The organism is Pandoraea sputorum (genome assembly GCF_000814845.2).
Lineage (GTDB): Bacteria > Pseudomonadota > Gammaproteobacteria > Burkholderiales > Burkholderiaceae > Pandoraea > Pandoraea sputorum.
On record NZ_CP010431.2, the window covers coordinates 3,396,403 to 3,511,745 of the forward strand.

General features: G+C 62.0%; 103 protein-coding genes and 1 tRNA gene (1 of these 104 running past the window's edge). 27 read left to right on the forward strand and 77 right to left on the reverse strand.

The features are described from left to right. The 3 genes from NA29_RS14950 to NA29_RS14960 form a co-directional block, all read left to right on the forward strand. Window positions 1-575 carry the 3' portion of an acyl-CoA dehydrogenase family protein gene (locus tag NA29_RS14950; protein WP_039399207.1) on the forward strand. It extends 655 nt beyond the left edge of the window, so only the last 575 of its 1,230 coding nucleotides appear in the window; its start codon lies beyond the left edge, outside the window; its stop codon occupies window positions 573-575. A gap of 119 nt (window positions 576-694) precedes the next feature. Continuing rightward, window positions 695-1,387 carry a glutathione binding-like protein gene (locus tag NA29_RS14955; RefSeq protein WP_039399209.1) on the forward strand — a complete coding sequence of 231 codons (693 nt, stop codon included), beginning with the start codon at window positions 695-697 and terminating at the stop codon, window positions 1,385-1,387. A gap of 206 nt (window positions 1,388-1,593) precedes the next feature. Continuing rightward, complete coding sequence (locus NA29_RS14960; protein WP_039399211.1) at window positions 1,594-1,929, forward strand: YegP family protein; 336 nt, start codon at window positions 1,594-1,596, stop codon at window positions 1,927-1,929. Window positions 1,930-2,030: 101 nt separating this feature from the next. On the opposite strand, the gene NA29_RS14965 is transcribed toward NA29_RS14960, so the two are convergent. The 5 genes from NA29_RS14965 to NA29_RS14985 all read right to left on the reverse strand — a co-directional run bounded on the left by NA29_RS14965 (window position 2,031) and on the right by NA29_RS14985 (window position 10,845). Beyond that, the gene (locus NA29_RS14965; protein WP_150777373.1) at window positions 2,031-2,993 is read right to left on the reverse strand and encodes a hypothetical protein; all 963 of its coding nucleotides are present in this window, start codon (window positions 2,991-2,993) and stop codon (window positions 2,031-2,033) included. A 37-nt stretch (window positions 2,994-3,030) separates the two neighbouring features. Next, window positions 3,031-4,110: a hypothetical protein gene (locus NA29_RS14970; RefSeq protein ID WP_150777374.1), complete on the reverse strand. Its 1,080-nt coding sequence runs from the start codon at window positions 4,108-4,110 to the stop codon at window positions 3,031-3,033. A 118-nt stretch (window positions 4,111-4,228) separates the two neighbouring features. Next, the gene (locus NA29_RS14975) at window positions 4,229-9,160 is read right to left on the reverse strand and encodes an RHS repeat domain-containing protein (RefSeq protein ID WP_039399217.1); all 4,932 of its coding nucleotides are present in this window, start codon (window positions 9,158-9,160) and stop codon (window positions 4,229-4,231) included. Window positions 9,161-9,258: 98 nt separating this feature from the next. Beyond that, window positions 9,259-10,203 carry a hypothetical protein gene (locus NA29_RS14980; RefSeq protein WP_039399219.1) on the reverse strand — a complete coding sequence of 315 codons (945 nt, stop codon included), beginning with the start codon at window positions 10,201-10,203 and terminating at the stop codon, window positions 9,259-9,261. Between the two features lie 186 nt (window positions 10,204-10,389). Further along, on the reverse strand, window positions 10,390-10,845 hold the full coding sequence (locus NA29_RS14985) for a MaoC family dehydratase (RefSeq protein WP_039399222.1): 456 nt from the start codon (window positions 10,843-10,845) through the stop codon (window positions 10,390-10,392). A 1,345-nt stretch (window positions 10,846-12,190) separates the two neighbouring features. On the opposite strand from NA29_RS14985, the gene NA29_RS14990 reads away from it, so the two are divergent. Then, the gene (locus NA29_RS14990; protein WP_157127407.1) at window positions 12,191-15,832 is read left to right on the forward strand and encodes an Mcf1 protease effector domain-containing protein; all 3,642 of its coding nucleotides are present in this window, start codon (window positions 12,191-12,193) and stop codon (window positions 15,830-15,832) included. A 45-nt stretch (window positions 15,833-15,877) separates the two neighbouring features. Here the strand turns inward: NA29_RS14990 and NA29_RS14995 are convergent, their stop codons facing one another. The 23 genes from NA29_RS14995 to NA29_RS15105 all read right to left on the reverse strand — a co-directional run bounded on the left by NA29_RS14995 (window position 15,878) and on the right by NA29_RS15105 (window position 38,134). Then, on the reverse strand, window positions 15,878-16,363 hold the full coding sequence (locus NA29_RS14995) for a DUF1178 family protein (RefSeq protein ID WP_039399225.1): 486 nt from the start codon (window positions 16,361-16,363) through the stop codon (window positions 15,878-15,880). An 80-nt stretch (window positions 16,364-16,443) separates the two neighbouring features. Next, window positions 16,444-17,034: an NUDIX domain-containing protein gene (locus NA29_RS15000; protein ID WP_039399227.1), complete on the reverse strand. Its 591-nt coding sequence runs from the start codon at window positions 17,032-17,034 to the stop codon at window positions 16,444-16,446. A gap of 79 nt (window positions 17,035-17,113) precedes the next feature. Then, window positions 17,114-17,425, reverse strand: a complete 312-nt coding sequence (locus NA29_RS15005; RefSeq protein ID WP_039403639.1) for a DUF2818 family protein — start codon at window positions 17,423-17,425, stop codon at window positions 17,114-17,116. A 112-nt stretch (window positions 17,426-17,537) separates the two neighbouring features. After that, a complete protein-coding gene (nuoN, locus tag NA29_RS15010; protein WP_084103782.1) occupies window positions 17,538-19,007 on the reverse strand; it encodes an NADH-quinone oxidoreductase subunit NuoN in 1,470 nt (489 codons plus the stop codon). A 20-nt stretch (window positions 19,008-19,027) separates the two neighbouring features. Next, window positions 19,028-20,509 (reverse strand): NADH-quinone oxidoreductase subunit M, encoded by a 1,482-nt coding sequence (locus tag NA29_RS15015; RefSeq protein ID WP_039399229.1) that lies wholly within the window; start codon window positions 20,507-20,509, stop codon window positions 19,028-19,030. An 18-nt stretch (window positions 20,510-20,527) separates the two neighbouring features. Further along, window positions 20,528-22,579 carry an NADH-quinone oxidoreductase subunit L gene (nuoL, locus tag NA29_RS15020; protein WP_039399231.1) on the reverse strand — a complete coding sequence of 684 codons (2,052 nt, stop codon included), beginning with the start codon at window positions 22,577-22,579 and terminating at the stop codon, window positions 20,528-20,530. Window positions 22,580-22,592: 13 nt separating this feature from the next. Continuing rightward, on the reverse strand, window positions 22,593-22,904 hold the full coding sequence (nuoK, locus tag NA29_RS15025) for an NADH-quinone oxidoreductase subunit NuoK (protein WP_023596640.1): 312 nt from the start codon (window positions 22,902-22,904) through the stop codon (window positions 22,593-22,595). Window positions 22,905-22,913: 9 nt separating this feature from the next. Next, complete coding sequence (locus NA29_RS15030; protein WP_039399233.1) at window positions 22,914-23,549, reverse strand: NADH-quinone oxidoreductase subunit J; 636 nt, start codon at window positions 23,547-23,549, stop codon at window positions 22,914-22,916. Between the two features lie 80 nt (window positions 23,550-23,629). After that, window positions 23,630-24,121 carry an NADH-quinone oxidoreductase subunit NuoI gene (gene nuoI, locus NA29_RS15035; RefSeq protein ID WP_039399235.1) on the reverse strand — a complete coding sequence of 164 codons (492 nt, stop codon included), beginning with the start codon at window positions 24,119-24,121 and terminating at the stop codon, window positions 23,630-23,632. Window positions 24,122-24,144: 23 nt separating this feature from the next. Beyond that, the gene (gene nuoH / locus NA29_RS15040) at window positions 24,145-25,209 is read right to left on the reverse strand and encodes an NADH-quinone oxidoreductase subunit NuoH (protein ID WP_039399237.1); all 1,065 of its coding nucleotides are present in this window, start codon (window positions 25,207-25,209) and stop codon (window positions 24,145-24,147) included. Further along, entirely contained in the window at window positions 25,210-27,522 is a 2,313-nt protein-coding gene (nuoG, locus tag NA29_RS15045) for an NADH-quinone oxidoreductase subunit NuoG (RefSeq protein WP_039399239.1), read from the reverse strand. A 29-nt stretch (window positions 27,523-27,551) separates the two neighbouring features. Further along, window positions 27,552-28,844: an NADH-quinone oxidoreductase subunit NuoF gene (gene nuoF, locus NA29_RS15050; protein ID WP_039399241.1), complete on the reverse strand. Its 1,293-nt coding sequence runs from the start codon at window positions 28,842-28,844 to the stop codon at window positions 27,552-27,554. Continuing rightward, window positions 28,841-29,341 (reverse strand): NADH-quinone oxidoreductase subunit NuoE, encoded by a 501-nt coding sequence (gene nuoE / locus NA29_RS15055; RefSeq protein ID WP_039399242.1) that lies wholly within the window; start codon window positions 29,339-29,341, stop codon window positions 28,841-28,843. Before nuoE ends, nuoF begins: the two co-directional genes overlap by 4 nt. Window positions 29,342-29,512: 171 nt before the next feature. After that, window positions 29,513-30,766 (reverse strand): NADH-quinone oxidoreductase subunit D, encoded by a 1,254-nt coding sequence (locus NA29_RS15060; protein WP_039399245.1) that lies wholly within the window; start codon window positions 30,764-30,766, stop codon window positions 29,513-29,515. 9 nt (window positions 30,767-30,775) lie between these two features. Continuing rightward, the gene (locus NA29_RS15065; RefSeq protein ID WP_039399247.1) at window positions 30,776-31,375 is read right to left on the reverse strand and encodes an NADH-quinone oxidoreductase subunit C; all 600 of its coding nucleotides are present in this window, start codon (window positions 31,373-31,375) and stop codon (window positions 30,776-30,778) included. A 12-nt stretch (window positions 31,376-31,387) separates the two neighbouring features. Next, a complete protein-coding gene (locus tag NA29_RS15070; protein WP_010807413.1) occupies window positions 31,388-31,867 on the reverse strand; it encodes a NuoB/complex I 20 kDa subunit family protein in 480 nt (159 codons plus the stop codon). 48 nt (window positions 31,868-31,915) lie between these two features. Beyond that, window positions 31,916-32,275: an NADH-quinone oxidoreductase subunit A gene (locus NA29_RS15075; RefSeq protein ID WP_039368621.1), complete on the reverse strand. Its 360-nt coding sequence runs from the start codon at window positions 32,273-32,275 to the stop codon at window positions 31,916-31,918. 130 nt (window positions 32,276-32,405) lie between these two features. Further along, a tRNA-Leu gene (locus tag NA29_RS15080) sits at window positions 32,406-32,490 on the reverse strand. Between the two features lie 142 nt (window positions 32,491-32,632). Then, on the reverse strand, window positions 32,633-33,001 hold the full coding sequence (gene secG, locus NA29_RS15085; RefSeq protein ID WP_039399249.1) for a preprotein translocase subunit SecG: 369 nt from the start codon (window positions 32,999-33,001) through the stop codon (window positions 32,633-32,635). Between the two features lie 100 nt (window positions 33,002-33,101). Beyond that, on the reverse strand, window positions 33,102-33,869 hold the full coding sequence (gene tpiA / locus NA29_RS15090) for a triose-phosphate isomerase (RefSeq protein WP_039403646.1): 768 nt from the start codon (window positions 33,867-33,869) through the stop codon (window positions 33,102-33,104). 191 nt (window positions 33,870-34,060) lie between these two features. Further along, window positions 34,061-35,074 (reverse strand): NAD(P)H-quinone oxidoreductase, encoded by a 1,014-nt coding sequence (locus NA29_RS15095; RefSeq protein ID WP_039399251.1) that lies wholly within the window; start codon window positions 35,072-35,074, stop codon window positions 34,061-34,063. Window positions 35,075-35,472: 398 nt separating this feature from the next. Beyond that, window positions 35,473-35,871 carry a response regulator transcription factor gene (locus NA29_RS25515; protein WP_084103784.1) on the reverse strand — a complete coding sequence of 133 codons (399 nt, stop codon included), beginning with the start codon at window positions 35,869-35,871 and terminating at the stop codon, window positions 35,473-35,475. A 289-nt stretch (window positions 35,872-36,160) separates the two neighbouring features. After that, window positions 36,161-38,134, reverse strand: a complete 1,974-nt coding sequence (locus NA29_RS15105) for a sensor domain-containing diguanylate cyclase (protein ID WP_039399256.1) — start codon at window positions 38,132-38,134, stop codon at window positions 36,161-36,163. A gap of 334 nt (window positions 38,135-38,468) precedes the next feature. Here NA29_RS15105 and mutS point away from each other — a divergent pair, with 334 nt between their 5' ends. Together mutS and NA29_RS15115 are read left to right on the forward strand one after the other, a co-directional pair. Next, a complete protein-coding gene (gene mutS / locus NA29_RS15110; RefSeq protein ID WP_052252963.1) occupies window positions 38,469-41,183 on the forward strand; it encodes a DNA mismatch repair protein MutS in 2,715 nt (904 codons plus the stop codon). Between the two features lie 22 nt (window positions 41,184-41,205). Continuing rightward, complete coding sequence (locus tag NA29_RS15115) at window positions 41,206-42,555, forward strand: hypothetical protein (RefSeq protein WP_072633300.1); 1,350 nt, start codon at window positions 41,206-41,208, stop codon at window positions 42,553-42,555. A gap of 298 nt (window positions 42,556-42,853) precedes the next feature. On the opposite strand, the gene NA29_RS15120 is transcribed toward NA29_RS15115, so the two are convergent. After that, window positions 42,854-43,381, reverse strand: a complete 528-nt coding sequence (locus NA29_RS15120) for an FKBP-type peptidyl-prolyl cis-trans isomerase (RefSeq protein ID WP_039399261.1) — start codon at window positions 43,379-43,381, stop codon at window positions 42,854-42,856. A 65-nt stretch (window positions 43,382-43,446) separates the two neighbouring features. Here NA29_RS15120 and NA29_RS15125 point away from each other — a divergent pair, with 65 nt between their 5' ends. Both NA29_RS15125 and NA29_RS25800 read left to right on the forward strand, forming a co-directional pair. Then, on the forward strand, window positions 43,447-44,667 hold the full coding sequence (locus NA29_RS15125; RefSeq protein WP_224791756.1) for a ribosomal protein uL16 3-hydroxylase: 1,221 nt from the start codon (window positions 43,447-43,449) through the stop codon (window positions 44,665-44,667). A 179-nt stretch (window positions 44,668-44,846) separates the two neighbouring features. Next, window positions 44,847-45,104, forward strand: a complete 258-nt coding sequence (locus NA29_RS25800; protein WP_072617452.1) for a hypothetical protein — start codon at window positions 44,847-44,849, stop codon at window positions 45,102-45,104. Window positions 45,105-45,186: 82 nt separating this feature from the next. On the opposite strand, the gene NA29_RS15135 is transcribed toward NA29_RS25800, so the two are convergent. From NA29_RS15135 to NA29_RS15180, 10 genes are all read right to left on the reverse strand, one after another. Further along, the gene (locus NA29_RS15135) at window positions 45,187-45,978 is read right to left on the reverse strand and encodes an MBL fold metallo-hydrolase (protein WP_039399263.1); all 792 of its coding nucleotides are present in this window, start codon (window positions 45,976-45,978) and stop codon (window positions 45,187-45,189) included. Between the two features lie 8 nt (window positions 45,979-45,986). Beyond that, a complete protein-coding gene (gene bamC, locus NA29_RS15140) occupies window positions 45,987-47,129 on the reverse strand; it encodes an NlpB/DapX family lipoprotein (protein WP_039399265.1) in 1,143 nt (380 codons plus the stop codon). A 51-nt stretch (window positions 47,130-47,180) separates the two neighbouring features. Next, the gene (gene dapA, locus NA29_RS15145) at window positions 47,181-48,098 is read right to left on the reverse strand and encodes a 4-hydroxy-tetrahydrodipicolinate synthase (protein ID WP_039399267.1); all 918 of its coding nucleotides are present in this window, start codon (window positions 48,096-48,098) and stop codon (window positions 47,181-47,183) included. Window positions 48,099-48,140: 42 nt separating this feature from the next. Then, the gene (locus NA29_RS15150; RefSeq protein ID WP_039399269.1) at window positions 48,141-48,752 is read right to left on the reverse strand and encodes a class I SAM-dependent methyltransferase; all 612 of its coding nucleotides are present in this window, start codon (window positions 48,750-48,752) and stop codon (window positions 48,141-48,143) included. Continuing rightward, window positions 48,749-49,951, reverse strand: a complete 1,203-nt coding sequence (locus tag NA29_RS15155) for a tryptophan--tRNA ligase (RefSeq protein ID WP_039399270.1) — start codon at window positions 49,949-49,951, stop codon at window positions 48,749-48,751. The genes NA29_RS15150 and NA29_RS15155 overlap by 4 nt, the downstream gene beginning before the upstream one ends. A gap of 25 nt (window positions 49,952-49,976) precedes the next feature. Further along, complete coding sequence (locus tag NA29_RS15160; RefSeq protein ID WP_039399272.1) at window positions 49,977-50,642, reverse strand: site-2 protease family protein; 666 nt, start codon at window positions 50,640-50,642, stop codon at window positions 49,977-49,979. Between the two features lie 96 nt (window positions 50,643-50,738). Beyond that, the gene (locus NA29_RS15165) at window positions 50,739-51,365 is read right to left on the reverse strand and encodes an L-threonylcarbamoyladenylate synthase (protein ID WP_039399274.1); all 627 of its coding nucleotides are present in this window, start codon (window positions 51,363-51,365) and stop codon (window positions 50,739-50,741) included. Between the two features lie 12 nt (window positions 51,366-51,377). Next, the gene (locus NA29_RS15170) at window positions 51,378-52,211 is read right to left on the reverse strand and encodes a 3',5'-nucleoside bisphosphate phosphatase (protein WP_039399276.1); all 834 of its coding nucleotides are present in this window, start codon (window positions 52,209-52,211) and stop codon (window positions 51,378-51,380) included. A 200-nt stretch (window positions 52,212-52,411) separates the two neighbouring features. After that, entirely contained in the window at window positions 52,412-53,302 is an 891-nt protein-coding gene (locus tag NA29_RS15175; protein ID WP_084104241.1) for an alpha/beta fold hydrolase, read from the reverse strand. Window positions 53,303-53,480: 178 nt separating this feature from the next. After that, the gene (locus tag NA29_RS15180) at window positions 53,481-54,413 is read right to left on the reverse strand and encodes a ferritin-like domain-containing protein (RefSeq protein WP_052252967.1); all 933 of its coding nucleotides are present in this window, start codon (window positions 54,411-54,413) and stop codon (window positions 53,481-53,483) included. Between the two features lie 49 nt (window positions 54,414-54,462). Between NA29_RS15180 and NA29_RS15185 the strand changes: the two genes are divergently transcribed. The 3 genes from NA29_RS15185 to NA29_RS15195 all read left to right on the forward strand — a co-directional run bounded on the left by NA29_RS15185 (window position 54,463) and on the right by NA29_RS15195 (window position 56,780). Further along, complete coding sequence (locus tag NA29_RS15185; RefSeq protein WP_039399280.1) at window positions 54,463-54,987, forward strand: gamma carbonic anhydrase family protein; 525 nt, start codon at window positions 54,463-54,465, stop codon at window positions 54,985-54,987. Between the two features lie 267 nt (window positions 54,988-55,254). Beyond that, the gene (gene hslO, locus NA29_RS15190; RefSeq protein ID WP_039399282.1) at window positions 55,255-56,190 is read left to right on the forward strand and encodes an Hsp33 family molecular chaperone HslO; all 936 of its coding nucleotides are present in this window, start codon (window positions 55,255-55,257) and stop codon (window positions 56,188-56,190) included. Between the two features lie 146 nt (window positions 56,191-56,336). Continuing rightward, a complete protein-coding gene (locus NA29_RS15195; protein WP_157127409.1) occupies window positions 56,337-56,780 on the forward strand; it encodes a hypothetical protein in 444 nt (147 codons plus the stop codon). 105 nt (window positions 56,781-56,885) lie between these two features. Here the strand turns inward: NA29_RS15195 and ftsB are convergent, their stop codons facing one another. From ftsB to NA29_RS15240, 9 genes are all read right to left on the reverse strand, one after another. Next, window positions 56,886-57,311, reverse strand: a complete 426-nt coding sequence (ftsB, locus tag NA29_RS26505; protein ID WP_039399286.1) for a cell division protein FtsB — start codon at window positions 57,309-57,311, stop codon at window positions 56,886-56,888. 73 nt (window positions 57,312-57,384) lie between these two features. Continuing rightward, a complete protein-coding gene (gene eno / locus NA29_RS15205) occupies window positions 57,385-58,668 on the reverse strand; it encodes a phosphopyruvate hydratase (protein ID WP_039399287.1) in 1,284 nt (427 codons plus the stop codon). A gap of 411 nt (window positions 58,669-59,079) precedes the next feature. Continuing rightward, complete coding sequence (gene kdsA / locus NA29_RS15210) at window positions 59,080-59,934, reverse strand: 3-deoxy-8-phosphooctulonate synthase (protein ID WP_039399289.1); 855 nt, start codon at window positions 59,932-59,934, stop codon at window positions 59,080-59,082. 32 nt (window positions 59,935-59,966) lie between these two features. Further along, window positions 59,967-61,625: a CTP synthase gene (gene pyrG, locus NA29_RS15215; protein WP_039399291.1), complete on the reverse strand. Its 1,659-nt coding sequence runs from the start codon at window positions 61,623-61,625 to the stop codon at window positions 59,967-59,969. A gap of 286 nt (window positions 61,626-61,911) precedes the next feature. Continuing rightward, window positions 61,912-62,742 (reverse strand): alpha/beta fold hydrolase, encoded by an 831-nt coding sequence (locus NA29_RS15220; protein WP_039399293.1) that lies wholly within the window; start codon window positions 62,740-62,742, stop codon window positions 61,912-61,914. A gap of 215 nt (window positions 62,743-62,957) precedes the next feature. Continuing rightward, window positions 62,958-65,975, reverse strand: coding sequence for a DNA internalization-related competence protein ComEC/Rec2 (locus NA29_RS15225; RefSeq protein ID WP_084103786.1), 3,018 nt, complete (start codon window positions 65,973-65,975; stop codon window positions 62,958-62,960). A gap of 44 nt (window positions 65,976-66,019) precedes the next feature. Next, window positions 66,020-66,877 carry a TatD family hydrolase gene (locus NA29_RS15230; RefSeq protein ID WP_039399295.1) on the reverse strand — a complete coding sequence of 286 codons (858 nt, stop codon included), beginning with the start codon at window positions 66,875-66,877 and terminating at the stop codon, window positions 66,020-66,022. A gap of 225 nt (window positions 66,878-67,102) precedes the next feature. After that, entirely contained in the window at window positions 67,103-67,828 is a 726-nt protein-coding gene (lolD, locus tag NA29_RS15235) for a lipoprotein-releasing ABC transporter ATP-binding protein LolD (protein ID WP_052252969.1), read from the reverse strand. Next, complete coding sequence (locus tag NA29_RS15240; RefSeq protein WP_039399297.1) at window positions 67,821-69,074, reverse strand: lipoprotein-releasing ABC transporter permease subunit; 1,254 nt, start codon at window positions 69,072-69,074, stop codon at window positions 67,821-67,823. Before NA29_RS15240 ends, lolD begins: the two co-directional genes overlap by 8 nt. A gap of 182 nt (window positions 69,075-69,256) precedes the next feature. Here NA29_RS15240 and NA29_RS15245 point away from each other — a divergent pair, with 182 nt between their 5' ends. After that, window positions 69,257-70,336: a hypothetical protein gene (locus tag NA29_RS15245; RefSeq protein ID WP_052252970.1), complete on the forward strand. Its 1,080-nt coding sequence runs from the start codon at window positions 69,257-69,259 to the stop codon at window positions 70,334-70,336. Beyond that, window positions 70,333-72,030, forward strand: a complete 1,698-nt coding sequence (gene recJ, locus NA29_RS15250) for a single-stranded-DNA-specific exonuclease RecJ (protein WP_039399299.1) — start codon at window positions 70,333-70,335, stop codon at window positions 72,028-72,030. The genes NA29_RS15245 and recJ overlap by 4 nt, the downstream gene beginning before the upstream one ends. On the opposite strand, the gene NA29_RS15255 is transcribed toward recJ, so the two are convergent. From NA29_RS15255 to NA29_RS15270, 4 genes are all read right to left on the reverse strand, one after another. Further along, complete coding sequence (locus tag NA29_RS15255; protein ID WP_150777389.1) at window positions 72,008-72,622, reverse strand: hypothetical protein; 615 nt, start codon at window positions 72,620-72,622, stop codon at window positions 72,008-72,010. The genes recJ and NA29_RS15255 overlap by 23 nt on opposite strands. Before the next feature lie 10 nt (window positions 72,623-72,632). Further along, window positions 72,633-74,798, reverse strand: coding sequence for a TonB-dependent siderophore receptor (locus tag NA29_RS15260; protein ID WP_157744779.1), 2,166 nt, complete (start codon window positions 74,796-74,798; stop codon window positions 72,633-72,635). Window positions 74,799-74,997: 199 nt separating this feature from the next. Next, window positions 74,998-76,077, reverse strand: coding sequence for a helix-turn-helix transcriptional regulator (locus NA29_RS26355; protein ID WP_052252971.1), 1,080 nt, complete (start codon window positions 76,075-76,077; stop codon window positions 74,998-75,000). Window positions 76,078-76,191: 114 nt separating this feature from the next. Further along, window positions 76,192-77,088 (reverse strand): LysR family transcriptional regulator, encoded by an 897-nt coding sequence (locus NA29_RS15270; RefSeq protein WP_039399303.1) that lies wholly within the window; start codon window positions 77,086-77,088, stop codon window positions 76,192-76,194. A 262-nt stretch (window positions 77,089-77,350) separates the two neighbouring features. On the opposite strand from NA29_RS15270, the gene NA29_RS15275 reads away from it, so the two are divergent. From NA29_RS15275 to lysS, 4 genes are all read left to right on the forward strand, one after another. Then, a complete protein-coding gene (locus tag NA29_RS15275; RefSeq protein WP_039399305.1) occupies window positions 77,351-77,572 on the forward strand; it encodes a hypothetical protein in 222 nt (73 codons plus the stop codon). Between the two features lie 102 nt (window positions 77,573-77,674). Next, window positions 77,675-78,779 (forward strand): peptide chain release factor 2 gene (gene prfB / locus NA29_RS15280; protein ID WP_174555908.1). Its coding sequence is split into 2 segments (ribosomal slippage): window positions 77,675-77,746 and window positions 77,748-78,779, totalling 1,104 coding nucleotides; the frame shifts between segments, so codons are not numbered across the junction. Window positions 78,780-78,782: 3 nt separating this feature from the next. After that, window positions 78,783-79,262, forward strand: coding sequence for an Ivy family c-type lysozyme inhibitor (locus NA29_RS15285; protein ID WP_052252973.1), 480 nt, complete (start codon window positions 78,783-78,785; stop codon window positions 79,260-79,262). Between the two features lie 16 nt (window positions 79,263-79,278). Next, window positions 79,279-80,823, forward strand: a complete 1,545-nt coding sequence (gene lysS, locus NA29_RS15290; protein WP_039399309.1) for a lysine--tRNA ligase — start codon at window positions 79,279-79,281, stop codon at window positions 80,821-80,823. A gap of 115 nt (window positions 80,824-80,938) precedes the next feature. Here the strand turns inward: lysS and NA29_RS15295 are convergent, their stop codons facing one another. From NA29_RS15295 to NA29_RS15305, 3 genes are all read right to left on the reverse strand, one after another. Continuing rightward, window positions 80,939-81,838, reverse strand: a complete 900-nt coding sequence (locus NA29_RS15295) for a hypothetical protein (RefSeq protein WP_150777394.1) — start codon at window positions 81,836-81,838, stop codon at window positions 80,939-80,941. 341 nt (window positions 81,839-82,179) lie between these two features. Next, a complete protein-coding gene (locus tag NA29_RS15300; RefSeq protein WP_039399313.1) occupies window positions 82,180-82,782 on the reverse strand; it encodes a hypothetical protein in 603 nt (200 codons plus the stop codon). Between the two features lie 60 nt (window positions 82,783-82,842). Then, a complete protein-coding gene (locus NA29_RS15305; RefSeq protein WP_150777395.1) occupies window positions 82,843-84,021 on the reverse strand; it encodes a glycosyltransferase family 87 protein in 1,179 nt (392 codons plus the stop codon). 384 nt (window positions 84,022-84,405) lie between these two features. On the opposite strand from NA29_RS15305, the gene NA29_RS15310 reads away from it, so the two are divergent. After that, window positions 84,406-85,101, forward strand: coding sequence for a glycine zipper 2TM domain-containing protein (locus NA29_RS15310; RefSeq protein WP_039399315.1), 696 nt, complete (start codon window positions 84,406-84,408; stop codon window positions 85,099-85,101). 132 nt (window positions 85,102-85,233) lie between these two features. Here the strand turns inward: NA29_RS15310 and iscX are convergent, their stop codons facing one another. The 12 genes from iscX to uvrB form a co-directional block, all read right to left on the reverse strand. Continuing rightward, window positions 85,234-85,428, reverse strand: a complete 195-nt coding sequence (gene iscX, locus NA29_RS15315) for a Fe-S cluster assembly protein IscX (protein WP_039399317.1) — start codon at window positions 85,426-85,428, stop codon at window positions 85,234-85,236. A 50-nt stretch (window positions 85,429-85,478) separates the two neighbouring features. After that, window positions 85,479-85,820, reverse strand: a complete 342-nt coding sequence (gene fdx, locus NA29_RS15320) for an ISC system 2Fe-2S type ferredoxin (protein ID WP_039399319.1) — start codon at window positions 85,818-85,820, stop codon at window positions 85,479-85,481. A gap of 22 nt (window positions 85,821-85,842) precedes the next feature. Next, window positions 85,843-87,720: a Fe-S protein assembly chaperone HscA gene (hscA, locus tag NA29_RS15325; RefSeq protein WP_039399321.1), complete on the reverse strand. Its 1,878-nt coding sequence runs from the start codon at window positions 87,718-87,720 to the stop codon at window positions 85,843-85,845. A gap of 86 nt (window positions 87,721-87,806) precedes the next feature. Next, on the reverse strand, window positions 87,807-88,337 hold the full coding sequence (gene hscB / locus NA29_RS15330; protein WP_039399324.1) for a Fe-S protein assembly co-chaperone HscB: 531 nt from the start codon (window positions 88,335-88,337) through the stop codon (window positions 87,807-87,809). 94 nt (window positions 88,338-88,431) lie between these two features. After that, on the reverse strand, window positions 88,432-88,662 hold the full coding sequence (locus NA29_RS15335; RefSeq protein WP_167370900.1) for a DUF3565 domain-containing protein: 231 nt from the start codon (window positions 88,660-88,662) through the stop codon (window positions 88,432-88,434). Beyond that, window positions 88,643-88,966: an iron-sulfur cluster assembly protein IscA gene (iscA, locus tag NA29_RS15340; RefSeq protein WP_039399326.1), complete on the reverse strand. Its 324-nt coding sequence runs from the start codon at window positions 88,964-88,966 to the stop codon at window positions 88,643-88,645. The genes NA29_RS15335 and iscA overlap by 20 nt, the downstream gene beginning before the upstream one ends. A 29-nt stretch (window positions 88,967-88,995) precedes the next feature. Beyond that, a complete protein-coding gene (gene iscU / locus NA29_RS15345; RefSeq protein ID WP_039399327.1) occupies window positions 88,996-89,403 on the reverse strand; it encodes a Fe-S cluster assembly scaffold IscU in 408 nt (135 codons plus the stop codon). Window positions 89,404-89,421: 18 nt separating this feature from the next. Further along, on the reverse strand, window positions 89,422-90,645 hold the full coding sequence (locus NA29_RS15350; protein WP_039399329.1) for an IscS subfamily cysteine desulfurase: 1,224 nt from the start codon (window positions 90,643-90,645) through the stop codon (window positions 89,422-89,424). A 31-nt stretch (window positions 90,646-90,676) separates the two neighbouring features. After that, complete coding sequence (gene iscR / locus NA29_RS15355) at window positions 90,677-91,204, reverse strand: Fe-S cluster assembly transcriptional regulator IscR (RefSeq protein ID WP_039399331.1); 528 nt, start codon at window positions 91,202-91,204, stop codon at window positions 90,677-90,679. A gap of 116 nt (window positions 91,205-91,320) precedes the next feature. Then, a complete protein-coding gene (locus tag NA29_RS15360) occupies window positions 91,321-93,429 on the reverse strand; it encodes a site-specific recombinase (RefSeq protein ID WP_039399333.1) in 2,109 nt (702 codons plus the stop codon). A gap of 216 nt (window positions 93,430-93,645) precedes the next feature. After that, window positions 93,646-94,122: a low molecular weight protein-tyrosine-phosphatase gene (locus NA29_RS15365; protein WP_039399335.1), complete on the reverse strand. Its 477-nt coding sequence runs from the start codon at window positions 94,120-94,122 to the stop codon at window positions 93,646-93,648. A gap of 55 nt (window positions 94,123-94,177) precedes the next feature. After that, window positions 94,178-96,265 (reverse strand): excinuclease ABC subunit UvrB, encoded by a 2,088-nt coding sequence (gene uvrB, locus NA29_RS15370; RefSeq protein ID WP_039399337.1) that lies wholly within the window; start codon window positions 96,263-96,265, stop codon window positions 94,178-94,180. A 338-nt stretch (window positions 96,266-96,603) separates the two neighbouring features. Here uvrB and NA29_RS15375 point away from each other — a divergent pair, with 338 nt between their 5' ends. Beyond that, the gene (locus tag NA29_RS15375) at window positions 96,604-97,803 is read left to right on the forward strand and encodes an amino acid aminotransferase (RefSeq protein WP_039399339.1); all 1,200 of its coding nucleotides are present in this window, start codon (window positions 96,604-96,606) and stop codon (window positions 97,801-97,803) included. A gap of 245 nt (window positions 97,804-98,048) precedes the next feature. Beyond that, a complete protein-coding gene (locus tag NA29_RS15380) occupies window positions 98,049-99,290 on the forward strand; it encodes a polyhydroxyalkanoate depolymerase (protein ID WP_039399341.1) in 1,242 nt (413 codons plus the stop codon). 117 nt (window positions 99,291-99,407) lie between these two features. Here NA29_RS15380 and NA29_RS15385 read toward each other — a convergent pair whose 3' ends face one another. After that, window positions 99,408-100,046 (reverse strand): TetR/AcrR family transcriptional regulator, encoded by a 639-nt coding sequence (locus NA29_RS15385; RefSeq protein ID WP_039399343.1) that lies wholly within the window; start codon window positions 100,044-100,046, stop codon window positions 99,408-99,410. A gap of 104 nt (window positions 100,047-100,150) precedes the next feature. Here NA29_RS15385 and rsxB point away from each other — a divergent pair, with 104 nt between their 5' ends. Further along, entirely contained in the window at window positions 100,151-101,053 is a 903-nt protein-coding gene (rsxB, locus tag NA29_RS15390) for an electron transport complex subunit RsxB (RefSeq protein WP_039399345.1), read from the forward strand. Between the two features lie 123 nt (window positions 101,054-101,176). Next, window positions 101,177-101,821 carry an endonuclease III gene (gene nth / locus NA29_RS15395; protein ID WP_039399347.1) on the forward strand — a complete coding sequence of 215 codons (645 nt, stop codon included), beginning with the start codon at window positions 101,177-101,179 and terminating at the stop codon, window positions 101,819-101,821. Between the two features lie 133 nt (window positions 101,822-101,954). Here nth and NA29_RS15400 read toward each other — a convergent pair whose 3' ends face one another. Then, a complete protein-coding gene (locus NA29_RS15400) occupies window positions 101,955-102,548 on the reverse strand; it encodes a malonic semialdehyde reductase (protein WP_039399349.1) in 594 nt (197 codons plus the stop codon). Window positions 102,549-102,639: 91 nt separating this feature from the next. After that, complete coding sequence (locus NA29_RS15405) at window positions 102,640-103,590, reverse strand: DMT family transporter (protein ID WP_084103792.1); 951 nt, start codon at window positions 103,588-103,590, stop codon at window positions 102,640-102,642. 167 nt (window positions 103,591-103,757) lie between these two features. Between NA29_RS15405 and NA29_RS15410 the strand changes: the two genes are divergently transcribed. Further along, window positions 103,758-104,189 (forward strand): DUF1841 family protein, encoded by a 432-nt coding sequence (locus tag NA29_RS15410; RefSeq protein ID WP_039399351.1) that lies wholly within the window; start codon window positions 103,758-103,760, stop codon window positions 104,187-104,189. A gap of 141 nt (window positions 104,190-104,330) precedes the next feature. Here NA29_RS15410 and NA29_RS15415 read toward each other — a convergent pair whose 3' ends face one another. Beyond that, complete coding sequence (locus tag NA29_RS15415; RefSeq protein ID WP_039403682.1) at window positions 104,331-104,732, reverse strand: c-type cytochrome; 402 nt, start codon at window positions 104,730-104,732, stop codon at window positions 104,331-104,333. Between the two features lie 46 nt (window positions 104,733-104,778). Further along, entirely contained in the window at window positions 104,779-105,093 is a 315-nt protein-coding gene (locus NA29_RS15420; RefSeq protein WP_370855785.1) for a c-type cytochrome, read from the reverse strand. A gap of 332 nt (window positions 105,094-105,425) precedes the next feature. Between NA29_RS15420 and NA29_RS15425 the strand changes: the two genes are divergently transcribed. The 4 genes from NA29_RS15425 (at window position 105,426) to NA29_RS15440 (ending at window position 109,220) form a co-directional block, all read left to right on the forward strand. Further along, window positions 105,426-106,268, forward strand: coding sequence for an AAA family ATPase (locus NA29_RS15425; RefSeq protein WP_046291474.1), 843 nt, complete (start codon window positions 105,426-105,428; stop codon window positions 106,266-106,268). 13 nt (window positions 106,269-106,281) lie between these two features. After that, entirely contained in the window at window positions 106,282-107,457 is a 1,176-nt protein-coding gene (locus tag NA29_RS15430) for a vWA domain-containing protein (protein ID WP_039399356.1), read from the forward strand. Window positions 107,458-107,599: 142 nt separating this feature from the next. Then, complete coding sequence (locus NA29_RS15435) at window positions 107,600-108,796, forward strand: benzoate/H(+) symporter BenE family transporter (protein WP_039399358.1); 1,197 nt, start codon at window positions 107,600-107,602, stop codon at window positions 108,794-108,796. A 79-nt stretch (window positions 108,797-108,875) separates the two neighbouring features. Further along, entirely contained in the window at window positions 108,876-109,220 is a 345-nt protein-coding gene (locus NA29_RS15440) for a DUF2322 family protein (protein WP_039399360.1), read from the forward strand. Window positions 109,221-109,356: 136 nt separating this feature from the next. Here the strand turns inward: NA29_RS15440 and NA29_RS15445 are convergent, their stop codons facing one another. The 5 genes from NA29_RS15445 to NA29_RS15465 form a co-directional block, all read right to left on the reverse strand. Next, window positions 109,357-110,199: a class I SAM-dependent methyltransferase gene (locus tag NA29_RS15445; protein ID WP_039399362.1), complete on the reverse strand. Its 843-nt coding sequence runs from the start codon at window positions 110,197-110,199 to the stop codon at window positions 109,357-109,359. A 116-nt stretch (window positions 110,200-110,315) separates the two neighbouring features. After that, entirely contained in the window at window positions 110,316-110,852 is a 537-nt protein-coding gene (locus tag NA29_RS15450; protein WP_039403685.1) for a DNA-deoxyinosine glycosylase, read from the reverse strand. Between the two features lie 5 nt (window positions 110,853-110,857). Beyond that, window positions 110,858-111,454 (reverse strand): chorismate--pyruvate lyase family protein, encoded by a 597-nt coding sequence (locus tag NA29_RS15455; protein ID WP_039399364.1) that lies wholly within the window; start codon window positions 111,452-111,454, stop codon window positions 110,858-110,860. Between the two features lie 224 nt (window positions 111,455-111,678). After that, entirely contained in the window at window positions 111,679-113,565 is a 1,887-nt protein-coding gene (htpG, locus tag NA29_RS15460) for a molecular chaperone HtpG (protein WP_039399365.1), read from the reverse strand. Between the two features lie 309 nt (window positions 113,566-113,874). Then, window positions 113,875-115,320, reverse strand: coding sequence for an aminotransferase-like domain-containing protein (locus NA29_RS15465; RefSeq protein ID WP_052253274.1), 1,446 nt, complete (start codon window positions 115,318-115,320; stop codon window positions 113,875-113,877). Window positions 115,321-115,343 lie beyond the last annotated feature (23 nt).

Here is a 115,343-nt window from a genome sequence, read left to right on the forward strand (position 1 = left end):
TCTTCGGTTACGACGACGCACCGCATGGCCACATGGAGATCGTGCTCGACGACGTGCGAGTCCCCGCGAGCAATCTGCTGCTCGGCGAAGGGCGCGGCTTCGAGATCGCACAGGGACGGCTCGGGCCGGGCCGCATCCACCACTGCATGCGGCTCATCGGGCTGGCCGAGCGCGCCCTGGCGCTGATGTGCCAGCGCACGCTTTCACGCGTGGCGTTCGGCAAACCGATTGCGGCGCAGGGCGTCACGCGCGAGCGCATTGGCGAGGCGCGTTGCCTGATCGAACAGGCCCGTCTGCTCACGCTCAAGGCGGCCTACATGATGGACACGGTCGGCAACAAGGCCGCGCGCGCGGAGATCGCGATGATCAAGGTCGTCGCACCGAACATGGCGTGTCAGGTCATCGACTGGGCGATTCAGGCGCACGGCGCGGCGGGGCTGTCGGGCGACTTCCCGCTAGCGTATGCCTATGCCAGCGCCCGGACCCTGCGCTTTGCGGACGGGCCGGACGAAGTCCACCGCAATGCCATCGCAAAACTGGAACTGGCGAAATACGCGAGCCCGAACGCCGGGTAAGCGAACCGGCGGGCGCCCGGGCGCCCGGGCGCCTTTATCCCCGCGCCCGGCAGGGAAAAACGTTCTGTGGTGTAATTTCCCGGCAATTTTCCGATCGATGCATCCACGAGGAGCCGCAATTGATTCAGGTCTATTCCTGGGCCACGCCCAATGGCCATAAAGTCCACATCATGCTCGAAGAGTGTGGACTGGCCTATCACGCCCATGCCGTCGATATCGGCGCAGGCGATCAGTTCAAGGACGAATTTCTCGCCATCTCGCCGAACAACAAGATTCCGGCTATCGTCGACGAGGACGGGCCGGACGGCAAGCCGATCTCGCTATTCGAGTCCGGCGCGATTCTGTTGTATCTGGCGGGCAAGACCGGCCGTTTCCTGCCGGAAGACGTGCGCGGCAAGTACGAGACGCTGGAATGGCTAATGTTCCAGATGGGCGGCGTGGGGCCGATGCTCGGTCAGGCGCACCACTTCCGGATCTATGCGCCCGAGAAGATCGACTACGCGATCAAGCGCTACACCAACGAGGCACGACGCCTGTATGGCGTGCTCGACAAGCGTCTTGGCGATCATCCGTACGTCGCGGGCGACATGTACACCGTGGCGGACATTGCCATCTGGCCGTGGCTGCGCTCCTGGAAGAACCAGGGCGTGGAGTTGTCGGACTTCCCGAACGTCCAGAAGTGGTTCGAAGCCATTGAAGCGCGTCCGGCGGTGCAACGCGGCATCAAGGTGCTCGCCGACGCCCGCAAGCCGCTTCAGGACGACAAAGCCCGCGAAATGCTCTTCGGTGCGACCCAATACGCACGCCGCTGAACGTCGCATGACCGTCGAACGGCGGCGTCCCGGGCCGTTCGACGGACTGTCACTCAAAGTGGTTTACACTTCGAAACAAAGTGCGGTTTCGCCAAAGCGCTGGCGGTGCTAATCTAAGCGCATTCTTCGACGCGACACTCTGTCGTCGTCACTTGCAGTTCGCAGTCCCTCGCCGCTGGCCATTGGAAGATCCGGGAGATCCACAAATGTCAGGCAAGTTCGAACTCAAGCGCAGCCCCAATGGTGAATTCCACTTTCACCTGCTGGGCGACAGCGGGCATACCATCCTTTCCTCCGAGACGTACAAGGCGCGCGCTTCAGCGCAGAACGGCATCGAGTCCGTGCGCAAGAATTCCGCGGAAGATCACAGGTTCGAGCGCAAGACGTCGACTTCCGGGCGCCCCTACTTCGTGCTCAAAGCGCGCAATGGCGAGATCATCGGCCAGAGCCAGATGTTCTCGACCGCCGAGCAGATGGAGGACGGCATTACCCAGGTCAAACGCGATGCGCCCGCGGCGTCGGTGAGCGATTTGTCGCATTGACGAGTTGTGCGCCTAACCCGCCTGACGCGTAAGTGCGAGGGAGCGTGACGTCGTAGTCTCGTCGTGCGCCCTGTCAGACGCATCGACGACCGGACCGCGCGTCATTGGGTGTCACGCAAGCTCACCCGCTCCCGGATAAACACTTCGTCATCTGCACCTGAGCAATCTCGCGTGTAGAGCGTAATCGGGGCGACGGCATACACACAGTGGTTTTGGTGTCGCAAGCGTCCATCGCTGCCGAATTCAAGCGGCCTGACCTGCCTGTCCGGCGTGACTCGCACACGTACTACAACGCTATAGTCCATATCCAGGCCAAGTGCCGGAGCAAACGTTTTGGTACGCGCAATCCACGCCGCATAGATTAACGGTGTGCCCGACGAAAGCGTGCTAAAGAAGGCTGCTGTCGGGTGATCGCAATTGCCCAGGTGCACCGTCGTAAAGTTGGTGAGGGATTGGTTGATCACACATTTGTCCGGAATCGTCTTCGAGCGATACCGAAACGGCCCATCGGGCAGCAACTGCCCCACCTTCACGCATGAAACCGCCCCCTGCAAGTTGCTGCTTCCGCGCCAGCCATCCGCCAGAAGATAGGGCTTGCCGTTCCCGTCGATCAGACGCGTACCCTCCGTCTTGCCCTGAGAGAGCTGCACTTCGGTCACGCCGATGTCGCCGATCTGCTGGTCCTGGAACGACACCTTGTAGAACGCATACGACTCGTTGTTCCCGCAATCCGGGTTGTTCTGAATCTCCAGCCACATCCCTTCATGCGCCCCCTGAATGCTGAAGAAGTAGTGCTCGTCGTTCGGACACGACGAACTGTCCTTGAAATTGATCTTCTGTCCGTCGTACAAGCTGAACGAGCACGGCTTGTCGGCGTTCTTCTCCCACATCGTGATCTTCGGCAATGGATGGTCATGCTGCGGCTGCGCACCGCCTGACGTCATCGCATCGGCATCCGCCGCGTCCGCCATGCGCTGATATCCCATTAATAGCGACGCGCCCATCAAAACCGTCGCAACGGCCAGCGACAACCAGGGCCACCGTCTGTCTGGAATTTTCTGCATCACACACCTCCGTGGATAACCCAGTGCTTCCTGCGTTCTAAGACTTACGCAGAGGATTGATCACCTCGAACGACACACGCCACCCGTCCTGTCGCCCCTGATCGTGAAATCCGACCTGATAGTGGACGATCAGACGCGAGCCGTGCATCAGGGGCGCGAGCCACGTCGCCGGAATCCGTTCGTCGAACCCCTCCCGTGCCTCCGTCGCCGTGACCCGATGCCCGTCCTTCAGAAAATGCCGGTAGATCTCGCCAGGCCTATCCTCATGCTCGCCTTCGCACCAGAGCCACAACTGCTGGCGCTCGAATGCGAGATACCACGGCTGAAGCAACACCCGGGCACCGTCCGGCAACTTGTCGGGCTCGATGCGATCGCTACCGGCAAGATCCGGCAATTGCGGCACGCGCATGTCGGTCGGCTTGAAGGGCAACACGCTCAACGACAACACCGGACTCGTCGCATCGCCGCCCGGGCGCGACACCGTGTAGCTCACGGCCGACGATAAGCCGACGTTGGCCGCCACCACCGCCGGAGCAATCTCGAACGAAAGGAAATCAGGTATCGGATCCGACACGGTCTCAAAAGCCGTATCGATGGTGCCGTCGCCACCCGTTCCATGCCAGTGAGCCTGCACGCGGTGCCCGGCTTGCATACCCTGATAGCGCACGTGCACCGTGGCACCGCCCAGCGCGAGCATCGGATTCAGGAAGCCGTCGCCTCCGTTCTCGACCTGCGGGGGGGCCAGCCTGAGCGGCGGCGTGAGATCGATAAGGATCTCCTTGACCCTGGATATCCCGATGATGTCGCTCCCGCGCTCGACCCGATACGTGAACGCATATTCGCCGCTCGCCAATTGCCGCAGGACCTCGCCCGGGAATTCCACTTCGATCTTCGCGCCGACATCGTCGTCGAGCAGGGTGCGGGTCATCGACGCGATGTCGACGCCATTGATCGTGCAGAAAAACGTGTCGCCGGGCGCGGAAAACGGCGGAAAATGCTGCGTATTCGCAGGCAGTACGTCGCCGTTCGCCGCCAGATATTCGTCGGTGACACCGCCCGTATCGACCTCGGTGTCGACTGCGAAGTCAAGGTACGGCAACGGGGCATTCGATGTCATAGGAAGTTCGCTGACGTTCATCTTGTTACCCCTTAATCGGACATTGCGCGAATCGATGACGAAGTGATGGGACGGTCGGTGCAAGGCGTCGAATTATTCGCCGTCACACGCCAGATGCTCACACCTCCGTTTCCGTCGACGGATCAAACACGAGCGCGAAATGAACAGTATTCGTGCTCTGCCCTCTGCCCACCGAACGCTCACGCACAGAACGGTTCAGGTCGACACGCTCGATCCCACCGCGGGGCGGTGACATCGCGCGGTTGACCGCTAACTTGTACATACTGAACACGATGCCTCCGGTAACTGGAGGGCTCAAGGACCGCGAACGGCGGATTGACCCGCTGGTGACGGTTTCCACACTGGGAGACCCCCGCCCTGGAGACGGAGTCCTCAGACGAATGGAAGGGGGAGACACTGAGCGGCCGGGATCGCCTAACGACATACGCCCACTACTACGCGACATTCGGCTCAGAGCAGAATCGGGTCGGACCATGCTCTCTGCTCTCAACATACTCGCCGCCCTCCGCGTCGCAGCGATGGTAAACGCGGCCCCCGTCAGAAGGTCAAATGCGCCGAGTGCGGTGGCAGTCAGACCGAGCGCATTCGCAAGTTCATCACTCCCGGTGCCTGCTGCGATCGAGGCTGCGCTAGCCACGAACATGCTTGTCAAATTCGTGACCGTCGTGGTGACCAACGACGCCTGCGCTACCCCGCCCATCGCAGCGAAGTTCGCGGATATGCTGGCGAGAGAAACGCCCGTTGTGGCCGCAGCAGCTGCCGACGTCCCCGTCGCCGCTGCGGTTGCTCCGGTAGTCGTCGCCACCATCGCTGCGCTTGCCGGTGACAGAAGCCCCGCCGAAAATACGGCGAGCCCGACCGCTGCCAGGCTGGTCAGCGCGGTGATCACCCCGCCAAGCCATGACGGAACGTGCCCCGACGGATCGATCGAGTTGAGCGGATCGATACGTGCGTAGGGGTTGAAACCACCGCCGTCGAACGGGACATAGGTGTCAGGCACCAGAAAGCGACTCAGCACCGGGGAATACAACCGCGCATTACCCAGCCAGAGACCATGCGTCGCCGGATCGACAAGCTCCCCATCCTGACCGGGAACGCTATCGGGGACGTCCGCACGGCGATACCCGCTCGGGGTGTACGCGATGCCTCGTGTCGCCGCCTCGCTCGCATGCACTTCGAGCACGCTCGCCTTGCGATCGGTGGCGTAGGCCAGCAATTGCCCTGTCGAGTCCAGCGTGCCCACACCCTCGTCGAGATAACTGCGCATGACGGTGCCCTGCACCTCCACCGCCAGCTTGTTGCGACGGAAGATGCGCCGACGCGTCGGCTGCCCTGTCTGGACCAGCAGCGCCTGTTCGTCGAGCGGGTTATAGCCATACTCCGTAGGTGCCTGCCCGCTTCGCTGCGCAGACATCATCTGGTCCTGCTCGTTATACGTGTACGTATTGCCCAACCCATCGTCGATGACGCGCCCGGCCGCATCGTAGCCCAGCGTAAAGCGCCCGTCGGCGGCGGCATAACCACTGCGCTCGAACGCCGTGAGTTGCGTGGGATCGTCGTCGTTCTCATAGTGGAACGTCACCGTGGCCGCCGTGCCCAACCCGTCATGCCACGTCATGATCTTCGTCACGTTGTCAAAGGCGTCGTATGCCCACTCTTGCACCGAAATTCTTTGCGAGGGATCGTGCGGATCGGGAGGACTCTCGGGCCCTTCGGTGTAGTAGAGCTCGAGCCGGTCGCGCCGGTCGTAAGCCATCGCCTCCATCAACCGCTGCTGACCGCCCTCGGTGCGCGTGCGGCTGACCAGCAAATCGAGGTCGTTGTAGCCCTGGGTCAACACGAGTGCGGGTCGTCCGGGTGCCACCGTCTCGCGCCGGATCTCGCGGCCGAAGTCGTCATATCCGAATGTCGTCGTCAGGCGCAACGCACCGTCCTGCCGAACGACCTTTTCGCACAACTGGCCGAGCGAGTTCCATGTGTACTCCACCGTAACGTCGCCGCAGGTGTACTCGACCAACTGCCCCGTACTTGGGTGATAGCCATAGCTATGCACCGCACCCGCCGCATCCGAATATGAGACGGGCAGACCGAGCAACGTCCATTCATGAGCCGCCTGATGCTCCCCGGCTTCGTCCGTCCAGGTCTCGATGTGTGCCGCCCCGCTGGCATAGCGCTCGCAGGAATACGTAGCACCGGCCATCGCTCCGCCCGCCGAACCTGCACCCACGAGCAGCCCGGTAATGGGGTCATGCGCATAGTCGATTTGCACGGTTCCGGATACGCGTTGTCGAGGCACGTCGGTCAACGACGGGTTGAGCGTGAACTTCACCGACTGCCCCGCCGAATTGATCTGTTCGGTAGGATGTGTGCGATCGAGCTCGAACAACCAGCACGTTTTACGCCCACCCACTGTCTGGTCGGTCACGCGCATCAGACCGTCGAACGTACGCCCCCCAACCTCAGTGCCGTTCACGCGCACCTTTGCCACGCTGTCGTCCAGCGAATGCGGTGCGTAGGCATAGTCGAGCGTGTCGCCATTGCTAAGACCGATCAGGCTCGTTCGGTCCGCATAGTCGTATGTGTAGGTCGTCTGGCGTCGCGAGGTGTCGAGCGCGCCGACGCGACGGCCCAATCCGTCGTAGGCAAACGTCCACTGACTCACGAGTTTTCCTGCCGTGTCGGTGCGCGTCTCCCGCTCGATCTCGGCGAAGCGGTTGTACGCGCGCGCCGTGACCCCTGAGCGTTCCTGTCCGCCTTCGAGCCAGCGCGTCTCGACTTGCGTCACAGCATTCCACTCATCATGCTCGACGACACCGTCCGGTCGCGTCACCGCATGGCAGCGTCCCCATCCGTCGTAAGCGAAGTGTGTCGTGCACTCCAGCACGACATCGCCCATGCGATCAATCGTCGTCTGCTTCACTTCGCGACCGCGCACGTCGAAGTCGTGCCGCGCAACCTCGAAGATCTCACCGTCGGCCACGTCGGGGTCGCTACGAGTCGCCCGCACGGTCAACCCCGTGCCATCGAAGTAGACGGTCTCCACGATGCCGGAATCGCGCGTCGTCTGCTGCGACGCAACGCCGCCAGCCTCCCCCACGAGCGAGTAGACATATCCCAATGTCGCGGTGTAAGCGGTATCTCCCGACGTGGGCGTCGTTCGCTGTGTGACCGTGCGGCCGAGCACGTCATATTCCGTCGTGACGATCGCGTCCGCGCTCTGCACGAGGGTGTCCAGGCCAGTGTGAATAGACGTATGTGTGGTGGTGACACGATGTGTGTCGTCGAAGTCGGTACTGTGGGTGAGCGTCGTGATCAGTTCGTCGCCCGCCTTGGCATAGGCGTAGTCGCTCGTGACCGTACGCCCGGCCAACGTCTGTGCGCGCTGACTTGCACGGCCATGCAACAGCGGCGATGACGTCTGGTTGAAGTATGCGAACGACAATACGTCGAATGTTTCCCCATCGGACATTTGACGCTGCTCGGTCACCGCCAGAAAATCGGCCGCCCCGGACACGAGCGACGGATAGCGCGCATACCGAAATTGCTGAACCACCGTCGGCGCCACGTTGCTCGGCGTCATGCCGGGCGTGAGCGGGATCGGCGCGCCAGGCAGCACCGTCTGCGACTTCACCGTACGCGGGGTCGCCCACACGGGGTCGGGCGGACATCCCTCTTCACCACCGGGATCGTAGTACTCGGTCCGTTGCGTGACCCCGTCCGGCGTGACGACCTCGGTTGGATTACCCCACTCGTCGTACATGTGCGTCGTGAGCTCGTCGCGCGACACACCGTCGCGACGCCAGCGTACCGTCTCCTGCCGCAGCAGTTGCACGATGGCAGGCTGCTGGTCGTATGGCAGGCCCGTCGTGTCGTGATACACGCTCAACGTGGTCTGCTCGCAGCCGTCCTCTTCGCGCCTCTCCTCCATGAGCAGGTGAAACCGGTTGAACTCGCGATACACCGTGCCCACGACCACCGGCGGCCCATTGGTCTCGTCGACCTGCGATTCGGTCGACGAATAGCGATAATCGGTCCGGACCTTGTAGAGCCCATCGGTGGCATCTTCCCAGTCGACACCAGCGCCGTAGCCGAGAAAGTTGTTTGTCGAGAAGGCATATGTCGTCACCCGTATCGGCTGATTCTCGCCTGGCTCGATCACATGGCGCTCTACGTAGGGGAGATACGTCGGCGGCGTGCCCGGCGCTTCGTTCGAGCGCGCTGGAAACCGATGGCCGTCCGTTCGGTAGAAGATCCGCTCCACACTGCCGGTGGGCGAGCGCACCTCAGTAAGAAACGGGAGATCTGCATCGGTCAGGCGTTCATAGCGGAACCCCCAGCGGGGCTGACCGGGTAGCGGCAAACGAATCGACGACACCAGATCGCCGCTGAGCGCCATCTCGTAGACGATCGGTACCGGACCGCGTACGGTGATGCTCACGGCCAGGCCGGAGCGCGTCACGCTCAGCAACTCGCCACGGTCCTGGTCGCTTATCGCGGCGAGCGCGGGTTCCCCTTCGAAGGCCTGCCACGTCAGATAAACCGAGCGCCCTTGCGGCGAAACAATTTCGACCGGCACCCACGGTGTGAGCGGATCCGAAGGCTGGAAAGGCTTCAGAATCTCGCGTTGGCCCGACCGATAAGTCACCACCACCTGCGTGGCAAACTTCTCGACAATTATCGTAGGCAACTTCTGGTCGGGCAGCGTGATGCTCGCATCGGTCATGATGGCAAGATGCGTCTCGCCGTCCGACAATTGCAAACGCTTGGCCGCCGGTTGCAGTTGCGAAAAGCCCCAGCTCCAGCCGCGACCGCCCCCCCTGTCGACGTTCTGTAACGGATCGAAGCCAAGCGACAACTTCAGTTCCGGACCGGCCAATGCATTCATCGACATGACCGGCAACGCGACGCGTACCGAGTAGACACCGGTTCGCGGGTCCACGCCCTTTTCAAGAAAACTCAGAAAGCTCTGCGCCCCGGAATACAGTGCGTTATGGTCAGCCTGCGAGCGTTCGCGAACGGGCGCGTTCATATCGGCATCCTTACGACTTCAAGCGAAAATTGAGGGGATTCGACGCAGCGCCAGACCGCGTTACGTTGAGATTTGGGGTGTCGGATGTCGCCGCGACATCAGCCCTGCGTCAGATCAATTTGCTTGAGCGACTCCTCGATGTTGAGTCGCATTCGATGCGTCGTGCCGTACTGGTCGCGCAGAACATAGACACAGGGCTGTTTGTTGGCGCCACCCGACCACGGGAGCCCTCCGACACGCGAGACGAGCACCGCCGACGCGCAGCCGGTGCGATAGTAATTGTTGGTCGTCGGGCGATAGTCGCCCATGTACTGGGAATCCGAGTAGACGAAGGGATGCTGCTGCACAAACTCATCGGGTGGCAGCGCGTAGCCGCAAAACGCACCGGTGACAGAATTGGGCGATAGCCACCGAAACATGCTCGCATGGCTGCCCGGCGCGACCTCGATGGTACGGATGTTGTATCGCCCACCGCTATCCACGATCCCAAGGTGGTAAACCGTCACCTTGATGTTGGGGCCGACATCGAATCTGTCCGGGCTCTCCCAATCCGCCATCCATGCAGACAGACCCGGCCGTTGGAATTGCACCGGCACAACATCGACTTCCCCGTCACTGCCGGAAATGTCCATCGAGTACACATCGATGCCGGGGCCACCGCTGCCCGCCAGGGTAATGCGCGCCCCAACGGTCTTTCGAGCATTCGCAAAATCGGCTGTCTGCAAGTATCGGTGAAACGGTTCCGGAGCCACTGTTCCCGAAAATGCCGCCCCGGGTGGGCAAAAGTCGAAAATGTTTTTTTGTTTGGATGTGCCCCAGCCCGTCGTCACGGGGACAGATGAATCGACCGCGGGGATCAACTGCCGAGTCGTGGCATCGACCAACTGCAAGCTATCCTCCTCCTCAGGCGTCAGCGTGCTATCGGCCTCGATCAGGATTTCGATCCGTACCTGACTCAAGCCATTGTTGTACAGACGCTCTGTGCCGGACGTGATCTTCAGCGCGAAGGTCGCGATTTGGGTCGCTCGTGTACTCGCATTCATCTCAGACTCCGTCCAAAGAAGTGTGAACTAAATGTTAGGAGTCGCCCGCGCCACACGCACCTGTCAACGTTGACAGGCGATGTTCACATTGCGCGACGCGGATGATGGATGGCGTCGCGCAATCGGAAAAACAAAAAAAAGGCGGCGCCACGGGGCACCGCCTGTTCACTGCCTGAAGGTTATCGCTCAGACCGGTCTTTTCAGGTACAGCCCGGTCCCTCGGAAGCGACAAACCTCTTCGCCGTGCTGATTGGTTGCCGTCCACAACTGACGCACGATGCCGCGATCCGGACGACTCTTCGACGCGCGTACTTCCAGCGTGCTGCTGGTGACCGTAACGGTATCGCCGGGACGCACCGGCTTGAGCCATTCGATCTGTTCCACCCCCGGCGATCCCATGCTCGACGAGCGCGACAACAACTTGTCGACATTCATCCGCATCATGATGCTGCACGTGTGCCAGCCGCTCGCGACCAGGCCGCCGAAGTGCGATTCGCGTCCAGCCGCTTCGTCAACGTGAAACGGCTGCGGATCGAACTGACGCGCAAAGTGCACGATCTCGTCGGCGGTAAATGTGTATTCGCCCAGATCGAAGGTGTCGCCTACGGCGAAGTCCTCAAAGTAGTACTCCAGTGTTGCCATCCCAACCTCCCGCTGTACGAGTGATTCGAGTCATTCGGGCGAGTCGACGTGCGCTGCCGATGTGCGCTGCAAATCGCCGCGTCCGAGGGACATTATGCATGACGGCACGCATCTTCCCCCGATGCACTTTGCACGCCACGCCGCCGCGTCAGTCCGCAGACAATCGACCAGCGATATCTGATAGTGCCCGCCATGCTGGCGCACCCACCATGAACACCGATGCCGTCGGCGTTCGTGGTCGCGTCTCTTGCGTCGGCATCTCCCTCTCACAGGCAGGAGCCACCACCGAATGATTCGCTCAATTGACTGTCCACCAGGGTCGAATTCAAGCCCCTCCACGTTGGAACACGCATGCACGGGTTGCACCGCCACGGCATGGCGCCTCGACAAAGCGCCCACGCTGCCAACGCTGCTGAGCGCTTCGCCCCACCCCGATGCGCCGTGCTGGAGCGACAGGATGACGCAAATCTGCAACGATCATCCGGCACTGAGCACCAGCCTTCGATGGTTTCTCGGCGAGGTTCCGCTCACCGAGATCGCGCAGTTTCTGGACAGTGGCATCGAGGTACTGGCCGACGCGCTCGATACCTCACCCGAACTGGCACACGGCATCCTGATCTCATGGGAGAGCGCCCTGGCGCAACGACACCCGGCCGAATCTCTGGAAACACTCTGCCTGCGTGTGACGTCGCCCTCGAATCTGCGAGACATCCGACGGTCGATGGTCCGGGCCACCGCGCGTGATGGCGAGTCCGGGAATCGCAACGTACCGGTATGCGGTAAAAGCTGGGCGCAGAGTGTCTCGGACACGTTCCTATGGATGCGAATGGCTGGCAGCGGATTCGATCCCAACCTTGGTGAGGTCGATTACGAGCAACGTGCCCGCAAACTGGCGTACGAGGTGGGTTGTGCGATGCCGACGTTCCGCTTCGACAGACTCGGGGCAATCGGTACGTTGACCGGTTTCCTTTACGCCTACGCGAGTACCTCGCGCAGCGTGAACGACATTGGCATCGCAAGCCAGTTGCCCTCGCCTCACAGCCTCCTGCCCGACGACAGCGGGCGTCCTTCCTTTCGCGAGATCATCGGCGATGTCGTCGACGCCTGTCTGCGTGCGATCTCCGAGGGCACCAACCAACTGACGAACGCCGTGCCAGGTTACGATCCGCTTCGCTTTCCGGAAGCCGTCGGCACAGTGGTATCGACCACGCTCCCGGATACTCTGAATCCTGTGCAGGAGGGTGCGTTTCCCCCTCGTCATGTGCGCCATCCGGCACATCATGCGTCCCGACGTCCGACTGAGAAGCAAGCGCCGAAACTGTCCCCGTTGGATAATTCGCCCGCGATGCGACGCGTCGTCTCGCTCGCCAACGCTCAGGAAAATCGCGCCCTGACCCGGGAAGTCATGATCAACGCGATTTCCCCCATTTTGAATTTTCGGCAATTCATCGACCGCGAACTGATCTCGGCCCTCGCCCGCGTCGGCATCACGCAGAATCCCGATCTTCTCTATCTGAATCGATTCAGATACTTCGGTCGCCCCTCCCAAATGGGGCTGCCGCCGAGCACCCTCGCACGTAGTGGCCTTATCGAATCGCTGACGCTGAGCGAGGCCGCACGACAGTTTGCGACGAAGCAGAACCACATCAAGGAGAGCCCGCTCGCCTACGGCATCTATCTGCATAACAGTACCCAGAGAATTCACTTTGTCCCCGACGATGAGGTCAAGGAGTTGACGGTCCCGGCGTTCGAGAAGATGGTCGACGCTTGCAGGCAGCGCTGGCTTGGCCATCTGGACCGGCTGGAAAACCCGCGCGCCGGGGCCAATGACGCCGGGGCACTTTACGAGCGTGCGCGCACCGCACTCGGGCAGCAGGCCGCCATCGAGTACAACGCCGGACGAATCTCCGGGGACGGTCTGATTCTGGCCCAGATCGTGACGTATGCGCCCCATGCAACGCACCGTCGACTGAACCCCGACGCGTACCTCAGCAACATCCGAGTACACGAGATCATCATCGACGTACCCGGGGCAGGCCACGTCCGACCTGCGGGCGCATTTGCCATTTCGGAGTATCCCGCACGGATGACACGTCATCCGGGAAGGATGCTTGTCGCCGTGCTGGGAAGCGGTTTTCCGTTGAGGGAATACGAGTCGGAACTGAGTCTCGAACGGGATCTGGCCAGAGGTGAAGGCTCTGTCATCTACCGGGAACTGGTCGGTCGGCTTCCCCTCGGGATGCAACCCCGGTGTTCCGGCGACGCCCCATGCCGGGTCATGCTGCCCGCCACGCAAAGCGATGTGATCCGTCTCGCATTGAGCGCGAGCTTCAACGTGATTCACCAGGACTTCGACCACGGCGGCAGCGCGCTGCTCGATGGGCAGCGAAGCGCCGTCTGGACAGCATGGCTGGCCGGGGCGAATGCCACCGACTTCGACACGGGAATGCGCGAAGCCGCGCCCGGCGACACCGGCTTTCCCGCCGGGTTCCCCCCCGATACGCTCCCTCGAGAACGGCGTCTGCACATCGACCGCTGCGCTTTCGAAGCGGTTCACCAGGTCGGCCGACTGCGGGTCCGTGTCGCCGCCGCCCTGCCCGATTTATCGCGCGCGACCGAGGATTACATGACCGCGCTGATCAGGACCTTGAGCGGTCATCTGATCGCCACGTCGCAGACTTACCTTCATGTCTACCGGCAGCGTGTGAGCACCACGCTCGATTTTCCGACCATCGACCGGAGCGGCCCGGACACCCCGATCGAAACGCGGTCGCTGACGCAATACCTGGCGAACCGGGTCTGCGGCGAAAAAACCGAAGCGCTCTCACCCGGCACCCGGGTCATCTTGTCGCCCGATGCGAACCCCGTCAACGCGCGCGAACTGAAGATTCCGAACCTGACACCGGAGGATTTGCTTAAGGCCATCGATACCGAGTCCTTCATCGATCAGCAAACCGACGCTTTCGATGCTTTCTGGCTAGACCACTCACAGAACATGTACGTGTCGCTCAAGGGCGCATTCATCATCGAAGCCTTTGTACAACGGCAGGAAGGCCACCTGCCGGGCGCAGCGGCAGACATCGCCCGGCGCGTCGCCGGATGCGCCAGCATATATACGCTGGATCTGGAACCGATGCACGCACCGTCGATTCCGGATGTCGGCATTCGCATGTCGTGGCTACACATAGGCGGCGCAAAATCGGATATTCAAATCTTCGAAGATGTCGGGACCGGCTGGTTGCTCATTTATGCGCCTCGCGTGCTGTCGGATCATCTGATCGCGTTTCATCGGCATGCAGCGTTGCACGACTGGCTCACCGAGCAGCTTGGTGATACGAGTGCCCGCGAACGGCTGGTGAGCGCGTTTTCCGGCGCCGATCGCGAAAACGCGGTACGCACCGGCCTCATTGGTACGTCAGCCCCTCGCATGGGCATCGTCCCTGCCTTGTCATTCTCGACGTCGCCCATTTCCGGCGACCCGTTCACCGCGTACCTTGACCTATTCCGGACGCGCGTGAAGGAAGAAACGCATCGCCGGACACCGAGGCTTACCGGTAGCGTCATCGCGCCGCTGCTCGACACGCTCGCCGCCACCAACTTTGTCTTTGGTCTGGCGTCCATCGCCGGGGCTGCGTTGCCGACCATCGGCACCACTTCCACCACGCTCTCAGCGATAACCTTCTCGATGGGCGCCACCGCCGTTGCCTTCGGTGACCCACCGGCTCGACGTGCGGGCTGGAACGCCATGCTTTCCGGGGCGGCCGGGATGCCTATCGGCTGGTACACGGATGCCGTCACTGCGGTGCGTGGGCAATTGCGGCCCTTTCTGGCGTCTGTCTCCTCACAGCGGTTGCATGAACTCATGCCTAATCTCTATCGTGGCGAACAGGGCATGGTGGTGCGCTCCGGCGAGCATTATTTCAATGTCGACTATTTTCCCGACCGCAGATCCTGGAACGTGATCGATCACGGCAGGCCCGGCTCGCCCGGCCCCTCGATCTCGCAAACCGCGAATTATGACTGGATTCTCGAAGACATCAGCGCACCGTCCACGCCCGACGGCGCAGTCGGAGCCACGGTGTTCCATGACGATGTGAGTTTGAATTTCCTCGACGTCGAATACCGCTCAAAGCTTTCGGCGCAGCGTCATGCGGCGTCGGCCGAGCATCGGGAAGCCTTCCTGGCGGGTCGAAGTGAAGCGGAGCAAAGCCCATTGAACCTGCCACCGGAAGCGCGGCCATCGGCGCTGCTCAAGCTGGATTTCATCGATCCGGCAACCCGCGATCCCCGACTGCTCGGCATTCTCTCGCGCCGCGTCGAAGAAGTCATGCGCGTCGAAGCCACAGCGCGTGCTGCGGTCAATGCACGGCTCATTGCGGGCGACATTCACGCCGCATCCGGAGAATTCCGCCCCTTGCCGCAAATGGCCTATACGGCGAGCAATGCAGATGGGCGGACCGGATTCTGCTTGCCGCTGGTGCGCATGATGGCGGTCGCCCAACATCGAGGGGAAATCACTGCGTTCATCCGGACGATAGAAGGTGCCGTTCAATGGCCTCAATCCCCTCAGGCGCTTTCACTTCGGGAGCAACTCATACGACTGCATTCCAGCGTGGAAGCCAGCGCTACGGAAACACATCTCGGGCTGTTTGACCTCGAAAGGCTCGAACAGGCGATCGCGGGCGGTCCTGCCAGAGCAACGTATCTCGTCACCACGCGGCGTCATTCCATGTCCATATTGGTCGAGCGTGCCGGCACCGTTGTCTACGATCCGAATTTCGGTGTTGCCGAATTTCGCTCGACCGGCGACGCGCTCAAGGCTTTCGGGGCGTTGATGCGCCGAGGCGATCTGGCGCGTCACTACGGGGCGTTCGACGGCGTAGGCGAGATGCAGTTCGTCCTCAAGCGAGTGGACGTGGAAAGACTCGCCCGCGTCGACGTGGGGGGAGCAAAGGTGGCCGAGATGGCGATTTCGACGTGGGGGTGAGATCAGGGCAAAGCGATGGCCGCCGGAACGGCACCCGGCGAACGGCTACTGGAGGGTTTCCTTCACGCCGTCTGGCAGCGGCAACGACATGATGTCGATACCCTCGTCGGCAAGCGCCTCGGCCTCTTCTCGCGACGTCGTGCCGCGAATATTGCGCTCCGGGGCTTCCTGATAGTGAATCTTGCGAGCTTCCTCGGCGAATTGGTTGCCGACGTCTTCCGTATTCGCGATGACGTGACGCACGGCCTTCATCCACAACGTCTGCAATTGACGCTGCGCTTGTGCAACTTCCGGAGGCAGCGCATCGGTACGTACCGGCGAGCCGCTCGCCTGCGTCGCCGATGTCTCGGCGCGTGACGTCGTCCCCGACAGATTCAGACGCGGTGCGGACGGCATGCGCACGACAGCCGTATCGCCACAGACAGGACAAGCCACCAGCCCCCGGGACTGTTGCGACAGGTAATCGTCCTCCGAGCCGAACCAGCCCTCGAAGGTGTGCTCATGGGCACAACGCAGATCAAAAACCTTCATGATGCAACGGATATGTCTCCGCCCCGCCGTTCGAAGACATCGGCGGGACCGGGATCGAATAATGACCGTAAGACGGCGAATCAGCGCAACGGCGTACGTTCACCGGGCTGCCAGACTCCCGATAATATCTTTTCCAGCCAAAACGCGCCGATAACCGATTTCACGTCCGTGACGCGCCCTTCACGCACCCACTCAAGCAACTCCGTCGCAGGCATCTTGAAGACATCCAGAAACTCGCCTTCGTCCAGCTTCTGCTCGCCCTTCGTCAGATCGCGTGCCAGCCAGATGTCGATGAACTCCGTCGAGTAAGAAATCACCGGGTGAATGCGGGTCAGGTAATCCCAGCGCTCAGCCCGATAGCCCGTCTCTTCCAGCAACTCGCGCTGACCGCACACCAGACCGCCCTCGGCCTGGTCGAGCTTACCGGCGGGCAACTCCGTCATCACGCGCTTCAGGGGATAACGATACTGACGCTCCATGAGCACCTGACCGTCTTCGAACAACGGAATCACCATCACTGCGCCCGGATGGGTCGTGTACTCGCGAATCGCCGTCTTGCCGTCGGGCAGACGCACGCGATCGCGCTTAATGGTGAGGAACGCGCCTTCGTAGACGGTATCGCTCTCGATGCCGGTCTCAATCAGGTGCTGGTCGTCTTGCTGTTGGGTCATAAGCCCTCCACGGCTGAAAATTGGCGAACCCAGAATACAAAACGCCGCCTCAGGGGCGGCGTCTTGCGAAGCATCCATCTCACGCGGCAGCCGCCGGTCGATGGCGCCACAAATACCGGTAGACGAAGCCCGGAAACGCGAACACGACAAACAGGCTCGCCGTCACGGCATAGAACTCCCAGCCCTGCGCGAACACGTTACCGATGCCCGACTCGATCAGGTAACCCAGCGCGCCCACGACGAAGTACGCCACCACCATCTCGATCAGACGAAGCCACAGCGGCTTGACCGCCGACTTGCGTCCGAGAATACCGAACAACCGCTGGTTCACGAACGGCAGGTTCGCGCCCAGCACGGCCAGCAGAATGACTAGCGTACCGCCTGCGGACATCCCCATCGTTCGTCTCCTCTGCTTGCCTTGCTATCTCTGTCAAACGGCAGGGCAGATCGTTCCGATCTGCCCTGAGCGCGTCACATTACTGCGTGAAGTCGTCTCCGGCGAGTTAGCTCGCCAGCGTCAGCTTGATCGTGCGCAGGCACCAGTCCATCAACGAACCCGGCATCAGGCCGAGATACAGCATGGCCAGACCGTTGATCGACAGCACGAAGCGCATCGTACCGCTGCCTTCAAGCGCATTGGTGTCGTCGGCTTTGTCGAAGTACATCAGCTTCACGACACGCAGGTAGTAGAACGCACCGATCAGCGAGGCGACCACCGCGACCACTGCCAGCCACACCATACCGGCGTTCACAACGGCCTGCAGCACGGCCAGCTTGGCGTAGAAGCCTGCCAGCGGCGGAATGCCGGCCAGCGAGAACATCAACATCAGCATGACGAAGGCGAACCACGGGCTGCGCTGGTTCAGGCCCTTCAGATCCGAGAGGTTCTCGGCTTCGAAGCCCTTGCGTGAGAGCAGCAACACGATACCGAACGTACCCAGCGTCGTGAGCAGATAGATCACGCTGTAGAACAGCGACGAACCGTATGCGTCGGCGATGCCGTCGATCTTGCCGCCCACCACACCCGAGAGCATGCCCAGCAGCACGAAGCCCATGTGCGAGATCGTCGAGTAAGCCAGCAGACGCTTGACGTTGGTCTGCACGATAGCCGTCAGGTTACCGATCACCAGCGAGAGCACCGCCAGGATGATCAGCATCTGTTGCCAGTCGATCGCCAGCGGCAGCATGCCTTCCACCAGCAAGCGCAGCAGCAGCGCGAAGGCACCCAGCTTCGGTGCACCGCCGATAAGCAGCGTGACCGGAGTCGGTGCGCCCTGATAGACGTCCGGCACCCACATGTGGAACGGCGCAGCACCCAGCTTGAACGCGAGGCCGGCGACCACGAAGACCACGCCGAACACCAGCACGATCTTGTTCACGGCGCCAGAAGCGATCACTTCGAAGACCTTGGCGAGTTCGAGCGAGCCCGTCGCGCCGTACATCATCGACATACCGTACAGCAAGAAGCCCGAAGCCAGCGCGCCCAGCACGTAGTACTTCATGGCCGACTCGGTCGCGTTAGTCGAATCGCGCCACACGGCGGCGAGCGCATACAGCGACAGCGACATCAGTTCCAGACCCAGATACAGCGTCAGGAAGCTATTGCCCGAGATCATCACCGACAGGCCCAGCAGCGAGAACAGGCTGAGGACATAGAAGTCGCCACGGGCAAGACCGCGGGCTTCCAGATACTTCTGGCCGTAGATGAATGTGACGAACGTTGCCAGACCACCGAAGGCCTTGAGCAGGTTCGACATCGGGTCGGCGACGAACACATTGCCGAACAGGTAATGCGACGCCGGGTCGGCGGCGTTGCAAGCCCACAGCACCGACACGACAGCCGACGTGATGAGCGCCAGCACGTAGTTGAGCTTGCGCGTCTGGCCGAGGAACGCGTCGCACATCATGATCACGAGGATCATGAGCAGCAGGATGGCCTCTGGCAACGCAGGCAGCAGATTAATGTTTTGCATGATCTAGATGTCCTCCCCGATTACGGCAGCTTGGTCTGCGCCACGTGGGCGAGGAGGTTAACCACGGAGGTATGCATCAGGTCCGTAAAAGGCTTCGGATAGATACCCATGAACAACGTGAGCGCTGCCAGCACCGCGAGCATGAAGAACTCGCGCTTGTTGATGTCGACCAGCTCGCGCACATGATCGTTGGCGATCGCGCCGAAAATCACGCGCTTGTACATCCACAGCGAGTAGGCCGCACCAGTGATCAGCGAGGTGGCAGCCAGCAGGCCCACCCAGAAGTTCAGCTTCACAGCGCCCAGAATCACCAGGAACTCACCCACGAAGCCCGACGTTGCCGGCAGACCGCTGTTGGCCATGGCGAACAGCATCAGGAACGCGGCGAACTTCGGCATCGTGTTGACCACACCGCCGTAGTCGGCGATGTTGCGCGAGTGCATGCGGTCATACAGCACACCGATACACAGGAACATGGCGCCCGACACGAAACCGTGCGAGATCATCTGCACCATCGCGCCCTGCATGCCGATTTCGCTGAACATGAAGAAGCCGAGGATTGCGAAGCCCATGTGAGCGATCGACGAGTAAGCCACCAGTTTCTTCATATCCGTCTGCACCAGAGCCACGAGGCCGATGTAGACGATGGCGATGAGCGCAAGCGCGACCATGAAGCCCGACAGATAGTGACTGGCGTCCGGTGCGATCGGCAGCGAGAAGCGCAGGAAACCGTACGCACCGAGCTTCAGCATGATGGCGGCCAGCACGACCGAGCCACCCGTCGGTGCTTCCACGTGGGCGTCCGGCAGCCAGGTGTGCACCGGCCACATCGGCACCTTCACGGCGAAGGCCATGAAGAAGGCCACGAACAGCAGTATCTGCACGTTCATCGGCAGCTTCGCGGCGTACCAGTCGGTCAGCGTGAACGAACCCGTTGCGTTGTACAGATAGATCAGCGCAACCAGCATCAGCAGCGAGCCGAGCAGCGTGTACAGGAAGAACTTGAACGCGGCGTACACGCGATTCGGACCACCCCAGATACCGATGATCAGGTACATCGGGATCAGCGTGGCTTCGAAGAACACGTAGAACAGCAAGCCGTCCTGTGCCGAGAACACGCCGATCATCAGACCGGAGAGGATCAGGAACGCGGCCATGTACTGCGCCACGCGTTCGGTGATCACTTCCCAGCCCGCGATCACCACGATCACCGTGATGAGGGCGGTCAGCACGACGAGCCACAGCGAGATGCCGTCGATGCCGAGGAAGTAGTTGATGTGGAAGCGTTCGATCCAGCTCGATTTCTCGACGAACTGGAACGAAGAGGCCTTGGCGTCGAAGTTCGAGATCAGCGGCAGCGTGACCAGGAAGCTCAGCAGCGAGCCGATAAGCGACAGCGCGCGTGCGACACCCGGATTGCGGTCGTTACCCACCGCGAGGATAACGATCCCCGAGATGATGGGCAGCCAGATGGCCAGACTCAGAAGCGGTAGCGATTGCATTATTATTGGCTCCCCCTATTACTTGCCGTTCAACGTCACAAACAGCGTCAGGAGCCCGAGCATGCCGATGATCATGGCGAACGCGTAGTGATAGATGTAACCGGATTGTGCGAAGCGGATGACGCCAGCGAACCAGCCCACCAGACGCGCGCTGCCATTCACGACGGCGCCGTCGATGAGACCCTGATCGCCCGCCTTCCACAGGCCGCGACCAATCTTGAGCGCGCCCTTGGCGAAGACCACTTCGTTGATCTTGTCCATGTAGTACTTGTTGTCGAGCAAGTTGTAGACGCCCGAGAACCGGTTCTTCAGCGCTTCCGGAATGTCCGGACGCTTGAGGTAGAAGAACGCCGCCAGAATGATGCCCAGTGCCGACAGTGCGATCGGCAGTGTGCCGAACGAGTGCAGCGCCATGGCCACCCAGCCGTGGAACTCGTGGCCGAGCTCTTCCATCGCCGGGTGATTCTCGCCGACGAAGATCACGTCCTTGAACGCCACGCCTTGCTTGAAGAACTCGCCGAAGAGCATCGGAGCAATCGCGATGGCACCGATGATGACCGACGGGATCGCCAGCAGAATCAGCGGAATCGTGACGACAGCCGGCGACTCGTGCGGCTTCTGACCCGGGGCCAGACCGTGGTGCTCGTCGTGCGAATCCTCTTCTTCCTCGTGGTGCGCGTCGTGATGATCATGCGCATGCGCCTGACCGAAACGCTCCTTGCCGTGGAAGACCAGGAAGTACATACGGAACGAGTAGAACGCCGTGACGAACACACTCGCGACCACTGCGAAGTAGGCGAAGCCCGAACCCGGCAGATGCGAGGCGGCAACCGCTTCGATGATCGAGTCCTTCGAGTAGAAGCCTGAGAAGAAAGGCGTGCCGATCAGCGCCAGCGAACCCAGCAGTGACGTGATCCACGTGATCGGCATGTACTTCCACAGACCGCCCATGTTGCGCATGTCCTGATCGTGGTGCATACCCATGATCACCGAACCGGCACCGAGGAACAGCAGCGCCTTGAAGAACGCGTGCGTCATCAGGTGGAAGATGGCGACCGGGTAGGCCGACACGCCAAGCGCGACCGTCATGTAACCGAGTTGCGAGAGCGTCGAGTAGGCCACGACACGCTTGATGTCGTTCTGGATCATGCCCAGGAAGCCCATGAACAACGCCGTAATCGCACCGATGATCGTGATGAACGACAGCGCGGTGTCCGACAGTTCGAACAGCGGCGACATACGGCTCACCATGAAGATACCCGCCGTCACCATCGTAGCCGCGTGAATCAGTGCCGAGATCGGGGTCGGGCCTTCCATCGAGTCCGGCAGCCAGACGTGCAGCGGGAACTGTGCCGACTTACCCATCGCACCGATGAACAGGCAGATACAAGCCACCGTAATCAGACGCCAGTCGGTGCCCGGGAACGACAGGGCTGCAACGTCGTTGGCCTTGGCGAACACTTCGCTGTAGTTCAGCGTGCCGGTGAACGCCAGAATCAGACCGATACCGAGCAGGAAGCCGAAGTCGCCCACGCGGTTGACCAGGAACGCCTTCATGTTGGCGTAGATCGCGGTCGGACGCGTGTACCAGAAACCGATCAGCAAGTACGAGACCAGACCCACCGCTTCCCAGCCGAAGAACAGTTGCAGGAAGTTGTTGCTCATCACGAGCATCAACATCGAGAACGTGAACAGCGAGATGTACGAGAAGAAGCGCTGGTAGCCAGGATCTTCCGCCATATAGCCGATGGTGTAGATGTGCACCATGAGCGAGACGGACGTGACCACGCACATCATCGTGACGGTGAGCGTGTCGACGAGGAAACCGATCTCGAGCTTGAGTTCGCCGATGCGCGCCCATTCGTAGACCGTGGCGTTAAAGCTCGCCCCGTTCAACACGTCGATAAAGGTCATGACCGACAGGACAAACGCGACCAGCACGCCGAGGATCGTGACCGTGTGGGCGCCCGCGCGTCCGACTTGCTTGCCGAACAGGCCGGCAATCATGGAGCCGACGAGCGGCGCCAGCGGAATCGCGAGCAGCAGGTTGGGATTCAATGTGGATGCCATAACAGCGTTCGCTTTAACCCTTGAGGCGGTCGAGATCTTCGACGTTGACCGTTTCGAGCTTACGGAACAGCGTGACCAGAATAGCCAGACCGATCGCAGCTTCTGCGGCGGCCACCGTAAGAATGAAGAACACGAATACCTGGCCGGCAATGTCGCCCAGGTAATGCGAGAACGCGACGAAGTTCAGATTGACCGCGAGCAACATCAGCTCGATGGCCATGAGCAGCACAATCACATTTCTGCGGTTGAGGAAGATACCGGTAATGCTGATCGCGAACAGAATCGCGCCCAACACCAGGTAATGCGCTAGCGACAACGACATCATGCTGTCTCCTTATTCCGCCGCCGGCTTGTCAGTGCCGGTGGATTGCTGCCGGGCTTCGGCGGGCATCGACACCAGACGCACGCGGTCGCGCTTCTTCACGCGCACCTGCTTGCTCGGGTCGGTCTGTTTGTGGTCCTTACGGGTACGCATCGTGAGCGCAACGGCTGCCACGACGGCCACCAGCAGGATCAGACCTGCCACTTCGAAGGCGAAGATGTAGTCGGTGTAGAGCGCAACGCCGAGCGCCTTGGTGTTCGACACGTCCGGTGCCGACACGGCCTTGACCGGAGCACGCGTGGCACCGTAGCCGCGCATCAGCACGAGGGCTGCTTCGACGATCATGATCGCGCCGACGGCACTCGCCAGCGGAATGAACTTACCGAAGCCGCGACGCAGTTCGTCGAGATTGATGTCGATCATCATCACCACGAACAGGAACAGCACCATCACCGCGCCGACGTAGACGAGCACCAGCATGATTGCCAGAAACTCGGCTTCGAGCAGCATCCAGATCGCCGCAGCATTGAAGAAGGCCAGCACCAGGAACAGTGCCGACTGTACGGGGTTGCGCGAGGTCACGACCTTCAGGCCGGAGATCACGAGGATCAGCGCAAACACGTAAAAAAGAAAAGTTGTGAATTCCATAATCACCGGGTGTGCCGAGAATTAGCCAACGTCTGTTGCCGTACCGGGCGCGCTACCCAAGCACCGCGCCCTGCCCTGCTTTAACGGTACGGCGCATCGGCCGCCTTGGCCGCCGCGATTTCGTTTTCGTAACGATCGCCCACCGCGAGCAGCATCTCCTTGGTGAAGTACAGATCGCCACGCTTCTCGCCGTGATACTCGAGAATGTGCGTTTCGACGATCGAGTCCACCGGGCAGCTTTCTTCGCAGAAGCCGCAGAAGATGCACTTGGTCAGATCGATGTCGTAGCGCGTGGTGCGACGGGTATTGTCTTCACGCACATCCGATTCGATCGTGATTGCCATTGCCGGGCACACGGCTTCGCACAACTTGCAAGCGATGCAACGTTCTTCGCCGTTCGGATAACGGCGCAGTGCGTGCAGACCGCGAAAACGCGGCGACAGCGGCGTCTTCTCTTCCGGAAACTGCACCGTCACCTTGCGTGCGAACGTGTAGCGCCCTGTGAGCGCCATGCCCTTGAGCAGTTCCAACAACAGGAAACTGCCGAAAAAGTCCTTGATTGCCCTTACCATGGGATTCCTCTACTCCGTTCGCCTCAGCCCCAGATGTTCCAGGGCGACATGATCCAGCCCCCAACCACGATCACCCAGAGGATCGTCAACGGCAGGAACACCTTCCAGCCCAGACGCATGATCTGGTCGTAGCGGTAGCGCGGGAACGTCGCACGCACCCAGATGAACACCGACAGCAGCAGGAACACCTTGAAAGCCAGCCAGAACACACCCGGGATGAACGACAGGAAGCCGAACGGCGCACTCCAGCCACCCAGGAACAGCACCGAGGCCAGCGCCGAGATGATGATCATGTTGATGTACTCGGCCAGGAAGAACAGGGCGAAGCCCATGCCCGAGTATTCGATCATGTGACCGGCCACGATTTCCGACTCGCCTTCCACCACGTCGAACGGGTGGCGGTTCGTTTCCGCAATGCCCGAGATGAAGTAGACGACGAACATCGGCAGCAGCGGAATCCAGTTCCACGACAGCAGGTTCAGCCCCATGCCCGCGAACATGCCGTGCTCTTGCGAGCGCACGATGTCCGACAGGTTGAGCGAGCCGGCCGTCATCAGCACCGTCACCAGCGCGAAGCCCATGGCGATTTCATACGAAATCATCTGAGCCGATGCACGCATTGCGCCGAGGAAGGCGTACTTCGAGTTCGACGCCCAGCCGGCAAGAATCACGCCGTAGACGCCGATCGACGAAATGGCCATCGCGTAGAGCAGACCAGCGTTCACGTCGGCCAGCACCGCACCCGGCTGGAACGGGATCACCGCCCAGATAGCGAACGCCGGCAACACGGCCATCACCGGAGCAATGGCGTAAATGCCTTTGCTGACTTGCGACGGCGTGATCACTTCCTTGAGCAACAGCTTCAACACGTCGGCGATCGGCTGGAGCAAACCTGCCGGACCCACGCGGTTCGGACCGAGACGCACGTGCATCCAGCCGATGAGCTTACGCTCCCACAGAATCAGATACGCCACGCACAGCAGCAGAATCACGGCCACGACGAGAATGCGGACCAGCGCCCACACCGTCGGCCAGGCAACGCCCAGCAGCTGCGTGCCGTATTGATTGATGACTTCGTTCAGGCTCATTTACGCCTTCTCCACCGAGATTTCACCGAACATCGCGCCAAGCGCGGCGGACGCCGGCGTGGCGGCCGGCACACGCACCACATTGGCGGGCAGCGTTTCCGAGCGAGCGGCCGGCAGCGTGACCACGGCGTCGCCCTGACGCACGCGAACCGCGTCGCCCTTGGCGAGACCCAGGCTGTCGAACAGCGCAGCCGGCAGCGTTGCGCGCAGCGCAGCCTTGGCATCGTTGGTCAGTTGCAGCGACGGTGCGCGGCGCACGAGAGCGTCGGCAGCGTAGATCGGCACATCGGCCAGACGCTCCAGACCTTGACCTGCGGCCTTCGGCGCCACCAGTGCCGCGCGGGCACGGTTGTCAAGCGACGCGGCCGAGAAACCGGCCAGCGCTTCGTCACGCACCTGCTCGGCGGTGTCTTGCTCGAAACCTTGCAGCTTGAGCAGGTTGCCCAGCACGCGCAGCACCTTCCAGCCCGGACGCGTGTCGCCCAGCGCACGCACCACACCGTTGAAGTGTTGCGGCAGACCTTCGGCGTTGACGAACGTACCGGCCGTTTCCGTGAACGGAGCGATCGGCAGCAACACGTCGGCGTATTCGAGGCCGTGCTTGAACGGCGAGAGCGAGACGACCATCTTCGCGGCGGTCAACGCCGTGAGTGCTTGCTTCGCGTCGGCCGAGTCGAACTCCGGCTCGGCGTTGAGCAGCAGGTAAGCCTGACGCGGTTGTGCGAACAGTGCCGCAGCACCCTTCGCGTTCAAAGCCTTCACGGCATAACCGCCCACCGTGTTTGCACCTTCCGTCAGGAAACCCAGCTTCGCACCGGTGATGTCAGCGATCACTTGCGCGATGGCGTGCAGTTGAGCGAATTGCGGATGCTGGACAACGGCGTTACCCAGCAGAATCGCACGACGCTCGCCGTTGACCAGCGAAGCGGCGATCGCCTTGGCGGCGTCGCTGGCGTTCACACCGGCCAGTTCTGCCGGGGCGGCAACGCCCTTGGCAGCCGCAGCGGCGACGGCGATACCTGCCAGTTCGCTCACCCAGGCGCTCGGCGCAGCAATGATCTTGTTGGCGAGCTTCACCAGCAGATCGTCGTCCGAAGCGTGCAGCAGATTCAGTTGACCACCGGCCTTCACAGCCGAACGCAGACGCGAAGCGAACAGCGGATGATCCTTACGCAGGAACGAGCCGACGACCAGCGCGCTTTGCAGCGTATCGAGTTCGGCGATCGGCAGGCCGAGCCACGGGGCACCCTGGGTGCCGCCCGACACATCCGTCTGACGCAGACGGAAGTCGACGTTGTCGCTACCCAGCGCACGCACGAACTTCTGCAGCAGGTGCAGTTCTTCGATCGTGGCGTGCGGCGAAGCCAGCGCGGCAACGGCGTCGGCGCCGAAGTCGCGGATGATGTCCGTCAGACCATGACCGACGTACTCAAGCGCCGTCTGCCAGTCGACTTCGTGCCACTCGCCGCCCTGCTTGAGCATCGGCTTGGTGAGACGTTCGTCGCTGTTCAGGCCTTCGTACGAGAAGCGATCCTTGTCCGAGATCCAGCACTCGTTGACCGCTTCGTTTTCGAGCGGCACAACGCGCATGACCTTGTTGTTCTTCACTTGCACCACGAGGTTCGCGCCCACGCCATCGTGAGGGCTCACCGACTTGCGGCGCGACAGTTCCCACGTACGGGCGCTGTAGCGGAACGGCTTCGAGGTCAGTGCACCGACCGGGCACAGGTCGATCATGTTGCCCGAGAGTTCGGAGTCGACCGTCTTGCCGACGAACGACGTGATTTCCGAGTGCTCGCCGCGACCCAGCATGCCGAATTCCATGACGCCGGCCACTTCCTGGCCGAAACGCACGCAACGGGTGCAGTGAATGCAGCGCGACATCTCTTCCATCGAGATGAGCGGACCCACGTTCTTGTGGAACACCACGCGCTTCTCTTCCTGATAGCGCGAAGCCGACTTACCGTAACCCACTGCCAGATCTTGCAGTTGGCACTCACCACCCTGATCGCAGATCGGGCAGTCGAGCGGGTGGTTGATCAGCAGGAATTCCATCACCGATTGCTGTGCCTTCACAGCCTTCTCGGAGTTCGTACGCACGATCATGCCGTTAGCCACCGGCGTAGCGCATGCCGGCACCGCCTTCGGGGCCTTCTCGACCTCGACCAGGCACATGCGGCAGTTCGCAGCGATGGACAGCTTCTTGTGGTAACAGAAGTGGGGAATATAGGTGCCGTTCTTCTTGGCAGCCTGGATCACCATGCTGCCTTCGGGCACCTCGACCTTTTGGCCGTCAATTTCGATTTCAACCATAGCGGTTCAATGCCAACCGTCAAAAGGGATTAGTGAGCGCCGACCAAGCAATGCTTGTGCTCGACGTGGTAGGCGAACTCGTCCCAGAAGTGTTTGAGCATGCCGCGCACCGGCATCGCTGCGGCATCGCCCAGCGCGCAAATGGTACGGCCCATGATGTTCTCGGCCACCGAGTTGAGCAGGTCCAGATCTTCCTTGCGGCCTTCACCGTGCTCGATACGATTGACCACGCGCCACAGCCAGCCAGTACCTTCACGGCACGGCGTGCACTGACCGCACGATTCTTCGTAGTAGAAGTACGACAAACGCAGCAGCGACTTCACCATGCAACGCGTTTCGTCCATGACGATCACCGCGCCCGAACCCAGCATCGAGCCAGCCTTGGCGATGCTGTCGTAGTCCATCGTGGTTTCCATCATCAGACCGGCAGGCACAACAGGTGCCGACGAACCGCCAGGAATCACTGCCTTGAGCTTCTTGCCACCGCGCATACCACCGGCCAGTTCCAGCAGTTCGCCGAACGGCGTGCCCAGCGGCACTTCGTAGTTACCCGGCAGCTCGACGTCGCCCGACACCGAGAAGATCTTGGTGCCACCGTTGTTCGGCTTGCCCATTTCCAGATATTGCTGCGGGCCCGTGGCCAGCAGGAACGGAACGGCTGCGAACGTTTCGGTGTTGTTGATGGTCGTAGGCTTACCGTACAGACCGAAGCTCGCCGGGAAAGGCGGCTTGAAACGCGGCTGCCCCTTCTTGCCTTCGAGCGATTCGAGCAACGCGGTCTCTTCGCCGCAGATGTACGCACCGTAACCGTGGTGAGCGTGCAACTCGAACGAGAAGTCCGTGCCAAGAATGTTGTTGCCCAGATAACCGGCTGCGCGCGCTTCGTCCAGGGCTTCCTCGAAGCGTTCGTACACTTCGTAGATTTCACCGTGGATGTAGTTGTAGCCGACCGAAATGCCCATGGCGTAGGCACCGATGGCCATCCCTTCGATCAGCGAATGCGGGTTGTAGCGCATGATGTCGCGGTCTTTGAACGTACCCGGCTCGCCTTCGTCCGAATTGCAGACGAGGTACTTCTGTCCCGGGAACGCGCGCGGCATGAAGCTCCACTTCAGACCGGTCGGGAAGCCTGCGCCTCCACGACCACGCAGGCCCGACGCCTTGACGTCGGCGATCACCTGCTCCGGCGTGATGCCTTCTTTCAGAATACGTGCGAGCTGCTGGTAACCACCGCGCTTGACGTAATCTTCGAGGTGCCAGTTCTCGCCGTTCAGATCGGCAAGAATCAGCGGCTTGATGTGACGATTGTGCAGCGACGTCATGCTTTCTCTCCTGCAGCACCCTTGGCCGTCAGCTCGTTGATGAGCGCGTCGACCTTTTCTTCGTTCATGAAGCCGCACATGCGATGGTTATTCACCAGCATGACGGGAGCGTCGCCACAAGCGCCCATGCACTCGCCTTCCTTGACCGTGAAGAGACCGTCGGGCGTGATGTCGCCATACTCGACGCCCAGCTTCTCCTTCAGGTACTTGGCCATTTCTTCGCCACGCGTGAGCTGGCAAGGCAGGTTCGTGCACACGGTCAACTTGAACTTGCCCGTCGGGCTCGTGTTGAACATGGTGTAGAAGGTTGCGACCTCTTGCACCGCGACTGCGGGCATCTCGAGGTAGTCCGCCACGAATTGCATCACTTCGGGCGACAACCAGCCTTTTTCGACCTGCGCTACGGCAAGGGCGTGCATCACTGCCGACTGCTTCTGCTCGGCAGGGTATTTGGCAACGGCACGGTCGATTTTCTTCAGGGCTTCGGGAGAAAGCATTTCCGATCCGACGGTTCTCTAAAACGTTATCCCCGCTCGTGCCAGCGCGGGCGCGTCGATTTTTTTCGACTGCCCACGCACGACTGGCACGGCTACTGGAACGGCAACGGTATCGACCTGCGAAACCCCGCCGAATAAAACTCGCGAACGCGCGAAGCGTCCGCTGCGCACTTAGCGATCGATCTCGCCGAACACGATGTCCTGGGTACCGATGATCGCCACAGCATCGGCAATCATGTGGCCCTTCGCCATCTCGTTGAGCGCCGAAAGGTGGGCAAAGCCCGGCGCACGAATCTTCAGGCGATACGGCTTGTTGGCACCGTCCGACACCAGATAGATACCGAACTCGCCCTTCGGATGCTCGACAGCGGCATACGTCTCGCCGGCGGGCACATGGAAGCCTTCCGTAAAGAGCTTGAAATGGTGAATCAGCTCTTCCATGTTCGACTTCATTTCGACGCGCGACGGCGGAGCCACCTTGTGGTTGTCGGTGATCACCGGACCCGGATTCTCACGCAGCCACTTCACGCACTGGCGGATCAGGCTGGCCGACTGGCGCATTTCTTCCACGCGCACCAGATAACGGTCGTAGCAATCGCCTTCCTTACCCACCGGAATTTCGAAATCGAGGCGGTCGTACACTTCGTACGGCTGCTTCTTGCGCAAGTCCCAGGCAATGCCCGAACCGCGCAGCATCGCGCCGGAGAAGCCGAGCTGCATCGCGCGCTCAGGCGACACCACGCCGATACCCACCAGACGCTGCTTCCAGATACGGTTATCGGTGAGCAGCGTTTCGTACTCGTCGACACACTTCGGGAAACGGATGGCGAAATCTTCGATGAAGTCGAGCAGCGAGCCTTCGCGTGCTTCGTTCATCTTCTTGATCGCGCGTTCGTTGTGAATCTTCGACGCACGATATTTCGGCATCGTGTCCGGCAGGTCGCGATACACGCCGCCCGGACGATAGTAGGCCGCGTGCATACGTGCGCCCGATACGGCTTCGTACACGTCGAACAGATCTTCGCGCTCACGGAAGGCGTACAGGAACACGGCCATCGCGCCAACGTCGAGGGCGTGCGAACCGATCCACATCAAGTGGTTCAGCACGCGCGTGATCTCGTCGAACATCACACGGATGTATTGTGCGCGAATCGGCACGTCGACGCCGAGCAGCTTTTCGATCGCCATGACGTATGCGTGCTCATTGCACATCATCGACACATAATCGAGACGATCCATGTACGGCACGGATTGCAGGAATGTCTTCGATTCGGCGAGTTTTTCGGTCGCACGGTGCAACAGGCCGATGTGCGGATCGGCACGCTGGATGACTTCGCCGTCCAGCTCGAGCACCAGGCGCAGCACGCCGTGCGCGGCCGGGTGCTGCGGACCGAAGTTCAGGGTGTAGTTCTTGATGTCTGCCACAAGGCCACCTTAATGTTTCAGACCGGCGTAATGCTCTTCGCGGATGATGCGCGGCGTAATTTCGCGCGGCTCGATCGTCACCGGCTGATAGATCACTCGCTTCTGCTCCGGGTCGTAACGCATCTCGACATAACCCGACGTCGGGAAGTCCTTGCGGAACGGGTGACCGATGAAGCCGTAATCCGTGAGAATACGGCGCAGGTCCGGGTGACCTTCGAACACGATACCGACCAGATCGAATGCTTCGCGCTCGAACCAGTCGGCCGAGCTCCACAGATCGATCAGCGATGCCACGACCGGCAGATCGTCTTCCGGTGCGAACACGCGCACACGCAGACGCCAGTTATGGGTGAGCGAGAGCAGATGCGACACAGCGGCGTAACGCGGACCATCGTAAGCGCCATCGCCGTAAGCCGAATAGTCGAGACCGGCAAGGTCCATCAGTTGCTCGAACTTCAGCTCGGGATGATCGCGCAGCGTACGCGCCACTTCGAGATAGTCGCTAGCCTTGACGGTGAGCGTGAGCTCGTCGAGGGCTTCCACCAACTGCTCGGCCCGGGGGCCAAGCACGTTTTGCAGGGTGGTCTTGAGTTTTTCTAGTGTAGACATGGGCGGTAGCGGTTATTTACGCGCGATCGTCGCAGTCCGCTTGATCTTCGACTGCAACTGGATGATGCCGTAGACCAGCGCCTCGGCCGTCGGCGGACAGCCCGGCACGTAGACGTCGACCGGCACGATGCGATCGCAACCGCGCACCACCGAGTAGGAATAGTGATAGTAGCCGCCGCCGTTGGCGCACGACCCCATCGAGATCACCCAGCGCGGCTCGGCCATCTGGTCGTAGACCTTGCGCAGCGCGGGCGCCATCTTGTTACACAGCGTACCGGCCACGATCATCACGTCCGACTGACGCGGGCTCGGGCGGAACACCACGCCAAACCGGTCCAGATCGTAACGCGCCGCGCCGGCGTGCATCATTTCAACGGCACAGCACGCGAGACCGAACGTCATCGGCCAAAGCGAACCCGTACGCGTCCAGTTGATGAGTTTGTCAGCCGTGGTGGTGACGAACCCTTCGCGCAAAACCCCTTCGATGCTCATATGCTTACCCTGAATCCTTCTGCAATGCTGCCAGTTACGTTGACGGTCTTATTCCCAGTCGAGCGCACCGCGCTTCCACAGGAAAACGAAACCAACCAGCAGTTCAAGCAGGAAACCCATCATGGAGATAAAGCCCACCCAGCCGATATCGCGCAGGGCGACGCCCCACGGAAACAGAAATGCCGTTTCGAGATCGAACAGGATGAAAAGGATGGCGACGAGATAGTAGCGCACATCGAACTTCATGCGCGCGTCTTCGAAAGCCTCGAAGCCGCACTCGTACGGAGAGAGTTTTTCGCTGTCGGGATTGTTGGGGCCGAGGAATTTACCGACGCCAATCAGGACCGCCCCAAGACCGCCACCTACCAGAAGAAACAGCAGGACGGGATAATAGGTTCCGAGGTTCAACTCTACCCTCTTTCGGTTAGTTCAAAGAACCGCTCTCGTCGATGGTGTGGGGACCGGAAAGCGGATGAACGGTGAGCACAAAATAAAATGCCAGCCAAAGCATAAACGCAAGGCTGGCATCGTAGAACTGTGGTGCCGACGGCGAGACTCGAACTCGCACAGCTTTCGCCACTACCCCCTCAAGATAGCGTGTCTACCAATTTCACCACGTCGGCATTCATAGTCTGCAATCCGCTGTCACTTACGAATCGCTTCAAGACCGCTATATTAGCGCCCTTCGGCATTTTGTTCAATGCACAAATCGATTTTTTTTCAACTTTCTTTACAACGTATTACTTGTCACAAACGCAATGCGAATTACTTCGGCACGTCTTGCGGATTCGCGGCCGAAGCGGGTGCCGGAGCACTTGCTGCAGCAGGTGCGGAGGCCGTTGCCGGCGCCGTCGCTGCAGGCAAATTACCAAGGACACCGATGTTTGATGCCGGCTTGTACGAACCCAAATAAGTCAGGCCCAGCGTGGTCACGAAGAACACGGCAGCCAGTGCAGCGGTGGTGCGCGACAGGAAGTTGGCCGAGCCCGATGCGCCGAAAAGACTGCCCGACGAACCGCTGCCGAATGCCGCACCCATGTCGGCGCCCTTGCCATGTTGCAACAACACAAGACCGATGATGCCCAGCGCGGAAAGCACCTGCACCACGATCAACAACGTTTTCAACAACCCCATCTCACCACCCGTATAGAAGAATCCAATTCATCCGATTCGCAGCGAAATTGATGCACTGCGTCATGACTATTTCATACCGTTACAACAAACGGTATTGGCATCAGCGCGACAGACCTGCCTCGCAAATCGCCAGAAAATCTGCTGCCTTCAATGCCGCACCGCCGATCAACCCCCCATCGACGTCCGCCATCGAGAACAGTTCGGCCGCATTGTCCGGCTTCACACTGCCGCCGTACAACACCGCCACGTCCACAACCGCCTCACCCTTCGCACGCAGCAGCGAACGCAGATGCGCATGCACTTCCTGCGCTTGCGCCGACGTCGCCGTCTTGCCCGTGCCGATCGCCCAGACCGGTTCGTAGGCAACGACAATCTGCGTAGCTTGTTCGGCCGTCAGTGCCGCGAGCACCGTTTCGAGCTGGCGCGTAACGACTGCCGTCGTCTCACCGGCTTCGCGCTCGGCAAGCGTCTCGCCGATGCACACGATCGGCGTCATACCGGCATCGAGCACGCGCAGCGTCTTCGCCGCCACGCTCGCATCCGTCTCGCCGTGATAAGCACGACGCTCCGAGTGACCGACGATCACGAACTTCGCTCCGAATTCGGCGATCATCTGCGCGGCAACTTCGCCCGTGAACGCGCCGTTCACTTGCGCCGATACGTCCTGCGCACCGAAGCCCAGCACCTGCCCCGAGAGGCGGGTCTGGCATTGTGCGAGATAGGGGAACGGCACACAAACGGCCGCAGTCACGCCCGGCGCGCTCAGCACAGGCGACGCCAGCAGGTCGCCCAACAGCGCCTCATTGCCGGCCAGACTGCCATGCAGTTTCCAATTGCCCACGACGAGCTTGCCAGCCTTACGGCTGATGGTGCGAGCCGAAGCTGCGGTACCAGTTGTCACGCCTTATCCCCCAATGCGTATAGACGAAAAACCTCTCATTCTAGTGCGTCTGAGGCACAGGGGTCAATTTCGCCGGCATTCCAACGTGCGAAACCGCATGAAATGGGGCATTCACGCGGATTCACAGCATTGGCCCCGGCGAATCGGACAGAACGCGCTTACCAGGTCAGCACAATCTTGCCGACGTGTGTACTCGTTTCCATCAAAGCATGGGCCTTGTCCGCCTGTTCGGCCGGAAACGTCTGATAAATCACGGGACGGATCTTGCCTGCGGCGAGCAACGGCCAGACCTTGTCGTGCAGGTTCTTCGCAATGGCGGCCTTGAAGGCTACCGAGCGCGGACGCAGCGTCGAGCCCGTCACGGTGAGACGGCGACGCAGCAGCGCCCCCATATCCAGCGTCGCCTTGCTACCGCCCAGCAGCGCGATGATCGCGATACGTCCATCGAACGCCAGCGCCTGCACTTCGCGCGGCAGATAATCGCCGCCCACCATATCGAGGACGACGTCCACGCCGCGGTCCTTGGTGAGTTCCTTCGTCACGGCGACAAAGTCTTCCGTCTTGTAGTTGATGCCGCGCTCTGCGCCGAGCGTCTCGCACGCGCGCGCCTTGTCTTCGGAGCCTGCGGTGGCGAACACGCGATGGCCGAGCGCCACGGCCAGTTGAATCGCCGTCACGCCGATCCCGCTCGTCCCGCCCTGCACCAGCAGCGTTTCCTTTTCACCGGCTTCAGTCTCGCCAAGACGCGCGCGATCGAACACATTGCTCCAGACCGTGAAGAACGTCTCCGGCAGCGATGCCGCCTCGACATCCGACAACCCATCGGGCACCGGCAGCACCTGCGCCAGCGGCGCGGTGCAGTACTCGGCGTAACCGCCGCCCTGCACCAGCGCACACACCCGCGAACCGACCTTCAGGCCCCAGCGGTTGTCCGCGCCTTCAAGCACACCTTGCGCGCCCTCCACGATTTCGCCCGCCACTTCCAGCCCCGGCAGGTCCGATGCGCCCGGCGGGACCGGGTACTGGCCGATGCGCTGAAGCACGTCCGGGCGGTTGACGCCCGAGGCGCTCACCTTGATGAGCACCTCACCCGGCTTGAGTTCTGGACGCGCACGCTCGGTGAGCTTAAGCACCTCCGGTGCGCCGTACTGGGTGATCTCGATGGCCTTCATCGTGTCTGTCCTCGATTCCAAGAGCGGTCTCGCCACGCAAGCAAAGCGCCGCCCCTTCTTGTTGGGATGTCGATGGTGACGCGCAGACATTCGGACCGACGCTTCGCGCGGCTCGTCCGTCATGACACGCACCTTCCGTGAAAATTTTGTTGAGCCTGCACCATATCACCGACTGCGCAATCGCGTCGGCCGCAAATGCACGCGCAGCGCATCGGCAAAGCGATTCCGAATTAATCGGGACGCGGGAAGCGATGTCGGACGAATAGGAGGCCGCGCAAGCGCAAGGGAAGCGCTACGCAGGCTCCGGTTTGACGGGCGCGCCGCAACGCTCATGACGACCGTTCGCGACGCGCCGGGTTGACTTGCCGTGTGAGGACCCGCTTCGCACCGAATACGCCTCAGGCGACGCCCTCGCTCCCCTCATCGATCAGACCGTGCCGGATGGCGTAGCCGATCAGTTCCGCACTGTCGCCGAGCGCGAGCTTATCCAGAATATGGGCGACATGTGATGCGACCGTCCGCTCGCTCAGATGCAGCGCGTGGGCGACCTCGTTGACGGCCAGGCCGTCGACCAGCATATGAAACACTTCGTTTTCACGAACCGACAAACTGCAATGTCTCGCATCGTTGTCCCGCGCATCGGTCTCCGAGCGCGTTCGTGGTCTGCGATGCAAGGCCCGCGGTGGATCATGGCGCGCGCCTTCACCGGACACCTTGCCTATCCGGCCAACGTCGCGCCACCCTGCGTCGGAAACCGCCCGCGTGACTGCACGGCCTCGTCCGCTTACCAGTTTCATGCCCGCCTCCTTTTACGAAGACTTTCGAAACCTCCTGAAGACATCCCCACACCCGACCGGCAGCGGCCGCGCGAACGACCACCGAGCACATCGCCGACAACGGGCGTCGCTCATTGTGCGTCAGACAATCGACGCTCGTAACTTCAGGGAAGATGATCGCTGACGCGCTTTCGATTGCCTGCGCCTAACGCAAGGGAACGGTTGACGCAACGATGCGGCACCCCCAGTGAGCGCCCGCTTACGACATCCAGGCAGGCACCCACCCATTGCACGAGTCCATCGCACCCGCTTATGGCGCGCGTTCGGCGTTGCCGTGGCTGAGGACGAATCGCCCCCGTCCGCCGTGCTTCGCTTCGTAGAGGGCGCGATCGGCCGCTTCGAACAGCATATCGGGCGTTTTGTCTTCGTTGCGCGCGACCATCGCCACACCGACGCAAGCACCCACTGACACTTCACCGACCGAGAGCATCATCGGACGCGACGCTGCATCGAGAATGGCCATCGCCGCGCGTTCGACGTCGAGCAAGTCCTGCACGTCGCGCATGATCACGGCGAATTCGTCGCCCCCGAAGCGGGCAATCACATCCCCCTCGCGCACGCTCGCGAGCAATCGTTTCGCGAGACGCCGAAGCAACTCGTCGCCCAGCGAATGACCCCAGGTATCGTTGACCACCTTGAAGCGATCCAGATCGACGAACAACAGTGCCTGTGCACCCGCCCCTTCGCGCGCGCGACGCACCGCGCCCGACAACGCCTGATCGAAGCCCTTGCGATTGAGCAGGCCCGTCAGATGGTCCGTATGCGACTCGCGACGCCAGCGCCGCTCGTTCGAGCGCTCGACGGTGATATCACGCACGAACACGTGAACGCCGGCCAGCACGTTATGTGTTGCCCACTCCGGCTGATAGCTCACTTCGAAGCATCGATAGGCCGAGTCTTCACCGAAGTCCCAAACAAACGTGGCCACCTCGCCAGCGAAGGCACGCGCGAGATGTGGCGCGAACTCGCGATACAGCGACGGCCCGAGCAACTCACGTGCCGTCACGCCAAGAATGCGGTCTCTCGGACGCCGCAGCCGCACCTCGCACGCGCGGTTCACAAAGGCAAACCGCTCGTCGCCATCCAGAAACGCGACGAGATACGGCACCCGGTCCGCCACTTCCTGCATCCGCCGCACGTGCGCACGCGCCGCCTCACGTGACATTTCAAGTGCTTCCGTGCGTTCGCTCAGTTGCTCCATCATGGTGCGGAACGTGTTCGCGAGCGCCCCGATTTCGTCGGCACGCTGCACGGGCAACGATTGCACCGCGCGCATGTCGCCAGCGCTGCGCTCGACCAGATCGCGCAGCGTGTCGAGCGGACGCAGCAAGCGCCGCGCCACCCACCACATCACGAGTGCCGCAATGCCGATCGCGGCGATGGCCAGCAGCACCACCTGACGCCGAACGCGAGAAATCGGATCGAACGCCTCTGCCCCGGGCAGCACCGCCACGACGTTCCAGCCGGTTGTCGACATCGGGGCGCGTGCCACCAGCGGATGCATATGGACGATGTCGTTCGAACCGGAATCGCGCACGCCGCACATCGTCTGCACCGGGCCGACGGGCGTCAGAATCTTGGTGACGTCCGCCTGAATGACGTAGCGCGGCGGCGTCTCGTTCGTGATCAGGCAGTACCGCCCCGTCTCACCGACACTGTTGCTGGCGAGATCGACGATAAAGTTCTGACGCAACAGATTGACCGCGCCGCCGACAACGGCGATCACCTTGCCCTGCGCGTTTGTCACCGGCACGGCGAGGACGATGCCCGGTGAAGCGGTGATCTTGCCCGCAATCACACTGGACGCCGATTGCGGCGCGCCCGCCAGCAACTGCCGGAAGTAGTCGCGGTCAGCGATATTGATGGGCGTTGCAGCGAAGGTGGAGTCGTAGAACAGATGACCGTCAGGCGCGGCCACGAAGATCGTATTGAACGTCTCCGGCATCGACACCGAGCGCGCCACGAAGGTCTCGAACTGCTCGGGCGTCATGGCGGCGGGGTCGCCGATATTGCGCGCCATGCGGTGCAGCTCGATGAATTTGGCGCGCAGCTTGTCGTCTAGCTGATCGGCCGCGAGCTTGACATGCGTGTCCAGCTGCGCCTGCATCGAGCTTCGCAACTCGCCATAGACGAAAAACTCGATCCCGACGGCCAATCCGACGATCAATATCATCGAGACGAGTGCTGTCGCCGCTGCGACCCGTCCCTTCAACGACTTCACCATGCTGGCCCGTACGAGAGTAGCTTTTGTTTTGCTTTCGCTTATTTTTGCGAGAGATTACCACCCGAAACGGCACATTTTCAGGAAACTTGAGAAATATTCGACGCCCGGTTGACGCCTGCACGTGGCATCCCCATCGGCACCGATGAGTGACATCGATAGCGGATGGATAACGGCGCGACCCGAACCCGTCGTAAAATTGCGCATCCAACGCGCCACGATGGTGCAAACCGGCAAGACCGAAGAAATTTTTCCTGCCGCCTCACCGAGAGCTGCGCCGGGCGGAAATCCCCGCCGGCGTGCTTCGTGACCCGACTTGCCCGACCCGAATTCATTCATGACGAGCACCCAAGCGACTCCCGCGGCACCGGCCGCAGCCACTGCGACACCCGCCATGACGCCGATGATGCAGCAGTACACGCGCATCAAGGCCGAGCATCCGAACATGCTGGTCTTCTACCGCATGGGCGATTTCTACGAACTCTTCCACGACGACGCCGCCAAAGCCGCGCGCCTGCTCGACCTCACACTCACCGCCCGCGGGCAATCCGGCGGCCAGCCGATCCGCATGGCCGGCGTGCCGCATCACGCCGTCGAGCAGTACCTCGGCAAGCTGGTCAAGCTCGGCGAATCCGTCGCCATCTGCGAGCAGATCGGTGATCCGGCGACCTCCAAGGGGCCGGTCGAGCGTAAGGTCGTACGTATCGTCACCCCCGGCACGCTCACGGATGCCGCGCTGCTCAGCGACAAAGTCGATCAATACCTGCTCGCCGTGCAGATGCCGCCCGCGAGACGCGCCAGCGAACGCATGGCGGGGCTGGCATGGCTGTCGCTGGCTAGCGGCGAATTGCGCCTGATGGAAGTCGCCGCCGACAAACTGCCGCGCGAACTCGAACGCATCCGTCCCGCGGAAACGTTGGTACCCGACAGCGCCGTCGAAGCCTTTGGCAGCTTCTCGCTCGGCACCACGACGCGCGTACCCGACTGGCATTTCGATACCGCCGCCGGCACGCAACGACTGCGCGACCAGTTGGGTGTTGCCAGCCTGACGGCGTTCGGTTGCGACGGTCTCGATCCCGCGCTGGGCGCAGCAGGTGCGTTATTGCAGTACGCAGCCGCCACACAAGGTCAATCGCTGCGACATGTGCAAAGTCTGAACGTGGAGCGAGAAGCGGCCTATATTGGTCTTGACGCCGCCACACGCCGTAATCTGGAACTCACGGAGACCCTGCGCGGCACCGAATCGCCCACGCTGCTCTCGCTGCTCGACACCTGCGGTACGACGATGGGCAGCCGCCTGATGCGTCACTGGCTGCACCACCCGATGCGCGATCAGCAAGTGCCGCAGTCGCGTCAGTTGGCGATTGCGACGCTGCTCGAAGGCCCCGGTACGTGGCGCGCCCTCAACAGCGAACTGCGTCACGTCGCCGACGTCGAGCGGATTACCGCGCGTCTGGCGTTGCTGACGGCGCGTCCGCGCGATCTGTCGAGCCTGCGCGATGCGCTGCGACGTCTGCCCGAGCTGCACACCACCTTGCGTGCGGTCGAAGCGCGCTCGCCGCTGCTGGCCATCCTGCACGAAGACCTCGCGATTCCGGACGATGCGCTCGCGCTGCTGACGAGCGCCGTCGCCGAAGAGCCCGCGGCCATGCTGCGCGACGGCGGTGTCATCGCGCGCGGCCACGATGCCGATCTCGACGAACTGCGCGACATTTCCGAGAACTGCGGCCAGTTCCTCGTCGATCTGGAAACGCGCGAACGCGCGCGCACCGGCATCAACAATCTGCGCGTCGAGTTCAATAAAGTGCACGGCTTCTACATCGAAGTCACGCGCGGTCAGACCGACAAGGTGCCGGACGACTATCGCCGCCGTCAGACGCTCAAGAACGCCGAGCGTTACATCACGCCGGAACTGAAGACGTTCGAGGACAAGGCACTGTCGGCGCAGGAGCGCTCGCTCGCGCGCGAGAAGATGCTCTACGACGCACTGCTGCAATCGCTTCTGCCGCACATCACCGAGTTCAAACGTATTGCGCAGGCGCTCGCGCAGCTCGACGTACTGGCGTCGCTCGCCGAGCGCGCCGAAACGCTCGGCTGGGTGAAGCCCGAACTGGTGCAAGACCGTGTGGTCGACATTCGTCAGGGCCGTCATCCTGTCGTCGAACAGCAAGTCGAGCGTTTCATCGCGAACGATTGCTCGCTGGGCGATCCACGTCGGTTGCTGCTGATCACCGGCCCGAACATGGGCGGTAAGTCGACGTTCATGCGTCAGACCGCATTGATCGCGCTGCTGGCGTACGTCGGCTGCTACGTGCCTGCCGAAGCCGTGCGACTCGGGCCGCTCGACGCGATCTTCACGCGTATCGGCGCGTCGGACGACCTCGCGGGCGGTCGCTCGACGTTCATGGTCGAGATGACCGAATCGGCAGCGATTCTGCACACAGCCACCGATCAGAGCCTTGTGCTGATGGATGAAATCGGACGCGGCACGTCGACCTTCGACGGTCTCGCGCTCGCATGGGCCATCGCTCGTCACCTGCTCGGCCACAACCGGTGCTACACCCTCTTCGCCACGCACTATTTCGAACTGACGCAATTGCCCGACGAGTTCCCGCAATGCGCGAACGTGCACCTGTCGGCGGTAGAACACGGCGAAGGGATCGTGTTCCTGCACGCCGTGCAGGATGGCCCCGCAAGCCAGAGTTACGGCTTGCAAGTGGCGCAACTCGCGGGTGTACCGATGCCGGTCATTCGCGCGGCACGCAAGCATCTCGCGCTGCTCGAACAACAGGCACTCGATCCCGCTGCGCCTCAACTCGATCTGTTTGCGCCGCGCGCGGCCGTTGAGCCGATCGAAGAGGATGCGGACGACGACGCCATGACACCGCACGCAAACGGCGCGGGAGCGCAAAGTGCCCCTGCTCTCGACCCCGCGTCGGAAGCGGCGCTGGCACGTCTGGCGGAAATCGATCCGGACGATCTGCGTCCGCGCGAAGCGCTCGATCTTCTGTATGAACTGCGAGGCCTGATACGCGGGCGCACGCACGACTGACGCCACACCCGCACCCGCCCATATGTCGAGCCTTCGTCCTCCACACGTCACGAATGACACCCGTACCGGCCTGCTGATCGCGTGTCTCGTGACGTTGGTGCTGGCGCTTGCCCCGATATCGGCGATAGCGGCGACAACCGCATCCGGCAGTGCAAAGGCGTCGACCCGCACCGCCGCGAAGACACAACCCAAGGCACCGGCCAAGCCGCCGCCTTTCGAGTTCGCGGTGCTCGGCAATACCCCGTTCAACAGCACTGAGGTGCCCATCACGCGCAGTGTGCTAGCGAGCATTGGCGACACCCCGGCGGCGTTCGTCGTGCACGCAGGCAATCTCAAAAGCGTTTCGGAATCGTGCCGCGACGACCTCCTCACGCAGCGTCTGAGCCTGCTGGCCAGCTCACCCAAGCCGATGATCTACGTGCCCGGCGCGAACGACTGGGCCGATTGCGAACGTGCAACGGACGGCAGTTACAACCCGGTGGAGCGGCTCGACTTCCTGCGCGATCACGCCTTCGACGACGACGCGCTACTGGGCCCCGGTCCCGTCGGCTATGCGCAGTTCGACCTCACGCGTCAGAGCGACATGGCGCGCTTTCGGCAGTATCACGAGAACGTGCGATGGTTTTATCGCGGCGTGGTTTTCGTCGGCGTGAATCTTCCGGGCAACAACAATAACTATCGCTCGGCAGGCGGTCGGAATGGTGAGCATGAAGACCGGGTGATTGCGACGCGCATCTGGCTGCAACACGCGCTCGTCTACGCGCAGCAGAAGGACGCGCTCGGCATCGTCGTCATTGCGCAGGCCGACCCGGAGTTCGAGCCAGCGCGCGGCGGCGGACTGGGCGGTCTCTTTTCGGATCGTGCGGGGCGTCGCGGCGTGGACGGTTATAAGGATTTCCGCACGCAGTTGCAACGCCTGGCGGCGCGCTTCAAAGGGCCGATTCTGCTGATCGACAGCGGCAAGACGATGCATCACTCGCAACCCTTGCGCGATGCTCATGGCGCACTGGTGAAGACGTTCACGCAGCTAAGCACCTTCGGGTCTCCTACGAGCAATCGATGGGTGCGCGTACACGTCGATCCCCGAACGTCTCAGCTATTTCGCTTCGAGAGCGCACTCCTGCCGCCGAACAGCACGGCCACGCCAACGGCCAGCAGTCCGCGCAGTAGCGGTGCGACAGCCGCACAAGGTGCCGCCTCGGGGCAGACGCGGCACGGGCGACAACAGGCAGCGGCGTGTATGCACCGGCTGCTGCGGTGCCCGGGACTGCGCCCACAGGCCATGCCACGCCGTCGGCCAACCCTGCATCAACGCCCACCGCAACCCCTGCATCCGTGCCCTACGCGGTGCTCTACCCGGCCTCTGGCCTGACGACCAATACCGCCATCAGTCTGGATCCGAACGAGGGCGTCATGCCGATCGGCCCCGCGATGCTCCCGAGAGCGTCGTCTCGCAGTAGCGCGCACGGCAACTGAGCCGGTTTGCATCATCGATTCGGATCAGGCCCAAGTTTCCGTCCGCCTCACGCGCCTCCGCTGGGCGCAAATACACGTCCTAAAAATGCAAACGCCGGACAGGCGCATCGCATTTCACGATGCACCTGTCCGGCGTTTTTGCTCATGCTGCTCGCAGGCTTCGCGTCACGAGTGACGCTCAGCTTGTACCGCGATTAATGCAGCGTGGGCGCGTCGTCTTCGTCCTCGTCGACGATCTCGAGACCCGACGCGCCATGCGCATGCTGGTGCTCGATTTCCTCTTCGGTGGCCTGACGCACGTCAGTCACCTTCAGTTCGAAGCGCAGTGCCATGCCCGCGAGCGGGTGGTTGCCGTCGAGTACGACCTTGTCGTCGGCCACGTCGGTCACCGTGTAGATCAGCGTGTCGGCCTCTTCGTCACCATCTTCCGGCGTGCCTTCGAACTGCATGCCGACTTCGAGCGGTTCCGGGAAACGGCCGCGCTCTTCGATCTTGATCAGCTCGGAATCGTAGTCGCCGAAGGCGTCCGTCGGTTCCAGTTGCAGTTGGGTCTCAAAGCCGACGTCCTGGCCATCGAGCGCTTCCTCGATCTTGGGGAACGTGCCATCATAGCCGCCGTGCAGATAGACCATCGGCTCGGCGCCGCTTTCTTCGATCAGGTTGCCCTGAGCGTCCGACAACTTGTAAGTCACCGAGACGACGGTATTCTTTTCGATCTTCATCAAACTCTCCGAAAAACAGCCCGCATTATACGCGCAGCCGTATGACAGCGGCCCGGCTCCTACGAATGACGACCTCTCGCTCCCCATTGCCGTTGCTCGGCGACCTCGCTCCCGACGCTTTCATGAAGCGCTATTGGCACAAGCGCCCGTTGCTCATCCGTCAGGCGATCCCCGGCTTTTCCGCACCGCTCTCGCGTGAGGCGCTATTCGCCCTTGCTGCGCAGGACGACGTCGAATCCCGCCTCATCACCCATGCGCGCAAACGCTGGCAACTCGATCACGGCCCGTTCGATATCGACGATCTGCCGCCGCTCACGCGCAAGCAATGGACGCTCCTCGTGCAGGGCGTGAATCTTCACGCGCCCGCCGTCGACGCCCTCATGCAACAGTTTCGCTTCATTCCCGACGCGCGTCTCGACGACGTGATGATCAGCTACGCGACCGATGGCGGCGGCGTCGGCCCGCACCTCGATTCGTACGACGTGTTTCTGCTGCAAGCGCACGGCAAGCGACGCTGGCGCATCGGACCGCAGCGCGACACGACATGGCTGGAAAACGTACCGCTGCGCATTCTGAAAAACTTCGAAGCCGAAGAGGAATGGGTACTGGAGCCAGGCGACATGCTGTATCTGCCCCCGGGCTACGCACACGATGGCGTGGCCGAGGGTGAGTGCATGACGTACTCCATCGGATTCCGCGCGCCCCTCGAACAGGAGATGCTTCAGAACTTCCTGTATTACCTCGCGGAAAATGCTGGCGATCTGCCGTTTGCGCGTCATTTCGCTGGGCGATACGCAGATCCGAAGCAACCCGCCGTCAAACATCCCGCTGCACTGCCCGATGCGATGATCGACACACTCGTCTCGCAGCTTGAACGTGTGCGCTGGGGACAAAAGGAAGTCGAAGATTTCCTTGGACGCTGGCTCAGCGAACCGAAGTCGCATGTGTTCTTCGATCCGCCTGAGAAGCCCCTTTCGACGTCACGCTTCGTGCACGAAGTATCTGCACGAGGTCTGACGCTCTCGCCGAAGACGCAATTGTTGTATCGACGCAACCGCTACTTCATCAACGGCGAACCACTTGAAGTGCCTGTCGCGGCGCTCTCTACGTTACGAATCCTTGCAGACCAGCGCGAGCTGAATGCAGCGAAATGTGCGAATTTCGAGCAAAAAGACCAAGAAATCGTTGAAATTCTGTACGATTGGTATGCTTCGGGATGGCTGCTGCTTGGACCCGACGCGAAAGGCGTGCGAAAGTTGCGCGCCGTAAGGAAAAAAGCGGGGTAAATCCGCGAGATTGACGTGACGCGTTGGGGAAAACCCAATATAATTTCTCGCCAAGCAGCTTGCATGACCAAGGGTAATCCTCAATTGCCAATGTCTCGCAATCGGCTTTGCGCTGGCAAGAGCGTATTACCGTAACTAATATTCAATTCGCTTGTCTTCTACCATAAAAGGACGTGATCATGAAGAAGTCTCTCCTCGTCGCTTCGTTGTTGGCTATCGCCCTGACCGCCTGCGGCAAGAAGGAAGAAGCCGCTGCTCCGGCTGCTGACGCTGCCGCCTCGGCTGCTACGGCTGCTTCGGACGCCGCTTCGGCTGCTGGCGCTGCTGCTGATTCGGCTGCTTCGGCTGCTGGTGCTGCTGCTGACACGGCCGCTTCGGCTGCTGGTGCTGCTGCTGACGCCGTTGCTTCGGCTGCTGACGCTGCTGCCAGCAAGTAAGCTCTCGCTGCCGAAAGGCAGTTGAGCAAAAAAGCCGGTCTTCCGACCGGCTTTTTTACGTCCGTACACTTCGCACGCGTCGCTAGCACATCAGCCAGTCGAATCCGCCCGCTTGCGTCGCCACCAGGATCTCTGTCGCCTCTGTACCGATGACAGCCGTCATCGCCGCCATCGCCAGCTCAGGCGTATTGTTCTGCTCGCTCAAATGCGCACAGATCACCCGCTGAAGTTTTGCCCGGTCGATTGCCCCGAGAATCTCCGCGGCCGCGTCGTTCGCCAGATGGCCATAGGTGCCGCCAATGCGCGCCTTGAGCGAGGGCGGGTACTTGCTGTTGGCCAGCATCTCGCGATCGTGATTGCATTCAAGCACCAACGCGTCGCAGCCGCCCAGCGTGGCAATGACGTGTGCCGTCGGACACCCGGCATCGGTTAGCACCCCCAAGCGGCGAGCACCATCGGAAAACACGAATTGCAGAGGCTCGCGCGCGTCGTGGGGCACGGTGTAGGGATGCAACTCCAGGCCACCCACCGTCAGCCGCTCGTCGGAACGACACCACCGCACGAGCGCGTGGCTGTCTTCGACAGAGAGCGTCGTGGCGACCTTGACGGCCTGCCCCGTTCCCCAACTCATGATGAGCGGGATTCGATACTTGCGGGTGAGGGAAAGTGCACTGCCGATGTGATCGGCGTGTTCATGCGTGATGACGATAGCGTCGAGTGACGCCACGTCGATCGAGCGTGCCGCGAGGCGACGCTCGACCTCTCGCATCGAGAAACCGCAATCGAGGAGAATGCGTGTCGTGGAGGCGCCTTCCGACGCCTCCACCAGCAGGGCATTGCCTTCGCTGCCACTGCCTAAACTGGCGAACCGCACGCCCCGCCTTAACGGAGCTGGTTGCCGATCACGCTGATGATCGTCTGAGCGATCTGCGAGTTGTCGACGTTACCCTTGTCGTCGAGCACCTGCACGCGAGTCTGGCTATCGCCGCGACCCTGCACATTCACGCTGTACTTCTTGGCCTTCTTCTGATCCTGCACTTCCTTCGCATGGAACAGGCTGTAGAAGAAACCGTTGTCCTTCGCCAGCGATGCCGGATCGACATAGCTCACGAAGTACAGGCCCTTCGCGCGGTCACGATCGTCCACGGTGAAGTTACCGCGATCGAGCGCCACGCCCACACGACGCCACGCGCGATCAAACGGCTCGTTGATATCGAGGTACGAAGCATCGGCCGTCTTCACGACCTGGCTGGTCGGTCCGCCCGCCTTCGCGCTTTCGACTTGCGCCTTGGCCTGATCGGCCTGCGCACCGAAGCGCTGCATCAGCTTCGTGAGCATGATGGCTTCGAGACCCGGATCGTTCGGTGCCGGCTCCCACTTGGTCGTGTCCTTCTGCGAGTTCGTGAACACTTCCACCATGCGACGATGCGTGATGTAGATGTCCGTGCCACCGTTCGGATCACGTTCGACACGCGTACGGAAACGATCGCGTTCGCCGGTCGAATACAGACCGTCGAGCACCTTGCCCAGCAGATCGCGGATGATGTCCTGATTCAGCTTGGCGCGGTTCTCTGCCCAGTCGGTTTCCATCACACCGGTGTCGGACGAGTCGATCGTCAGGACGAAGCCGTTTTCCTGCCAGAACTCGCGCAGCGTCGGCCACAGATCACCGGCCGGCTTCTGAATCACGAGCCAACGCTCGTTGCCGTCGCGCACGACCTTCATGCCCGGCACGTCCGGCAGCACCGTATCCGTCGGATTGGCGGCAACGACCTTCTGCTGCGTCTCGTAGGTCGACAGCGTGGCGGTGCCGCCCGGCGTCACGTACTTGCGGTCAGCGGCCTGAACGTTCGTCAGATCCGGCGGGACGTCGAGCGAGGGGCCGGTCTTCGAGCTCTTGTAGTCAACCTTGTCCGAAGACAAGGCGCTCGACAGCGAGCTGCATCCGGCGACGAGGGCCAACGAGGCAATAGCGGCCCATGCCAGCACGGGACGAGCTACGGAATTACTGACGATTCGTTTCATGAGTCGCAAAAAAATGGGTGGGCAATCGAACCCGGGTGCCTGAACGACAGCTTAGACAACGGCGATGTTGGCCGACTTGAGGGCTTCGAGCACCGTGTCCTGATACGGCTGCGCAAGCGGCGTGAGCGGCAGGCGAATGCCCGACGCAATCATGCCCATCTTTTGCAGCGCCCACTTCACGGGGATCGGATTGGCTTCGACGAACATGGCACGATGCAGTTCGAACAACTTGAATTGCAATTCACGTGCCTTGGTCACGTCGCCGGCCAGCGCAGCCACGCACAGATCGTGCATTGCACGCGGTGCCACGTTGGCGGTGACCGAGATATTACCCTGACCGCCCATGAGCATGAGCGCAACAGCCGTCAGGTCGTCGCCGCTATACACGGCGAAGCTATTCGGAGCGCGCCGGATCAGGTCGATGCCGCGATCCAGGTTGCCCGTGGCATCTTTCACGCCAACGATGCCAGGCACTTGCGCCAGACGCAGCAGCGTATCGTTGCTGGCGTCTGCCACGGTACGGCCGGGCACATTATAGAGGATCACCGGAAGCTCAACGGCTTCGGCAATGGCGCGGAAGTGCTGGTACTGGCCTTCCTGCGTAGGCTTGTTGTAGTACGGCACGACTTGCAGCGACGCATCCGCACCGACCTTCTTTGCATGTCGGGTCAATTCGATAGCTTCGGCCGTCGAATTGCCGCCGGTGCCGGCGATCACGGGCACCTTGCGCCCACGCGACTGGCCAGCTTCCGCGGCTTGCTGGACGGCGATCTCGATGAGCTCGCAGTGCTCTTCCACGTTCACCGTCGGGGACTCGCCCGACGTGCCGACGATCACGATACCGTCCGTGCCTTCGTCGACGTGCCAGTTGATCAGGTTACGCAGTGCTTCACGGTCAAGGCTGCCGTCCTCTGCCATCGGGGTGACAATCGCGACGATACTGCCTTGAATCGGAGTTTGGGTAGTCATGGTTGATCGAACAATTCAGCGATAAGGGTGGATTGTAGCGGATTACGCTGCCGCCTCGTACAGAGCGGCGATGCCGGGGTTTTCCCCGGGGACGGTGGCACGCGTCGCGCACAGACGCTGCACACACGCCGCACGTGGCGCGGGCAGCGTGACATCTTCGTAAGCCGCGACACGCAAGCCCGCCGCTTGCGCGACGTCGAGCAACTCGCCCGGCGCCAGCAGAAACAGCGGATTGGACGGTTTCCCGTACCTTTCGTTTCCCTGGGCAAAGGTTTCGTATATCAGCACGCCGCCCGGCCCCACGCTCGCGGCGATCTGCGGATACAGCGGACGATGCAAATAGTTTGTGACGATGACGGCGTCGAACGTCGCGTCCGCCGCCAGCGGCCAGGGCGCCCCTTCCAGATCGGCGCCGAGCGTCGTCACGTTCGCGAGCGTTGCCATCGTGGCAAGCGCTGTTTCGTCGCGATCGACAGCCGTCACGTGCGCACCGCGCCCGGCAAGCCATCGGGTGTGACGCCCATGCCCGCACGCGAGGTCGAGCACACGTGCACCCGGCGCGATGAGATGCGCCCAGCGCACCACCCACGCAGACGGCGCCCCCGTGCCATGCATGGCACCCGAAGCGGCGACATTCACGACGTCATTCGTCATGAATACTGGAGCCCCATGGCTTCACGCACGTCGCGCATGATTTCCTGCGCCGACTTGCGGGCCTTTTCGCAGCCATCAGCCACGATGGCGCGCAGCAGCGACGGATCGTCCATGTACTTTTGTGCGCGCTCGAGCATCGGCTGTTGTTCACGCAAGATGCCTTCGATGACCGGCTGCTTGCATTCGATGCAACCGATGCCCGCACTGCGGCAGCCCTTCTGGACCCACTCGCGCGTGTCGTCGTCGCTATAGACCTGATGCAATTGCCACACGGGGCACTTGTCGGGGTCACCCGGGTCGGTACGACGCACGCGTGCCGGATCCGTCGGCATCGTGCGCACCTTCTTGGTGATCGATTCCGCGTCTTCGCGCATGCCGATGGTGTTGTTATAGGACTTCGACATCTTCTGACCATCGAGCCCCGGCATACGCGACGCCGGCGTCAACAGTGCTTGCGGCTCCACCAGGATCAGCTTGCGCGCGCCTTCGAGGTAACCGAAAAGACGCTCACGATCGCCCATCGACAACGACTGCGATTCGGACAGCATGGCGCGCGCCTGCTCGAGCGCCTCATCGTCGCCCTTCTCCTGATATGCATTGCGCAATTCGAGATAGAGCTTCGAGCGCTTGCCGCCGAGCTTGCGTGCGGCCGCCAGCGCCTTTTCCTCGAAGCCCGCTTCGCGACCATACAGATAGTTAAAGCGCCGTGCGATCTCGCGGGTCATTTCCACGTGCGGCACCTGATCTTCACCCACCGGCACATGCAGCGCGCGATACAGGAGAATGTCCGCCGCCATGAGCACCGGATAGCCAAGGAAGCCGTACGTCGACAGATCCTTTTCCTTGAGCTTTTCGATCTGCTCCTTGTACGTCGGCACACGTTCGAGCCAGCCCAGCGGTGTACTCATGCCGATGAGCAGCGCCAGTTCGGCATGCTCGGGCACCTTGCTCTGAATGAAGAGCGTGGCCTGATTCGGATCAATCCCGGCAGCCAGCCAGTCGATCAGTACGTCCCATACGTTCTGTTCGATGACGTCGGGCGTCTCGTAGTGCGTGGTGAGCGCATGCCAGTCGACCACGCAGAAGTAGCACGGATACTCCGACTGGAGCTGGATCCAGTTCTTGAGCACGCCGTGATAGTGGCCGAGGTGCAGCCGACCGGTCGGTCGCATGCCGGAGAAAACACGTTCGGGGTACATGGTCTAGTTATAAGTCTGCAAAAACTCAGGAAGCCAGCGACAGCAGCGGCGTGAGCATCCACACGATCACAGCACGCCCCCACTGAATCAGCGGCCACAGCCAGACACGGCCGAGCACGCCGCTGACAACCAGCGCCATCACGATGAAAAAGCCATAAGGCTCGACGCGTGAGAGCGCGTAGGCCGCGCGCGCAGGCAGCAGCGATACCAGCACGCGTCCGCCGTCGAGCGGCGGCACCGGAAACAGGTTGAACATGCACATCACAAGGTTCACCACGAGACCGGCCTGCGCCATCATCAGGAAGAACGGTTCGCGAACCTCCGCGATCTGGAGCCCGACGGTGACCAAAGCCCAGAGAATCGCCTGGGCAAAGTTGCACAGCGGGCCGGCCAGCGCCACCCAGATCGTATCGACGCGCGGGTTGCGCAAGCTGCCGAACGCAACCGGCACAGGCTTCGCGTAACCGAACAGGAAAGCCCCGCTCGTCATGAAATAAAGCGCCAGCGGCACGAGGATCGTGCCGATCGGGTCGATGTGCTTCAGGGGATTAAGCGTGACGCGCCCCATCAGAAATGCCGTGGGGTCGCCGAAATGCTTGGCGACGTAGCCGTGCGCAGCCTCGTGCAACGTAATCGCGAAGAGGACGGGGAGCGCGTAGACCGCGATGGTCTGGATCAGGTCTGCATTCATAGCCGACTATTGTAACAAGCAGACCTGCACGCCAGTATTACCCACCCTTACAAAGATTTTGGGGCCACAGCGGGCAGGCACGACACATCGATGCCATCACGACAGACCAAATGGTGTCAGCGATCCGCGTCCGCGGCGTAACACCTCCGGCGGCGTCACCGTCAGATCGACCACCGTCGACGGCTCCTTGGGGCACGCCCCGCCGTCGATCACGAGATCCAGTTGCTTCTCGAGCCGCTCCCGGATTTCCTCCGGGTCGTTCAGCGGCTCGGTTTCATCGGGCAGAATCAGCGTCGTGGCCAGCAGCGGCTGGCCCAGTTCTTCGAGCAGCGCCAGCGTAATGGCATGTTCCGGCACGCGCAGGCCGATCGTCTTTCGCGACGGGTGCGAGAGGCGTCGCGGCACCTCTTTGGTCGCTTCCAGAATGAAGACGTACGGCCCCGGCGTCGTCGCCTTGATCAGCCGGTACTGCCGATTGTCGACGATGGCGAATTCGGCCAACTCGGACAAATCGCGCACGAGCAACGAGAGCATCTGCTTCTCGTCCAGCCCGCGAATACGCCGCAGCCGGTCGACGGCCTGCTTGTCGTCGATATGACAGGCAATCGCGTAGCTCGAATCGGTCGGCAACGCCACGATGCCGCCTTTGTCGATGATCTGTGCCGCTTGCTTGACGAGACGTGGCTGAGGATTTTCCGGGTGAATCTGGAAGAATTGCGACATGTTGGCGGTAAGTTACTGCCAGCGGCTCCAGACCGGGGTGAGATCGTCGGGCAACGGTGGCAGCTTGCCGAGCAGCGCACGGCTCTCGGTCGGTCCATGGAAATCCGAGCCGCGCGACGCCAGAAAACCATACTGACGCGCGACATCGGCATACTCGCGGTACTGATCCGGCGTATGGCTGCCGGTCACCACTTCAATCGCTTCGCCGCCCAGTTCGCGGAACTGATCGAACAGCGCGCCGAATTCCAACTGTGTGAACTTATAGCGTCCGGGGTGAGCAACAACGGCAATACCCCCCGCGCCGCGAATCCACTCGACGGACTCCTCGAGGGTCGCCCATCGATGCGGCACGTAGCCCGGACGCCCCTCCGAAAGATACTTCGCAAACACGTCGGAGACCGACGCGCACTTGCCAATTTCCACCAAAAAGCGCGCGAAGTGTGTGCGGGAGATCAGATCCGGGTTGCCGACGAAGCGCAGCGCGCCTTCGTAGGCGTCGGGAATACCAGCAGCCGCCAGTTGCTCGCTCATCAGTTGCGCCCGTGCGGCACGACCGCCGCGCGTCGCCGCGAGGCCGTCGATGAGCGTCGGATTGTCGGGGTTGATGTTCAGCCCGACGATATGCACCGTGCGGTTCGCCCACGTAATCGAGATTTCGACGCCGCTCACATAACGCATGCCCAGTGCTTCGGCCGCCGCCCGCGCTTCGCGCTGGCCGCCGATTTCATCGTGGTCCGTCAGCGCCCACAGGTCGACGCCGGCCTCGAAAGCGACCTGCGCCACTTCGGACGGCGTCAGCGTGCCGTCCGACACCTTGGAATGACAGTGAAGATCCGCGTTGAGCATGATGAGCCGCAGGGCGATGGGGCGATACCGGATTTCAGGGACTTAGGCAGCCTTGCGGCCCCTTCAGCCCCCTCGCCCCGCGATTGCCCTTCTGACACCGGCGTATGACGTGGTAATGACGCCCTCATTCTACCGCTCAAGTGCACGCGACGCGAGTTGCTGCGAGGGGACCGAACTTGTCCCGCTGCGCTGGCTCGCCCCTAGTTGCGGCAGAAATCCTCAATCAGGCGCGCGACGACTTCCGGCTGGTCGTGATGCAGCATATGCCCCGCATCGTCGACGAATGCTTCCGTCAAATTCGGAAAGACCTCGAACCGGTCGCGAAAGACATCCTTACCCTGCGCCCCGGAGAAATGCTGCAGCACGTCCGAATCCGTCGCTTCGACGTGCAGGACGGGCGCGCTCACGTTGCCCCACACCGCCTTGGCTTCATCCAATCGGTACGGATACGGGTTGGCCATCTTGTGGGCCGCATCGGCAAGCAAATGCCACTGACCGTCGCTCGCCTGGCGCGCCCAGCGCGGCGCAAGCCACGCTGCCCGTTCGGGTGTGAGGCGCGGGTTCGTCTTGCGCAGGCGCGCCGCCACGTCGTCGAGCGACGCATACGGACGCAGCGTCGGCGGCGTCTGCACGTCGTCCAGCCAGCGACTCAATTGACGGATCGCAGCAGCAGGTGGCGACGGCGGCAGGCCGAAGCCTTCGAGATTCACGAGACGCCGCACCCGCGCCGGACGCACGCCCGCGTACAGGCAGGCCACGTTGCCGCCCATGCTGTGGCCGATCAGATTGATGGCTTCGCCGGGTTCCGTGTAGACGTCGACGAGCGCGTCGAGGTCAGCGATGTAGTCGGGGAACCAATAGCTGCCAGCGCGTCCGTCGGCGACGGGCCAGTCGGTCAGACCGAAGCCTCGCCAGTCGGGCGCGAGCACGTGCCAACGCTGCGCGAGCGTCTGCGCGACAAACTGGAACGACGCCGACACGTCCATCCAGCCATGCAGCGCAAATAGCTTCGGCGCGCCGGGGGTGCCCCACTGGCGAACATGGTGGCGCAGGCCGCGCACCGTCAGAAATTCGGATCGGGAATCGGTCATATCGGTCACATCAGTCATGACACCGGCAGAAAGTGAATATCTGAACGAATGAGGAATGTCGAGTATATCGACGGACGTCGTCACCTCGGAAGCAGCGTCAAAAAGCGAAACCCGCATTCACGCGCTCTTACGCCCTCTCACGCCCTCTCACGCCCTCTCACATACTTTCACGCCGCCCTCACTCACCGGCCTGAAGTGCTGCGAGTTCGGCATCGTCGAATCCGGCCGCCCTGCGCGCCTCGAGATTGAACGGTCCGCGCAGGCGTGGCGCGCCGTACTGTGCAGCCAGCCGCGCGTACGTCTCGACCGGCTCGTAGCCCGCTCGCTCGCAGCCCCAGCGATACCAGCGATTGCCGATGGCGACATGTCCGATCTCGTCGCGCAGAATGATGTCGAGAATCGCCGCACCGGCCTTATCGCCTGCGCTGGAAAGCTTGGCCTTGATGGGCGGACTGGCGTCCAGACCGCGTGCTTCCAGCGTTCGCGGCACGAGCGCCAGACGCGCCAGCCAGTCGCCGGACGTGCGTCGCGCCATGTCCCAGAGCCCGTCGTGCGCAGGGAAACAGCCGTAGTCGTACTGATCGCCCAGCGTTCGCAGATGCGAGACGAGCAGCGAGAAGTGATACGCCTCCTCCGCCGCGACCTGAAGCCAGTCGTCGTAATAGGCATGCGGCAGGCCGTCGAAGCGCCACAGCGCGTCCAGTGCGAGATTGATGGCATTGAATTCGATGTGAGCAAGCGCGTGCAACAACGCGGCGCGCCCGTCCACGGATGTCACTGCCCGCTGCTTCAACTCTCTGGGCGAAACCAGTCGCGGCGTCGCCGGACGTCCCGGAATTCCGGCCTCTTGCTCACCGCCCTCAGACAGGAATCGACGCGCCGGATGCCAATGTGCCGCGCCATCGCGAACGGCATCGCGCAGCGTGGTGACGCCCGAGGCCTTCTCGAATGGATCGCAGACGCGCAGCAGATCGAGTGCGCGTTCGCGCGCGCAGCCAGACACATCGGCCGACGACGGCACCAGGGCGGAGGCAGAGGAAATTTCGACGGACTTGCCGGAAACGGCGTGGCGCGCGGCATTGGCGCCGGGTGCAGGAGTGAAATCGGCCATGACGTTACAATAGCGGTTTCGTCGATTTTAACCGCGAACCGAAGCCGCCATGCCGATCTATAAACTTGGAGACAAGACCCCGCAGATCCACGAGAGTGCTTTCGTGGCCGACACCGCCACCATCATCGGCGAGGTGATTCTCGCGGAGAACAGCAGCGTGTGGCCGGGCGTGGCAATTCGCGGCGACAACGAACCGATCAAGGTCGGCGTCGGCACCAACGTGCAGGAAGGCGCTGTGCTGCATGCCGATCCGGGTTACCCGCTCACGCTGGCCGATGGCGTCAGTATCGGCCATCAGGCCATGCTGCACGGCTGCACCGTCGGCGAGAATTCGCTGATCGGCATTCAGGCCGTACTACTCAACGGCGCCGTCATCGGCCGCGACAGCCTGGTGGGCGCAGGCGCGCTGGTGACCGAGCGCAAGACATTTCCGGACCGTTCGCTGATTCTCGGCGTACCCGCCAAGGTCGTGCGCGAACTGACCGATGAAGAAGTCGCCAATCTCAAGCGCAATGCCGACGGCTATGCGACGCGCCGGCAGGTTTTCAAGGAACAGCTGGTGCGCATCGGCTGAAGGCACGTCCGGCAGTGGCGCGCGCAGCCAGGCGGGAGCGCGAGCGTTCGCTGCCGACGTGTTGAAAATGCGGCGCGCGCCCCCAGATATCGCAACATTGACGCGCCAATCGTCGGCGATTGCGCTCTGATGGGTCCTCAGGAACGAGCGAATGCAGGGACACTTGTGCGATTAGTGCACTAAATGGCCCTCGATGTCCGCCAGGCATATCGCGCCCACCGACCCACAGCACCGACCGCCGTTGCCGCATTTTTCAGGAATTCGACCGTGTCCGACCAACTTCAGAAATTCATGTTCGACGCCGCCCCAGTGCGCGGCGAATACGTCAGCCTCGACGCCACCTGGCGCGCTGTGCTGGAGCGTCACGACTACCCCGCCCCCGTACGCAACCTGCTCGGCGAAATGATGGCCGCGGCTGCGCTGCTGACCGCGAACGTCAAATTCGACGGTGCGCTGATCCTGCAACTGCACGGTGACGGCCCGGTCAGCATGGTGGTCGTGGAATGCAATGCCGACCTCACGATGCGCGCCACCGCGAAGTACAGCGGCGAGATCCCGGAAGACGCGTCGCTCAAGTCGATGCTCAACGTGAACGGCCGCGCCAGCTTCGCCATCACGCTCGATCCGCGCGTGAAGCAACCGGGCCAGCAGCCGTATCAGGGCGTGGTGCCGCTGTCGGACGAACACGGCCCGCTGCCCGACATGGCGTCGGTACTTGAGCATTACATGCACCATTCGGAACAGCTCGACACGCGCCTTTGGCTGGCCGCAGACGAAGACCACGCGGTCGGCGTTCTGCTGCAAAAGCTACCGGGCCATGGCGGCACGGCTGGTAGCGGCGCCGAACGCGCGCCCGAGGAAGACGAGGACACGTGGAATCGCGTCTGCCATCTCGGCAATACGCTCAAACGCGACGAAATGCTGAGCACGGACCGCGAGACGATGCTGCATCGCCTGTTCTGGGAAGAAACGGTGCGTGTGTTCGACCCGCTGCCCACGGCGTTTCGCTGCACGTGCTCGCGTGAGCGGGTTTCCAACATGCTGCGCACGTTGGGCGAAGCCGAAGTCATGAGCGTGTTCGACGAACGGCCCAGCCTCGACGTCGCTTGCGAATTCTGCCGTCAGACCTATCATTTCGACAAGGTCGACGCGGCCCAACTCTTCACCGAGCAGTCTCACGCCGCCCCGGCCGGGCAGCACTGAAATACAGATTTCCTGCGGCGCGCGGAACGCCCCGCGCGCCGGGGAATCTGAGTTCACATCCGGCGAGATGCGGAGCCGCCCCGCATCAAATGCCATTGCCCTCCGTCCACGGATAGGACGGGACTACACCGGGTTATTGCGCCACCATGCCCCGAGCCACCTCCGAAGCCTCCCCCGATTTCGCCCCATATGCCGCTCGCCCATGGCAAGCCGCAGCTTGCGCAACGGCATTGCTCGCCCTGACGTTTGCCACCGGCTGCGCGCAGTTGCAATTGCCGCCGCCCGATGCCCCTTCGGCACGGCTGCCGCAATCGCAGGCATCGCAGGAAGGGGCTCCCGCCATGACCGATGCGCAAAAGCAAGAGCTGACACGGCTGAACAAGCACATCTACGACGAGCAGGAATCCACGATCGAGCGTGAGCGTGCCCAACGCGCGCTGAATGATGCCATCCGCAGCTACAACAGCAACGCCTACTTCTATGGCGGCTGGGGCAGCCCTGGTTGGTACGGCCCCGGTTGGTACGGGCCGGGGTACGGGCCAGGATGGTACGGCCCGCGATCCTCGATTGGCGTGGGCATCGGCTTCTGAATAGCGGTTTCCGACGGTCAATAAAAAAGCGCTCCCGAGGGAGCGCCTTTTTTTGTACTACGTCTGCGCCAGACTGCCGGTGACGGCAGCAGCGACAAGTGAGGCTCAGTGATGCTGCGCCTTGTGCGCCGACTGCGTCTTGCCCTTCGTCTGCGACGGTGGGGGCGGCGGCGCAGAGGCGACCGTCTTGTGAGCCGGTTCAGTCGACGAGACGAGCGGCGCGTCGGCACCGGAGGCACCTTGTGGCGCACCCGCCCCATCCGCACCGACGAATTGCACGAACAATTCGCCGTCCTTGACCATCCCCAACTCGAAACGAGCGCGTTCTTCGATCGCCGACGTGCCGTCCTGCAGATCCTGCACTTCGCCGGCAAGGCGATCGTTACGTTCTTTCAACTGCTCGTTCTTTTGCTGTTCGGCGCTCAGCTCGTCGCGCAGTTCGTGCACGTACAACCAACCACCGTGGCCGAACCAGAGCGGATACTGGATGACAACCAACAACGCCACCAGTACCAAGGTCACCATTCGCATGCTTTCGCCTGGCAAGAATTCCGGGAAGGCGGGCCTGACGACCATCAGGCCCTAACTGCCCGGGGAAACGGAATTAGCGCAGATTGTAGAACGTTTCCTTGCCCGGGTACGAAGCGATATCGCCGAGGTCTTCTTCGATGCGCAGAAGCTGGTTGTACTTGGCGATACGATCGCTACGCGAGAGCGAGCCGGTCTTGATCTGACCTGCATTGGTGCCCACGGCGATATCGGCAATCGTCGAGTCTTCGGTTTCACCCGAGCGGTGCGACACAACCGCCGTGTAACCGGCGCGCTTGGCCATTTCGATGGCCGCGAACGTCTCGGTCAGCGTACCAATCTGGTTGATCTTGATGAGGATCGAGTTGGCCACGCCCTGATCGATACCTTGCTTCAGGATCTTCGTGTTAGTCACGAACAGGTCGTCGCCGACCAGTTGCACCTTCTTGCCCAGCTTGTCCGTCAGGATCTTCCAGCCAGCCCAGTCGTCTTCCGACATGCCGTCTTCGATCGAGACGATCGGGAACTTGTCGCACAGGTTGGCGAGGTAGTCGGCGAACTCTTCCGAGGTCAGCGACAGGCCTTCACCGGCCAGTTCGTACTTGCCGTTCTTGTAGAACTCGGTCGAAGCGCAGTCGAGCGCGAGCAGCACGTCGTCGCCCAGGCGATAGCCGGCCTTTTCAACGGCTTCCTGAATGGTGGCGAGGCACTGTTCATTCGATTCGAAGTTCGGCGCGAAGCCGCCTTCGTCGCCCACAGCCGTGCTCCAGCCCTTCTCGGCGATCAGCGACTTGAGTGCGTGGAAGATTTCCGTGCCGCAGCGCAGGGCTTCACGGAAGCTCGACTGACCGACCGGCATCACCATGAATTCCTGGATGTCCAGGCTGTTGTTGGCGTGCGCGCCACCGTTGACGATGTTCATCATCGGCACCGGCATTTGCATCGCGCCCGACCCGCCGAAATAGCGGTACAGCGGCAGGCCGGCTTCTTCGGCAGCCGCCTTCGCGACGGCCATCGACACAGCCAGCATGGCATTCGCACCGAGGCGCGACTTGTTGTCCGTGCCATCGAGTTCGATCAGGGTCTTGTCCAGGAAGGCCTGCTCGGCAGCATCCAGGCCCATGATGGCTTCCGAAATCTCGGTGTTGATGTGCTCAACAGCCTTTTGCACACCCTTGCCGAGATAGCGCGACTTGTCGCCATCACGCAGTTCGATCGCTTCGCGCGAGCCGGTCGATGCACCCGACGGCACTGCCGCACGGCCCATCACGCCCGACTCCAGCAGCACGTCGCACTCGACCGTCGGATTACCGCGCGAGTCCAGCACTTCGCGCCCGATGATATCTACGATTGCACTCATGTATTCCTCGGTATCTATAAGACAAAAACGCTAAAGGGAACCAGCTTCGCACCGCGATCCCGCCTGTCACCTGCCGCTTCCACGCCGGGCGCTGACCGCGAACCGGCAGCGCGCCGAATCCTGACGTGGAGGCCGATGCCGCGCTTGTGCGCGCACCGGTGGGCAATACGTAGACGGGGGAACAACGGCGCCTCGAAATGAGGCACGGCGGCCTGTGGGGTGACTTCGATGTCGACGGTGCACTCGGCGTGCTGCACGCGGACCTCTCCTCCGGGGACTCGCCTTCGCGACGGCCATTGACGACCGCTGCGCGACAAGCTTAACGACTCGACGCCATGCTGCCAAGGCGTCCGGCCGCTATACCCGTCCTGTGGGCGTGCTGATAGTGGCCCCAGGACGGTGTGTCTCATTTCAGTTGAAATTGTTTTCCAGGAACTCGCCCTGCTTCACCGCCGCATCAATCGTCTTGAGCGTGGTGAGCAGTTCGCGCATACGTCCCAGCGGTACGGCATTCGGACCATCCGAGAGTGCGCACGCCGGATCCGGGTGCGTCTCCATGAAGAGGCCCGAGACGCCGACAGCCACGGCGGCACGCGAGAGCACCGGCACGAATTCGCGCTGACCGCCCGAACTGGTGCCTTGTCCGCCCGGCAACTGTACCGAGTGCGTGGCGTCGAACACCACCGGCGCGCCGGTCTCGCGCATGATCGCCAGCGAGCGCATGTCCGAGACCAGGTTGTTGTAGCCGAACGAAACACCCCGCTCGCAGGCCATGAAGACGTCATCGGGAAGACCGGCTTCACGCGCAGCGTCGCGGGCCTTGTCGATGACGTTGATCATGTCGTGCGGCGCAAGAAACTGCCCCTTCTTGATGTTCACCGGCTTGCCCGACTGGGCGCAGGCACGGATGAAATCGGTCTGGCGGCACAGGAAAGCCGGCGTTTGCAGCACGTCGACGATCGGCGCGGCAACGGCCACATCCTCTTCGGTGTGCACATCGGTGAGCACCGGCACGCCGAGCTGGCGGCGCACTTCTTCGAGGATCTTCAGGCCTTGCTCACGGCCCGGGCCGCGATACGACTTCCCCGAGCTACGGTTCGCCTTGTCGAACGACGACTTGTAGATGAACGGAATGCCGAGCGCGCTCGTGATTTCCTTGAGCTGCCCCGCGACGTCGATCGTCATTTGCTCCGACTCGACGACGCAGGTACCTGCGATCAGGAAAAACGGCTTGTCCAGGCCAACATCGAAACCGCACAGTTTCATGGGAACTCCTTGTTTCTCGCTCGCTGCGCGTCTCAGGCGGCCTTCTTGCGCGCTTGCTGACCCGCCAGCGCAGCTTCAACGTAAGCCTTGAAGAGCGGGTGGCCATCGCGCGGCGTCGAGGTGAACTCGGGGTGGAACTGAACGCCCACAAACCACGGGTGCACCTGTTGCGGCAGCTCCATCATTTCCGGCAGATTCTCGGTCGGCGTGCGTGCCGAGATCACCAGACCGGCGGCTTCGAGCTGCGGGACGTAATGATTGTTGACTTCGTAACGGTGGCGGTGACGCTCGTTGACCGTCTCGCCATAAATGCGCGACGCCAGCGTTTCGGCCTTGACCGGCACACGTTGCGAGCCCAGGCGCATCGTGCCGCCCAGATCCGAATCTTCGGTACGCTGCTCGACCTTGCCATCGCGATCCTGCCACTCGGTAATGAGTGCAACCACCGGATGGGGCGTCGCCGGCTCGAATTCCGTGCTGTTGGCGTCGGCCAGATTGGCGACGTCGCGCGCAAATTCGATCACGGCCAGTTGCATACCGAGGCAGATGCCCAGATACGGCACGCGGTTTTCGCGGGCGTATCGGATTGCCTTGATCTTGCCTTCCGTACCCCGACGACCGAAACCGCCCGGCACGAGAATCGCGTCCAGATGCTTGAGCGCATCCGTACCGTCCTTCTCAATCTGCTCGGAATCGATGTACTCGATATTCACGCGCGTTTCCGTGTGGATGGCAGCGTGACGCAGCGCTTCGATCAACGACTTGTACGACTCGGTCAGATCGACATACTTGCCAACCATACCGATCGTGACATCGTGCTTGGGATTCTCGACGGCATGCACCAGACGCGTCCACATGGACAGGTCAGCCGGCTTGGCTTCGATCTTCAGCTCGTCGCAGATGATCTTGTCCATGCCCTGGTCGTGGAGCATTTGCGGAATCTTGTAAATCGTGTCGACGTCCCACACCGAAATCACGGCGTCTTGCGGGATGTTCGCGAACAGCGAAATCTTGGCGCACTCGTCTTCCGGAATCTGACGGTCCGCGCGGCACAGCAGCACGTCCGGCGAGATACCGATTTCGCGCAGCTTCTGAACACTGTGTTGCGTCGGCTTGGTCTTGAGTTCACCGGCCGTCGCAATGTACGGCACGAGCGTCAGGTGCACGAAGGCCACGCTATTGCGGCCCAGGCGCAGGTTCATCTGACGCGCGGCTTCGAGGAACGGCAGCGACTCGATGTCACCGACCGTGCCGCCGATTTCGACGATGGCGACATCGGGATGGCCGTCCCACGTCGAACGCGCACCGCGCTCGACGAAGGCCTGAATTTCATTGGTGATGTGCGGAATGACCTGAACGGTCTTGCCGAGGTACTCGCCACGGCGTTCCTTACGGATCACCGACTCGTAGATCTGGCCCGTCGTGAAGTTGTTTGCACGACGCATCTTAGCGCTGATGAAGCGCTCATAGTGACCCAGATCGAGGTCGGTTTCCGCACCGTCCTCGGTCACAAACACCTCGCCGTGCTGGAACGGGCTCATCGTGCCCGGGTCGACGTTGATGTAAGGGTCAAGCTTGAGGAGGGTGACTTTGAGGCCACGCGATTCGAGAATCGCGGCCAGAGATGCGGCAGCAATTCCCTTACCAAGAGAGGAAACCACGCCGCCCGTGACAAAAACGAATTTGGTCATCGCAGTAATTGCTCGCGGGAAAGCCGGATTATACCCGAAACCCGCCCCGTCCTCGAGGGGCTGCGCGGCAAATTTTGGCCTTGACAGGCACCCGGCGCGGCGTCCCGTCACGCCCGGCGCGCTCCGGCACGAATCTCTACGATCTCAGACCCCGCTCAGCACAAACCACTGCTGGCGCCAACGGCCAAACGTATTGCCCCCTTCGGCATTCATCTGACTCGCATCACGAAACGCACTCCCCCTGGCGGACGGCATGTAACCTCGAGACGCCGGGAACGCCCGGCCTTCAGGCGGCCAGCGGACGGCGATGCTCGCCACGCAATTCCGCGAGCATGTCGCTGATGGCCGCCGCCGTGTCCAGCGGACGCTCCATCGGAAAAAGATGGGTGCCGGAGACATAACGCAGATGCGTGCCGACAATCCGGCGCGTCGCCCCGATCCCGGCCTGACGCAATTCGCGAGACTCGGTCCCCGCGAGGAAGCCGACTGGCACCGGCACGCCTCGCAGTGCGCGCACGGCGAGCAACGGTGGCAGCGTCAGATAGATCCGGTACTCGATCTCGCGCGCAAAGGCGAGACGCCGTGCTTCGCCCTCTCCCGTCGGCAACGTCCCGCAATCGATGTAATCGCGCAGCACGTCCGGATCCCAACTGGCGAACGCAGGTTTGCTCGCAAAATGCTGCCACGCACTTTCCCAGTCCGGCCATTGGTCGCGACGCTTCTTGGTCACCCCTGCGGGCGACATCCGTTCGTAAAGTCCCGTGAGCATGCCAAGACGAAGCATCTGAGTGCGCCAGCCCGGCGTCACAATAGGCGAGTCCACCATCACCACACCACGCACGCATTGAGGGGCTTTGAGTGCCGCCATGAGACTCAGGAAGCCACCAAGCGAATGCCCGACAAGCCAGACCGGCTCGCCCCCATACTGACGCACCAGCGTGTCGACCAGTTCGTTGCGCAGATACCGCCAACCCGGCGTCACCGGATAACGCGGGTCATGCCCGATACGATCGATCGCGCGCACGTCGTACTCGTCGGCCAGCGCACCGAGCATCTTGCGATAGACCCCGGCCGGAAAGCCGTTGCCGTGCGAAAAATGGATGATGTCTCTTGTCATGGAATTCGTTGTCTTGGCGAGCGTGCGTCATGCACCATGGGACGCCAGCGCACGGTGTCGCACGCTTGTGCATCCGGCACGAGGATCAGGCCGCATGACATTCGCCGGTCCATTCTAGCTAACCGCTGCTTGAGTACCCGTAGAGGTTTCCGTCGAATTGCCAGGCGGTGCCATCCGAAAAAGTGGGCACACCTGGCACAAGCCACCGCCACTTTTCAGGACGAATCAGGCGACAACGCGTGCCAGTAACGCCGAAAACTGGCACGGTAAGCCTGAGCCGTCATGCCGTCCGGCGTGCTGGAAAACCGAATCCCCCCGTGCGTCACGCTCTGCCAGATCGTCGCGCCGGCCGATCGATAGCGCGCGACCACGGCCGGTTTCGGATGCCCGAAGCGGTTGCGATACCCCGCCTGAAACACCACGTGGGCTGGCGATACCGCGCTCACGAATGCCGAGGTCGACGATGTCAGGCTGCCGTGATGCGGGGCAAGCAGCAAGTCCGAACGCAGCGCCCGTCCATAGCGGGCCACCATCGTGCGTTCCTGTGCGCTTTCCGCGTCGGCCGCGAGCAGCGCGCTGTGCCGTCCGTTCGCAATTCGCAGCACGCAGCTCACACTATTGGGCCCCGCCCTCCCTCGACGGCCGTCACGCAACGCCGCCTCGTCCGGATGCAAAAAGCGGAAAGTGACACCCTCCCACTGCCACTGCTGCCCGGCAAGACAGGTGCGATGCGTTGCCGATGCGCGCCGAACCCGATGACCATCGGGCAAGGACGACAGGACTTGCGCCTCAGGAAACGCTTGCAACACACTCAACGCTCCGCCGAAATGATCGTCATGTGCGTGGCTGACAACCATCCGATCGAGCCGTGTTATCCCCATCGAGTGCAAGTATGGAACGATGACTCGCCGTCCCGCGTCGCTGCGCCGTCCCAGCGGCGGGCCGCTGTCGAACAGTAGCGTTCGCGTCGCGGTTTCGACCAGCACAGCGTTGCCCTGGCCGATATCGAGCATGGTCACGCGAAACTCGCCCGCTGACGGCCGTTGCGGGGACGCCAGCGCCGCCGGCCCCATAAGCGCCACCCCGGCAAGCCGTACGCCGATCACCCACCTCCTCGTCGCGGGAACCCACTGCGGCAGCGGTACGAGACAAACCACCACGCCGGCGACGGCCACCATCTGCGCGCAAACCGGTGCGACCGGCGCTCGCCAGACCGCCCAAGGCAACGCCGCAAGCGTGCCCAGCCATTCCGCCAGCCAGGCGACCACCGTATGCGCAACAACGAGCGCCCAGTGCGCAAGACCGGGCGGCAACAGCAGGCTTGCGAGTGCGAGCGGCGTCACGATCAATGTCATCACCGGAATGGCGACGGCGTTCGCCAGTGGCCCTAGCAAAGGCACCGCGCCGAACCACGCTAGCGTCAACGGGATCAGGCCGATGGTGACCGCATACTGTGCGCGGGCTGCAGGTGCCATCCTGCGGCATAGGGCAACGCCCAAGCGCCCCACCCAACCTGCGGCTCGCCAACCCGCCGGAGTACTGCTCGCCGCATCGATCTTCAACGCGCCCGCCTTCGGCACCTCCAACGTCTCACCATCGGGCGTTGCGGCGATTGTCTCCAACCGCGTGGCGGCTCCGCGCTTCCCCCGGATGTCATCGCCTTCGGTGGCCCGCGCACCGTCCAAGCGTCCGTTCGACGCCGAGAGCGCCCTGTCGCCTCGCCTCGCGGCCAACACGAGCGCCGCCACCGCACCGAACGACAGCCACAGACCGGGCGTGACGACGGCCCACGGATCCAGCGTAACGACCACCGCCAGGGCCCACGCCAACGCATAAGAGGGTGCTGCGAATCGTCCCGTGAGCAACGCCAGCACAACAATGGCGACCATGCCAACGGCACGTCTCACAGGCACACCCCAGCCCGCAATCGCGCCATAAGCCACCGCTGCCAGCAACCCTGCAACAGCCGCCGACTTCGGCGCTGGCCACCACAACGGCAAGCGCAATCGCGCAAAGCTCGCTCGACGCCACAGCCCGCCAACCATCACAGCGATCGCCCCGGCGACCAGCGAGACATGCAACCCCGAGATGGCCAATAAATGACTCACGCCGGTGTCGGCAAACATTTGCCAGTCGTCATCCGCGATATCGCCGCGCTCTCCCAGCGCCAACGCCATCAGCACGCCGCCATATCTCGCCGACGGGTCGAGGGCGACCCGAAAATCGTCTCGCAATCGCTCACGCCACGCCGCGAATCCATACCCCGGCAACGGCCCCGCATGCAGTCGACGTGGACGAACGGCGCTCGCGAGCGCACCTTTGCCAAACGAGGTCCGCACGTATCCTGATGCCCGAATGCCCCGAGTCAACGCCAACAATTCCGCATCGAAGCCGTGCCAGTTTGCGAAGCCGCGCGGCGCCTTGAGACGAACCGGTATTCGCCATTGCTCACCTGCGCGGGGCAACTGCCGTCCGGCCACCGTGCTCTGCGATGCATCGCCCGAGCCGACGCCGACGCCGACGCCAACGGCGCTGCGCGCCTCGCGTTTCCCGCTGAAGGGCGAGCGCATTGGCCAAACCAACTCGATGCGCTTCGGCACATGCACCGCACCACATGTCAAACCATCACTGCCTAAGCGCTCTGTCGGCGAAAGCGATGCCCCTTCGCCATCGCCATTGCCACACCCCGACGACGCACCACATGCATTGCATTCACCGACGCGCGCATCGCCCGCTGCAATGGCGTGCGCGCTTGCGACATCGAAGACGAACCGCACACCGTCGCCCGTAGTGATGGGCAGCCCCGCCACCACGCCGGTCACCAGCACGTCTTGCCCCTCAAGCGCGGCAGGCAAGCTATCCCCGAGCCGCAAGTCCGCCCGATAGGCCGCCCAGGCGTATCCGCCCACGCCCGCACTCAGCGCGAACACCGTCACCGCAAGCCATCGCGGCCAGCCTTGATTCGCCGACACAGCGCCACACGGCAGTCGGTCATCAACATCACGAACGGCCAGTGCGACCGTGTCTCCGGGACGGCAACGCACGCCCGTCGCCCCCCACGGCTGTCCGTATGACCGGGCGCTCCCTGCCACCCAGATCACGCGCAGCGCACCCGCAACGAATACACACCCGGCAATGCCGAGCGCCACCGAAAATCCCTGTCCCGTGGGCAGCGCCGAGGCTTGTTGCAGCCACCAGACGCCCGCCACCCAGGCGAGCAGCACCATTCTCATGACGTCACCACGTCATGTTTCGACAGTCGCGCGACGCCTCAGCGTCAGCGCGATTGCCCGGGAGTGTTGGGGGAAATCAGAGAGAAGTTCGCGGCAGGACCGTCACCCGGCGTCATCGCCATGGCGCCGGACAAGCGTGGTAGCACGCGCCAGGCGTTGGCGCACGTCGCCTGAGACAACAGCTCAGGTGCTACGCCGCGCAGCTCAGCCAATACCTGTGCGATGCGCGGCAATTCCACGGGGCTATTACGCTGCTTATAACGCCACTCCGGTGCAATGTCGGGCGCATCCGTTTCCAGCACGATGGCGTCCAGCGGCATATCCGCGGCCAGACGACGAATCTGCAAAGCGCGATCAAACGTCATCTGCCCACCGAACCCGAGGCAAAAACCGCGCTCGACGAACATGTCGGCCTGCTGACGACTGCCATTGAATGCGTGGGCGATGCCGCCACGCGGCGTGAAGATCCGAAGCTGTTTGAGCAGGGCGTCCTGAGAGCGACGCACATGAAGAATGACCGGCAGATCGAAATCGCGCGCGATCTTCAGTTGCTCGACGTAGAAGAACTGCTGACGCTCCGGGTCGAGCGTCCGGACGAAGAAATCCAGCCCGATCTCGCCAATGCCGACGAAGCGCGGATCCCCCATGGCAAGCTCGACCGCCCGGCGCAGCGTCGCGATGTCCTCGTCGCGTGCGCGCGGCGTGTAGAGCGGATGAATGCCCAACGCATACGCGCCGCCCGGAATGGCGCGGGCGGCGGCACGAGCCGCGTCGAACGTCGTGCATTCAACCGCGGGCACGACAAGCCCGACCACCCCCGCAGCGACGGTGTCGGTAATCACGGTGGTGCGGTCGGCATCAAACTCGGCCGCATCGAGATGGCAATGGGTATCGATCCACATGGTCAGGTGTCCTTAAGCGTCAATTCTACGGGGCGATGACAAGGCTCGCACGTCGTCGTTGTCGTGACCATCGGACAACACCGCATCATGGTCTAGGACGTTGCCGAAAATAGCGTTCGCGCGCCGACCCGAAAATGCAAAACGCCGGGGAAATCCCCGGCGCTTCTTTATCCGCCATGTCCCGCAACGGTCAGCCTTGCACGACCCCACGCGACGTTACCGACCTTACGCGGACTCCAGAATCCCTTCGCGAAGACGCAAGGCGCGGTCGCAACGACGTGCCAGATCGATATCGTGCGTGACGATCACGAAGCTGGTCCTGAGCGTCTCCGACAACTCCAGCATGAGTTCGAACACCGTCTCGGCCGTGTGCCCGTCAAGGTTACCGGTCGGCTCGTCCGCCAGCACGCATGCCGGTTGCGTGACCAACGCTCGCGCCATCGCCACTCGCTGACGCTCGCCGCCCGACAGCTCCGACGGACGATGCTTCATCCGCGAACCCAGCCCGACACGTTCGAGCATCACCTGCGCCGCGGCCCGTGCCTGCTCGGTCGGCAGACGGCGGATGCGCAGCGGCATGGCCACGTTATCCAGCGCGGAGAACTCGGCCAGCAAATGGTGAAACTGATAGACGAAGCCGAGCGACTGATTGCGCTGCGCGGTCTTGTCGCGCTCGCGCAGCGACGAAAACGGCTTGCCGAGCAACGACACCTCGCCGCGCGAAGGATCGTCGAGCCCGCCCAGCACATGAAGCAAAGTGCTCTTGCCGGAGCCCGATGCGCCGACGATCGCCACCTTCTCGCCCGGCGCAACATCGAGACTCGCCCCGTTAAGCACCGTCACGTTCAACTGACCTTGCCTGAACGTCTTGTGCAGATCGCGAGCCCGCAACACAGGGCCGTCGTAAGCCAGATTCGGCACCGGGGCCATCGATTGATTCGCGTTACTCATAGCGCAGGGCCTCCGCCGGTTTGACGCGCGAGGCACGCCAGCTCGGATAAATCGTCGCAAGCGCCGAGAGGATGAAGGAGATCACCCCGATACGGATCACGTCGGACGATTGCAGATCCGAGGGCAATTCGGAAATGAAGTAAATGTCTTGCGGCAGGAAGTGAATCCCCAGCAAACGCTCGATGAACGGCACGATCGTCCCGATATTCACCGAAATCAGACAACCGAGGCCAACACCGAGCAACGCCCCGGCGAAACCGATCGTCACGCCCTGCACGATGAAGATCTTCATGATCGAACCGGGCTGCGCACCCAGCGTTCGCAGAATGGCGATGTCCGCGTACTTGTCGGTCACCGTCATCACCAGCGACGACACCAGGTTGAACGCAGCCACCGCGATGATGAGCGTCAGGATGATGAACATCATGCGCTTTTCGGTCTGCACCGCCACGAACCAGTTCTTGTTCTGCTGGGTCCAGTCGCGCACCCACATGTTGCCCGAGAGCGTCTTGGCCAGTTCACGCGCCACGAGCGGCGCCTGCTCCATGTCCTGAATCTTCAGACGCACGCCCGTCGGGCCGTCGAGTCTGAATAGCGTTTCCGCGTCATGCAGATCGATGAGCGCCAGCGAACTGTCATATTCGTAATGTCCGGCCGTGAAGATCGCAACCACGGTGAATTGCTTCACGCGCGGTAGCACGCCTGCAGGCGTGATCGTCCCCTGAGGGGCCACCAGCGTGATTTTGTCGCCGATGCTCACGCCCAGCGCCCGCGCCAGCTCCCGCCCGAGCACGATGCCGAAGCTGCCCGGCGTCAGGTTATTCAGAGTGCCGTCCGTAATCTGCTTGCCGAGGTCGGAGACCTTCGCCTCCTCACTCGGGACGATGCCGCGCAACACCACACCGCGCACGTTGTCGTCGCGCGTGAGCATGGCCTGCTCGCCCACATAAGGCGCAGCCGCAATGACGTTCTTGTTTTGCAGCGCCTCTGCGGCCGTACGCTGCCAGTCCGGCAGGTTGCCGTCGACCGCGAAAACCTCGATGTGCGCCAGCACGGAGAGCATGCGGTCCCGAACTTCCTTCTGAAAGCCGTTCATCACAGAGAGCACCACAATGAGCGCCGCCACGCCCAGCGCTATGCCGGCCATGGAGATGAAAGAAATGAAGGAAATGAAACCGTTGCCGGATGATCGCTTGCCGGTGCGCGTATAGCGCCAGCCGATCTGCCATTCGTATGGGAATTTCAAACGGATTCCTGATTCTTGATAAGGATCGATCGGAGCGTACCGACGCCGGTTTGCACCCGCGCGGGTCCAGTACCCAAACTCCGCCCCCGGCCCCTGCCCGGCGCGGTAAATGGTACGTTCCGTACCTGACGTCAGGGTCACCCAACTGCCAGCGCGAAGTTTGCCATACAATTCGCCTCGACATGGATACACCTGCCCTGCACTTTCTCTTGCCGTTCGCGCTCCCCGCGTCGGCCCATTTGCCCGCACTGCTGGCCGAATTGGAGTTGCCCGCGCTCGAAAAGTTGCTCGCGCGCGGCGTTCAGTCGGCGCAGGACGTGCCGAAAGACCCTTTTGTCCCCACGCTGCCGCACGAACGCTGGCTCGCAGACGCTTTCGGGCTGCCCGGCGGCCCCGCGCGCGCGCCGCTCGCACCGTTCATGCTGTTTGACGACAGCGGCACACTCGACACCCGGTTCTGGTACTGCGCGCAACCCGCCCACATTCACATCGCCACCGACCATCTCGTTCTGACGGACCCGGCCGAACTGGAATTGAGCGCGGAGGAATCTGCCGCCCTTTTCGCAACCGCACACGCGCTGTTCGCCGAAGAAGGCGGCGAGTTGATCGCACCACGTCCCGACCGGTGGTATCTGAGTGCCCCCACGCTGGGCGACCTCCTCACGGCTTCACCCGCGCGCGCCGCCGGGCGTAACGTCGACATCTGGCTGCCTCAGGGCAAGGCCGAACTGACGTGGCGGAAGTGGCAAAACGAAGTGCAGATGGCCTGGTACGACCATCCGGCCAATCTGGCCCGCGAAGCGCGTGGCTTGCCGCCCGTGAACGCGATCTGGCTGTTCGGCGGCGGTCAACGCATTGCCGCGCCCCGCATGAATCGTCCATGCGTCACGGTATTGGCCGACGCCCCCGCGACGCGCGGACTGGCGAACCATATGCAGATCGCGCTGCATCCCACGTCGGCAGGCATCGACGCGGCCGACGGGCGCACGCTGGTGCAGATCGACACCCTGACATCGTATTTTCTGGTGGAAGACTGGGCACGCTGGCGCGACGCCCTCGTCGAGCTCGACCGTCGCTGGCTGGCACCGGCGTTGGAGCGCCTGCAAAACGGGCAAGCCCGTGAAGTCGCGCTCACGCTGTGTGGCGACAGCCACTCCGTGACCCTTCGCGCCCGTAGCGGCGACCTGCGCAAGTTCTGGCGTCGCCAGGGGCTCACCGCACGCATGGTGCCGCTGGCCCGGCTGGGTGAGGAAGTGGCATGACCGATATCGTCACCCGTCTCGTCGACGAGACGACCGTCGACACCCTCTCCCGTGACGGTGTCCACCCCGTGCTGGCGCGCCTGTTCGCCTCTCGCGGCGTGGTCGAAAGCACCGAGACCGAAACCGCCCTCGCGCGCCTCATTCCGCCCACGCAACTCAAGGGGGCGCAAGAAGCGGCCGTATTTCTCGCAGACGCTATCGCCGCTGGCAAGCGCATGCTCGTCGTGGCCGACTATGACTGCGATGGGGCGACGGCTTGCGCCGTAGCCGTACGCGGGCTGCGCATGTTTGGCGCGAACGTCGAGTATCTGGTGCCGAACCGCTTCGAATACGGTTACGGACTCACACCGGAAATCGTCACGCTCGCGGCACGCGGCAAACAAGGTCCGCCGGATGTTCTGATTACTGTAGACAACGGCATCGCCAGCCTCGATGGCGTGGCCGCCGCACAACTGCTCGGCATCGAAGTCCTCGTCACCGACCACCACCTGCCGGGTAGCGAACTACCCAACGCACGCTGCATCGTCAACCCGAATCAGCCGGGCTGCGAGTTCCCCAGCAAGAATCTGGCCGGCGTTGGCGTGATGTTTTACGTGCTGCTGGCGTTACGCGCCGAGTTGCGGGGACGCGGCGCTTTCGACACGCGCGAACAACCGCGGCTGGATTCGTTACTGGACCTCGTCGCGCTGGGTACCGTCGCCGACGTGGTCAAGCTCGACGCCAACAACCGCATTCTGGTGGCACAGGGCCTGTCGCGTATGCGCGCAGGTCGAATGCACCCCGGCATCAACGCCCTCTTTCGTGCGGCCGCCCGCAATGCACGGCAGGCCGGGAGTTTCGATCTCGGCTTCGGTCTGGGCCCGCGCCTGAACGCCGCCGGACGCCTCGCGGATATGTCGCTCGGCATCGAATGCCTGCTGACGGACGACGACGCCCGTGCCTGGACCCTTGCACAAGAACTCGACGCGATGAATCGCGAGCGTCGCGAAATCGAAGCGGGCATGCAACAGGAAGCGCTGGCCGATCTGGCGCGTTTCGATCCACGCGCCGCGACCACGCTTTGCGCGTTTAACGAAACGTGGCATCAAGGCGTGATCGGTATCGTGGCAGCCCGCCTCAAAGAGAAGTTCTACCGTCCGACCATCGTGTTTGCGCCAGGGGACGACGGCCAGATCAAAGGGTCCGGGCGCTCGATTCCCGGTTTCCACTTGCGGGACGCACTCGACCTCGTCACCAAACGCGAACCCGGTCTGATTGGCAAGTTCGGTGGTCACGCGATGGCAGCCGGTCTCACGATCGCGGCCGACGCGCTACCGCGTTTTCAGGCCGCGTTCGAAGCTGTCGGACAGGAATGGCTCGACGAGAAGACGCTGTCCCGCGTCATCGAAACCGACGGCGACATCGGTGACGATTGCTTCGTCCCGCCCTTCGTCGCGATGCTCGACGCGCAGGTCTGGGGACAGGGATTTCCGCCCCCCGTGTTCTCCGGCGAGTTCGACGTACTCTCGCAGGCCATCCTGAAAGACAAGCACCTGAAGCTGCAACTCGGACGGGGCCGCATGCGCTTCAATGCGATCTGGTTCAATCACGCAGACACATTGCCGAGCCGTGCGCAATTCGCGTATCGCTTAGCTGCGGACACCTTTAACGGCGTATCGCGTGTGCAGATGATCATCGAGCACGCTCAGGGCTGAACACCAGCTTCGCCGAGACGTGTTTCGGCCCCATCACACGCTGGCCTGTCAGCACGATCGTGCGCATGGCCTGCGCCCAACCCTGCATCGACGCAAGCGCTACCTCGGCATGAACGACACTCGTTCCCGCCGAGCTGGCGCGCTGCGGGGCCTTGCCCGCTGGCCACGCGCGACGCAACTCGTCATCGACCGGCGTGTCGTGGAATCCGCCACTCATTGTCACGTCTAACGCCAGCGTGTCGTTCGCCTTGCCTGTGCAATAGGCCATCCCCGTCACCCCGAATCGATGGTCGCCCTCGGCGATCAGACCGGTGACCTGAAACAGTCGCGACGACGTGCCATCGCGTAACGTCAGCACAAGCTCGATGGGCAACGCCCCCTCCCCCTCCAGTTGGTACGTGCCCCGCAATACGGTGTTCGCGGATGCCTGATGGCACACGTTCTGCACCGCCACCTGCGCTGACTGTGCCGGTACCTGTGCAGATACCTGTGCCGACGCCGTCGGCAAGCCGATTAGCCCTGCACCCGCAGCGAGCGTCGCGGCCCACGTCAAATTGCGGACGGTACGCATCGGGGTTGTCGAGTGACTCATGAAATGCTCCTTAATAGTCGGCACGCAAGGTCAACATGACGCTTCGCGGTGTGCCGTAATGGTTATTCCAACTCGTGTTCGACAGGCTCTGGTAGTAACGGCGATCGAATACGTTGCTCACGTTCAACGCCGCCGAAAGATGCTTGTTGTGGCGATATCCAGCGCGCAGGTTCACGGTGGCGTAGCCGCCCTGCCGCAGACGAATACCGTTGGACGTGGCCGACGTTTCGCTTTGCACATCGACGCCGCCCCCCACGCTCCAGCGACGGCTGTCGAACGGCAGGTCGTAGTTGGTCCACAAACGCAGCAGATGACGCGGCGCGAAATCGGCGAACGACTGGCCTTGCGAGGTGGCGTCGGTCAGATATTTCGTCGTGTTGAAGGTGTAGCCCGCGAATACGTTCCACGCGTCCGTGATCTGGCCGTTCGCCTGCATTTCGACCCCCTGACTCTGCACCTCGCCGGACGCGATGTAGCGACACGTTGTGCCTACGCAAGGAACACTGGGGTCGGTCTGTGCACGGTTCTTCTGACGAATGCGGAAAACGGCGAGCGAGACGTCCATCGCGCCATCGAAAAGTTGGCCCTTGACCCCTGCCTCGTAGCTCGCGCCGGCGATCGGCTTGAGCAGGTTGTTGCCTGCATCGAGCACGGTCTGCGGCTGGAAGATGTCGGCATAACTTGCGTAGAGCGACCATGTGTCGTTCAGGTCGAACACCACGCCACCGTATGGTGTCGCCTTCGCGCTCGTGCGGTAGCTGCTTGCTGGCGCGTGCTGATCCCACCACGAAACGCGTGCGCCCAGCACAAGCGTGAGCGGCTGTGCAAGACGGATGCGCCCCATTGCATAGGCACCGTTTTGCACGGTACGCGTGGGCGTCACATTGGAGAACGGCCCCGTGGCAGGTTCGGCCACGCTGTTGGGGTCCCATCGGAAGATGTTGACGGGCCTGCCATTGATCGACGGGATCAATGCCGCGCTGCGTTGCTGCGTTGTCGCCTCCAGCCGTTGCAAGCCGAACAGCAGATGATGCTCGCGTCCCAGTAGCCGGACGGGTCCGTCGACCTGGAGATCCACGCCCGTCTGCGTGTTGTCGAAGCGGTAAGCGGCCCCGGTCAGTTGACTACCCGCCCCGGTCGCCGGGGTGATCGCCCCGAACGCCACGCCGTACTTCAGATCTCCACCGGCATCGAGATAGTTCGCGGAAAGCTTTGCCGCCCAGCCGCTCCCGATTTGCTGCTCCAACGTGCCGAATACCCGCGTCTCGGACCAGTCGAAGGTGTCCCACGACGAGCCAAGAAACGTAGAACGCGGCAGATGGAGATCGCCGCCCGTCGTCGAGAAAGGCACCCCGGCAAGGTTCGGTGTCGATGTCGTACGTTGATACTGAACGCCGACACGCAGCAACGTCGTCGACGACAGGTCAGCTTCCGTCACGCCATACACAGTCGTCGCATGCTGACGGCCAACGTCGTAGTACATACGTTGCCGGTCATCGGACACCGCAACCCGCGCACGAAGTGATCCGCTCGGATTTAGCGGCCCACCGATATCAGCTTCCTCGCGATACCGATCCCAACTGCCGAGTGTCACCGCGGCGGAAGCCGCGAATGTCTTGCCGGGCCGCTTGTGCACGAGGTTGACCAACCCACCCGGGTTACCCGTGCCATGAAACAGCCCCGTGGAACCACGAATGATCTCCACGCGCTCGTAGGGCGTCATATCTTGCGGGCCCGCCGCCGTGTTGGCCATGAGTACCGGGACACTGTCCTGCTCGAACGCGTCGAGTTTGAAACCACGCGAATAGTAGGCGGTCGTCAGCAGGACATAAGGCTGAACGGTAATGCCGGGCACCTTTTGCAGTACGTCCTCAACGGTGTGCGCACCCTGCTGCGAGATGAGCTTTTCGTCGACCACAGTCACCGTCTGCGGAATGTCGCGCACCGACGGCGCAACGCGCCCTAGCAACGAACCTTGCGTAGCCGCAGCGCGCGCATCACGCTCGGCAGTGTCAGTGACGTGCGTGACCGGCAGCACAGCGGCCTCGTGCGTCCCTCGATCGGACGCTTGCGCCAAGGGTGGCGATGCTGCAGGCGCAGCAGACGCCACTTGCGCATACGCAGGTGCCGCCCCCGCCGCCACGGCAAGCGCCCCAACCGCAACGGCGCGCCTCACCCCGGGCGTCACCGTCAAAGGCGTAGTTGACGGGTAATGCGCCTCATCGGCGCTGAAACGATTTGTTTTTTTGGAAGACATCGGCAACACACCAACGAGACTGAAATTCAATCTCGTTATCGTGCCGACGACCGCACTACGTCACTCGCGTTTGCATCACCATCGGTGCCGATGGCATCACAAAGTGACGCGTGCGTCCTTAGCCGCGCAGCGTTGCGGTTTCGCGCGTCAGGGTGTTGGGCAACATACCGAAACGCGCACGAAAGACTTTGGCGAAGTGCGAGTCCGTGTAACCGCACTGCCACGCAGCTTCGCTCACACTGATGCGCCGCGCGCTCAGCAATTCAAACGCTGTCGCAAGCCGACGCTCACGTACGTAGCCATGCACCGTCGTGCCGAACTGCTGGCGAAAACCCGCACACAACTTGTTGACGTTGATCCCCACTTCGCGAGCCAGCAAGGGCAGCGATGGTGGCGCTTGAAGGCGATCGTTGAGGACGTCGCGGGCAGCGAACACGGCGCGACGCGTGACCCGGTCGCGGTGGGATTCCATGTTCTGCGACATGGGCTGCGACGCGACACGCGCGACGTCAGTTGCGGCGGAAGTGATCGGTACGCACGATGCGCTGAACGCATTCGGCGTATTGGAAATACCTGGCATTCGCGGTGTCTCAGGCGCACCCGAGACACCCGAAGTATAGGCAGCACATCGCGCCAACGCTTCGAACGTCTGTCCGATCAGCGCGAGGCGTTGCCAGCAAGCGTCGTCATCGCTTCCGTCTGCGTGCAGCGACGTCATCGCACTGGCCCAACGCCATTCCTCTGCACTCATCGCACGCGTCAACACGGCGCTCGTCCCACACCAGTCGCCCCGCACGCTGTGCATATCCGACGTGTTGGCGGACAGCCCCGCGCCGCTGTCGGCGCTCTCGCGCCAGCCTCGCGTAAGCGCGTGCGCGTCCAGCCCACAGGCTGCGATGAGATAGCGTTCGGAGAGCCGCAGGCTGAAGTAGCGCAATGCGCTCGATTCGCCGTAGAGGTTATCGATGTCGAGCGGCGAGTCGCCAAAGCAAACATTGACGGTTCCCGCCCCCGCGTCGAGTAGCGACGTGCCCCCGGCGGCCCACTGCAATGCACCGTCGAGCAAGAACACGATCTTGATATCTCCGCCCGCCAGCGACTCTCGCACCGAAGCACCTGCCTGCGCCTGCTGTATGCCACGTACGAGCGACAACCCGTCGAGATCGACGGCATGCCGCCACGGCTGAGAAGTGACCATTTGCGAAATGCCCAAATCAAATGTTAATGAGACACATTATCATTTGAGCGTTCACTTTACGCAATTCGAGTGACCGCACTTCCCATTCGGCGAGAAGTGCGCAAGGTCGCGTATCTACGCGGGCTGCGCCTCTGCAACATATTCACGCATCACGCGCAGGAACGCTTCGCGTGCCGGATGCACGTCGACACCTCGATGGCGAACGAAGAAGTTCGGCACCGCCGCGAGATCTTCCATCGCATGGCCGACGATGTTCGCCTCCTGACGATAACGCAGGTAAATCCCGCGCGGCACTAACGAATAGCCGACACCCGCACCGACACAAGCCACGATGGTTGCGTAGCTGCCATAGCTGAGGATGCGTCCCGGCGTGACCGCATTCGCGGCGAGCCACTGCTCCATCGTGCCGCGATACGGGCACCCCTGCGGCCACATGAGCAACGTAGCGCCCGAGAGATCGGCCGCTTCGTGAACCCGCCCTGCTCGCGCGGGCGCGACGAGCACGATCGGCTCCCGGTAGATCTCGTCGGCTACGACCGACATTTGCGCCTGTGCTTCCAGACACGCGGTGCCAGCAATCAGCGCAGCGTCGACGCGGCCGTGCTGAATTTCGTCGAGCAGATTCAGCGACGTGTCCGTCACCAGATTCAGGCGCACTTTCGGATACGCCGCATGGAAGCGCGCGAGCACGGCGGGCAGCCGCGAGGTGGCCGACGATTCAATCGCGCCCAGCGAGAAGTCGCCGGACGGCTCGTTTGCCGGATTGAGCGCGGCGCTCGCCTCGCGCGACAACGCCAGAATCCGGTCAGCGTAGCCAAGCAGCGTACGTCCGCTTGGCGTGAGTTGCAGACGGCGCCCCTGACGATGGAAGAGCTTCACGCCCACGGTGTGTTCGAGCGAGCGGATGCGGGCCGTCACGTTCGACTGAACGCAGTGCAATGCCTCGGCGGCCCCCAGCACGCTACCTTCGTCGACGATGGCCTTGAAGGTCTGAAGTTGTAGAAAGTCCATGAGGGGGCTCCGGGGGCAAGAAGCAGGCAAGAAGCAGGCAAGAAGCAGACAAGTCGCAGGCGGAAAGCAGGTAGGCATTCCGACAATGCCGGATGTTAAGCGAGTCGCGACATCACTTCAATAATAGTGAACAAAATCAGCTAAACAATTCACTTTTTTAGCGCATGGGAAAGGAATAAGCTTCGGGTTATCCCTAATGCGACGTCTGCCATGACATCCCGTCTCCGGTCAGCACACCGCGCCCTGTGAAGGAAATCACATCATGTACCGCCCTCTGTCCGCCGCAGCCAATCTGAACGCCACCGCACCGGTCGTTGCTGCGCCGGTCACGCCGCTCGGCCTGTTCTTCCGCGCCGTCGACCAATGGCGTCTGCACTACGAGCAAAAACTTCAGGTCGAAGCGCTCGCGACGTTCGACGACACGTCGCTCGCGGACGTCGGCTACGCGCGCGATGCGTTCGGTCTGCGTCAGACGTCACGCTAAGCCACTGTCCGAAAGTCGTTAAAAGCCCCCGAAAAATGGGGGAAACGGGGGCTTCGCTGCGTTATAATTCCGGTTTTCCCGAATTTGCAAACGCCCTAGCTCATGGAAGCCGAACGCCTCAACGCCCTCGAATCCCTGCTCGCCGACCTGCGCACCCGCGTCGGCGAGCTCAGGGGGTATCTTTGACTTCGATGTCAAGCAAGCTCGCCTGACGGAAGTCAACAAGGAACTCGAAGATCCCAACATCTGGAACGATTCCAAGCGTGCCCAGGCACTGGGCAAGGAAAAGAAGGCGCTCGACAGCGTGGTCACGAACCTGACCGAGCTCGACACCGGCCTTTCCGACACGCAGGAATTGTTCGACATGGCCCGCGAAGAGGGCGACGAAGACTCGCTCCTGGCGCTCGAAAGCGACACTCAGGGTCTCGCCGCACGCGTGGGTGACATGGAGTTCCGCCGGATGTTCAACAACCCGGCCGACCCGAATAACTGCTTCATCGACATCCAGGCCGGCGCTGGCGGCACCGAAGCCAACGACTGGGCTGGCATGCTGCTGCGCCAATACCTCCGCTACTGCGAACGCAAGGGCTTCAAGGCCGAAGTGCTCGAAGTGTCGGACGGTGACGTCGCTGGCATCAAGAGCGCCTCGCTCAAGGTCACGGGCGACTACGCCTACGGCTATCTGCGTACCGAGACCGGCGTCCACCGTCTGGTGCGTAAATCGCCGTTCGACTCGTCGGGCGGCCGTCACACCTCGTTTGCCAGCCTGTTCGTCTATCCGGAAGTCGATGACTCGATCGAAATCGACATCAATCCGGCCGACGTGCGTACCGACACGTATCGTGCCTCGGGCGCAGGGGGTCAGCACATCAACAAGACCGACTCCGCCGTGCGTCTGACGCACATTCCAACGGGCATCGTCGTCGCCTGCCAGAACGACCGTTCGCAGCACCGCAACCGCGCCGAAGCGTGGGACATGCTCCGCTCGCGTCTGTTCGAACACGAAATGCGCAAGCGCCGTGCCGAACAGGACAAGCTCGAATCGAGCAAGACCGATGTGGGTTGGGGTCACCAGATTCGCTCGTACGTGCTCGACCAGTCGCGCGTGAAGGATTTGCGTACCAGCGTGGAAACCGGCAACACCGGCAAGGTGCTCGACGGCGACCTGGACGACTTCATCTCGGCGAGCCTCAAGCAGGGAGTGTAAGGAATGGCGTTTGTCCGCACGCTAGCCGTGTGGGTGGTGAGTGCGCTGTGTCTGCAGCGCGCCGCCGTGGCTGCCCCGGCGAGTACGCCGGGTGCACCGGGTGCGAGTCCCGAGACGGGGCCGTATCTGCATGAACTGCTCAAGCGCCCGGATTTTTCGGGCGCTTATGCACGCATCGTTGCACCGCGCAATGTGCCCGCGTGGGTGCGTCAGGGGGGAACCTCGACGCCGTCGCAACGGGTGAGTGTCGCCGGCAAGCCCTGGCTGCTGGTGCAGAGCTGCAAGCCGCACGACTGCCCTAGCGAGTACGTCCACATTTTGTATGAGCCGCGCTCGCAGTCGATCGCGGCGCTGTTTGTGCGGGACCCGAGTGCTGCGGCCAATGCCAGCCCGCATCAGGATCGCACCGAACTGATCTGGCTGGGCGCGCCCGATGGCTCGCTCAAGAATGCGCTGCTCCACACGCTGCGTTTTACCGAATAACTTCATCGTTCGCATCATGACCGATCAAAACACTCCGGCCGACTCGGCCAATCAGGCCAACGACCTGCCGCAGGACGACAACAAGCTCATCGCCGAGCGCCGCGAGAAGCTGACGGCAATCCGCGCGGGCGGCATCGCGTTCCCGAACGACTTCCGTCCCGAACAGCACGCTGGCGATCTGCAAGCCCGCTATCAGGACGTGGAAAACGAAGCGCTCGAGGCCGAGCCCATCGCCGTGTCGGTGGCTGGTCGCATGATGCTCAAGCGCGTGATGGGCAAGGCCGCTTTCGCCACCGTGCAGGATGGCAGCAGTCATATCCAGTTCTTCATCGGTCGCGACGACGTCGGTGCAGAATCGATGACCGCCTTCAAGGGCTGGGACATCGGCGACATCATCGCGGCAACCGGTACGCTGTTCCGCACCCGCACTGGCGAACTGTCGGTCAAGGTCAAGGAACTGCGATTGCTTGCCAAGGCGCTGCGCCCCCTGCCGGACAAGTTCCACGGTCTGGCCGATCAGGAAACGAAGTACCGTCAACGCTACGTCGATCTGATTACGTCGCCAGAAACGCGCAACACCTTCCGCGCCCGCGCGAAGGCCATCGCATCGATTCGTCAGTACATGACGAGCGCCGACTTCATGGAAGTCGAAACGCCGATGCTGCACCCGATCCCGGGGGGCGCGGCAGCCAAGCCGTTCATCACGCATCACAATGCGCTCGACATGCAGATGTATCTGCGTATCGCGCCTGAGCTGTATTTGAAACGCCTGATCGTCGGCGGCTTCGAGCGTGTGTTCGAAATCAACCGTAACTTCCGTAATGAAGGCGTCTCGCCGCGTCACAATCCGGAATTCACGATGATGGAGTTCTACGCGGCCTATACGGATTACCGTTGGCTGATGGACTTCACTGAAGCGCTGATCCGTCGTGCCGCGATTGACGCGCGCGGCACCGCGACGATCGAATATCAGGGCCGCGAACTCGACCTGTCCAAGCCGTTCCATCGCCTGACGATCGTCGAAGCGATCCGCAAGTACGCGCCGGAGTACACCGACGCGCAACTCGCCGATATCGATTTCGTGCGTGGCGCGCTGGGCAAGTACGGCGTGAAGGTCGATGCCCCGCAGTTCAAGAACGCAGGCCTCGGCGCGCTGCAACTGGCGCTGTTCGAAGAGACCGCCGAGAGCCAGCTCTGGGAACCGACGTTCATCGTCGATTACCCGGTGGAAGTTTCGCCGCTGGCGCGCGCCTCGGACACGCTGCCGGGCATCACCGAGCGCTTCGAACTGTTCATCACGGGCCGTGAAATCGCTAACGGTTTCTCGGAGTTGAACGATCCTGAAGATCAGGCCGCACGCTTCCGTGCACAGGTCGAGCAGAAGGACGCTGGCGACGAAGAAGCGATGTACTACGATGCCGACTACATTCGTGCACTCGAGTACGGCATGCCCCCGACGGGCGGCTGCGGCATCGGCATCGATCGCCTGATCATGCTGCTCACCGACAGCCCGAACATTCGCGACGTGCTGCTGTTCCCGCACCTGCGCCGCGAAGACTGATCGGTGCTGATCGTTCGGCGTGGTGTTCCGTGCCGACGATTCGCTAAGACCGCGCAGCAAAGAAAAAGCCGCATCCCTTCCGAGGCTGCGGCTTTTTTCATGGCCCGGCGCGACGTCAGCGGCGCGAGATCCACGACCGCCCGTCGTCTTCAGACACCGGGCTATCCGATTCGCTTGTAGTTTCCCCCTCCGAAGGCATCACCGTCGTTGGCGTTTGCGTCACTGCTTCTGTGCAGGTTTGCCGACGGCGCGTCAGCGCATCCTCCCCTTTCCGGCCAACCAACGATTTTCGCCAATCGGTCCCCGCACATGCGACGAGAAAGTCGTTGATCTCGATCACCGCTACCCTTGCAGCCTCGCCCTCCTTCCCCATGCGCTCGACCGACCGGGTCACATTCGCCAGACAGTCGACGAGCCCACCCGCATGCATGTGAAATGCCACGATGCGCGCGCAGATAGTGTCCGCAACCTCCCCCGCTGCCCGGGTCGCAAGATGCGGCAGCACGGCGCGCCCGACAGCGCAAAAAAGCTCCGTATTCGGATCCGCGGCCCACACGGATTCGTCGATCATCGGCATGACCACACGCCAGGACGGGGCCAACGCACGCCATCCGAGATCGTACTCGAGCGCCGCCATCGTTCCCGGCTCGAACCCCGGCTCACGGATGTACACCGACGGCAGCGATAGCGCCTCGACGGTGGCAAATTCACTGACGTCCACCTTTTGGTCAGCCGCCCGAGGCGACTGCGTGGATGCCGCAGCATTCGCTTCCAAAGACAGGTCGGCGTCGCTCCGCCGCAGCTCTGCCAAGCCGACGCCCAAGCACGACATGCGGGCGGCAATATCCGACGGCACATCCCCCGCGCGAACGTCGGCGGGGCATCCGTGCGCACCACGGGTCGCATCGAGCATCTCCATCCAGAGCACGCCGACCCGATTCTCGTTCAGGAACGCCACGCGATCCGGATCGGAATGCAAATGCATGATGGTGCGCCCGTCGACCTGCACCTCCACGGGCGCTTCACGCGGCAGCAGCGCCCGACACGGCGCGCGCACTACAGGCTCGACGACGGCAGGTAGAACGCGGGCGCCTTCGAAATCGGACGCCAGTGAAATGCTCGACAATCGCTCGGAGGTTATCGGCGAAAGTGCGGGAAGCCCACCTCCGAGTGCGTTGAGAGAGGGGGCAGCAAAGGCGCTTGCAGCGTAGCTCGATACCGATGGCAAGGCTGGCATACGTAGTCTCCAGTGACGGCAGCGAAATGTGCCGTGAATGAGTCTAGGTAACCGTCGATGTCACGTTTTGGGGTCGCGAGCGGCCGCTATGTGAAACGAGTCAATACGAAAGTCCGCTTTTAGAAAGCCGGACTTCCGCGATAAGCGGACGGCCAGTCGCCGTCGAGACGCAACCAGCTACGCGAGATGGGGAGCACCGCACCGTTCGATGCGCCTTCGATCAACTGACGCAGCGCGAGCGACGAAAGCGTCTTCGTGTCGGTGGGAAACGCCACCACGAAAGTCCGGTTCACCGCGATGGCCGCAAATTCCGTCGTCTCGAAGTGCTCCACCATCGACTGGTACAGGTTGCCCAGCACGAGCGCACCGGCGGGCGCCATCCAGTTGCCGCGCGAGCCTCCGACCGTCGTCCCGTCGTCGAGTCGCGCGATCCCAAATTCGAAGTGACGCGCGGTCCATGCCCGCGAGAGATTGGAGGCCGCCTGCGCGAATATCGCTTCAAAGGTCAGGTCAGCCGCCTTCAGATCGTTGCCGTGAAGGCGTCGAAGTCCCGTAGGGCTATCGAGCACGAGCGTGACGAAGACATCGTCGGAAAATGGCTCCGTGACATCACCCTCGGGATCGTGCGCGTCAACCCACGCGCGTTGCACGACGTACGGATAGATATGCGGATGGCAAGCCGCATCGAGCGGCGTTTCAAGAGCAGGTAGCGTATCGATCATGACGGTGGGACAGGTCGATGGGGATGACGTTCACAGACAATGCGTGCCATTATGCGCGCGTCATGTCAGACGCCGATACGTCCATCGACGCGCGCGCATCACGATCAGTAGCATTAACGCTGGCAGTATCCACACGCCCCACTGCCCCATCGGCGTCCACAGCACAGCGAGATACGCCTGTAGCGGCAACCCCCAGGCGACGGTCCGAAGCAAGTCATCCACCGTTTTCCACGGCCCTTGCGGCACATCGGCATGATGCGAACCTGACGGCGCCGGATCTATCGGCACAGCGAGGCATAGCAATGGCACGATCAACCACGCAAGCTCGTAATAGAGCAAGTACGGCTGGATGAGAAGCGTGGCGATCATGGCAGCAGCCACGCGCAGCGGCAGCGGTGCCTGTCTCACCCACAACCACGCCGTGAAGAGCACGGACGGTACTGCTACGAGTCCGTACACCACGTACGCCGTAGGCAGCGTCGCGCCCTGCAATCGCGCCATCGCAAACACCGTAGGCATTGCGTGCCAGATGTCGCCCGCGCCCTGCTGGACGACCGCTGCATTGAACGTTGCCACCGCTGCAAAAAATGCCTCCCACAATGCCCATCCGCCCCACAGCAGCGAGAGGACGCAGCAAACGCCCCCGGTGAGCACCATCGTGCCTAGCGCTCGCCACTGTTTGCCGCATAGCCACCACAACGGCAACAGCAGCGCGAATTGCGGCTTGATGACGAGCAAACCAGCGCATACGCCCGCCAGCAACGGGCGCACACTCGACTGAGTGAGTGCGACGCTCATCAGCAACAGAGTAAGGATGGAGTTCTGACCGACAAGCACAGCCACCCAAAGGCCGGGAAAAGCCATCACCACGGGCCAAGGCCAACCGGCCAATCGTCGCCATTGCATCACCGCCAATGCAAACAACGCGATGCTCACAGCGACGTATATCGCGTAAGTCCACGGATAAGGTAACCACGAGAGGGGTTGGATCAGCCATTGGAAGGTAGGGGGGTAGAGCCAATGCCCAAGTTCGGTGTATGCAGGAAAGAACTGGCGTTGTGCAGCGTCGAACGTGTCCGGGTGAAATGCCGCCATCGCGCCGAGATGCGTCGTCATCCAGGACACTGTCCAATAGACACGCAGATCGTGTCCGAGCGGGGGCATGCTGTTCTCGCCACCGCCATCGCTCGTCAACCAACTAATGGCCCACGCACCCAGTGCAAGCCATTGCACCAGCATGACGACGACGGCTGCGATGACGACCCCGCGTGACAACGTGGCAGCCCCCGAAGCCTTGCTTCGTTGCCTGACTGCTCTACTTGACGTCACCGTCTGTCGATTCACGTCCCGCCTCCCCCACGACTTGTTTCTTTTGTTAAGTGAGCCCCGTCAGTCTTATAGGGCACGCGCTGTCACAAGAAGAAAATATTCATATATTTCATCACCTTAGGACAACCCCGAAGGCCCATCGATACGCGTCGCAGCGATGCACATCTTACATCGCGTTACAAAATGAAACGGATGCCGCGCTTGCCGTGACGGAAACTTTTCTCATGCGACATCGCCCGTGCACGCCAGCACGCAGAAGGGGATTCGCACTTACCGCACGATGGAGAAAACAACATGGATAACGATCTGCAACCGCGCCGCATGCATCCTTTGGTCGCTGCCGCTGCCGGCAGTATCGTCGTAGTCAGCCTGCTGGGCGTCGCCGCCATTACCGGCGTGCTGCCCGTGGCCAAGAGTACGGACGGCCCCGCGACGTCGGGTAATAGTTCGCAATATGCGCTGACGTCGCCGCAACCGCCGTCGCTCTCGGCACAATCGCAATCACAACCGTCCACGACGGCCGCGCAGCAGCAAGCGCAGTACGCGACGCAGCAACAAGCCGCCGAGCGCGCGCCGGCGCCGCAGCCCTCCTATGCGCAACAAACGGCAGCACCGGCACAACAGGCACAACCGACACAACAACAAGCCGCGGCTTGCTCTACGTGCGGTACGGTGCAATCGGTGCAGCCGATCCGCACGGAAGGCCACGCCTCGGGCTTGGGTGCCGTGGGCGGCGCCGTGGCCGGTGGTCTGCTCGGCAATCAATTCGGCGCGGGTAATGGCCGTACGGCAATGACGGTGGTCGGTGCGCTCGGCGGGGGGTTGGCCGGTAACGAAGTCGAAAAGCGTGTGCGCTCCGACACCGTGTATCGCGTCTACGTCCGCATGGATACCGGCAAGACGCGCTACTGGACCTATCAGTCCGCTCCTGGCGTGCAACCGGGTGACCGCGTGCGTCTGGAAAACAACGGACTCGTACGCGCGAGCTAAGGCTTCGGCGGCATGTCGCCGCCCGTACGTGAATTCGTCTCGCAGAAAAACAAAAGCCGCTCTCCTGAGCGGCTTTTGTTTTGGGATGCGATGACTTACTGCGCATCCTTTCGTCTCTCACGACATTCCGACTCAGTCGGCTTCGTCGATCCATGCCAGTTGAATGGCTTCCAGGATCTTCTCGCCGGAACGATCCGGTGCATCGTCGAAACCATCGAGCGCGACCACCCACTTATGCAAGTCGGTGAACCGCACATATTGCGGGTCAACATCGGGATGCGCTTCAGTGAGCGCAATCGCGATTTCCAGGCTGTCGGTCCATTTCATGGGAAGGCTCCTTTGTTATCTCGTCACTGCGCGAGGCCTGACGGCGTCGATCAGTGATTTTCCTTGGCGTGGTTGATCGTGTACTTCGGAATTTCGACGACCAGATCGGTGTCGTCGGGCATCAACGTCTGGCACGACAGGCGTGACGTCGGCTCCAGACCCCAGGCCTTGTCGAGCAGATCTTCCTCTTCGTCTTCCGCAGCTTCCAGCGATTCGAAACCTTCGCGCACGATGACGTGGCACGTCGTACAGGCGCACGACAGCTCGCAGGCATGCTCGATCTCGATGTGGTTATCGAGCAGCGCACGGCACACGGACGTGCCCGGTGCAACCTCCAGCACAGCGCCCTCCGGGCACAACTCGACGTGAGGCAATACAACGATTTGCGGCATGGCTTTGAATTCCGTGTGTGTCTTACAGTTTGTCGATATCCGCGACGCGTCGGCCTGCCAGCGCGGCACGGATACTCTTGTCCATGCGGCGCGCGGCGAACTCGTCGGTGGCGTGCGAAAGCGTTTCGGTGGCCGTCTTGATGGCGACCTGATCGTCGCCGCCAGCCTTCTGACGCAGGTCGGCCAGCAGCCCGTCGATCTGCGTACGCTCCTCGGCATTAAGCAGTTCCGGGTCAGCTTGCAGCGCGCTGTCGATGGCGACCAGAAGACGTTCGGCTTCTACCTGTTGCTCACGCAGCGCGCGTGCACGCATGTCTTGCTCGGCCGAGCCGAAGCTGTCCTGCAACATGCGCGAGATGTCCTCGTCGGCCAGTCCGTAGGACGGCTTGACTTCGATGGATGCCGCCACGCCGGAGTGCATTTCCTGCGCGAAGACAGACAGCAAACCGTCAGCGTCGACCTGATAGGTGACACGAATGCGTGCCGCACCGGCCGTCATCGGCGGAATGCCGCGCAACTCGAAGCGCGCCAGCGAACGGCAGTCCGATACCAACTCACGTTCGCCTTGCAGCACGTGAATGGCCATGGCCGTCTGACCGTCCTTGAACGTCGTGAATTCTTGCGCGCGGGCCACCGGAATCGTGGCGTTACGCGGAATGATCTTTTCGACCAGGCCGCCCATGGTCTCGACACCGAGCGAGAGCGGAATCACGTCGAGCAGCAGCCAGTCGTCGCCTTCGGCCTGGTTGCCGGCCAGCAGATTCGCCTGCACGGCGGCACCCAGTGCAACGACTTGATCCGGGTCGAGGTCGACCAGCGGTTCACGTCCGAAGAAGCTCGCCACAGCCGCCCGCACTTGCGGCATGCGCGTCGCGCCGCCCACAAGGACAACGCCCTTGACGTCTTCCGGTCCCATTCCCGCGTCACGCAGCGCCTTGCGCATCGGGCCGATCGTGCGTTGCACGAGCGGGGCACCCAGCGCAGTGAACTGCTCACGCGTGAGTTCCAACGACATGTTGCGGTCCCCGGACAACGTCACGCTGAGGGTCGCTTGCTCGGCATCCGTGAGCGCTTCCTTCACGGTACGTGCGTGATCCAACAAACTGCGTACGTCTTCAGGCGTCAGCGACGCTGTTTCGATACCAGCGCTCTGCACTGCCCAGCGGTAGATGGCCTGGTCAAAGTCGTCGCCACCCAGCGCCGAATCGCCGCCAGCCGCGAGCACTTCGAACACCCCCTTCGTCAGACGAAGGACCGAGATGTCGAACGTGCCACCACCGAGGTCGTAGACTGCGTACAGTCCTTCCGCTGCGTTGTCCAGACCGTACGCAATCGCAGCCGCCGTCGGTTCGTTGAGCAGGCGCAGGACATTGAGACCGGCCAGACGCGCGGCGTCCTTGGTCGCCTGCCGTTGCGCGTCGTCGAAGTACGCGGGCACCGTGATCACAGCGCCGACGAGATCGTCGCCAAGGGTATCTTCGGCACGCTGACGCAGCGTCGCGAGAATCTCGGCGGACACTTCCACCGGGCTCTTCACGCCACCTGCAGTGTTCATCTGCACCATGCCCGGGGCATCGACGAAATCGTACGGGGCGTTGTCTGCGTGTGCGACGTCCGCGAGACCACGGCCCATGAATCGCTTGACGGAGACAATGGTGTTGCGCGGATCGGTGGCGGCAGCCGTCTTGGCGTCGTACCCGATCTGCGTGCGGTGACCGCCCAGATAACGGACGACGGACGGCAGCAACACGCGGCCCTGATCGTCGGGGAGGACTTCGGCCACGCCGCTGCGCACGGAGGCCACGAGCGAGTGCGTCGTGCCCAGGTCGATGCCCACGGCGAGTCGCCGCTGGTGCGGCGCGGGGGACATGCCGGGTTCGGAAATTTGCAGAAGGGCCATGACTTTGCAATGCGGGCGACGCGTGAGCGCGTCCACCCTGTTCTCAAGCAGTTCTCAATGACATGTGACGGCGCCGCACCGGGCCGTCACGCGTTTTCCAGCATTTCGATGCGCTGCGCGATATCTTCCTCAGCGCGCGCAATGAACATCAATTGCCGCACGGCTTCCGCCGCAGGCTGCCAGGCCGCGCTGTCGAGCCAGTCGCCCAGCTTCGTCAGCCGCACGCGACGATCGTCGCGCAAGGACCTGGCAAGCGCGTCTAGTGCGCCAATATTGCGAGCAGCGACGGCGTCGTCGATCGCTTCGCGCCACTCCATCTGCTGCATCAGGAAATCGGGGGCCATCGCGGTATTGTTCTCCGCGCCCACGTCGATGCCCTGCAACGTCAGCAAATAAGTCGCGCGCTGTAACGGATCACGCAGCGTGCGGTATGCCGCATTCGCCTGCGCGGCCCATTGCATGGCCACGCGACGCTCTGCATCGCTCGCACTTGCGAACCGGTCCGGATGCACGCGCGATTGCACCGCACGATAGGCCGCCTCCAGCGCTTCGGCATCGAGCGCGAAGCCCTGCGGCAGATCGAACAGCGTGAAATAGTTGTCAGTCAATGCACTCATCGCGCTCCGGGCCTACATTCGACCCGTAAAAAAAGCGGCTCGCGCCGCCTTGTTGCCTACGCTACTACGCCCCGCTCGCCAGACCGACCTTGCATCACTCGTCGACTGGCTCGCCACGCTCGCATTTGCGGCACGGCAACTCGCTGCCCAGCATCGCCTCGCGGCCTTCCGGGCTTTGCGTCCATGTCCGGATCTGCCACGGAGGGAGATGCCGGACATGTTGCCCATGCCCGCACGCGAGTCGCGCGACCCACTGGCCTTCGTCGTCTTGCCGAAAACCGGTGATCTTGCGCAGCGGTGCCGCGTCAGACGCGGAACGACTCACCGCAGCCGCACTCGTCCTTGACGTTCGGATTGTTGAAGCGGAATCCTTCGTTCAGGCCTTCGCGCGCGAAGTCCAGCTCGGTGCCATCGATGTACGGCAGACTCTTCGGATCGACGATCACCTTCACGCCGTGGCTTTCGAAGACCGTGTCCTCGCCCGCCACGTCGTCGGCGTACTCCAGCTTGTAGGCCAGGCCCGAGCAGCCGGTCGTCTTCACGCCCAGCCGCAGGCCCACGCCCTTGCCGCGCCGCGTCAAATAACGCGTAACGTGCTGCGCGGCCTTCTCGGTCAATGTAACGGCCATCTTGCCTGTTTCCTTATTCGTCGCGCTGCTTAGGCAGCCTGAGCCGCATCGGCCGACTGGCCGTGCTTCTGCTTGTAGTCGGCCACAGCCGCCTTGATGGCGTCTTCGGCCAGAATCGAGCAGTGAATCTTCACCGGCGGCAGGGCCAGTTCTTGCGCGATTTCGGTGTTCTTGATTTCGAGCGCCTGATCCAGCGTCTTGCCCTTGACCCACTCGGTCACCAGCGACGACGAAGCAATCGCCGAGCCGCAACCGTAGGTTTTGAACTTGGCGTCTTCGATCACGCCGGCTTCGTTCACGCGGATCTGCAGCTTCATCACGTCGCCACAGGCCGGTGCGCCGACCATGCCCGTACCAACGGCGTCGTCGCCCTTCTCGAACGAACCGACGTTACGCGGGTTTTCGTAGTGATCCAGAACTTCCTTGCTGTACGACATGGCTAACTCCTTGAATACTCAGTGTGCGGCCCATTGGATCGAATTGAGATCGACCCCGTCCTTGTACATTTCCCACAGCGGCGAAAGATCGCGCAGCTTGCCGATCTTGCTCTTAAGCAGTTCGACCACGTAGTCGACCTCCTGCTCGGTCGTGAAACGACCCACCGTGAAGCGAATCGAGCTGTGCGCCAGTTCGTCGTTGCGGCCCAGAGCGCGCAGTACGTACGAAGGCTCGAGCGAGGCCGACGTGCACGCCGAACCCGACGACACCGCCACATCCTTGATCGCCATGATCAGCGACTCGCCTTCGACAAAATTGAAGCTGATGTTCAGGTTGTGCGGGACACGTTGTTCCATGTCGCCGTTCACATACACTTCTTCCATCTCCGTCAGGCCCTTCAGCAGACGGTCGCGCAGCATACGCACGCGCTCGTTCTCGACAGCCATCTCTTCACGGGCCAGACGGAACGCCTCGCCCATGCCGACGATCTGGTGCGTAGCGAGCGTACCCGAGCGCATGCCGCGTTCATGACCGCCACCGTGAATCTGTGCTTCGATACGCACGCGCGGCTTGCGACGCACGTACAGTGCGCCGATGCCCTTCGGGCCGTACGTCTTGTGTGCCGAGAACGACATCAGGTCGACCTTCAGTGCCGCCAGATCGATCGGCATCTTGCCAGTCGCTTGCGCAGCGTCGACGTGGAAAATGATCCCCTTCTCGCGGCAGATCTCGCCGAGCGTAGCGATGTCCTGAATCACGCCGATCTCGTTGTTCACGGCCATGATCGACACGAGAATCGTGTCCGGACGCAGCGCCGCCTTGAACACTTCCAGATCCAGCAGGCCGTCGTCCTTGACGTCCAGATAGGTCACTTCGAAGCCTTCGCGCTCCAGCTCACGCATCGTGTCGAGCACAGCCTTGTGCTCGGTCTTCACGGTGATGAGGTGCTTGCCCTTGCCCTGATAGAAGTGTGCCGCGCCCTTGATGGCGAGGTTATTCGACTCGGTCGCGCCCGACGTCCACACGATTTCGCGCGGATCGGCGTTCACCAGCTTGGCGACTTCCTCGCGTGCCTCTTCCACCGCCTGCTCCGCGGCCCAGCCGAACGAGTGGCTGCGCGATGCCGGGTTGCCGAACTGCTCGCGCAGGTAGGGCAACATCTTGTCCACGACGCGCGGGTCAATCGGCGTCGTGGCGCTGTAATCCATGTAGATGGGGAGGTTGAGGGTGTCGTTTTTCATGGGGTGCTCCAGGATCGTGCCGTGGCGCCTGTTATGAACGGGCCATATCAAAGACCGAATTGGGGATACGCGTCGTCATCGTCTGGTTGTTGTTGCCAGACTCACGCGTGTCGCGCAGCACGGCCTGTTGGGCCTGCTTGCTGCGCTGCTGCTCGACGAGGTCACGCAGGGAAACGGAATCGAGATACTCAACCATCTTCTGGTTGAGTGTCGCCCACAGCTCATGCGTCATGCAGTGGCCGCGATGGCCGTCCTGGCCCTTCTCGCAATTGCCTTTGCTTCCGCACTGTGTGGCGTCGAGCGGTTCGTCGACCGCAATGATGATGTCGGCGACCGTCACCTCTTCTGCGCGGCGCGCAAGACTGTAACCACCGCCCGGACCGCGCACGCTCTCCACGATTTCGTGGCGGCGAAGCTTCCCGAACAGTTGCTCCAGATAAGAGAGCGAAATTCGCTGACGCTGACTAATGCCCGCAAGCGTCACGGGACCCGCGTCCTGGCGCATAGCCAGGTCGATCATCGCCGTGACGGCGAAACGGCCTTTCGTGGTAAGTCTCATGATGATGCAGGGGATTAATCTCGACTATTTTCGTCAAGTATAAATTCCCTACGAATTTAGTCAAGTACTTCTGGCCCATTTTTTGCGGAAGTTCCCTCGTCCGCTTGTGAAATTTCTTATTTTTCGGGACAAGCTTCCGACCTGGGCGAGCCCAGAGGAAATAGCAGCACCAGGGGATTGCGCAGCACGGCGCGCCAGATGGCGCGATGGATCTGCCGACGGTCACCCAATCGCAGTGGACGCGATCGAAGCGCCATGTGGAATGCTAACGCAAAACTGACACCGACGTTGAGCAGCCCCATCACCGCCACACCGGCGAACGCCAGCCACAGCGCCGGGTCGTGAAACACCGAACCGCCCAATACGCCGATCGAGGTTGCAATCGCCCCTGTCGACAGCGTCACGTGACGGACCTCGAACGGCAAAGCAAATGCTGTCAGCACGGCCGGCACGAGTCCCAGCATGAAGCCAAGCATGAGATTGCCCAGCACCGGCGCAATGTGGCGTCGACACCAGTCGGCGAGGCGCGCTGCGCCCTGACGTCCAAAAACGAAACGCAGGCGGCGGTTGTACGCAAGGACGTCACCAATGCCATGCAAGGCGAACCAATTGTCAGCCCAGCCGGAAATAAGGCTGGAGCACCACAACAGCACGCCGGTCAGCGCCGCAAAGAACGGCGTCACCCCAAGAATCGAGAACGAATTCAGCGTAGCGTGCGCCTTTTCCGGTGAGATGGTGTTCGCGCCAAGTGCCGCGGACACCGCCCACTGCACCAATAGGCAGAACGGGAAGACCATCGCCAGATTGCCAAAGATGGCTGCCGCCTGGGTACGCACCAGCGCAATCACCTCACCGACGAAAGCATCCATCCCCGCCGGCGTATCGACGTCGTCGAGCTTGCTGGCGATGGCCGGCGCGGTCATGGCCGGTTGCTTGGTCGCCAGCGTGAAGTGGCAAAAGTGCATGAACAGGAAGCACAACGCGTAGTTGGCCCCGGCAAAGAAACCCTCGACAACGGTCGGAAAGTGGGCCCCGGCAATCATGAACTTGATGTAGACGGTCACGACCGTCACCAATCCGCCGCCACAGGCCATCTTCAGCATCGAAAAATACTCGCTGCGATTTCGCGCGATGTAATGCTCGCCGGTCTCCGCACTGCGTTCGACAACCTTGCGCGCCAGCAAGCCGAATGACGTTCGCGCCAGTTCGCCCACGCTTTGGCTCGCGCGGTTGGCTCTCACCAGATCCGCCAGCAACTGCACGCGCGCTACGGCCTTATCACCGCGATCCCCGTGGGTCAGCCACGCCTCCAGCAAGCGCTCGAGACGACGAATCCGGGCCTTGGCTCGCTCGACCTGAAACACGATATCGACGCTGACACCGTTCTCGTCGAGGTGCGCATACACGTCACGCACCGCGCGACCACAGTCGTCCAGCAGCGCGCGAAATAAGTTGATCTGCTGCACGAACAATTGCGACTGCGGCGCACCGTGCGCGAACTCCTGACCTGCATCCTCAAGCGCCTGCATTGCGCGTCCGAGCCGGTAAAACGGCGAATCGGTGGCGCGGGAATACGAAAGTCGCGAGCGCACCGCCTGCGACAGTCCCGTCGATGCGATCTGGTCGACAAGGTGGTGCATCGCGGCGAGCAGATCCTCGGCGAACGGATTCCAGTCAACATCGGCGTCGTCCGCCTCGCCGTGATGAAGCAGCGCAATCAGATCGCCCAGCAACTCGGCGGGCAACGCAGCGATCCAGTCGGCCGCATCTCCGTCGGGAAACATCAGGGAACACAACGCCGAGAGGTCCCGTCGCGTTGGCGGCGGCGGAATCAGAGCTTTTTCGATGCGCTCGGCCAACGCACCCCAAAAACCGGGCCTCACCGGCATACCAGTGTCGCAAAGCAGCGATATGGCGTCGCTCTCGTTGACGACGCTACGCAGCGTGCGTGCAACCGACAGCCGCCACTGTGGATTGCGCTCCAGCATTTGCAGCAAGTAGCGTAGGCGCGTGTGCGGCCGGTATCGAGCGGCCTCCCCTTCCCCGCGCACTTCGTTGACAATCGCGCCGCGCTTTTGCACCCAATGCGCCAACTCGATCAACCATTGATTGCGTACGGCCAGCGGCGCTGCCGGATCCGCGTGCGCGAGCAGTTCGTCGAGTTGATGGCCGGCATGGCGCGAGGCGCGCCACTTGCGCCAGTACAAAGTGAGCGAATTGAACATGGGTCGGAAAGTGCGTAGTCAGCTACAGCGTCAGCGACAGAAGAAGGGGCACGGGAGTCACTGGCACTTCTGGCGTACAACGAATCGCACTGCCCGGCCTCATCCCGTCAAAGAGGGCCGAATGATAGCCTTGTTGGGGCAGCTCGCGAAGCGATCTCATCACCGATCACGACGCATACGCCATTTCCCCACGAGGATACGCGCGCCGACAACCGGTCAGTCGGCCTGTCCCAAACGCACGAGCAGACCGTCGAGACCGTCTTCAATATAGTCGAGCACCGTCTCAAACCCTTGCGCGCCGCCGTAATAGGGATCGGGCACTTCAGTGGCGTCATGATGCGTCGCAAAATCCATCAACCGGACGATCTTGTGACGAAACGCTGCGGGGCTGCGTGCCGTGAGCTCCGCGACGTTCGCGTTGTCCATGGCCACGATCCATTCAAAGCGCTCGAAATCGCTCGCCTCTACGCGACGCGCCCGCAGTGCACTCAGATCGTAGCCGCGCCGCTCGGCCGCCGCCTGCGTGCGTTCGTCCGGGGCGTGACCGATGTGATAACTGTGCGTCCCAGCCGAATCGACCTCAATGAGGTCGGACAATCCCGCTTTGGCGAGTCGATCGCGAAAGATCCCATCGGCACTCGGGGAGCGGCAGATGTTACCCATGCAGACGAACAAGACGGAAGTTTTCTTCATTTGGATTCAATCCATCGCAGGCGCGAGGCATCGATGGGCCTCGCCGCCATCATCTTCAGGCCTTCGGCCCCAATTCCGCTTCGCTGGCACCATCGGTACCGAACACCAGCGCCTTGACGTGCAGCAGTTGGTCCCGCACCTTTGCCGCCTTTTCGAACTCCAGGTTGCGTGCATGTTCCTGCATCTGCTTTTCGAGCTTCTTGATCTCGCGAGCCAGTTGCTTCTCGGACATGTCCTGATAGTGGGCCTGCTCTTTGGCCTCCGCCATTTCCGCCTTGGCGTCTTCCGGATCGTAGACACCGTCGATGATGTCCTTGATGCGCTTCTTCACGCCCTGCGGCACAATCCCATGCGCCTCGTTGTGCGCCATCTGCTTAGCGCGACGACGCTCCGTCTCGCTGATCGCCCGCTTCATCGACTCGGTCATCTTGTCTGCGTACAAGATGGCGGTACCGTTCACGTTACGCGCGGCCCGCCCGATCGTCTGAATCAACGAACGCTCGGCGCGAAGGAAGCCCTCCTTGTCCGCATCCAGAATCGCAACCAGCGACACTTCCGGAATATCCAGCCCCTCGCGCAGCAAGTTGATGCCGACGAGTACGTCGAACGCGCCCAAACGCAGGTCACGGATGATTTCTACGCGTTCAACGGTATCGATATCGCTGTGCAGATAACGGACCTTCACGCCGTTATCCGATAAGTACTCGGTCAATTGCTCGGCCATTCGCTTCGTGAGCGTCGTTACGAGCACGCGCTCGCCCACCGCTACGCGCTTATTGATTTCCGAGAGCACATCATCCACCTGCGTACGGGCGGGACGCACATCGATCGTCGGATCGATCAGCCCGGTCGGACGCACCACCTGCTCCACAATCTGCCCGGTACGCTTGGCCTCGTAATCTGCGGGCGTCGCGGAGACGAAGATGGCCTGACGCATTTTGCGTTCGTACTCGGCAAACTTCAGTGGACGATTATCCAGCGCCGACGGCAAACGGAAGCCGTAGTTGACCAGGTTTTCCTTGCGCGCCCGGTCGCCGTTGTACATGCCGTTGAACTGGCCGATGAGCACGTGGGACTCGTCGAGGAACATCAACGCGTCCGGTGGCAAATAGTCAACGAGCGTAGGCGGCGGCTCGCCGGGCGCTGCGCCCGACAAATGTCGCGAGTAGTTTTCGATGCCTTTGCAGAACCCCAACTCCTGCAACATCTCCAGATCGAAGCGGGTACGCTGTTCGAGGCGTTGCGCTTCGACCAGCTTGCCTTCCTTATAGAAGAAGTCGAGCCGCTCGCGAAGTTCGTCCTTGATCGTTTCGATCGCGCGCAGCACCGTATCTCGCGGGGTCACGTAATGTGAGGACGGATACACCGTGAATCGCGGCACCTTCTGACGCACGCGCCCTGTGAGCGGATCGAAGAGTTGCAGCGAGTCGACTTCGTCGTCGAACAACTCCACGCGCAACGCCAGCTCGGCGTGTTCCGCCGGGAAGATGTCGATGGTGTCGCCGCGCACACGGAAGGTGCCGCGCCCGAAGTCCGTCTCGTTACGCGTGTACTGCATCGCGATCAGTCTTGCGATGATCTCGCGTTGCCCCAGCTTGTCGCCCTGACGCACGGTCAGGATCATCTGGTGGTACTCGCTCGGATTCCCGATACCGTAGATGGCGGACACCGTCGCGACGATCACCACATCGCGGCGTTCCAGCAGGCTTTTCGTCGCCGACAACCGCATCTGCTCAATGTGCTCGTTGACCGACGAGTCCTTCTCGATGAAGAGATCGCGCTGCGGCACATACGCTTCCGGCTGGTAATAGTCGTAGTACGAGACGAAGTACTCCACCGCATTTCGCGGGAAGAATTCACGAAACTCGGAATACAACTGTGCCGCCAGGGTTTTGTTTGGAGCGAACACGATGGCCGGACGTCCCATACGGGCAATCACATTCGCCATAGTGAACGTCTTGCCCGAGCCGGTCACGCCCAGCAGCGTCTGAAACGCGAGCCCGTCGTCGATCCCCTCGGTCAACTGGGTGATGGCTGTGGGCTGATCGCCTGCCGCAGGAAACGGACAATAGAGCTGGTAAGGCGAGTCGGGGAACGTCAGGAACTTGCTTTCGTCGAAATCGGTTTCAGCCGCAGGGGTCATGGCGGGGGCGCGAGCATGAGGGACGTAATCTGGCATTCTAGCGCGTCGGACAATTCCCTGAGTCCGATGGGTGACAGCTATCCCCTATCCCATTGGGCCGCCCCAGGTAACGCAGACGTGGCCTGCAGGACGCACTCACGAGTCGCGTACCCGCCGATTTCGTCAAATTCTGGCATTGCGTGGCAGTTTTCGTGCCGAAAAGGCACGAATTCGTGTGCAGCGGGCCGGTGTTTACCACAAGCGCGGGTAATCTTCGCTAAAATACCCCGCTGGGCCGAACCTGCGTAAGTTGCGGCCGACCCGCTGCATTTTCCTACTACCTGCCTCGAGCCGTCGAAATGACCCTCTTTTCCGCTGTCGAACTCGCCCCGCGCGACCCCATTCTTGGTCTGAACGAAGCCTACAACGCCGATCACCGCACCAATAAGGTGAATCTGGGTGTTGGCGTGTATTTCAATGCAGAAGGCAAACTGCCCCTGCTCAAGGCCGTGAAGGCAGCGGAAGAACAACGTGTGGCGGCCGGCCTGCCGCGCGGCTATCTGCCGATCGAAGGCATTGCTGCGTACGACAAGGCCGTCCAGGAAATGCTGTTCGGCAAGGAATCGCCGGTGCTGGCCGAAGGCCGCGTGATCACCGCTCAGGCACTGGGCGGTACGGGCGCACTGAAGATTGGCGCCGATTTCCTGAAGCAACTGAATCCGAACGCCACGGTCGCCATCAGCGATCCGAGCTGGGAAAACCACCGTGCCCTGTTCACGACGGCTGGCTTTAACGTCGTGTCGTATCCGTACTACGACGCCGAATCGCACGGCGTGAACATCGCTGGCATGCTGGACATGCTCGGCAAGGAACCGGAAGGCACGATCGTTGTGCTGCACGCTTGCTGCCACAACCCGACCGGCGTCGATCTCACGATGGATCAGTGGGCGCAAGTTGTGGAAGTCGTGAAGGCCCGCAAGCTGGTGCCGTTCCTCGATATCGCCTATCAGGGCTTCGGTGACGGCATCGACGCCGACGCCGCCGTGGTGCGCCTGTTCGCCTCCACCGGCCTGAACTTCTTCGTTTCGAGCTCGTTCTCCAAGTCGTTCTCGCTCTACGGCGAACGCGTTGGCGCCCTGTCGATCGTGACGGGCAGCAAGGACGAATCGACCCGCGTGCTCTCGCAGCTCAAGCGCGTGATCCGCACCAACTACTCGAACCCGCCGACGCACGGCGGCTCGGTCGTCGCCGCCGTGCTGGGCAACGCCGAACTGCGTGCCCTGTGGGAAGAAGAGCTCGCCGAAATGCGTGAGCGTATCCGCGCGATGCGTCTGGCGTTGGTCGAAAAGCTGCGTGCCCACGGTGTGGAGCGCGACTTCTCGTTCGTGATCAAGCAGCGCGGCATGTTCTCGTACTCCGGCCTGACGGCCGATCAGGTCGAGCGTCTGCGCGAAGAGTTCGGCATCTACGCCGTGAGCACCGGCCGCATCTGCGTGGCCGCACTCAACGACAAGAACATCGACACTGTGGCGTCCGCCATCGCGCAAGTGCTGCGCTGATCGATTGACGGTTTGCCGCAGTCAATGATTGCGGCCACCGTTGCGAAAGAAAAGCCCGCCTACCAGCGGGCTTTTTTTGCATCTCGAATTGTTGCATTGCAGCAACGATAGTTAATAACAATGACAGGAATAAGCTAAGACTATCGATCTGATGCAGAAATGCCATATATCAGGGTTATGCTGCGTTGCACACCCGCGATAAACGGTTGCATAATTCCCCCATCATCCGCCTCAGGGCACACAACATGCTGTATCAGATTCATGAGTACAACCGCGCGTGGCTGAATCCTCTCACCACGTGGGCAAAGGCGGCGGCGACGACTTTCGTCAACCCGGGCAGCCTGCTTGCCATGATGCCGGGTGCGCCCCGCATTGCCGCCGGATACGAATTGCTCTACCGGCTTGGCAAGGACTACGAAAAGCCCGAATTCAACATCAAGGCAGTCGAAGTGGACGGTCACAACATTCCGGTCGTGGAAATGACCGCGATGGAGAAGCCGTTCTGCCGTCTGCTGCGTTTCAAGCGATACGCGGACGACGCGAGCGCCGTGGGGCAACTCAAGGACGACCCGGTCGTGCTGGTCGTGGCCCCGCTCTCGGGTCACCACGCTACGTTGCTGCGCGACACCGTCTCTACATTGCTTAAGGACCACAAGGTGTACATCACCGACTGGGTCGATGCACGTATGGTGCCGCTCGATGCGGGGTCGTTCCATCTGGACGACTACGTTGCGTACATCCAGGAATTCATCCGCCACATCGGCGCTGAAAACCTGCACGTCATTTCGGTCTGCCAGCCGACGGTACCTGTGCTCGGCGCGATCTCGCTGATGGCGTCGAACGGCGAGAAGACACCCAAGACCATGACGATGATGGGTGGCCCGATCGACGCTCGCAAGAGCCCGACGTCGGTCAACTCGCTCGCGACGAACAAGTCGTACGAATGGTTCGAGAACCACGTGATTCATGCGGTGCCTCCGAACTACCCCGGCGCCGGACGCCTCGTGTATCCGGGCTTCCTGCAGCACGCGGGCTTCGTCGCCATGAATCCGGACCGCCATCTGAAGTCACACTGGGACTTCTATCTGGATCTGATGCGCGGCGACAGCGACGATGCCGACTCGCACCGCCGCTTTTACGATGAGTACAACGCAGTGCTGGATATGGCGGCCGAGTACTATCTCGACACCATCAAGACCGTTTTCCAGGACTTCAGCCTTGCGAGCGGTACGTGGGATGTGGCCGGTCAGCGCGTGCGTCCGCAGGACATCAAGACCACGGCGCTTTTCACCATCGAAGGCGAGTTGGACGACATCTCCGGTAGTGGGCAAACGCAAGCCGCGCATGAGCTTTGCACCGGCATCCCGGCCAAACGCCGCGCGCATTTCACCGCGCCGCAGTGCGGGCACTACGGGATTTTCTCCGGTAGCCGCTGGCGTAACGTGATCTATCCGCAGATTCGCGACTTCATCGCGAAGAACGCCTGACCGTCATTCGCTAATTCCGACGGACATACGAAAACCGCCGCGAGGGCATTGGCTCTCGCGGCGGTTTCGTTTTGTGGCCTTCGGTTCGATTGAACGCCGCAGATCGCGGCCGTCCGCTCAACGCGTGCGAAGCGAATCCAGCAGCATCTGCGTATTGAAGGACGAGTACGTCTTTCTCGACTCGTCGCTCATGACGTCACGCCCCATCACAATGGAAAGCGTATGTCGATTCGACATCACGTAATAGCCCATCGCCGAGATCGTCACGTACAGATCGACCGGATCGACGCCCTGACGAATTTCGCCACTGGCCTGCCCGCGCTTGAGCGTCTGCGCGAGCAGCTCTACGATCGGCGAGACCTGTTGACGAATTTCCGTCGACTGACGCATCGACTTGGCTTCGTGCAGATTTTCGTTATTGATGAGCTGGATCAACTCCGGGTGATCGGCGTAGTAATCCCACACGAAGTGGGCGAGTTCGGCCACAGCGTCGAGCGGCGCAAGCAGATCGAGCTTGAGTGCGTGTTCCGCGCGATTGAATTCGCCATAGACTTCTTCGAGCACGGCCAGATAAAGCTGATCCTTGTTGCCGAAGTAGTAATAGAGCATTCGCTCATTGATGTCGGCTCGGCGCGCGATGCTGTCCACGCGAGCACCACTGGAACCACGTTCCGCAAATTCCTCGATCGCAGCGGCAAGAATTCGCTGGCGGGTGCGTTCCGGGTCACGTTTGATCTTGGTTTCTGATGTTGTCATGATCGGCCGGTCGTTCTCATCGGGCGGAATTATGGCACAACGGTTTCAGTGTTTCTGCAAAATGCAGGATAATTCTAGTTTCCGCCGAATCCCCCACAAAAGACGTGTCCGAAGTCAGCGCGCTCGCTCAGCGCATCGATGCCCTATTGCCCCAGACGCAATGCACCAAATGCGGTTACGCAGGATGCCGTCCGTACGCCGACGCTATCGCGAACGGGCAAGCCAGCTATAACCAATGCCCGCCGGGCGGCGCCGAAGGTGTCGAGCGCCTTGCTAGGCTGCTCGGCCGTCCCGTCATTGCACTCAATCCGGAGAACGGCGTCGAACGCCCGCGCCCCCGGGCATTGATCGACGAATCACTCTGCATCGGCTGCACCTTGTGCATTCAGGCCTGCCCGGTCGACGCCATAGTCGGCGCGGCCAAATTGATGCATACGGTCATCGAAGATCGCTGTACGGGCTGCGATCTCTGCGTCCCCCCCTGCCCCGTCGACTGCATCGACATGGTGCCGGTGACCGGGGAGCGCACCGGATGGGACGCCTGGTCGCAAGCGCAAGCCGACGAGGCTCGCACACACTTTGAGGCCCATCAGGCCCGTCTGGAGAAGGAAAAGGCGCAACGGGAAGCCCGTCTCGCGGCACGCGCTGCGCGCGTTGCACCGGGACCGCAAAGCGCGCCCACCGCTGAGAACGTCCAGCCGCAGGTCGCGGCACCTCACACGGAGGCATCGTCGGTTTCGAATGATGAAACCACAGACGCAGCGCCCGCCGCCGACGCAGCGGCAACGGCTGCGGCGCGCAAACAAGCCATCATTCAAGCGGCGCTCGAACGGGCTCGCCAGAAGAAGGCCGCGTTGGCCGCCGAAGGACTAGGCCCCAAGAACACCGAGAACGTGTCTGCGGCCGTCCAGGCACAGATCGACGAAGCGGAAGCTCGCCGTAAGCGGCTAGGACTTGACGCACGCAGCGCCACTCCCGGCACCGACAACGCCAAAGACAACGATTGATATAGCGCCCATTTGTAAGCACTGCGAAGCCCGGACGCTTCGAACAAACGGCTGACCGGCCACAGATGGGTTTCCCAGCGTCCCCCGATACAAGACAAACGCCACGCCACACGCGCCCCCGCCATGAACGACGCCAAACGCCGTGCCCTGTTCGAGACGCTGCAACAGCTCAATCCCACACCGACGACGGAGTTGGAATACACGTCGCCCTTCGAGTTGTTGATCGCGGTACTACTCTCCGCACAGGCGACCGATGTCTCGGTGAACAAAGCGACCCGCAAGCTTTACGCCGTAGCGAACACGCCCGCAAAAATGATTGCGCTGGGCGAAGCAGGCGTGTCCGATTTCATCAAGACGATCGGGCTGTATCGCACGAAGGCCAAGAACGTCATCGCCACCTGCCAGTTGCTGCTCGACAAGCACGCCGGGGAGGTTCCGCGATCGCGTGAAGCGCTCGAAGCGTTGCCGGGCGTTGGCCGCAAGACCGCGAACGTCGTACTGAATACCGCGTTCGGCGAGGACACGATTGCGGTCGATACGCATATTTTCCGTGTCGCCAATCGCACTGGACTGGCGCCCGGCAAGGACCCGCTGGCCGTCGAACTGGCACTGGAACGCCTGACTCCGCGCGAGTTCAAACACGACGCACATCACTGGCTCATCTTGCACGGTCGCTACGTATGCAAGGCACGCAAACCGGAGTGCTGGCATTGCGCCATCGAACCGCTCTGCGATTTCCGGCCGAAAACACCTGCGCCGAAGGCGTGACACGCCATTAACGCTCACCGACATCAGCCATGGCGGTAGCACAAACGAAACGGGCGGCCCGATATCGGGACCGCCCGTTTTGTTTGTACGTTTCACACTTCGGATGAGGCCGTAAAGCCTCACCGACCTTGCATCAGATGATGCGCGCCGCTTCGTCGAACGACAAACGTGGGTTGCGGGGGAACAGCTTGTCCTGATCGCCGTAGCCCAGATTGCAGATGAAGTTCACACGCCATTCGGTGCCAGCAAAGAACGTATCGTTGACCTTTTGAGCATCGAAACCGGCCATCGGACCGCAATCCAGACCCAACGCGCGTGCGGCCAGAATGAAGTAGCCGCCTTGCAACGAGCTGTTCATATGGGCGGCGCCTGCTGCCTTGGCTGCGTCCCCCGAGAACATCGGCACCATCTTCTCCGCACCGTTCGGGAACAACTTGGGCAGGTGCTCGTAGAACTTCAGGTCATACGCAATGATGGCCGTCACGGGGGCCGTGCGGGTCTTGTCCACGTTACCGGGTGCCATGCATTCGATCAGTTTCGCCTTCGCCTCCGGGCTCTTCACGAAGACAATCCGGGCGGGCGTCGTGTTGGCCGACGTCGGGCCCCACTTCACCAGATCGTAGAGTTCGCGCAGCGTCTCGTCGCTGACCGGCTTGTCGAGCCACACGTTGTGCGTGCGGGCATCGGTGAACAACTGGGCGATGGCTTCTTTGGCAATGATGCTCATGACGAATGACCTCGGGTGTTGAATAGCGAACGAAGGGCGATTGTACCGTTGCCGCCCGGTGGGCGCAGACGCGCCAAAATTGCACGCGGAATCAAGCGCTTGCCGATGCCCCACGCGCAGACAGCCAGAGCACACCCGCCAGAATGAGTGCCCCGCCTGCCCACTGTCCCGCCGTGAGCGTTTCGCCGAGCAGCATGGCCGCGAGCAGCACCGTTACGACGGGCTCCAGCGTCGAGAGCATCGAGGCGCGTCCCGCGCCAAGACGCTGCAAACCGGCGAAGAAGGTCAGAATGGCGATGACCGTAGAACAGACGGCAATCGCGGTGAGCGCCGCCCATCCGCCGATCTCTGCGGGCCAACGCAACGGTAGCCCCTGTGAGCTGCGTACCGCCGCCAAGACGCCGAAGGATACCGTTGCCGCGAGACAAACTAGCGTTGCCGTCGCCCGTGCGTCGACACCCCGCGTCAGCCGCGCGCCCACGATGATGTATCCCGAATAGATCAACGCGGCGGCGACCGCCAGCGCCATGCCCAGCGGCTGCCCCTGACCGCCGCCAACGGTCAGCGCCGTCCCCAGCGAGCAAAGCACCAGGGCACCGAGCTTTACCGGCGTGAGGCGTTCATGCAGAAAAACCGCCGCCAGAAGCGTGACGAATACCGGGTAAAGGTAAAGCAGCAATGCGACGAGCGACGCCTGTGCATACTGCAACGCGCCAAAGAAACACAGCGATTGACCGACGTAGCCGATGCCGCCCATCAGCGCGATATGCAACGACTGTCGACGCGACGGAAAGCGGACCTGCTGCATGCGGCACCAGAGGAGCAGCAGCACGGCTGCGACGAAAAAACGGAACAGCAGCATGGCGAACATGTCGGCGCCGGAAGCCGTGGCCGCGCGCGCGAAAATCGCCATCGCCCCGAACGCCGAGGCCGAGATGGCGATCAATGCAATGCCCCCCCAAGCGGACGGTGGCGTGTGAGGCGCGGTGGGAACGCTGTCCGGTGCTGCGCTTGCAGTGGAGGTACGAGGGCTTTGCGACATAATTACGCGATTTGGGGGACAATACGGCATGTTTTACATGCGTTACTAGCGCGTTCCGTCCATCTCAGGCACGCCCGGCGACTTTCGGCATCATGCGAACGGATTCGCCATTGTAGCCACGGTAAGGCGCGCCACAAGACGCCTCAAAAGAACCCCACGGAGTCCCCATGTTTAATCCGAGCCGTGACGAAGTCCGGCAATTCTTCTGCACCACGTGGCAAAAGCAGCGTGACGGCAATATTCTGACGCCGCTCGAAACGATTGCCGCCGACTGGATCAACGAACACCCCGAGTACCACGATGCGCTCGCCGATACCGAAGACGCCAGCGCCCGCGATTACTCACCGGAAGCAGGCCAGACCAACCCGTTCCTGCATTTGTCCATGCACCTGGCGATCAGCGAGCAGGTCTCCATCGATCAACCGCCCGGTATCCGCGCTGCGTACGAAAAACTGACGAATCGTCTCGACTCGCCGCACGAAGCACAGCATCGCATCATGGAGTGTCTGGGGCAGACGCTTTGGGAAGCCCAGCGCAGCGGGCAGCCACCCGACTCGGACGCCTACCTCCAGCGTATCGAGCAGCAGGCGTCGCGCTAAGCGCCATCCGATCGTTGCGGCGGTACGCAAACGGTGCGCAGCCGCCAGCACTCACCGCTCGCCCACGGCACTAAGCGCACGAAAGCAAACGACGGTTGCCTTGACAGCAACCGTCGTTTTTCCATGCAGACGTCGAAACGCTTACTTTTTCGTCACGAGATCGCCGGGTAGTGACTCGATGTAAGCGGAGATGTCCTTCAGTTCCTGCGACGTGAACGGACGCGGCTTGCCGTCCTTGTCGAGCGTCGCCGGATTCGACATGACCTGCGTCTTCATGATGGCGTTGCTGCGGCCATACACCAGACTGTGTTCGTTCTGGTACGCACGCAACGCGTTATAGACGTAATCCGCGTATTGACCAGCCAGCTTCGGGTATTCCGGGGTGATCGGCGCGTTCAGGTTGGCGCCGTGGCAACTGGCGCACATGCCTTTGTCGACGAGCGCCTTACCGTTGGCGATATTGCCCGCAGCGACTGCGTTACCGCTCGTTGCGGCAAGCATCGCGCCCAGCGTCAGGGACACTGCCGCAGCGGCCTTTGCCATCGAATGCATCGAATGCTTCATCGTGTTCTCCTCAGCCACGCACGTATTATTTCTGGGGATTGACCGGCGTCGACGCCGTCTGCGCCGCGTAGTACGCGGCGATGTCGACGATGTCCTGTTCGGTCAACGTGGCTGCGATGCCATGCATCGTCTGGAACTTGCGATCGCCCTTTGCGTATTCCTTCAGGGCGTTTTCGATGTACTTCGCGTTCTGTCCGCCGATCTTGGGGACGTGATACACCTCGGGGAACGCGGTGCGATAGTCGGCAATGCCGTGGCAGCCAATGCACATGGCCACCTTGCTCTTTGCCGCCTCCATATCAGGCTTGAGTTCGGCCGCATGAAGGGCGCTGACCGACATGAACGACGTGCTGCCAAGCGCCAGCGCCATCATCGTGAGGAACTTTTTCATGGTCTTCTTGGGAACGTTTTTGGTTGGAATACCGGCCCGCAACACGCAGATCGACGTCCCGGCTCCAAGGCGGTCGACCTGTGAAAAAAGCAATCGATTGTAACCCACACCCTCCGAGGCGCAAACTCGGTGCTGACCCGCACAGTTCTCCGAAGTTTTTTCGCAAGCCATTGATGTCAATGCACATTTTCAAGGTGCAAGCGAGCCATATGCGCAATGTCTTATACTGAACTTTTTCCCTGCCCGGCCGGTTGGCCGGCTGTTCGCGGACGGCTCTGACAATGCGCTTTGAAGGCTCTTCCCAATACGTCGCCACCGACGACCTCAAGCTCGCCGTGAACGCGGCGGCCACGCTGCAACGACCGCTGCTCATCAAGGGCGAACCTGGCACCGGCAAAACCATGCTCGCCGAGGAAGTCGCTGCCGCCCTCGATATGCCACTGCTGCAGTGGCACGTGAAGTCCACCACCAAGGCGCAGCAAGGGCTCTACGAATACGACGCGGTCTCGCGGCTGCGCGATTCGCAACTGGGCGACGAGCGCGTTCGCGACATCGCCAACTACATCGTCAAGGGCGTGCTCTGGCAAGCGTTCGAGGCCGACCAGCCGGTCGTGTTGCTGATCGACGAGATCGACAAGGCCGACATCGAATTCCCCAACGACTTGCTGCGTGAGCTCGATCGCATGGAGTTCTACGTCTACGAGACGCGAGAACTGGTGAAGGCCCGCCACCGTCCGCTCGTCATCATCACGTCGAACAACGAGAAGGAACTGCCCGACGCCTTCCTGCGCCGCTGCTTCTTCCACTACATCAAGTTCCCGGAACCGGCGACGATGCAGTCGATCATCGACGTCCACTTCCCGAACATCCGTCGCGAACTGGTCAACGCCGCCATGGCGACGTTCTTCGAAGTGCGCGAAATCCCGGGCCTGAAGAAGAAGCCGTCGACGTCGGAACTGATCGACTGGCTCAAGCTGCTGATGGCCGAGGAAATCGGCCCTGAAGCCCTTCGCAGCGCCGACAACAAACTGGCCATCCCGCCGCTTGCGGGCGCTTTGCTCAAGAACGAGCAGGACATGCACCTGTTCGAGCGTCTCGTCTTCATGAATCGCGCCAACCGATAAGCGCGCCCACGTCATGCTGATCGACTTCTTCTACACCTTGCGCGCGGCAAAGCTGCCGGTCTCGGTCAAGGAATACCTGACGCTGCTCGAAGCGCTTCAGCGTCAGGTGATCGCGCCCTCGCTCGACGAGTTCTACTATCTCGCTCGCCTCTCGCTCATCAAGGACGAGAAGCACTACGACAAGTTCGATCAGGCGTTCGGTGCGTACTTCAAAGGCGTGCAGCAAATCGTCGACGCCTCCGGCGAAGTGCCGCTCGACTGGCTCAAGAAGCGGATGCAACGCGAGTTGTCCCCCGAGGACAAGGCGCGTATTCAGGCGCTGGGCGGAATCGACAAGCTCATGGAACGCCTGAAGCAACTCTTCGACGAGCAGAAGGGGCGGCATGAAGGCGGCAGCAAGTGGATCGGCACGGGCGGCACGTCGCCGTTCGGCAATGGCGGCTTCAATCCCGAAGGCATCCGCATCGGCGGCGAGAGCAACGGCAATCGCACCGCAGTCAAAGTATGGGACCAACGTACGTACCGCGACTACGACGACACCGTAGAACTGGGCACGCGCAACATCAAGGTTGCACTACGCCGTCTGCGTAAGTTCGCGCGCGAAGGGGCCGCCGAGGAACTCGATCTCGACGACACGATTCGCTCCACAGCAGCCAATGCAGGCTGGCTCGATCTGAAGCTGGTGCCCGAGCGTCACAACAACGTGAAGGTGCTGATGCTGCTGGACGTGGGCGGGTCGATGGACGATCACATCGCGCGCACGGAAGAACTCTTCTCGGCCGCGAAATCGGAATTCAAGCATCTCGAGTTCTACTATTTCCACAACTGCGTCTACGACTATCTCTGGCGGCAGAACCGCCGACGTCACAACGAGCGATTCGAGACGTGGGACGTGCTGCGTAAATATCCGGCCGACTACAAGTTGATCTTCGTGGGCGATGCGACGATGAGTCCGTACGAAGTACTGCAACCGGGTGGCTCCGTCGAGTACAACAACAAGGAAGCGGGCGCTGTCTGGCTGCGGCGCTTTATCGACCGATACCCGCATCACGCGTGGCTCAACCCTGAGCCGGAAGCCATTTGGCAATATCGTCAATCGATTTCGGTGATCCGCCAGCTCTTTGCGAATCGTATGTATCCGATTACGCTGGCGGGGCTGGAATCGGCCATGCGGGTACTAAGCAAGTAACCTGGAAATCCCCGCGTCACGGCAGATACTCCGCAGATTCACGGCATGGCGCACGCCGTCCGCACACAACGGCACGCCGCACAATGCGGCAGAACCGCCGCACATCACAACAACAACGCAACCAAAGAGACAGCACGCCATCATGACGTCGAGCACCACTCCCCTGCCCCCGCTGCGCCCGCTGGCGGACACGTCGCCATCGGCCATCGTGGCCGGCTTCGTGGCGATGATGACCGGCTACACCAGTTCGCTCATCCTTATGTTTCAGGCCGGACAGGCCGCCCATCTCTCGCCTGCGCAGATTTCGTCGTGGATCTGGGCGCTGTCCATCGGCATGGGACTGACGACCATCGGACTATCGCTTCGCTACCGCACGCCGGTGGTGATCGCGTGGTCGACGCCAGGCGCCGCCCTGCTGATTACGTCGCTGCCGGGTGTGCCGTACGGTGAGGCCATCGGCGCGTTCATCGTCTGCAATGCGCTCATCGCGATCTGCGGACTGACGGGGGGCTTCGAAACGATCATGCGGCGCGTGCCACCCGCATTGGCGTCTGCGCTGCTGGCGGGCATTCTGTTTCGCATCGGACTGGAGATTTTCGTCGCCGCGCAGCACCAGACGGCACTCGTGCTCTCCATGTTCTTCACGTACCTCATCGTCAAACGACTCGCCTCGCGCTACGCTATTCTGCTGGCGCTGATCGTGGGTACAGCCGTTGCCGGTGGGCTGGGCCTGCTCGATTTCAGTCATTTCAACGTGTCGCTGGCAAAGCCGGTGTGGACCACGCCGTCGTTCTCGTTGTCGGCGACGATCAGCATCGCGATCCCGCTGTTCGTGGTGGCCATGGCGTCGCAGAACGTCCCCGGACTCGCCGTCTTGCGTGCGGATGGTTACAACGTCCCCGCATCGCCGTTGATTTCGACGACCGGTATCGCGTCGGTGCTGCTCGCGCCGTTCGGGTCGCACGGCATCCATCTGGCGGCCATCACCGCGGCGATCTGCACGGGACGCGAAGCGCATGAAGACCCTGCGAAACGCTATACGGCAGCAGTATGGTCGGGCGTCTTTTATCTGATCGCCGGAACATTCGGTGCGACCATCGCAGCGCTGTTTGCGGCGTTTCCGAAGGCCCTCGTCGTCTCCATCGCCGCGCTGGCTCTGTTCGGCTCGATCATGAACGGGCTGGCGAATGCCATGCATGACACGAAGCAACGCGAAGCCGCGCTCATCACGTTCATGGTGACCGCCTCGGGACTGACGCTGCTCTCCATCGGGTCCGCCTTCTGGGGACTGATCGCCGGGGTGGTAACGCTGGCGATTCTGCAATGGCGACGCGCCTGATCCCGCCCGGGCCGGAGTGATAACATTCGGCCCGCAACGATTTCAATTCATCTGACGTAACCGCAGGAGCAGTACAACCATGGCAGTCATCGAACCGACCCCGGTGTTCAAGGAAAACCTCGCCCAGATGGCCTCGATCGGCAGCATCGAAGGCATCGCGCGCATCGACCTGCGCAATGCTGGCGGCGCCGTCGTGGGCACCATCGAAAATGCACCGGGCAAGCAAGGCTCGCTCGCCGTCTACCACTACCTCAAGCAAGCCTTCGGTACGCTCGACGCCAAGGCCGCCGAGCACGCACTGGCGGTTTTCGGTGAGCACACCGCAGACGCGCGCAACCGTCCCGGCGCACACCCGAACGTCGACCGTCTGCTGGCGATCGTTGCCGGTGGCGAAGCGCTGACGATCGACGAAGTCGCCGCCTGAAGCGGGCGCACGGTCCCGGCGCGCCGGGACCGAACATCGCGCAAAAAGAAAAAGCCAGCCTCTCGGCTGGCTTTTTTTGCGTCTGCCGCAAACTGTGGCTTCTGCGATGCAGCGATGCGTAGCTACGCGGACAACGTCAGACCGTCAGGACTGGACCACCGTCGCCATTCTTCTCGCGAAGTTGCTTAACCCAACGCTTTGCAGGCAAGCCGGTCGCGGCTTCCACCACCTTGGCACGTGCTTCCACGTCTTTCCATTCCACCGACAGCAGCGGTCCGTTGAACGCCAGCACGATAACGTTGCCGTCATGGACTTCCGGGAATTCAATCACGCGATTGTCGAAAGCCTGACGCAAACGACGGATGTTCTTCGGATAGCTGTCGTGATCGCCAAAGAGGTTCATCGTCAGCATGCCCGGCTCGCGCAACGTGGCACGGCACGCCTTGTAGAACGCCGGGGTGTCATGGACCGGACCGCGTGCGGTGGCGTCGTACAGGTCGATTTGCAGGACGTCGACAGCACCATGATTTGCGGTGTCGGTGACGTAGTCCCACGCATCCGCTTCCAGCACCTTCAATCGACGCGAATCGCTCGGCAGATCGAACATCGTGCGAGCAGCGACGACCACCGCCGGGTTCAGCTCAACTGCCGTCACTTGCGTGCGCGGGAATTGCTTGGCCGAGAACTTCGTGATCGAGCCGGTGCCAAGGCCCAGTTGCACCACGTGCTTCGGTGCGCGCATGAACAGCAACCAAGCCATCATCTGCTGCGCGTATTCCAGTTCGATACGATCCGGCTTCGACAGACGCATCGCCCCTTGCACCCATTCCGTGCCGAAATGCAGGTAACGCACGCCACCGATTTCAGAGAACGTCACCGGCGCGAAACGCGGCTTGTACGTGGGACGCGGTGAACGGGCGGCACGGTCGTCGGCGACGAACGCTTCGGCTTCGATGGATTTGCGTTTGATGAGGGTCATGTGTCCTTCAGTATTGCTCGGGATATTCCGATGGGTTCGCATTGTACCGGGTTCACGCGCTTCGCCTGTCGGCGGCACGCTTCTCCTCTACGCAAGTGCGACGTTTCACGTCACCTTTAGCGAGCAGATGAGATGTCCGGCGTTCCCAGCCAGTCACGTAGTACAAGCCAGGCGTCGCGTTTGGTCGCGAACGGGATCGTATAGGCGGGGCTGCTCGACGGGAGCAGTACGACCGGCAACGGCACGTTGCCCTGGGCGAGCGCACGCTGGCCGATGCGCGCTGCCGTGCCGCCGTTGAAAGCGACCGCTCGCAGCGACGGCAAGGTGCTGATCAGGCCCGCGAGGTCGCTGCCCGCATGCAAGCGGATGTTGCTATCGAGACTCCCCTCGCGACGCGCCTCTGCCACCACATCCCAAAGCCCCACGCCGTGTGCACGCAGCACATCGAGGCGTGCGTCGTAGGGCAGCGTCGGCAGGGATTCGCCCAGGACCTCGCCCACCAGATGCCAGAAACGATTCTGTGGATGGGCGTAGTACTGCTGGTGCGCGAGCGAGACCTCGCCCGGTAAACTGCCGAGGATCAGGACACGCGTGTGGGCGTCCACCACCGGCGGAAAGTTGCGTTTGAGTTGGGGCGCGGACGGCGTCGGCATGATGCTCAATTGCTCACCGTCTCGCCATGCATGGCTTGCAAACGACGCCAGAAGCGCGGCAGAAACGCTTCGGTGACGAGCAGCGGCGCACCATGACGCACGAACACCGAACGACGCGCCCACAACCGCGCGCGCGGGTTGGCACCCATGAGCGGGTCGCGTGCATCGCGTCGCGCACGACCGTGCAACAGATGGTGTGGGCCGAGCGGACTGGACACCAGAACGGAACGCGTGACCGTGGGATCGTGATAGAGCAGATCGGCGAGCGGACGGGTACGCAGGCGACGCATCGCCTGCCAGATCGAACGGCTATGCGTGAGCGGCGTGACGCTGTGCGCCACGACGACAGGCTCGTCGTCAACTAGCAGGATGACGTCGCGCGCCCACATCGGCGTACGCAACGGCACGCCAATCGCACGGCATTGATCTGCATCGGCGGGCATCACACGTTCGGCCACGACCCGCACGCTCACACGGCCGAGCGTGGACAAATGGCGCGTGAGCGCGCCGCCCCGGGTCAACCAGTCTTTGTGACGACGCGACAGCGCCGGTGCCGGGACAGCCTGCCAGCGCCGCCCGCTTACATCGAATCGGAAAGTCATGGCTCGGCATTATAAGGGGGCAACGTGTCCGCGCGCCGCTCACGCAACCACCGGTCTGCCGCGTGCCGCACCCCTGCAAACAAAGGCCCTGTCGACCTTCGCCGGATTCCGTCAGACAAGAAAAAGCCCCCGCGACATTTCGTCACGGGGGCCTTCATCGCTTCGCGCACAACACTACGCCGACGGCGTTACGTCAAAACCTTCCCGCCGTTTGCGCTACGCAATCAACGTGCAGACAGCAGCAACGCGTTGGTACGCTTCACGAACGCCGCCGGATCTTCCAGATTGCCGCCTTCGGCCAGCAACGCCTGCTCGAACAAGAGTTGCGTCCAGTCGGAGAGGTCGGCGCTCTCGGCCGTGAGACGCTTGATCAGCGCATGTTCCGGGTTGATCTCGAGAATCGGACGGAACTCCGGCATCTTTTGACCGGCCGCCTTCATCAGGCGCTGAAGCGTGCCGCTCATGTCGTTCTCGTCGGACACCAGACACGACGGCGAATCGGTCAGACGGAACGTCACCCGCACATCCTTGGCCTTGTCGGCGAGCACTTCCTTCATCTTTTCGACGAGCGGCTTGAGGTCGTCACTGGTCTTCTCCTGCGCTTCCTTTTCGCTGGCGTCTTCCAGCGAACCCAGGTCGAGATCACCGCGCGCCACGCTCACGAGTGCCTTGCCGTCGAACTCATGGACGTACGAGAGCATCCATTCGTCCACACGGTCGGTCAGCAGCAGCACTTCCACACCCTTCTTGCGGAACACCTCAAGATGCGGGCTGTGACTTGCGGCCACCCAGCTCTCTGCCGTCACGTAGTAAATCTTGTCCTGACCTTCCTTCATGCGGCTCACGTAGTCGGCAAGCGATACCGTCTGCTCGGCCGAATCGTTGTGCGTGCTCGCGAAACGCAGCAGCTTGGCGATGCGCTCGCGGTTGGCCTGGTCTTCGCCCGTGCCTTCCTTGAGTACCTGACCGAATGCACCCCAGAACTGCGTGTACTTATCCTGCTGGTTCTCTGCCAGATCTTCCAGCAAACCGAGCACGCGCTTCGCACACCCTTCGCGGATGGCCTTCACATCGCGGCTTTCCTGAAGAATTTCTCGCGAGACGTTCAGCGGCAGATCTGCCGAATCGACGACCCCGCGCACAAAGCGAAGGTAGTTCGGGAGGAGCTGCTCCGCATCGTCCATGATGAAGACGCGCTTTACGTACAGCTTCAGGCCACCTTGCGAGTTGCGATCCCACAGGTCGTACGGCGCGTGGCCGGGCACATACAGCAGTTGCGTATATTCGCTGCGACCCTCTACGCGGTTATGCGTCCATGCCAGCGGCGCTTGCATGTCGTGCGCGATGTGCTGGTAGAACTGCGTGTACTGCTCGTCGGTGATCTCGCTCTTGCTACGGGTCCAAAGCGCGCTCGCCTGATTGACGGTCTCGTCCGTCTCAGCGGGGACCATCGCCTGCTTTTCTTCGTCCCACGACTCGCCGCGCATCACGATCGGCAGCGAAATATGATCGGAATACTTGCGGATGATCGATTGCAATTGCCAAGACGACAGCAACTCGTCTTCGCCCTCACGCAGATGAAGCGTGATGGCGGTGCCGCGCGGCGCGCGCTCGATGGTCTCGACCGAGAAGTCGCCCTCGCCCGCCGACGACCAGCGCACGCCCTCTGCGGCGGGCAGCCCGGCGCGACGCGATTCGACCGTCATGCGGTCGGCGACGATGAAGCCTGAGTAGAAACCCACACCGAACTGACCGATCAGCGCTGCGTCCTTCTGCTGATCGCCAGACAGGTTCGAGAAGAATTCCTTGGTGCCGGACTTGGCAATGGTGCCGAGGTGCGCAACGGCTTCATCGCGGCTCATGCCGATGCCGTTGTCCTCGATGGTGATGGTGCGGGCGTCCTTGTCGAACGACACGCGAATCTTGAGTTCCGGATCCTGCTCGTACAGCGCTGCGTTGTTGATCGCTTCGAAGCGCAGCTTGTCGGCGGCATCCGAGGCGTTGGAGATCAGCTCGCGCAGGAAGATTTCCTTGTTGCTGTACAGCGAATGAATCATCAGTTGCAGAAGCTGTTTGACTTCTGCCTGAAAGCTCATGGTTTCTTGCGCCATGGTCGGGAACCCTCATGAATCGGTGAGATGAATGGAATGTCCAGCGTGTCAGCCTGGACCGCCGCCGGGCGCCGTTGCGCGCGCGCTGCCGCAACGGCGGTACAGGTCGGAACATAGGGACGGGCGGCGCGCATTTCAAGGCCGCCAACAAGGTTATTTCAGCGCTATTTTGCTGACGAATGGGCGAAGTTAGCGGAAAAAACGGCAAGACCCGGCAAAAACCCAAAGCATGGGCGCGAATACGGGCGTACCCGGCACCGTCGCCACCGGCTCATGCTGCCTCATGCTGCCTCATGCAGGCATGCTGGCTTATGCCGCCAACTCCAATTGCCGCGACAGGAACGACAACATGGACGGATCGCTGCAACAGGCGATATTCATGCGCATCCATGTACTGGGCGCCTGACGCGGTGAGAACAACGCCCCCGGCGCAAACAGAAAACCCGCCTCGTGCCCGGCGGCCGCAATGGCGTTGGTGTCGATGCCGGTGTCGGCCCAGAAGAACATGCCGGAGGTCGGTTCGCCGAACATGCGCAAGCCCATACGCTCCAGATTGCGCCGCGCGCCATCGCGGACCTCGTCAAGACGGGTACGCAACCGCTCCACGTGACGTCGGTAATGCCCTTCGGTCAGCGCCTTGTAGACGATGCGCTCGTTGATCTCCGGCGTGGTCGATCCCGACAGCATTTTGTGATCGACCAACGTCTTCGCCAACTCGGGTGAACAGGCGACGAACGCCACACGCAGATTCGCCGCGAGGGTCTTCGAAAAGCTCCCCAGGTAGATCACGCGCTTGAGTTGATCGAGACTCGCCAGACGCGCCACCTGCTGATGCGGCGGACACAAATCGCAGTAGATATCGTCTTCCAGCACCATGAAGTCGTACTGCTCGGCGAGACGGAGAATCTGGAATGCGCGGGCGGGCGTCAGCGAGGTGCCGGTCGGGTTCTGCAGAATCGAATTCAGAATGAGCAACTTGGGACGGTGCTGCTGCACGAGCCGCTCCAGCGCCTGCATGTCGAGGCCATCCGGCGTATAGGGCACGCCTACGGTATTGGCCCCCTGTGACGCGATGCGGCCGAACACGACGAACCACGCCGGATCGCCGACGAGTACCGTATCACCGGCCCGTACGTACAACCGCAACAAGAAGTCCACAGCCTGCGTAATCCCCGACGTCAACACGATCTGGTCGGGCCGCGCACCGATTTCAAGCTCCGCGAGTTGCGTCTGGAGTTGAACGCGCAGCGGCAGAAAGCCCAGCGGATTGCCTGCCTGGAGCAGATGCGCGCTCGACTGCCGACTCATCGAGCGCATGGCAGAGGTCATCATGTCCGCGTCGAGCCAGCTCGCAGGCAGATACCCCATGCCCGGGCCGCGCTCGGGGGCCACCTGATGCAGCATGCTGCGCACCAGCCAGGCGACGTCGAGCGGCCCCTGCGTGACCATCGGTGCGGCCGCATTTTGCGGCGGCATAACCGGTCGCTCGCGTACGTAGAAACCGGAGCCGCGCCGGGCTTCGAGATACCCCTGTGCCACCAGTCGCTCGTACGCTTCGACAACGGAGAAACGCGAAACGCGTTTGTCTTCCGCCAGCGAGCGGATCGACGGCATACGCATGCCCGGCAGGAAAACCCGCTCCTCGATACGCAGCCTTGCCCAATGCACCAACTGATCGACAAGCGTCATTCGCGCGGTATCCAGCGCGGCGTTGTCCGCCAGAATCAGCGGAGAAATGCGGTTCGTTGTCGTCATCGTCATTCACCTGTATCGCGCTC

Excerpts from the sequence above, each read along its gene's own strand:
- NA29_RS15175 (WP_084104241.1), bottom strand. The coding sequence starts at position 53,302 with ATGACCGATTCCCGATCCGAATTTCTGACGGTGCGCGGCCTGCGCCAC.
- NA29_RS15095 (WP_039399251.1), bottom strand. The coding sequence starts at position 35,074 with ATGAAGGCCATCGAGATCACCCAGTACGGCGCACCGGAGGTGCTTAAG.
- NA29_RS15225 (WP_084103786.1), bottom strand. The coding sequence starts at position 65,975 with ATGAGAATGGTGCTGCTCGCCTGGGTGGCGGGCGTCTGGTGGCTGCAA.
- NA29_RS15000 (WP_039399227.1), bottom strand. The coding sequence starts at position 17,034 with ATGACCCAACAGCAAGACGACCAGCACCTGATTGAGACCGGCATCGAG.
- NA29_RS15125 (WP_224791756.1), top strand. The coding sequence starts at position 43,447 with ATGACGACCTCTCGCTCCCCATTGCCGTTGCTCGGCGACCTCGCTCCC.
- iscR (WP_039399331.1), bottom strand. The coding sequence starts at position 91,204 with ATGAGACTTACCACGAAAGGCCGTTTCGCCGTCACGGCGATGATCGAC.
- NA29_RS15115 (WP_072633300.1), top strand. The coding sequence starts at position 41,206 with ATGTCGAGCCTTCGTCCTCCACACGTCACGAATGACACCCGTACCGGC.
- NA29_RS15405 (WP_084103792.1), bottom strand. The coding sequence starts at position 103,590 with ATGTCGCAAAGCCCTCGTACCTCCACTGCAAGCGCAGCACCGGACAGC.
- NA29_RS14965 (WP_150777373.1), bottom strand. The coding sequence starts at position 2,993 with ATGCAGAAAATTCCAGACAGACGGTGGCCCTGGTTGTCGCTGGCCGTT.
- NA29_RS14985 (WP_039399222.1), bottom strand. The coding sequence starts at position 10,845 with ATGGCAACACTGGAGTACTACTTTGAGGACTTCGCCGTAGGCGACACC.
- NA29_RS14975 (WP_039399217.1), bottom strand. The coding sequence starts at position 9,160 with ATGAACGCGCCCGTTCGCGAACGCTCGCAGGCTGACCATAACGCACTG.
- lysS (WP_039399309.1), top strand. The coding sequence starts at position 79,279 with ATGACCGATCAAAACACTCCGGCCGACTCGGCCAATCAGGCCAACGAC.
- NA29_RS15455 (WP_039399364.1), bottom strand. The coding sequence starts at position 111,454 with ATGACTTTCCGATTCGATGTAAGCGGGCGGCGCTGGCAGGCTGTCCCG.
- NA29_RS15465 (WP_052253274.1), bottom strand. The coding sequence starts at position 115,320 with ATGACGACAACGAACCGCATTTCTCCGCTGATTCTGGCGGACAACGCC.
- NA29_RS15255 (WP_150777389.1), bottom strand. The coding sequence starts at position 72,622 with ATGAGTCACTCGACAACCCCGATGCGTACCGTCCGCAATTTGACGTGG.
- secG (WP_039399249.1), bottom strand. The coding sequence starts at position 33,001 with ATGGGGTTGTTGAAAACGTTGTTGATCGTGGTGCAGGTGCTTTCCGCG.
- ftsB (WP_039399286.1), bottom strand. The coding sequence starts at position 57,311 with ATGCGAATGGTGACCTTGGTACTGGTGGCGTTGTTGGTTGTCATCCAG.
- NA29_RS15300 (WP_039399313.1), bottom strand. The coding sequence starts at position 82,782 with ATGATCGATACGCTACCTGCTCTTGAAACGCCGCTCGATGCGGCTTGC.
- NA29_RS15435 (WP_039399358.1), top strand. The coding sequence starts at position 107,600 with ATGACGTCGAGCACCACTCCCCTGCCCCCGCTGCGCCCGCTGGCGGAC.
- NA29_RS15410 (WP_039399351.1), top strand. The coding sequence starts at position 103,758 with ATGTTTAATCCGAGCCGTGACGAAGTCCGGCAATTCTTCTGCACCACG.
- NA29_RS15170 (WP_039399276.1), bottom strand. The coding sequence starts at position 52,211 with ATGCTCAACGCGGATCTTCACTGTCATTCCAAGGTGTCGGACGGCACG.
- NA29_RS15230 (WP_039399295.1), bottom strand. The coding sequence starts at position 66,877 with ATGTGGATCGATACCCATTGCCATCTCGATGCGGCCGAGTTTGATGCC.
- NA29_RS15450 (WP_039403685.1), bottom strand. The coding sequence starts at position 110,852 with ATGCCGACGCCGTCCGCGCCCCAACTCAAACGCAACTTTCCGCCGGTG.
- nuoG (WP_039399239.1), bottom strand. The coding sequence starts at position 27,522 with ATGGTTGAAATCGAAATTGACGGCCAAAAGGTCGAGGTGCCCGAAGGC.
- iscA (WP_039399326.1), bottom strand. The coding sequence starts at position 88,966 with ATGGCCGTTACATTGACCGAGAAGGCCGCGCAGCACGTTACGCGTTAT.
- NA29_RS15030 (WP_039399233.1), bottom strand. The coding sequence starts at position 23,549 with ATGGAATTCACAACTTTTCTTTTTTACGTGTTTGCGCTGATCCTCGTG.
- NA29_RS25515 (WP_084103784.1), bottom strand. The coding sequence starts at position 35,871 with ATGAAACTGGTAAGCGGACGAGGCCGTGCAGTCACGCGGGCGGTTTCC.
- NA29_RS14990 (WP_157127407.1), top strand. The coding sequence starts at position 12,191 with ATGCGACGCGTCGTCTCGCTCGCCAACGCTCAGGAAAATCGCGCCCTG.
- pyrG (WP_039399291.1), bottom strand. The coding sequence starts at position 61,625 with ATGACCAAATTCGTTTTTGTCACGGGCGGCGTGGTTTCCTCTCTTGGT.
- NA29_RS15155 (WP_039399270.1), bottom strand. The coding sequence starts at position 49,951 with ATGTACCCCGAACGTGTTTTCTCCGGCATGCGACCGACCGGTCGGCTG.
- htpG (WP_039399365.1), bottom strand. The coding sequence starts at position 113,565 with ATGGCGCAAGAAACCATGAGCTTTCAGGCAGAAGTCAAACAGCTTCTG.
- NA29_RS14995 (WP_039399225.1), bottom strand. The coding sequence starts at position 16,363 with ATGAAGGTTTTTGATCTGCGTTGTGCCCATGAGCACACCTTCGAGGGC.
- iscX (WP_039399317.1), bottom strand. The coding sequence starts at position 85,428 with ATGAAATGGACCGACAGCCTGGAAATCGCGATTGCGCTCACTGAAGCG.
- uvrB (WP_039399337.1), bottom strand. The coding sequence starts at position 96,265 with ATGACCCCTGCGGCTGAAACCGATTTCGACGAAAGCAAGTTCCTGACG.
- iscU (WP_039399327.1), bottom strand. The coding sequence starts at position 89,403 with ATGTCGTACAGCAAGGAAGTTCTGGATCACTACGAAAACCCGCGTAAC.
- NA29_RS15375 (WP_039399339.1), top strand. The coding sequence starts at position 96,604 with ATGACCCTCTTTTCCGCTGTCGAACTCGCCCCGCGCGACCCCATTCTT.
- hscB (WP_039399324.1), bottom strand. The coding sequence starts at position 88,337 with ATGAGTGCATTGACTGACAACTATTTCACGCTGTTCGATCTGCCGCAG.
- NA29_RS26355 (WP_052252971.1), bottom strand. The coding sequence starts at position 76,077 with ATGGTCACTTCTCAGCCGTGGCGGCATGCCGTCGATCTCGACGGGTTG.
- bamC (WP_039399265.1), bottom strand. The coding sequence starts at position 47,129 with ATGAAACGAATCGTCAGTAATTCCGTAGCTCGTCCCGTGCTGGCATGG.
- NA29_RS15180 (WP_052252967.1), bottom strand. The coding sequence starts at position 54,413 with ATGGCCGATTTCACTCCTGCACCCGGCGCCAATGCCGCGCGCCACGCC.
- NA29_RS15195 (WP_157127409.1), top strand. The coding sequence starts at position 56,337 with ATGCCCCGAGCCACCTCCGAAGCCTCCCCCGATTTCGCCCCATATGCC.
- NA29_RS15160 (WP_039399272.1), bottom strand. The coding sequence starts at position 50,642 with ATGAATGCAGACCTGATCCAGACCATCGCGGTCTACGCGCTCCCCGTC.
- NA29_RS15270 (WP_039399303.1), bottom strand. The coding sequence starts at position 77,088 with ATGGACTTTCTACAACTTCAGACCTTCAAGGCCATCGTCGACGAAGGT.
- NA29_RS15420 (WP_370855785.1), bottom strand. The coding sequence starts at position 105,093 with ATGTCGGTCAGCGCCCTTCATGCGGCCGAACTCAAGCCTGATATGGAG.
- NA29_RS15350 (WP_039399329.1), bottom strand. The coding sequence starts at position 90,645 with ATGAAAAACGACACCCTCAACCTCCCCATCTACATGGATTACAGCGCC.
- lolD (WP_052252969.1), bottom strand. The coding sequence starts at position 67,828 with ATGAGTAACGCGAATCAATCGATGGCCCCGGTGCCGAATCTGGCTTAC.
- kdsA (WP_039399289.1), bottom strand. The coding sequence starts at position 59,934 with ATGAAACTGTGCGGTTTCGATGTTGGCCTGGACAAGCCGTTTTTCCTG.
- NA29_RS15015 (WP_039399229.1), bottom strand. The coding sequence starts at position 20,509 with ATGCAATCGCTACCGCTTCTGAGTCTGGCCATCTGGCTGCCCATCATC.
- nuoK (WP_023596640.1), bottom strand. The coding sequence starts at position 22,904 with ATGATGTCGTTGTCGCTAGCGCATTACCTGGTGTTGGGCGCGATTCTG.
- NA29_RS15360 (WP_039399333.1), bottom strand. The coding sequence starts at position 93,429 with ATGTTCAATTCGCTCACTTTGTACTGGCGCAAGTGGCGCGCCTCGCGC.
- NA29_RS25800 (WP_072617452.1), top strand. The coding sequence starts at position 44,847 with ATGAAGAAGTCTCTCCTCGTCGCTTCGTTGTTGGCTATCGCCCTGACC.
- nuoL (WP_039399231.1), bottom strand. The coding sequence starts at position 22,579 with ATGGCATCCACATTGAATCCCAACCTGCTGCTCGCGATTCCGCTGGCG.
- NA29_RS15310 (WP_039399315.1), top strand. The coding sequence starts at position 84,406 with ATGGATAACGATCTGCAACCGCGCCGCATGCATCCTTTGGTCGCTGCC.
- dapA (WP_039399267.1), bottom strand. The coding sequence starts at position 48,098 with ATGACTACCCAAACTCCGATTCAAGGCAGTATCGTCGCGATTGTCACC.
- NA29_RS14960 (WP_039399211.1), top strand. The coding sequence starts at position 1,594 with ATGTCAGGCAAGTTCGAACTCAAGCGCAGCCCCAATGGTGAATTCCAC.
- hscA (WP_039399321.1), bottom strand. The coding sequence starts at position 87,720 with ATGGCCCTTCTGCAAATTTCCGAACCCGGCATGTCCCCCGCGCCGCAC.
- NA29_RS15220 (WP_039399293.1), bottom strand. The coding sequence starts at position 62,742 with ATGACAAGAGACATCATCCATTTTTCGCACGGCAACGGCTTTCCGGCC.
- NA29_RS15105 (WP_039399256.1), bottom strand. The coding sequence starts at position 38,134 with ATGGTGAAGTCGTTGAAGGGACGGGTCGCAGCGGCGACAGCACTCGTC.
- NA29_RS15150 (WP_039399269.1), bottom strand. The coding sequence starts at position 48,752 with ATGACGAATGACGTCGTGAATGTCGCCGCTTCGGGTGCCATGCATGGC.
- NA29_RS15400 (WP_039399349.1), bottom strand. The coding sequence starts at position 102,548 with ATGAGCATCATTGCCAAAGAAGCCATCGCCCAGTTGTTCACCGATGCC.
- NA29_RS15245 (WP_052252970.1), top strand. The coding sequence starts at position 69,257 with ATGGATACACCTGCCCTGCACTTTCTCTTGCCGTTCGCGCTCCCCGCG.
- nuoE (WP_039399242.1), bottom strand. The coding sequence starts at position 29,341 with ATGCTTTCTCCCGAAGCCCTGAAGAAAATCGACCGTGCCGTTGCCAAA.
- nuoF (WP_039399241.1), bottom strand. The coding sequence starts at position 28,844 with ATGACGTCGCTGCACAATCGTCACATCAAGCCGCTGATTCTTGCCGAT.
- NA29_RS14970 (WP_150777374.1), bottom strand. The coding sequence starts at position 4,110 with ATGACATCGAATGCCCCGTTGCCGTACCTTGACTTCGCAGTCGACACC.
- NA29_RS15380 (WP_039399341.1), top strand. The coding sequence starts at position 98,049 with ATGCTGTATCAGATTCATGAGTACAACCGCGCGTGGCTGAATCCTCTC.
- nth (WP_039399347.1), top strand. The coding sequence starts at position 101,177 with ATGAACGACGCCAAACGCCGTGCCCTGTTCGAGACGCTGCAACAGCTC.
- NA29_RS15275 (WP_039399305.1), top strand. The coding sequence starts at position 77,351 with ATGTACCGCCCTCTGTCCGCCGCAGCCAATCTGAACGCCACCGCACCG.
- NA29_RS15065 (WP_039399247.1), bottom strand. The coding sequence starts at position 31,375 with ATGTCTACACTAGAAAAACTCAAGACCACCCTGCAAAACGTGCTTGGC.
- NA29_RS15185 (WP_039399280.1), top strand. The coding sequence starts at position 54,463 with ATGCCGATCTATAAACTTGGAGACAAGACCCCGCAGATCCACGAGAGT.
- recJ (WP_039399299.1), top strand. The coding sequence starts at position 70,333 with ATGACCGATATCGTCACCCGTCTCGTCGACGAGACGACCGTCGACACC.
- NA29_RS15445 (WP_039399362.1), bottom strand. The coding sequence starts at position 110,199 with ATGACCCTCATCAAACGCAAATCCATCGAAGCCGAAGCGTTCGTCGCC.
- NA29_RS15005 (WP_039403639.1), bottom strand. The coding sequence starts at position 17,425 with ATGTCCGCAGGCGGTACGCTAGTCATTCTGCTGGCCGTGCTGGGCGCG.
- NA29_RS15415 (WP_039403682.1), bottom strand. The coding sequence starts at position 104,732 with ATGGCAAAGGCCGCTGCGGCAGTGTCCCTGACGCTGGGCGCGATGCTT.
- NA29_RS15430 (WP_039399356.1), top strand. The coding sequence starts at position 106,282 with ATGCTGATCGACTTCTTCTACACCTTGCGCGCGGCAAAGCTGCCGGTC.
- NA29_RS15070 (WP_010807413.1), bottom strand. The coding sequence starts at position 31,867 with ATGAGCATCGAAGGGGTTTTGCGCGAAGGGTTCGTCACCACCACGGCT.
- NA29_RS15285 (WP_052252973.1), top strand. The coding sequence starts at position 78,783 with ATGGCGTTTGTCCGCACGCTAGCCGTGTGGGTGGTGAGTGCGCTGTGT.
- nuoH (WP_039399237.1), bottom strand. The coding sequence starts at position 25,209 with ATGAGCCTGAACGAAGTCATCAATCAATACGGCACGCAGCTGCTGGGC.
- NA29_RS15365 (WP_039399335.1), bottom strand. The coding sequence starts at position 94,122 with ATGAAGAAAACTTCCGTCTTGTTCGTCTGCATGGGTAACATCTGCCGC.
- fdx (WP_039399319.1), bottom strand. The coding sequence starts at position 85,820 with ATGCCGCAAATCGTTGTATTGCCTCACGTCGAGTTGTGCCCGGAGGGC.
- NA29_RS14980 (WP_039399219.1), bottom strand. The coding sequence starts at position 10,203 with ATGAATGCGAGTACACGAGCGACCCAAATCGCGACCTTCGCGCTGAAG.
- NA29_RS15165 (WP_039399274.1), bottom strand. The coding sequence starts at position 51,365 with ATGTCGCAATTCTTCCAGATTCACCCGGAAAATCCTCAGCCACGTCTC.
- nuoI (WP_039399235.1), bottom strand. The coding sequence starts at position 24,121 with ATGGTAAGGGCAATCAAGGACTTTTTCGGCAGTTTCCTGTTGTTGGAA.
- mutS (WP_052252963.1), top strand. The coding sequence starts at position 38,469 with ATGACGAGCACCCAAGCGACTCCCGCGGCACCGGCCGCAGCCACTGCG.
- NA29_RS15120 (WP_039399261.1), bottom strand. The coding sequence starts at position 43,381 with ATGAAGATCGAAAAGAATACCGTCGTCTCGGTGACTTACAAGTTGTCG.
- nuoN (WP_084103782.1), bottom strand. The coding sequence starts at position 19,007 with ATGCAAAACATTAATCTGCTGCCTGCGTTGCCAGAGGCCATCCTGCTG.
- NA29_RS15385 (WP_039399343.1), bottom strand. The coding sequence starts at position 100,046 with ATGACAACATCAGAAACCAAGATCAAACGTGACCCGGAACGCACCCGC.
- NA29_RS15440 (WP_039399360.1), top strand. The coding sequence starts at position 108,876 with ATGGCAGTCATCGAACCGACCCCGGTGTTCAAGGAAAACCTCGCCCAG.
- NA29_RS15425 (WP_046291474.1), top strand. The coding sequence starts at position 105,426 with ATGCGCTTTGAAGGCTCTTCCCAATACGTCGCCACCGACGACCTCAAG.
- eno (WP_039399287.1), bottom strand. The coding sequence starts at position 58,668 with ATGAGTGCAATCGTAGATATCATCGGGCGCGAAGTGCTGGACTCGCGC.
- NA29_RS15305 (WP_150777395.1), bottom strand. The coding sequence starts at position 84,021 with ATGCTGGTGCAATGGCTTGCACTGGGTGCGTGGGCCATTAGTTGGTTG.